A 115,343-nucleotide genomic window follows, 5' to 3' on the forward strand; every position below is an offset into this window, starting at 1 on the left:
CGGTCGCGGTGCACGCGCTGAAGACCTACGACCCGCCCGTCACGGCGCTCGAAGGCCTGATCTTCGACGGCGCGGGACGGCACGGCAAGTTCCTCGACCTGCGGGCCGGCGAGCTGCATCTGGTCGTCCACCTGGCCCGGGCCGGCTGGGTCAGGTGGAGCGAGTCGATGTCCACCGATGCACCGCGCCCGGGCAAGGGACCGCTCGCGCTGCGGCTGCGGCTCACCGACCCGCCCGAGGGCGGCCCCGGTGCCGGCTTCGACATCACCGAGGCGGGCACCCAGAAACACCTCGCCGTCTACGTGGTCCGCAACCCCCAGGACGTCCCCGGCATCGCCAGACTCGGCCCCGACCCACTGTCCCCCGACTTCACCCTGGAGTCCTTCACCGCCCTGCTCGCAGCCGAGCGCCGACAGATCAAGGGCGTGCTGCGGGACCAGAGCGTCCTGGCCGGCATCGGCAACGCCTACTCCGACGAGATCCTGCACGCCGCCCGGATGTCCCCGTTCAAGCTTGCCGCCAACCTCTCGGAGGAGGAGGTCACCGCGCTCCACCAGGTCATCGGCACCACGTTGACCGAGGCGGTGCAGCGCGCCGAAGGACTGCCGCTGCGCGACCTGAAGGCCGAGAAGAAGAGCGGGCTGCGCGTCCACGGCCGCACCGGCGAACCGTGCCCGGTCTGCGGCGACACCATCCGCGAGGTCTCCTTCGCGGACTCGTCGCTGCAGTACTGCCCGACCTGCCAGACCGGCGGCAAGCCGCTCGCCGACCGCCGCCTCTCCCGCCTGCTCAAGTAGCCACGGGCCGACCGGGGCCGGTCCCCCGGCGCCAGACGTCAGGCCTCAGGCGTTGTACAGCAGACATCGGCCATCAACCGCACCAGAAGAGCACAGGGTGGCAGGTCGAGGTCGCCGTCGGCTTGGCCGACGGCGAGGTCCCGCCGCCCGTGCTTCCCCCTGCGGTGCCGGTGCCACCGGTCGCGCTGCTCGGCCTGGCCGTGCTCCCGCCACCCGTGCTCGACCCGGTGCCCGACCTGGACGTGGCCGCGCCCGAAGCCGACGGCGAGGCCGACGCCGACCGCGACTTGGTCGGATGCGCCCGGTGCGTGGGAACGCTGTTCACCGGCGCGCTCGTCTCCGGCGTCGGCGCGGCACTGCTCTGCGCCGTCGAGCCGAACCCGTCCGCCGCGCTCCCGCTCCCTGTCGGCGCACCCACGGACGCGGGCGTGCTGACCGCCACCGCGATCCCTGCGGCGGCGAGTACCGCCGTGCTCAGCCCGCCCACGAGCAGCCCCCGTCCCCGACCGCGCGCCTTCCGCCGCCGGTTCGCGGCTCGGCGGGGGCCCGGCTGTTCGTAGGCGTACTCGACCGTCCGCGCGGGCACCTCCGGCGCCGACTGCGGCAGCTCCGCTGCCTGCGCCCCGCAACCGGGGCAGCACAGCGCGCCGTTGAGATGGCGTCGGCAGGTGTGGCAGTAGTTCATCGCGTCTTCCGGGCCTGTCGTACGGGTGAGCGCTCGATCGGTTGATCGGGTGTTTGGGTGATCGGCCGATCTGTTGACCGGCACCTGGCGAGCCTAGGAGTGCAGCTGCGTCGGGCGACAGGTGAACGAGGTGAGGCTTATGGGGAGAAGTGGTGGATCTTCGCGCCCGCGCTGTCGCCCGTGGCGGTGCGACCGATATGGGCGGCTTCGACCAGGGGCAACTTCGACGCCCCCCACTTTGCTGACACTCGATGTCAGTGAACCGTTCGTACTCTCTCCCCCATGACCACCACCTCACGGCTGCTCGTCGTCGCCGCGTTCACGACCGCGCTCGGCAACAATGTCCAACTCATCGCCGGCGCCCTGCTGATGATCCGCCAACAGCACACGATGACGGCGGTGGGGTGGCTCTTCATCGCGGTGGCCCTGCCCCAGGCGCTGCTGTCACCCTTCTTCGGCCGCCTCGCGGACCGCTTCGACCGACGTCGTCTGTGGATCGCCTGCGACACCGGCAGCGCGGCGCTGGCCCTCGCCCTGCCCGGCTGGCTCGCCCTCGGCGGTTCCACCGCGGCCGGCGTCTACGGCGCGAACTTCGCGCTCGCGCTGGTCGCCGCGCTCTTCTTCCCCGTCTCCGCGGCCCTGATCAAGGAGCGGATCGCCGAGCCCGGCCTGCGTCGCTTCAACGCGGGCTACGAGATGGCGACCCAGGCGGGGATGCTGCTCTCCGCGACGGTCGGCGGACTCGCCGTCCAGACGCTGGGCGCCGAGCCCCTGCTCGTCTTCAACGCGCTGACCTTCGTGGTCTCTGCCCTCTGCGTCACCGCGATCCGCGCCGGACGCGCCCATGCCCCCGCCCCCGCTCCCGCGGCGGCTCTTCCCGTGGGCGTGGCCGTGGCCGGGACCGTGGCCGGGACCGCGACTGTGCGCACACCGCTGCGCGTCATCGTCCTCTACGCCCAGGGCAGCGTCGTCGTCACCGTCTTCAACGCGCTGCTGCCGACCTTCGTCCTCGCCGAACTGCATCGCGGTGCGGGCACCTTCGGCGCGATCGACGCGCTGGGCAGCCTCGGGTTCCTCTTCGCGGCGGCGGCGTACCGGACAGTGGCCCGCCGGCATCCGGATCTGCGGATCGCGCTGGCCGGGTTCCTGGCCTGCAATGTGCTCATGGTCATGCAGGGACTGTTCGGCGTACTCGGCCTGGCACTGCTGGTCCCCCTGGGGGCCTTCGTCTTCGGCCAGGCCCGCATCGCGTCCCGCAACCTGCTGATGACCTCCGTGGACGCGGCGAACGTCGGCCGCGCCTTCGGCCTCGCGAACGGGGGCGGGCTGGCCGCCACCATCGTCGCCATGCTGGCGGTCTCGACCGTCACCGACCACAGCGACGCCCGCTTCGGCTTCGCCGCGACGGCCGCGATCGGCGCGGTCTCGACGCTCTCCGCCGCGGCGCTGCGCCGTCGGCAGCCGCGGGAGCTGCTGCCGACGGGGCCTCTCGCGGATTCTCCTGCGGTGCAGACGCTCAGTCAGCCGACGAGTGGGCACTGACGAACGCGTCGCCCAGCACCTCGTGCGCCGCCTTGAGGTGGTCCAGATCCACCTCGCCGTACTCGGCGGCGTGACCGTCCAGGGCCTGAAGGATCCGCTCGACGGGCTCGTGCGTTCCACCGAGGCGCTGCTCGGCGTAGGCGGCTATGCCGAGCTTGAGAAAGAGCTTGGCCGCGTGACGGTGCTCGGCGTATTCGCTCGCGGCGTCCCCGGCGGCCTCCACACCGTTCTCGACGATCTCGACTGCGCGCTCGATGAAGCTCATTGCTCCACTCCCTGGGGCGAAAACCTGCTGGTGAAAGTGCGCAAAGTACGCGGCGCAAACGATAGGACAGCGCGTGATCATCGCGCACCCGAGCGCAGATCACGGTTTGGTGCGCGGTCACACGCGCGGTCACCGACAGCCACGAATGAGTGATGGCGCGGCTACTTTCCGTCACGTAGTGTGCTTGGATACTGCCCGACCAGCTCAGTCGAGACGGGGGTGCGCGCCACCATGCCTGGAGCCGGATACAGCGTCAACATCGATGCACTGCAGTCAACGGTCCGCCAACTGCGCTGCCTCGCAGACAGCTTGGACACCCCGCGGGCGAGCGCCCGCTACGACACGGCGATCCCGACGGGGATACTCGGTCGCGGCTTCGCCGGCGCGGCGGCCCTGTCCGACAAGCACGACGAGATGCGGGACTGGCTGGAGTCGACGATCGGGGAGCTCCAGGGCTTCATCGAGCGCTACGGCAGCCAGACCAAGCAGGCCGCGGAGGCGTACACGGAGCAGGAACTGCGGACCCGCCAGGACCTGTTCTCCTCGGCCGGCGGCGCGTGAGCAGCGGCCACGGCCCGTTCGCCGGGACGCCGCTGGGCGCCCTGCGGGCGATGATCGCCGACGCCAACGCGGGCGGGCTCGACGCGGTGGCGTCGAGGTGGTCCGCGATCCACGACGCGCTCCGCCAGGCGCAGGACGACCTCCTCCACCACACCCTCGCCGCCACGGACCACTGGACCGGCTCCGCCGCCGACGCCTTCACCTCCCGCGCCGACGAACTCCACCGCTCCCTCGGCAACGGCGCGGCCTACGCCTTCAACGCCTCCTCCGGCGTCTCCTGTGCCGCGGACGCCCTCCGCACCGCCCAATCCACGATGCCCCCCGACCCCGACCCCCTCGAACAAGCCGCTACCTGCGCCGCAACGGGCACCTGCGGCGAACCGTCACCCCTGATGCTGCAGCGCCAACGGGAGGCGGCGGCGGTAATGGACCGCCTGGAGGAGCGATACCGCGCGGCGGGCGAGATGATCGGCCGTCCAGTGGAATATCGGGCGGACACAGACCGTGGGGTCTTCCCACCTCCCCCTCAGTCTCAGCAGCGACCAGCCTCTAAACTCAGCTCAGCGCCCGTCCACGCCAGCAGCAGGATTGGCAAGCAAACGACCCCGGGCGAAAATCACGGCGGGGCGAGCATGGCTAGCGCGAGTCGCATGGGAAATGAACCGAGGAGCGGCACCAATGAGCGCCCGCCATCGGGAACGAGCGGCATTGGGGCGGTCGCCGCACTCGAAGGAGAAAAGGATCTCGCCCAACCAATTTCATTCCGCGAGCCCTCCGGGGATCTGAAGTTTCCGCCGAGCGCGAATGCGTCGAATCAATTTGCTTCATTCGCGCCGCCGCCCGCAGTGCCCGCCAATCCCAACGCGGACTCACGGGCCACCAACCCTGAAGTTTATAATCCCTCATACGAGCGCACCAGCACCCCGAACAGAAAAGACACCCCGAAACTCCCGGGAAACCTAGAGATTACGGGACGCCGCTCCCTCGATACTCATCAGGCCGAGGTTCAATTGGAGACCCCCGAAAGCATGAGCAATGAAATAATCCCCTCCAACTGGTCAACGGCGCATGGCTCAGGAGCATCCGACACTCCAACTCCCGCAACCATTGGGGGAACCCCGGTTCCTGCTCCAGCAGCAACCATGGGTTCGCTACGGCGCCGACGTCGCCCTCGACCTAACTGGCTAGCGGAATCCGAAGAAACCTGGATTCCGACTTCCGCCTGCAACCCCGCCGTCATTGAATAGGAATCGATCAAACTGGGAACTCTCTTGAACATCAGGCGGCAAGCATTCAAGGTAGCCCTCCCCTGTTCAATCATCATCGCCATCGCAGGATCCGACCCCGTGATGGCAGACTCCGTACGGGATGCACAGTGGCCACTAAGAGTATTCAACGCCCAAAACAGGGTCTGGCCCCACTCAAACGGCCAGGGAGTTTTGGTGGCTGTCATCGATAGCGGCATCCGATCTTCTCATGTCGACCTATTCGGAAAGGTCGCCAACGGATTCGATTACATGACAAACGACTCAGAGCCCAAGGACCATGACAAATACGGTCACGGAACTGGCATGGCCAGTCTCATCTGCGGACACGGCCACGGCGACAAGCACAGCGATGGGATCCTTGGCCTATCGCCCGGTGTGCAAATCCTGCCCATTGCCATCGACATCGGCACTACTGCCGACAGCAAAGAAGCCCGCGCAATCAGATATGCTGTTGACCATGACGCAAAGGTGATCAACATGTCCTTTGCTGGCCCGGCATCAGTCGAAGGAGATGCGGATGCAATTTCCTATGCGCGTACTCACGACGTTGTATTGGTTGCCAGTGCCGGAAATAGAGGATCAGATCGCCTGGAATGGCCGGCCGCATACCCTGGAGTCGTATCCGTAGGCGCAGTCGACGCCGACGGGCAAGTGTGGCCCCAATCCAACTACGGACCGCAGCTCACTCTGACTGCCCCCGGCGTCAACATCGTGGCCGCGGGGGCGCACAGTGACACCGAGTATCGGCTTTCCGACGGGACGAGTGATGCTGCGGCGTATGTGTCCGCGGAGGCGGCGCTCGTGCGGGCGGCGTTTCCGAGGTTGACCGCTGGGCAGGTGGTGAATCGGATGATCAAGTCCGCCATGAACCCCACGGGGAAGGCTCATGACGATCACTACGGCTACGGGATCATCCGGCCGGACGCGGCGCTGACCTTCGACATTCCTGCCGGGCCCGCCGCAGGTCCGCTGCCGCAGGCAGCGGTCAGTGCCACGGCTGCTGGGGTGGCGCCCGAGGGGCGGCAGGTGGCTGGGGTGAGGCCGGTCGGGGGCGGAGGGGGCGGTGGGGTGGTCGTCGGAGGGGTGGCGGTCGCGGTGGTGGGGATAGTTGGCGCGGGCGTGTGGTGGTGGAGGAGGCGGGCGCGGGGCGCCCGGTGAGCGGTTGCGGATGGGCGCAGCGTGGCGTGGCATGGAACCCGGTAGTCCGCAGCGCGGGAGAGGAGCGGGGCCATGCAGGACCGTGCTCCGTCCCGCAAGGCGAGGCCGGTGCGGACGAGTCGGGTTCTGCTGCTTCTCCCCATCGCGCTGATGGTGCTCATCGCCCTGACCGACATCATCGCCCCCGCCGACATCCACCTCGGCCCGCTGCTCGTCGTGGCGCCGGCCATCACCGCCTCTTTCGGCAGCGCCCGCGCGACCGCCGCCATCGGCACGCTCGCCGTCGCCACCCTCGTGGCGATCGGCATCTCGCGCGGAGTGATCACCACCGAGAACCTCCAGGTGCAGATCGCCTCCCTGGTCGCCATCGGCGCGTTCGTCGTCGTCTTCGTCCACCTCCGCGAGCGCCGCATCGTCGAGCTCGAACGGGTGAAATCCGTCTCCGAGGCCGCCCAGCAGGTCCTGCTACGACCGCTCCCCACCCGCGCCGGCCCGCTGCGCATCGCCTCCGCCTACCACGCCGCCACCAGGGACGCCCGGATCGGCGGCGACCTCTACGCCGCCGCCCGAACGCACGCGAGCACCCGACTCGTGATCGGTGACGTCCGCGGCAAAGGCCTGGCGACCCTCGGTGACGCGGCGCTGCTGCTCGGCGCCTTTCATGCCGCCGCTCACCGCCAAGCCCCACTTCCCGAGCTCGCCGCCTCCCTCGACGACAGCGTCACCTGGGGCCTGGCCGAGCTCGCCACCACCAACGGAACCGCCGAGGCCGACGCGGGGGAACGGTTCGTGACCGCCGCCATCGTCGACATCCTCGACGAACTCCCCCTTCTCCGCCTCATCAACTGCGGGCACCCACATCCCCTGCTGCTGCACGCGGGACGGGCCACCGCCCTGGAGGTGCCCGAGCAGAGCCCCCCGCTCGGACTGGGCCTCGGAGCGGGCGACGAGCCCTTTCCGCTCGCCGAGTTCCCGTTCGAACCGGGGGACATGCTGCTGCTCTACACGGACGGATTGATCGAGGCCCGGAATCCGGACGGAGAGTTCTACCCGCTGATGGAGCGGATCGAGGTGCTCGCGACGCGTCCGACCCCGCCGGAGGAGGGGCCCGAGGGGCTGCTGAATCGACTGACCGAGGACCTGCGCCACTATGTCAGCGGCCCGCTCCAGGACGACGCCGCGATGATCGCGATCGTCCGGGCCCCGCTTCCCGCGCGGGGCCCGGACAAGGGCACGGCCGAGGACCGAACGGTCAGCTGACCGAGTCGGCTGCGGCGAGCTGAGCCGGGGTGGCTTCGGCCTCCACCGCCACCGGCCTCGTCGACGACGCGGCCGAGGCCGCGATGGGCGCTCCTGTCGTGGTGCGCAGCGGGACCTCCTTGACGAAGAGGATCGCCACGACCGCCGCCAGGGCGAACGGCGCGCCGTAGAGGAAGACGTCCGCCACGCCGTGGCCGAAGGCCGCCTCCACCACGCTGCGGACCGGCACGGGAAGCGCCGACAGCTTCGGCAGGCTTCCGCTGTTGCCGGCGGAGTGCACGCCGATCGCGGAGAGGCCGTCCGCGGTGTAGCGAATGACCTTGGTCGACATGATCGACCCGAGCGCGGAGACGCCGACCGCGCCGCCGAGGGTCCGCATGAAGGCGACGACGGCGCTCGCCGCGCCCAGTTCCTCCCGCCGGACCTGGTTCTGCACCGAGAGCACCAGGTTCTGCATCGTCATGCCCAGCCCGGAGCCGATCAGGAACATGTAGACCGCGAGCAGCCAGTAGTCCGTGTCCGAGCGGACCGTGCCCATCAGGAAGAGTCCGGCGGCCGTGAGCAGCGCGCCGAGAACGAGGATCGCCTTCCAGCGCCCCGTTCGGGTGATCACGCGCCCGGAGACGAGCGAGACGACGGCCAGGCCGAGAATCATGGGGAGCGTCATGACGCCCGCCATCGTCGGCGAGTTGTCGCGGGCCAGCTGGAAGTACTGGCTGAGGAAGGTGGTGGTCGAGTACATCGCCACACCGATGAACAGGCTCGCGACCACCGCGAGCGAGATGGTCCGCTGGCGGAACAGGTGCATCGGGATGATCGGCTCTGCGGCCCGCGCCTCGGCGACGAGGAAGAGAACGCCCAGCAACACGGCTCCGCCGACCATCGCGCCGGTCTGCCACGACATCCACGCGTACTTGTCACCCGCGAACGAGACCCACACCAGCACCAGCGACACGGCTGCCGTCACCAGCGTGGTGCCCAGCCAGTCCACTCGGACGCGACGCTTCGTGACGGGCAGGTTCAGGGTCTTCTGCAGCACGATCAGAGCGACGACGGCGAACGGAACCCCGACGTAGAAGCACCAGCGCCAGCCGAGCCAGGAGGTGTCGACGATCGCGCCGCCGATCAGCGGGCCACCGATCGTGCCGAGCGCGAAGACGCCGCCGAGGTAGCCGGAGTACCGGCCGCGCTCACGCGGGGAGATCATCGTCGCCATGATCGTCTGCGTCAGGGCGGTCATCCCGCCCGCGCCGATGCCCTGGATGACTCGGGCGGAGATGAGCATCCCCGCACTGTGGGAGAGGCCGGCGATGCAGGAACCGACGACGTAGATCACCAGGCCGAGCTGGACCAGCAGCTTCTTGCTGACGAGGTCGGCGAGCTTGCCCCAGATCGGGGTCGAGACGGTGAGCGCCAGCAGCGTGGCGGTGATGACCCAGGTGTAGGCGGTCTGGCTTGCGTGCAGATCGGAGATGATCGTGGGCAGGGCGTTCGACACGATCGTCGAGGACAGGATCGCGACGAAGAGTCCGAGCAGCAGGCCGGTCAGGGCCTCCATGATCTGCCGATGGCTCATCGGCTCGCCGTCGCCCACGATCGGGCGCTTGGCCGCGTGCCGGGCCTGCACAGGTTGCTGGGACATCAGCCACGTTCCTTCGTCATCATCAGGTCCCGATTAATTGCTTAACACAACTATACATAGTTGGTTGCTAAACGCAACTAGCAACCTTGGCTCGGCGAGTTGCTCGCTTGTTTGTTCGATTAGAGGAGTAGGCTCGTCCCATGGCCCTCACCACACCACTGCAGGCCTCCCTGTTCGACGAGGCCGAAGACGTACGACTGCGCCCCCTCCAGCACTTCGCCCCCGAGCGCATCGACCTGGGCGCCGGCGCGTGGATCGACCTGCTCCCCGGCTGGCTGACGGGTGCGGACACGCTGTTCGAACGGCTGGCGACGCAGGTGCCGTGGCATGCGGAGCGCCGCAAGATGTACGACCGGGTCGTGGACGTCCCCCGCCTGCTCGCGTTCTACGACGAGGAGGACCGCCTCCCGGACCCGCTGCTCAGGGACGCCCGGGAGATGCTGAGCGCCCACTACGGCGCCGAACTCGGCGAGTCCTTCGCGACCCTCGGACTCTGCTACTACCGCGACGGCCGCGACAGCGTCGCCTGGCACGGCGACACCATCGGACGCGGCAAGACCGAGGACACCATGGTGGCGATCCTGTCGGTCGGAGAACCCCGAGCCCTGCTCCTGCGGCCACGCCCCGAAGCGGGGGCCTCGGGTACGACGGTGCGCCAGCAACTGGGCCACGGCGACCTCATCGTGATGGGTGGCTCCTGCCAGCGCACCTGGGAGCACGCCATCCCGAAGACGGCCCGCGCCGTCGGCCCCCGCATCAGCATCCAGTTCCGCCCTCGGGGCGTCCGGTAACCGCACGTGGGCGTGCCGATGGGCCGCCGGGTGGGCGGCTCATCGGCACGTTGTGGGGTTGTGGCTACCGGTTGGGGTAGCGGGTGTTGGGGGGTGGGGGTGTGTCCGGGGGCGGCACCGCCCTGGGCCTGCCGTTGGTCATCTCCAACTCCCAGCCGGTGTGGTGGAGGTCGGTGTGGTGTTCCCCGCAGAGCAGGGCGAGGTTGTCGAGGCTGGTGTGGCCGCCGTCGGCCCAGTGGGTCAGGTGGTGGGCCTCGCACCAGGTGGGCGGCCTTGTGCAGCCGGACCAGACGCAGTGCCGGTCCCGGGCGATGACCGCGTCCCGCAGGTGCGCGGGCACGGTCCGGGTGGCGCGGCCGATGGAAACCGGCTTGCCCTGGCCCTTGGTGAGGATCACCCGGAGCCGGCAGTCGCAGGACTCCTTACGGGCCTGCCACCGCGGAAGATGGGACCCCCGCGTGCTGGTGGCGACACCCACCGGGTGCAGCAACCCCGACACATCATCGTCGGCCGGGGACCCTTCGGGGTCGTCGTCCCCGTCGAAGGTGGGGTGGGCGGGGCACTCCTCCCGCAGCGCGTCCAGATCCGCGATCACGGTGAAGTGGGGCCGCTGACCACCCGTGGTGGGCAGCTTGTCGCACCCGAGCGCGAGGTCGGCCACCGCCTCCAGGGCGTCGCCCATCCGCTCCGGATGCGTCCGGGTCTCCCCCTCCACCGGGGTGCCCATCGCCGCCTCCAGCGCCACACGCAGCTTCTCCCCCGCCACCGCCGACAGTTCGGCGGTCAGGACCCAGAACGGGTCATCCGACGTGCCGGTCTGCGACAGCCTCGCGGTGGAGCGGAACAGCGCCGGGGCGTCCTTCGCCTGCGGCTCCTGCTCCTCCACCAGATGGGCGCGGACCTGCCGGGCGGCCTGCTTCAACTGACCGAGGTGCAGGGTCTTGGCCTGCCCGACCAGGAGTTCTTCGGCCTGCTCCCGGGCCTGGGGGTCTTCCACGTCGGTGATCTCGTGGGCGATGACCTCCGCCTGGCTGGCGGAGAGTTCCCCGTCGGTGAGGGCGGTGCGGACGGTGCGCAGGGTGTCCAGGCGACGGGCGCGCTCGACGAGCTGCTTCGCCGCCCGGTCACTCAACTGCCCGTGCGTCTGCAGGAACCCCTTCGCCGTCCGCGAACGGGTGGCGGCCACCGCACCCGTGCGGTCGAACACCGCCACCCGACGTGCGAGCTCCGCCCCCACCATCTCCTCGAACCGCACCAGCGCCAGAAGCTGCTCGGCCTGAAACGGGGCACCGGCCGCACACAGGGCGTCGTCGTCCTCCGCCGCGAGCGCGGCCAAGAACGTCATGCAGGAAGAGGGCAGGGTCCGCAGCGGCTCCGTGCTCGCAGCCCGGGCCTGGCGGGAGCTTGAGGGGGTCAGGGGATCCGCACGGAACACGTCCCCCAGCGAGGCAGAAAACACCTCACCCATGGACGCATCTCCGTCTTCACACCCGCCCCCGAACATCGAGGCGTCCATAGAACAATTATCAATCCCCGCCCACCCCGCCACCATGGCCCGTCGTGACTATCTTCCGAACACGAACGAGTTAGTCATTCTGTTCGATTTAACGCCGAGCCAGGACGCGCTCCGGCCCGTCGTCGGCTTGCAACTCCGCGAGGATGCCGCGGGCCGCGCGCAGGAGTTCGGCGACGTCGGCGCCGGCCAGGGAGTAGACCACCGTGTCACCCTCGCGAACGGAGTCCACCAGGCCGGAGCGGCGCAACACCGCGAGTTGCTGCGAGAGGTTGGAGCGTTCCACGTCGATCTGGGCCAGCAGGTCGCGGACCGGCATCGGACCGTCCTGAAGGAGTTCGAGGACTCGGATGCGGACCGGATGCCCGAGCATCCGGAAGAAGTCCGCCTTCGCCTGGCAGAGCGGGACCTGCACCCGGATCATCCCTCCGTCACTCGCCGGCCGACACCGGAGAGCCTGAGGTGGAGCCGGAGGATGAGGAGGTGGTGGTGGATTCAGTCCCAGATTCAGTCCCAGCCACAGCAGCGTCCGACGGCGCGTCCGCGCCGCCCTCGCGAGCCTGGCGCAGGGCCTCTTCCAGCTCGTCCAGCGCGCGGGAGAGCCCGACCGGATCCTGCGCGGCGACTGCCTCGGCCAGCGCGGCGCGAGCATCGGCGACCTGCTTGAGCAGCAGCTGTTCGTTCTGGTCCACCGCGACCTCCTCGGAGTCTCCCCCCGAAGCCCCCTCAGCTGCCACCATCGCAGGAATTGAATAGTTCTTCAATTCATGGACATATGCCCACTTCCTTGACACCCGCCTTCCCCGCGACGCACTATCGACCGAACATTCGGTAGGCAGGAGCCCCGCGCATGCCCGTTCCCGTTCCCCCGTCCAGCACCGCCCCGGTCGACGCCGCCGCCCCCGCCGGCCCGCCGAGCGAACTCCTCGACGCCGGGGAACGGATGAGCCCGGTCGAACTGCGCGAGCACCAGCTCACGGCCCTGCGATGGACGCTTCGGCACGCCTACGACAACGTCGAGCTGTACCGCCGCAAGTTCGACGCGGCCGGCGTCACGCCCGACGACTGCCGCAGCCTGGACGATCTGGCCCGCTACCCCTTCACGACCAAGGCCGACCTGCGCTCCTGCTACCCCTTCGGGATGTTCGCCGTCCCGATGGACCAGGTGCGCCGGATTCACGCGTCCAGCGGGACGACCGGACAGCCCACCGTCGTCGGGTACACCGAGGACGACCTGAACATGTGGGCGGACGTCGTGGCCCGCTCGATCCGCGCGGCGGGCGGGCGGCCCGGGCACAAGGTGCACATCTCCTACGGCTACGGCCTCTTCACCGGCGGGCTCGGGGCGCACTACGGCGCGGAGCGCGCGGGCTGCACGGTGATTCCGGCGTCCGGCGGGATGACGGCACGCCAGGTGCAGATCATCCAGGACTTCCGACCCGAGATCATCATGGTCACCCCCTCCTACATGCTGACGCTCCTCGACGAGTTCGAGCGCCAGGGCATCGACCCACGCAGCACCTCCCTCCGGGTCGGGATCTTCGGCGCAGAGCCGTGGACGGAGGCGATGCGGCAGGAGATCGAAGAGCGGCTCGACATCGACGCCGTGGACATCTACGGACTCTCGGAGGTGATCGGCCCCGGTGTGGCGCAGGAGTGCGTGGAGACCAAGGACGGGCTGCACATCTGGGAGGACTATTTCTACCCCGAGATCGTCGACCCGGTCACCGACGCGCTGCTCCCGCAGGGCGAGAACGGCGAGACCGGCGAACTGGTCTTCACCTCGCTGACCAAGCAGGCGCTGCCCATCATCCGGTACCGGACCCGCGACCTGACGCGGTTGCTGCCGGGGACGGCCCGGCCGTCCTTCCGCCGGATGGAGAAGATCACCGGCCGCTGCGACGACATGATCATCCTGCGGGGTGTCAACGTCTTCCCGACCCAGATCGAGGAGATCGTGCTCCGCACGCCCGCCGTGGCGCCGCACTTCCAGCTGCGACTGACCCGGAGCGGGCGGCTCGACCGGATGGCGGTCGAGGTGGAAGCCCGTCCGGACGCGAGCAGCGGCGAGCGCGAGGCGGCCGCCGCGGCGATCGCCCGTGGGGTGAAGGACGGCGTCGGGATCACCGTCGAGGTGGCCGTCGTGGATCCGGAGACGCTCGAGCGCTCGGTAGGCAAGATCCGTCGGGTGGTCGACCTCCGGGAGAAGTGAGAGCCGAAGGACTTCGGAGCCCAGGAGTCGGGCCCAAGAAGCAGGAACCAGGAACTCCGGGCTGGGAAGTCCGGGCCGGGAAGTCGTAGCCGGCAGGTCCAGGCCACGAGATGAGCGCACGGGAGGCCTGTCGCGGGGCCCGCAGGGGGTCGCGCGGCAGGAATCGCCCGTGCGCTCTTGTTACTGACGAGTCAACTCCATAGCATCGGCACTGTGACAGCATCCCTGTCAAACCCACGCCGTGGAGGCCCGATGCCCGACAACACCGCAGCCGCGTCCGGTCCGCTCGCCGGGGTGCGGGTGCTGGAACTGGCCGGGCTCGGACCGGGGCCGTTCGCGGCCATGTTGCTGGCCGACCTGGGCGCGGACGTCGTGCGGGTGGACCGGCCCGGGGGGTCGGTGCTGAGTGGGGACCCCGCCCTGGACGTCACCAACCGCAGCAAGCGCAGCGTGGTCCTCGACCTGAAGTCGCCCGAGGGGTCGTCCCGCGTCCTCGACCTCGCGGCGCGCGCCGACCTGCTGATCGAGGGCTTCCGGCCCGGCGTCGCCGAACGGCTCGGGGTCGGGCCCGCGCACTGCCTGGCGCGGAACCCGGCCCTCGTCTACGGCCGAATGACCGGCTGGGGGCAGGAAGGGCCGCTGGCCCAGGCGGCCGGACACGACGTCGCGTACATCGCGACGGCCGGGGTCCTCGGCCTGGTCGGCTCGGCAGACGCCGCGCCGGCCATCCCGGTCAACCTGGTGGGCGACTACGCGGGCGGCTCGCTCTACCTCGTGGTCGGGCTCCTCGCCGCCCTGCACCACGCGAGGGCCACGGGTCTCGGCCAAGTGGTCGACGCGGCGATCGTCGACGGCGCGGCGCACCTGACCTCCGTGCTCTGGGGGTTCATGGCCGGCGGGCGCTGGCAGGACCGGCGCGGCGTCAACATGATCGACGGCGGCGCCCCCTTCTACGCCGTCTACGGCACGGCCGACGGTCGTCACATGGCCGTCGGGGCCCTGGAACCGCAGTTCTACGCCGAGTTCGCCAAGCTGCTCGAACTCCCCGCCGACGCGCCGGGGCAGCGCGACTTCGGGCGCTGGGACGAACTGCGCGCGCTGATCAGCGAGCGGTTCGCGACCCGCACGCTCGCCCAGTGGCAGGCTGTGTTCGAGGGCACGGACGCCTGCGTCGCGCCGGTGCTGAACCTGCACGAGGCCGCCGCGCACCCGCACCTCGCCGCGCGCGGCAGCTATGAGAGCCACGACGGCGTGCTGCAGCCGAACCCGGCTCCCCGCTTCTCCGGCACGCCCACCGCGACGCCCCGGCCGCCCGCACGACCCGACGCTCACCGCGCCGCGGTCGCCACGGACTGGGACGTCCCCGAGCTACTGGAGGGCACGACCGGAACCGGCTCCTGACCCGAGCCCGGCCCGAGATGCTCGAAGCCGCGGCGACTCCCCCGCCGCCGCCCACGCCACTCCCGACAGGACCAGAGGACCACAGAACCTCAGGACCACAGGATTCCTCAGGACTCACAGCACCCCGCGTCAGACGGTTCCAGACGGGTGCAGACGGCTCCCCGCGAACTCCGACCACACTCCACACGATCCCCGAAGCTCCCTCCGCACGAGGGCAACAGACCCGCTCCCGCTCCGCACCACATCCCGCCAGAAAGCAGGCAGTCAGCGTGACCACCGAAGCATTCGTCTATGACGCGATCCGCACCCCGCGCGGCCGAGGCAAGGCCACCGGTTCGCTGCACGGCACCAAGCCGATCGACCTGGTCGTCGGCCTGATCCACGAGCTGCGGCGGCGCTTCCCCGACCTCGACCCGGCGGCGATCGACGACGTCGTGCTCGGCGTGGTCAGTCCGCTCGGCGATCAGGGCTCGGACATCGCCAAGGTCGCGGCCATCGCCGCCGGGCTGCCGGAGACGGTGGCCGGCGTGCAGGAGAACCGCTTCTGCGCGTCCGGTCTGGAGGCGGTGAACATCGCCGCCGCCAAGGTCCGTTCGGGCTGGGAGGACCTGATCCTGGCGGGCGGCGTGGAGTCGATGTCGCGAGTGCCCATGGGCAGCGACGGCGGCGCGTGGGCGATGGACCCGATGACCAGCTTCGAGACCGGCTTCGTGCCACAGGGCGTCGGCGCGGACCTGATCGCCACCATCGAGGGCTACTCGCGCACGGACGTGGACGCCTTCGCGGCGGAGTCGCAGGCGCGGGCCGCAGAGGCGCAGAAGGAGGGGCGCTTCGAGCGCTCCGTCGTGCCGGTCAGGGACCGCAACGGGATCGTGGTGCTGGACCGCGACGAGTTCATCCGCCCTGGCACCACCGTCGAGTCGCTGGCCGGCCTCAAGCCGTCCTTCGCGACGATCGGCGAACTCGGCGGCTTCGACGCGGTGGCGCTGCAGAAGTACCACTGGGTGGAGAAGATCGACCACGTCCACCACGCGGGCAACTCCTCCGGCATCGTGGACGGCGCGGCGCTGGTGGCGATCGGCAACGCGGAGATCGGCGCACGCTACGGATTGACCCCGCGGGCGCGGATCGTCTCCGCGGCGGTGTCCGGGGCGGACCCGACGATCATGCTGACCGGCCCCGCGCCGGCCACCCGCAAGGCGCTGGCCAAGGCGGGGCTGACCCCCGACGACATCGACCTGGTCGAGATCAACGAGGCGTTCGCGGGTGTGGCCCTGCGCTTCATGCGGGACCTCGGCTTCGACCACGCCAAGGTCAACGTCAACGGCGGTGCGATCGCGCTCGGCCACCCGCTGGGCGCGACCGGCGCGATGCTGCTCGGCACCGTGCTGGACGAGCTGGAGCGGCGTGACCTGCGTCGCGGGCTGATCACGCTGTGCGTCGGCGGCGGCATGGGCATCGCGACGATCATCGAGCGCCTCTGACCGCGCGTCCGACCGCGCCTCCGGCCGCGCGTCCGGGCTCGTGTCCGGGCTCGCGTCCGACCGTCCGGCCCCGGCGTTCCGCGCCCTCGACTCCCCCGCCGCTCCCGCATTCAGGAGACACACAGACATGACCAGCCAGACCCACGGCACCACCGACCCGAACAACCCCACGGGCACCATCCGCTGGGAGCAGGACGCCGACGGCGTCGTCACCCTGGTGCTCGACGACCCCTCCCAGGCCGTCAACACGATGACGCCCGCCTTCACCGCCTCCCTCGCCGACGCCGTCGCGCGGCTGACCACGCTCAGGGACGCCGGGGAACTGCGCGGCGTGATCGTCACCTCGGCCAAGAAGACCTTCTTCGCCGGCGGCGACCTGCGCCTGCTCAGCTCGATCCGGCCCGAGGACGCACAGGAGTTCTTCGAGGGCTCGATGGGCATCAAGCGGAACCTGCGCGCGCTTGAGACCCTCGGCGTCCCGGTGGTCGCCGCCGTCAACGGCGCGGCGCTCGGCGGCGGACTGGAGATCGCGCTGGCCTGCCACCACCGCGTGGCGCTCGACAACCCGGCGGCCAAGATCGGCCTGCCCGAGGTGACGCTCGGTCTGCTGCCGGGCGGTGGCGGCGTGGTGCGCACGGTGCGCCTGCTCGGGATCGCCGACGCGCTGCTGAAGGTGCTGCTGCAAGGCCGGCAGTACCGCCCGGCCCAGGCGCTCGAGGTCGGCCTGGTGCACGAACTCGCCGCCGACCGCGACGAGATGCTGGCGAAGGCTCGGGCGTTCATCGACGCGAACCCGAGTTCGCAACAGCCCTGGGACGTGAAGGGCTACAAGATCCCCGGCGGGACGCCGAGCAACCCGGCCTTCGCGGCCAACCTCCCGGCCTTCCCCGCCAACCTGGCGAAGACCCTGCAGGGAGCCCCCTACCCGGCCCCGCGCAACATCCTGGCGACGGCCGTCGAGTCGGCGCAGGTCGACATCGACACGGCGTTCGTGATCGAGGGCCGCTACTTCACCGAGCTGGCGACCGGCCAGACCGCCAAGAACATGATCCAGGCCTTCTTCTTCGACCTCCAGGCCGTCAACGCCGGCGCGAACCGGCCGGCCGACGTCCCGGCCCGTACGGTGGCCAAGGTCGCCGTGCTCGGCGCGGGCATGATGGGCGCGGGCATCGCCTACTCCTGTGCCAAGGCCGGGATCCAGGTGGTCCTCAAGGACGTGAGCCAGGAGGCTGCGGAGCACGGCAAGGCCTACTCGGCCGGCCTGCTGGACAAGGCGCTCTCGCGCGGCCGCACCACCGAGGCCAAGCGCGACGCGCTGCTCGCCCTGATCACGCCGACCGCCGACCCGGCGGACCTGGCGGGCTGCGACGCCGTCATCGAGGCGGTGTTCGAGAACACCGAGTTGAAGCACCAGGTCTTCGCGGAGATCCAGGACGTGCTGGCGCCGGACGCGCTGCTCTGCTCCAACACCTCCACCCTCCCGATCACCCAGCTCGCCGAGGGCGTGAAGCGACCCGAGGACTTCATCGGACTGCACTTCTTCTCGCCGGTCGACAAGATGCCGCTGGTCGAGATCATCAAGGGCGAGCGGACCGGTGACGAGGCGCTGGCCCGCGCCTTCGACCTGGTGCGGCAGATCAACAAGACGCCGATCGTGGTCAACGACTCGCGCGGCTTCTTCACCTCCCGCGTCATCGGACAGTTCATCAACGAGGGTGTCGCGATGGTCGGCGAGGGCGTCGACCCCTCCTCGGTCGAGCAGGCCGCCGCGCAGGCCGGTTACCCGGCGAAGGTGCTGTCGCTGATGGACGAGCTGACGCTGACCCTGCCGCGCAAGATCCGCGACGAGTCGCGCCGCGCCGTCGAGGCCGAGGGGCGCACCTGGACGCCGCACCCGGCCGACACGGTGCTGGACCGGATGCTCGACGAGTTCGGCCGGCCCGGACGCAGCGGCGGGGCGGGTTTCTACGAGTACGTGGACGGCAAGCGCGCCGGCCTCTGGCCGGGGCTGCGCGAGCACTTCACCTCGGCGAAGGGCGACGGCTCGGCCGCGGTCCCGTTCAAGGACATGCAGGAGCGGATGCTGTTCGCCGAGGCGCTGGACACCGTCCGCTGCCTGGAGGAGGGCGTACTGACCTCGGTGGCGGACGCGAACATCGGCAGCATCCTGGGCATCGGCTTCCCCGGGTGGACCGGCGGCGTGCTGCAGTACATCAACGGCTACGAGGGCGGCCCGGCCGGGTTCACGGCGCGGGCGCGGGAGTTGGCGGCGGCGTACGGGGAGCGGTTCGAGCCGCCGGCGCTGCTCGTCGCGAAGGCCGGGAGCGGCGAGACCCTCACCGACTGACCCGAGCCGACCGGCGCTCCGCACCCGGGGCGCCGAGGCGTACACGTGGCGCCGGTGCGTTCTCGTGGCGCCGACGCGCACACGGCGCGCCCTTCCGATCCGGGCCACCGGGTCAGGAGGGCGCGCCGCCGTGGAAGGTGACGCTGACGCTGTAGCAGGCGGAGCCGATCGCGGCCGCCGTCAGCAGCCAGCGGCCGAGGGCCGGGCGCGCGGCCAGCCACTGCGCCGCCGGGAGGAGCAGCGTGAAGGCGGGCACCAGGAAGCGTGCGATCGGCGGCACCGGCGAGGAGTTGACGAAGTCTATGGTCATCATGCCCGCGCCGAAGACGAGCAACGCGGCCGGTTGACGCCGCGGGGCGCGCCCGCACAGGCAGACGACGAGCAGGGCGAGGTACACGAGGCCGGTCACTGCGATCGGCAGTCGGCCGAAGGCATGATGCCGGGCTTCGTGGTCGGCGAACAGGTGCGTGAAGACGTCCCCGTACCAGCAGAGCGTGCTCCAGCCCCCGTCGATGCGGGTGCCCCAGGCCGTCTGGATACGGAAGTACCCCGCGAGTGACCCCTCCGCCAGGCTCACGTAGCCGATGTAGCCCAGCCAGCCCAGCGGGGCCAGCCCGGCCGCCAGGACCGGACGCCACCGCCAGGCCCGGGTCCGGCGCATCTCGAGAGCGGCGGCGACCATGACGGCGGCGATCAGCGCGGTGGCGCTGGGGCGGGCCAGACCGGCCAGGAGACAGAGCAGACCGGCCGTCAACCACCGTGCCCGCAGCAGCGCGTAGAGACACCAGGCGCACAGGGCGGTGAAGAGCGATTCCGAGTAGCCCATCGACTCCACCGCCGCGAGCGGCAGCGCACCCCACAGCACCACCGCGGCGAGCCCGACCCGGCGGCCCCGGAGCCGGTCCGCGACGGCGAAGATGCCGCAGGCGGCGGCCGCGGAGGCGAGCCAGGCGGTGAGGACGAGCGCGCCCGCCGTGCGCAGTCCGGTGGCCTCCGCGACGAGACGGGCGACTCCGGGGTAGAGCGGGAAGAAGGCCCGCGGCGAGAAGGGGACCCCGTGGGCCCCGATCAGGCCGTCGGAGGCGGCGTAACCGTGGTCGACGATGCGCGCGTACCAGCCCGCGTCCCACAGGGTGCCGAGCCGGGTCACCGGCGCGATGCCGTGAGCCCAGCCCCACCAGCACACGAGCAGCACCCCGAGGCCGCGCACCGCGACGTACACGGCGAGCGCGGGCAGCAGGCGGCGCAGCGCGGCGGCGGCACGGCGGTCCAGGGGACCGGAGGCGCGGGGACAGGAGGCGCGGGGACAGGAGGCGCGGGACAGGAGGCGCGGGACAGGAGGCGGGACAGGAGGCGCGGGGACAGGAGGCGCGGGCGGGACGGAAAAGGATCGGCGGGCAGCGGGCCCGCGGGCGCCGGGGTCCGGCGGCGGTCGGTGCCCGGTGCGGCGGAGTCCGGCTTCCGGACCGGGGCGGAGGTCATGTCAGCGCGCCGGGCGGAGTGCGGTGCGAGAACGGTGGCCGTGTCGCGGTCACGACTCGTCGGCATCAGCGGCATTCCTGTTCCGCGACGCCTCGTCGGTCGCGTTCGTGTCGGTGAGCTCCGGCGACTGGCCGCGCAGGCCCGCCGCGCAGTCGCGCAGGATGGACTCGGCCTGGCGCCTGACCCGGGACCAGCGCCCGCGGGCGAGCAGCGGACTGCCCGACGCCGCCAGGGCGCGCTCGTGGGCCTCGACGATCCTGGGTCGCTCGTCCTCGAACCGACCCGCGACCGACCGCACCCCCATCGACTGCCCGCCCCCCGAATCCACGGACGCCCCTCACGTCCTGCCCCCGTCCGATCCTAAGGGGCGGCCCGCTCGCGATACAGGGCGGACCGGCTTCCTCCGCTGGTCAGAACGGGAGGCGCCGCTTCGGGTTCACCACCGCACCGGCCGCACCGCAGCCCGGCCGTCCGGCCGTCCGGCTGCCCGACTGTCGCGCCGCCCGGATGTCTCAGGCGGCAGAGCCAGGCGTCGGTCTCAGGCGGCCGTCTCCGCCGACCGGACCGCCAACGCCGTCAGCATCGCGGCATGGGTGGCGTACTGCGTGACCATGAACGCGCGGTACGGGCCACGGGCGGCGTGCGGGCGGCGGCAGCGCAGGGCGACCCAGACCGCGCCCGCGGCGGAGAGGACGCGGGCGGCCCGCTCGCCGCGGACCACCGCGAGGGTGCGGCGGCCCGCGAGGGCGTCGCCGCGCCAGCCGAGGGCTCCGAGCGCCGCCCTGAACGGGCTCAGGGTGCCCGGCAGTTGGAACAGGAGGCCGGTCATGAACCGCATCACGAACACGATCTGCACCACGGGCCGTGCCTCGGCCGCGCACGTCCGCGCGGTCCGGACGGTGTGGGCGACCGCCCCCGACTTCCCCCTGGCGCGAACGCCGGCTATCTCACTCATGCCGCGCAGACTAGGACGACAAAAGGGACTGACAGCAGCAGGACACGCTGATCTCGGCACGTCGTTCTTCTTGGTCGATTCCGGAGGAATCATCTGCTTCCGTCGGTACCGCGAGACCGCTGCCCGACGCCGGGAAGAGCCAGGCGGCGAGCGCCGCACCGGCGGCGGTGCCCAGGAGTTGGGCGGCCAGCAGGCCCGGAAGGGACCCGGGCGCGAGGCCCGCCGGACCGCCGATCAGCGCACGGGCGAGCGTGACGGCCGGGTTGGCGAAGGCGCCGGAGGAGGTGAACCAGATGCCCGCGCCGACATAGGCCGGAACCAGCACGCCGAGCAGCCCCTCCCGGCCGCTGCGGACCAGCCCGCGCACGACCAGGACCAGTCCGGCCGTCGCCACCGCCTCGCCGAGCAGCAGCGCGGCGCCACCGTGGCGCGCGCCCGTGAGCGAGAGCAGCGGACGTCCGAACATCGCCTCGGCCAGCACCGTGCCGCCCAGCGCGCCCGCCGTCTGCGCGGCGAGATACGCGGCGACCGGACCGCCGCCACGCCGCGAGGGCCGCCAACCGGCCAGCGTGACCACGGGGTTGAGGTGGCCGCCGGAGACGGGCGCGAGGAGCGTGATCAGCACGGCCAGCGCCAGGGCGGTGGCCAGCGAGCCGGCCAGCAGGGCGATGCCGGGGGTGGCGCCCAGGCCCGCGGCCTTCTCCCCCGTGCCGACCGCCGTCGCCGCCAGCAGCGCGGTCCCCACCGCCTCCCCGCCGAGCCTGCGCGCCACCTGCCGACGCGCCGCGCCCGAGCCAGGACCCGCGACCGAACCCACGCCCGAACCCACATCCGCACCCTCATCCGGACCCGCGACGGCACCGGCCGACTCACCCGCGCCCGGATCTGCGCCCCGACCCGGACGCCCGCCCGCACCCGAGCCCGGGCCCGGGGCCGCGCCCGAGCCGACGCTCGATCCAGCCCCCACGCCTGCCGTCATGACCCACCCCACCTGGACGTTTCGCTCCCCATGAGAGGAAGGGAAGCCAGACTTCAACATTTTGTCAACCCACGGGCCGGGCCATCCCTCTTGTCGCGGAAGCTACCGTCCGGTAATTCTTACTGACATCAGGTCCAACAAGGTCCGTCGCGACACACAGGGAGCGCCGCCATGCCCGCCGAGGTCTCCTACCAGCACGACACCGCCCAGGGCCCACGAACCGTCACCGTGCGGTACGAGCGCCGGGGCAGCGGCACGCCCCTGCTCCTGCTGCACGGAATCGGGCACCACTGGCAGGCCTGGGAGCCGGTCCTGCCGGCGCTCGCCGAGGAGCACGAGGTCTTTGCCGTCGACCTGCCCGGCTTCGGCACCTCCGCGCCGTTGCCGCCCGGGACCCCGTACGACCTGGACACCGTCGTACCGTCACTCGGACTGCTCTGCGACGCGCTCGGGGTCGAGCGTCCGCACGTGGCGGGCAACTCGCTCGGCGGACTGCTGGCCCTGGAGATGGGCCGCCGCGGCCTGGCCCGCTCCGTCACCGCGCTCTCTCCCGCCGGTTTCTGGAACCGGCCCGAGCAGGTGTACGCCTTCGCGGTGCTGCTCTACATGCGCTTCGGCTCACGCACCCTGCCCGAGTCCGTGGTCCGCCGCCTCGCCGCCAATCCGAGCACCCGCGGCCTGCTGGTCGGCAGCATCTACGCCCGGCCGAAGCTCCGCTCCCCCGAGGACGCCGTCGCCGAGACGCGGGCGCTGCGCGACGCCCGGGGCTTCTCCGCCACCCTGCGGGCGGGCCTCGACGTCAACTTCACCGCCGAGGTGACCGACGTCCCCGTCACCGTCGGCTGGGGCAGCCGGGACCGGCTGCTGCTGCCGAAGCAGGCCGACCGCGCCGAGCGGCGCCTGCCCAAGGCCAAGGTCGTCCGGCTGCCCGGCTGCGGACATGTCCCCATGAACGACGACCCCGAGCTGGTGGCCCGGACGATCCTGGAGGCCAGCAGGGACGCCTAGGGCGCGGGGGCGAACAGCGCAGGGGCGAACAGGGCGGGGGCGAACAGGGCGGGGGCGAACAGGGCGGGCCCTGTCAGCAGCCGGGCCATCCGCTGGGCTCACCCGATCGTGTGAAAACCGTCGGCCGCACCCGCCGCTGGAAATCCGCAGGTCAGAAGGGTGCGGCCGGGGCCGCGCGGGTGAGGGCGGTTCCGGCGGCGCTGCTGACAGCGTGTCACCATTCGGGCGTGCCACCTGTGATGTCCCGTGACCCCGCCGCGCCGCTCGACGACGAGCCGGACGACACCGCAGTACCGGTCGTCGCCGTTCCCCGCCGCCCGCACGGCGAGCGCCTGCGCCGTGCCCTGCGCTGGCTGCTGGCCGGGCACAGCGCCCCGGAACTGCTGCGGCTGCCGCCCGCGCAGGTCAACCGGATGCTGACGGTACTGGCCTGTGCGTCCATGCTGATCGGCGCGCGGGACATCTGGAACCGCACCATCGTCAACCAGCAGGTCCACGCCTTCGCGGTGATCCTGTACTTCGGCGCGATCCTGGCGATCGCCGTGCTGGCGCTCAGCGTCCGCACCCGCCGCAGCATGACGCTGGTGGACGCGTCGATGCTGACCGTGGCGGCGCTGCAGTGCCTGAACCGCTTCTACGTAGTCACCGCCGCCAGGCCGCCGGTCCCCGGCGTGCAGTCGAGCCACGTCTACTACGGCACGGACGAGGGCTCGCTGATCCACATGGCGGCGCGGACGCTGCTGCACGGCGGGCACGTCTACGGCACGCAGTGGCCGCAGATCTTCCGGGTGTTCCACGTCGGGACCACCCCGCTGATGAACGGCGGCTCGGCGACCGGGCTCGACTACCCGCCGCTCGGTCCGGTGTTCACAGCCGTGCCGATGGGCCTGCACCTGAGCCATCCGCCCGCCGGGCTGGCCGCGACGGCGATGCTGCTGGTCGCCTCGGCGGTGATGTTCGTGCTGCTGCCGGTCGCCTGGCGACCGGTCGCGGTGATCGTCTGCTTCGGCTTCGGCTGGCTGCCCAACTACGCGCAGATGGGCTATCCGGGCTGCATGGAGCTGCCGTTCCTGCTGGTCGCGGTCGCCTACTGGCACCGGACCGGGCGCGGCGGGCGGCTCGGCCGGATCGGCGTCACCCAGGCGGTCTGCCTCGGGATCGCGGCCTGCCTGCACCAGCTGACCTGGTTCCTGGCGCCGTTCCTGCTGATCGGCCTGTTCATGATCCGGCGCGGCGAACTGCCCGCCCGTGACGCGGCCCGCGTCGTGGTGCGCTACGCGGCGATCAGCGCCGGCGTCTTCCTGGCGATCAACCTCCCCTTCGTGCTGCAGGGCCCGCGCGCCTGGCTGGAGGGGGTGCTGACGCCGCTGACACAGCAGGCGATCCCCGCAGGTCAGGGCCTGGTCGGCATCTCCTCGTTCTTCACCTCGGGCAGCGGCGACCTCCATCTCTACAGTGTCGCCGGGCAGTTGCTCGGGCTGGCGATGATGGTGCTGCTGGTGCTCTTCCCGCGCAGGCTCGGCCCCGCGGTGACGGTGATGCCGTGGCTGGTCTTCTACCTGTCGACCCGCTCCCAGCAGGACTACTTCGACCTGACCGTGCCGCTGTGGGTGATGGCCGCGGCGACGGTCTCCGCCGCCGACTTCGACCGGGCCTGGCATCCGCGCTTCGGCTGGCTGGCCTCGCGGTCGGTGCGGACGGCGCTGGTGCCGCTGCTGCTGGCGCCGACCGCGGTGGCCGTCTGCGCCGCGGTGCTCACCCCACCGCCGCTGCGGATGACCGTCACCGCGATGAGCGGTACGGCGGGAAGCGGGCGGCTCGCCCTGGTGGACCTGCTGCAGCGGGTCAGGGTCACCGTCAGCAACACCAGCGACGAGGCGGTGAGCCCGCACTTCGCGACCAGCACGGGGGCGACCATCTCCGACTACTGGAAGGTGCTCGCCGGGCCCGCCTCGCTGGCCCCGCACAGCAGCGCGGTCTACCTGCTCAAGGCGCCCTACGACGGGGTGGACACGCCGGGGGTGCGGGGCAGGATCCTGCTGCGCGCGGTGACCTCTGAGCCGATGAGCCTGTCCTCGCAGCTGATCGGCGTGGGCCCGGACCCCTCGTCGCTCCCGGCCGCGGTCCGCAAGGTGCTGTCCACCGGGCAGGGCTTCGGACGCGGGCACTCCAACGACAGCCTGATCCCCCACACCGGCGTGGAGGGACTGCAGGGACGCTAGGGCCGTTCCGACCGTGCCCGCCGGACGACGCCGAGCCTCACCCGGACCACACCGGACCTCACGGCCGGAACGGCAGCGCGGGCACGGCGAAGCAGTTGGCGTTCATGTCCGGGGTCTGGGTGACCCAGCCGCCCTTGCCGCCCTGGGCCGAGTCCTCCCAGCGGGCCACGTTCAGGCAGGCGTGCTGCGGACCGCTGGGCGGTGTCGCGCGCGGCACGAAGTCCGTGGGGATCAGCACGCCGTGGGCGTCGTAGAGCTCGGGGCGGTTCATGTAGGCGTCGACGCAGGAGCGGGTGACGTTCGCGCCGCAGGAGGCCGCGGCGTCGGTGAACCACTGCGCGCCGGCCCAGCCGAGCAGCTCCCACTCGGACAGCTGCCCCTGCCGGTCCGGGTAGTACTTCTGCACGGCGGCGCGGAAGGCGGCGACGGCGGGGTACTGGACGTCCTCGTAGTTGCGCGCGTCCGACGTGGTCCACAGCGCCGCACGGCAGCCGGGGACCTGCCGGTAGTCCTGGCGGACCTGCTCGGACCAGTTCTGCTCGTTGGTCACCTTCGCCGACACCGTCACGCCCGCCGAGGCCATGGCCTGGCACAGGCCGGTGTTGCCGCGCACGTCCATGGCGTCGAGCAGCAGCTGCGCGTGGTCCGCCTTCATCCCGGCGGCGACGGCCGCGAAGTCCGGCAGCGCGAAGTCGACGGTCTCGCTGAGCACGTCGTAGCCCTCGGCCTTGAGACCCTGGGTCAGCTCGGCGGCGTAGCGGGCCGAGTCGGCCTGGTTGTAGGAGACGACGACCGCGCGGCTGAGGCCGAGCCTCTCCTTGAAGTACCGGTAGACCTCCGTGGTCTGGTACATCACGCCGTTCCAGCCGACCGTCCTGCCATTGCGCGGCTCGTCGCTGCCGTAGATCTGGTAGAGGTGCGGGTACTGGTCGTAGGCGGTGCCGATGGTGATGCCGCCGATGTCGGGGACGCCCTGGGAGCTGACGTAGGAGGCCCCCGCGTACTGCAGCACGCTGCCGGAGACCAGGGCGACCACGTGGTCCTGGTCGACCAACTGGTGCACGCAGCTCTGGTTGCCGATGCCGGCTCCGCTGTCGTCGCAGGTGAAGACCTTCACCTGGCGTCCGCCCGCGCCGCCGACCGCGCCGATGCCGCCCGCGTCGTTCAGCGCGCGGAAGAAGGCCTGGGCGCCGTAGAGCGGTCCGGTGAAGGCGTCGCCGCCGATCGGGCTGCTGACGGAGGTCACGATGCCCACCGGGATCGGCGGCCCGGCCTGGCCGGCGGGACCGGCCGCGGCGGGGGCCGTCCCGAAGTCCTTGAGCGGCAGCCGGCTGCCGCAGGCGGTGAGTCCGGTGGCGGCGGCGAGCAGCACCAGCAGCGTGAGGACGACCCCGAGGGCCCTCCTCACGCCGCGGGCGCCCGCCACCTCCGCGGTGCGGAGCGTGCCCTGCGTGCGCTGCGTGTGCTGACGCGTCACCCGTTCATCCTGTCGTGCCTTCGTGACTGCGTCCCTTCGGGCTCAGGAGCAGCCGGGGATCTTGGTGGCGCCGGCCTTGAGCTGGAGCAGGCTGCAGAGGGTCGCGTCGCCGACCTTCCAGGTACCGCTCTCCAGGACGGACTTCCCCTTGCTGCCGGGGAGGGCGACCGTGCCGGTGAGGCAGACGTCGAAGGTGACGTCGGCCGTGGTCGCGCCGGTGAAGTTCACCGCGGTGACGCCGACCGTGGTCTGCGCCGCCTGCGGGTCCTTCCCGAACATCTGCATGACCGGCGCGAAGGCCGCGCCGTTCTGCAGCAGGCCGATCTTCGTGGCCGCCGGGGTCGCCGGGTCGAAGAACTGCGCGTAGTTCGTGGCGATCTTCGACGCGGCGCCGGCCGTGTCGGCGGGTCCGCTGCCGGAGACCGTCGGCGCGGCGGTGCTGCTGCAGGAGACGGCCGAGGCGGCGGGACTGCCGGCCGCGGGGGCCGTGGCCGCCTGGGTGGTCGGGGCCGCCGGACTCGGGCCGGCGGACGTCGTGGTGGCGCTGCTGCTGCAGGCCGCTGCGAGCAGCAGAACCGCCGCCGCCGTGCCCGCCCGGAACACGAGGGTGCGCGGACCGGCCGTGCCCTCCCGGTCTGTGTCCATGAACCTTCACCGCCCTGTCGTGAAATCAGCTCGGTCATCAAATCTGACTTAGCATCAGTTCTTGATGACCAAGCTAGCCCCCAGGGGATCGTCAGGAACCCTCTCCTGCGGGTATTGATGAGGGAACGTGACCATTCGGGCCGGGGACCGGGCCAGGGACCGCGAGAGAAGGACGCCATGAACGAGCCGCCACCGGGGGTACGCGGCCTGCGCCTGCCGCGGGGCAGATCGCTCAGCTGGGGAGCCGGCAGGACCGGATGGGTCTGCGGCGCAGCGGGCGCGCTGCTCTGCGTACTGGGCTGGTACGGGATCTCCGGTGAGCGCTACGCCGAACGGCAGCTCCCTTACCTCGCTTCGGCCAGTATCCCAGGGGCGGCGCTGATCGTCGCGGGCGCGGTGCTGATCGCCAGGCCCGACCCCGAGCAGGCGAGGGAGCAGGAGCGGGAGCGCTCCGGCCGGGACGAGGAGCTGCGCCGGCAGCTCGCGCTCCTGTACGACCTGCTGGTGGAGGAGGCGGGCCGGACCCCCCAGGGCGGCGGCCTGGCCACGGCGGCCGGCAGCGGCGTTCCGACGCGGCTGTCGTATCTGCCGAACGGGCGCACCTACCATCGGGCCGGCTGCCTGCTGGTCGAAGGTCGCGGCGACGCCCTGCCGGTGACCCCGGCCGGGGCGCGCGACCGGGGGCTGCGGCCGTGTCCGCTGTGCGCCCCCGACCAGCCGGGCGGTCCGACACCCTCCGCGCCGGGGCCTGAGTGACCCCGGCCACCCCGGTCGCGCAGCTGGCCTCGCTCCCGCTGGACCTCGCCCAGGCGGGCCTGACCGTCGGGGCCGCCGCCGCGCTGTCCGGCATCGGCCTGGTCGTCTGCTTCCGGGCCACCGGCGTGCTGAACCTCGCCCAGGGCGCGATCGCCATGATCACCGCCTACGCGCTGCGGCAGACCATCGTGGTGTGGCACTGGCCGCGTCCGCTCGCGGTCCTGGCCTGCCTGTTCGTACTCGCCCCCGGGATCGGCTGGGCGCTGGACGCCGCCGTCTTCCGGCACCTGCAGCGGCGTGGGGCGGGACCGGTCGAGACGCTGGTCGCGTGCCTGGGCGTCTTCGTGCTGCTGGTCGGCACGGCGTTCCTGCTCTGGGGGCCGACGCCGCTGGGCGACGCGCCCGACCTGCTGCCGTCCTCACCGTGGGCGGTGCTGGCCGTGGTCGCGGTGCTGGGGGCGGGGGTGGCCGCGGTCGGGCGCTGGACGCCGTTCGGGACACAGGTCCGGGCGGTGGTCGACAACCGGCGGCTGGCCGAGCTCGCCGGCGTGGACGCCGACCGGGTCTCCTCGGTCGGCTGGGCCTTCGGCGCGTTCACGGCGGGACTCACCGGCGCGGTGCTCGCGCCGGGACTGCGGCTGGACCCCTACGGGCTGCCGCTGCTGGTGATGGAGACGATCGCGGTCGCGGTCATCGCCGGCCTGCGCAGCCTCTCGGCCGCGGTGGCGGCGGCGCTCGCCATCGGGGTGCTGCAGAGCGAGCTGACCCAGTTCCACCCAGGCGGCTGGCCGCAGTCGCTGCTCCAGGCCGTGGGGGCGAACCTCTTCGTGCTGGCGCTGCTGGCCGCCGTGCTGCTGGTGCCGCTGCGCGCCGCGGGGTCGGAGCACCGCGGCTACCGGCCCGCGCTGACGGGCCCGCCGCCCCGGCCCGGCTCCTCCCGCGCCTTCGCCGCCCAGGTGGGCTGCGCGACGCTGCTCCTGCTGCCGTTCGCCTTCCGCCCCGACGACCTGCGGGCGGCGCTGCAGGTCCCCGCGCTGGCGCTGGTGCTGCTCTCGATCGTGGTGGTGACCGGCTACGGCGGCCAGGTCTCCCTCGGGCAGGCCGGGTACGCCGGGCTCGGCGCGCTCTTCACCGGGCTGCTGGCGGGCGGTCGGCTGCCCGGCCTGCCCGCCTTCCCCGCACCGGTCGCCCTGCTGGTCGCGGTCCTGGTGGCCGCGCCGCTCGGCCTGCTGGTGGGCTGGCCCGCGATCCGGCGACGCGGTCTCGCGCTGGCGCTGACGACCTTCGCGCTCGGCACCGCGATCAGCCGGCTGGTGTTCCAGCAGCCCGCCGCCACGGCCGGGGTGGTGCTGGACCGGGTCGGACTGCTCGGGCACGACCGCTTCTTCTACGGCCTGGAGCTGGCGCTGCTGGCGGCCGCGCTGCTGCTGGTCAGGGCGCTGCGCCGGGGCCGGCTCGGACGGGCGCTGGGCGCGATGCGCGATCACGAGGCCGGAGCGGCGGCGGCGGGCGTGAACGTGCCCAGGCTGAAGCTGCTGGCCTTCGTCGTCGGCGCGGCGCTGGCGGCGCTCGGCGGGGGGCTGCTGGGGCTCGGCGGGCAGGCCTTCGACCCGAACACCTTCGACCCGGTGCTCGGGCTGACCTGGTTCGCCGCCGTGGTCGTCTTCGGCGCGGACAGCGCGGTGGGCGCGGTGCTCGCGGCGGCGCTGCTGGTCGGGCTCGACGCGGGGACCGTGGTCGGGGTGTCGGCGGCGGCGATCGGCGCGCTGGCGCTGCTGCTGGGCCGGATGCCGCCGGGCGGGCTGGCCGGGCTGGCCCGGTTGCGGCCGCACCGGAACGGCCGGGCGGGGGGATTGCTCGCCGGGGCACCGGAGGAAGGGGCGCGGCTCAGCCCGCTGGGCCGGCAACTGGCCGCCCGGATCCGCCTGCCCGCACCGGCGGGCGAGGCCGCGGCCGAACGGTCGCCGGCCCCGACCCCGCTGCCCCGGCGCGAGGGCGTCCGGCTGACGGCGCGGAACCTGACCCGTCGCTTCGACGGCTGGGCGGTCGTGGACGGCGTCACCCTGGCCGTGCCGCCGGGCCGGATCACGGCGCTGACCGGTCCCAACGGCGCGGGCAAGAGCACCCTGTTCGACTGCCTCAGCGGCGCGGGCAGGCCCGACTCCGGGCAGGTGCTGCTGGGCGGGCGGGATCTCACCCGGCTGCCCGAGCACGCCCGCGCCCGCCTCGGCCTGGCGCGGACCTTCCAGCAGATCGCGGTCTTTCCCGGCCTCACCGTCGCGGACAACATCCGCGTCGGCGCGGAGCAGGCGGCCGGGCGCAGTGCCCGCCGGTCCGCCGAGGACGCGGAGCGGGTGCTGCGGCTGCTGGGTCTGGCCGCGCTGCGCGACCAGGCGGCGGCCGGGCTGCCGACCGGGACGCTGCGGCTGGTCGAGCTGGGCCGGGCGCTGGCGGCCGAACCGGTGGTGCTGCTGCTCGACGAGCCCGGCGCGGGCCTGGACCGGCGTGAGACGGCGCTGTTGGTGGAGCTGCTGCGGTCACTGGCGGAGGACGGCCCCGGACTGCTGCTGGTCGAGCACGACCGCGAACTCATCGACGAGCTGGCCTCCGGCGTCCACGTGATGAGCGCGGGCCGGACCGAGTTCCACACCCGCGGGCCGGTGCGGCATGGCACTTGAGATCGAACTGCGCGGGGCCAGGGTCCGCTACGGGCCGCTGGAGGCCCTGCACGGGGTGGACCTGGCGGTGCCCTCAGGGGCGACGACGGTGCTGCTGGGCCGCAACGGCTCGGGGCGCACCAGCCTGCTGCACGCACTCGCGGGCGTCGTACCGCTCACCGAGGGCAGCGTGCGCTGGTACGGCGGAAAGGATCGGCCGCGGGAGATCGGCGCGCTGGACGCCTACCGCCGCTCCCGGCTCGGGATCGCCCTGCTTCCCGCCGAGCGGGCGGTCTTCCCCTCGCTCAGCGTCGCCGAGAACCTGACACTGCTCAGCGGCTCGGGGGTGCCCGCGGCACTGGAGCTCTTCCCCGAACTGTCCCGGCTGCTGCCGCGCACCGCCGGCACGCTCTCCGGCGGGGAGCAGCGCATGGTGGCCCTGTCCCGCGCGCTCACCGGCCCGGCGCGGCTGCTGCTCCTGGACGAACTGGGCCTGGGCCTCGCCGAGGAGGTCGTGGCCCGCGTCCACGTGGCGCTGTCGGCCCTGGTGGCCGCGGGCCGGACGGTGGTGCTGGCGGAGCAGTCGCTGCCGCCCGCACCGGCCGCGGTCGACCTGGTCTACGAGCTGAGACGCGGAGCGGTGGTGTCCGCGTACGAGCCCGCCTGAGTCGGCCCGGGGCTCCCTGGTCGGCAGGGTTCAGCGCAGCCGCAGCACCGTCCCCGCGTTCAGGTTGTCCGGGTTCGGCCCGATGAGCGCGCGGTTGCGGTCGTAGAGGGCCGGCCAGCCGCCCTGCAGCTGAAAGCGGTGGGCGATGGAGGCGAGGCTGTCGCCGGACGCGACCGTGTAGGTCGCGGGCACCGTCACGACCGGCGGCGTGCCGGTGGGCGGCTGCGCGACGGGAGGCTTGGGGGTGGGCGGCTTGGGGGCGGGCGGCTTGGCGACCGGGGGCTTGCCGCCGGTCGGACGCCCGCTCAGGCCGAGGTCCCGCGAGCAGCTCGGCCAGGCGTCCCAGCCCTGCCAGGCGAGGATCTTCTCCGCTATGACGATCTGCTGTGCCTTGGAAGCCAGGTCCGGACGGGACGCGTAGCGCCGCCCGCCGGTCTCCTTCCAGGTCTCCAGGGAGATCTGGACGCCGCCGTAGTACCCGTTGCCGGTGTTGACGTGCCACCGGCCGCTGCTCTCGCACATCGCGAGCCGGTCCCACACCGAGGTCCCGACCCGGTCCGACGCCGCGTCAGCGACCGGCGGCAGCAGGCCGAGCAGCGCGGCCGAGCCGCCGAGCGCGGAACCGATCAGACACTTTCTGCCTATGCCCATGGCGGCTGACGCTACGTCGGCTCGGGCTGCGGTCAGACTTTATGATGATCCGCCACGCCGTCCGCTCACCCGAACGTCGCAACCGTGGTGGGACTCGGGGAACGCGACAGCGCGGCCCCCGCCGGAGCTGGGGCCGCGCTGGTGTCGTCACGCAGTCACGCGTGCCCGGCCGAACCGATCAGGAGATCGATCCTCAGCCGAGGTTCAGGACCTGACCCGGCAGGATCAGGTTCGGGTCGCCGCCGATGGTGCCCTTGTTGGCGGAGTACAGCGACTTCCAGTCGACGCCGTGGGCGGCCGCGATCTCGCTCAAGGTGTCACCGGACTTGACGGTGTAGCTGCCGGAGGCGTTGCTGCTGGTCGGCGCGGGGGTGCTCTGCTGCACCGGGGCGCTGGGCGCCGGGGTGGCGTCCTGCGAGGCGGAGCTGCCGCCCTGCGAGGACGCGCTGCTGTCCGAGGAGGCGCCCGAGGTGCTCGAGGTGTTCGAGGAGTCGGCAGCGCCCGAGTTGGAGGAGGCGCTGGAGGAGCTGCCGCCGGAGGTGTCGACGGAGGCGGCGGCGCCACCGGCGCTCAGGCCGGCCTGGACGGAGCAGACGGGCCAGGCGCCCGGGCCCTGGGAGGCCAGGACCTGCTCGGCGACGGCGATCTGCTGGCCCTTGGTGGCCTGGTCGGCGCTCGCCGCGTACTGGGTGCCGCCGTAGGCGGCCCAGGTGCTGTTGGTGAACTGCAGGCCACCGTAGAAGCCGTTGCCGGTGTTGATCGACCAGTCGCCGCCCGACTCGCACTGCGCGACCGCGTCCCAGGTGGAGACCGAGGCCGCGTTGGCGCTGGTCGCGGTGAGCAGACCGGCGACCGGGGCCGCGAGGAGGGTGGCGGAGACGACGGCGGTACGAACGCGGAACTTCATGAAAAGCCTTTCGACAGCCCCGGGCGGGTCGGCGGACCTGGCGCGCAGCGCCTCTACGGCTCCGCGCCTCGCTGGTCCGCGCCCTCGCTCCGCCACTCGCCGCCGACCTGTCCGTGCGGCGGCGGGCACGTCGCCGCGCTGCGCCTCGGGGCGCTGCACGGGTCGTGCGGAGTCGGGCGAACCCGGGTGGTGCTCGTTGCACCGACGTCAACGACCGTAGGAACTCCGGGGCACGAGACTCAAACCCCTGAGCGAAGTCCCAGCTCACGAAGCCGTTACCGGCAGTAAGGATCAAGGAATCCGGAGAGAGATGTCCGAATTGGGACCTTTGTCGAAGCGACGGCGCCGCGATTTCGTGACCCCGGTCACAGAACAGGCGGTCCGCCGTCTCGTGAGCTGCCCCACACGGTAGACAGAGGGTCACCATCAGACGCCCGCGCGTGACCGAATCCGAACTCTTTCCCGCGTCCTCGCGGCGCCAACCGTGACCCCGACCACATCCGGTGCGTTTGTCATCACGGCCGGGCAGACGCGCTCCGGCCCCCGCGATTCGAGGAGTCATTCGTGCAGCGCATGATCGACGTCAGCGACGAGGTCCGTGCCGAGATCGGTGACGACGAGGCCGACCGCCTGCTCCAGGGGGCGACCGCCCCCGACCGCTACGACTGCACCTCCTGCCGCGCGCCAGGCGACGTGACGCAGGACCCGACGGCGACGGTGCTGTTCGTCGGCGAGGAGACGGCGGTCCTGGCCTTCGCCCACTCCCGTTGCATCCCGTCCCAGGTGGTCGAGGTGGCCGAGGAGCAGTTGCAGGGCGCCGTCCGCAGCATCAGCGCCGCGATGGCGGCGCCGGCCGAGCCCGTCCCCATGCCGGCCCCCGCCCCCGTCCCGATGCCGACGGGCGGCGGCCAGACCGCGCCCGCCGTCCTCGGGGTGACCTGCGGCCTGGTGCTGTGCCAGCAGGGCCCCTTCCCCGGAACGCCGCGCGCGGCGCTGGTCGTCGAGCCGACGGGCCCGGTCGGGCGGCCCGGCACGACGGTGGGCGAGGACGCGTTCGTGGAGCTGCTGCAGGAGCACGGCTTCCAGCTCATCGCCGACGTGGACCGCCCGCCGGCGCAGCTGCGCGGCTGGTCGGTCCTGATGGCCATGGGGCAGCTCCACGCCGTCCTCCAGCCCGCGCAGGGCGGCGGCACGAACGCCTGGTGGCAGGCGCACGCGCCGTTGCAGGTCACCGACGCGTGGCGGTCGGCTGCTTCGCAGCAGGCCGAGGTCATCATGTACGCGGCCCCGGCCGGCAGCATCGGGCGCCAGCCGCGGGAGGACCTCCTCCGCCACGCCCTCGACGGCGCCGCCCGCCGCGGCCTCCTCCTCGGCGCGGTCCTCCCCCTCGCCGGCACCTGAGACGCCCCGGGACGCCGGGCGTCTGCCGACGGAGACAGTCGCACCACCCGGGGGCGCGAGGAACAGCGCGAGCAACCACTGACGGGCGGACGGCCCTGCGCGATCGGGGCCCCGCCCCGCCGGGCGGCTTGTCGCGCACGCAAGTTCGTCAAGCAGCGCGCCTCGCGCCCCGAAGGGGTTGCAACTGACGGTGGGAGCGCACAGTGACGGGTGAGCGCCCTTCGTCACCGCAAGTGGGCCGCATCCTGAACAAGGCTGTGTCGTTGGCCATTACGTGCACACCTTTGACACCTTCCCCCCGCCCCGCCGCGCCGCCGCCTGGCCCCCGCCCCCGACGCCGTCCTCCGCGTACGCGGAGACCGTCGCGGTGCCCCTGCCGACGGCCATCCCGGCCATGCGGCCCGCGTTCGAGCGCGACGCGGGCCGGGACACGCCGATCTACGACGCGCTGTATGGCGAGTTCCGCCGCCTCTTCCGGACCCTGCCGGGGGACCGCACCGGCGAGGAGGGCTTCAAGCTCCCCTACTTCTCGGACTTCGCCGCGCCGCAGGTCCCCCACCTCGCGCCGCCCGGGGCCGGGCGGCACCGCAGCTTCCTCTCGCTGCCGCCCGGCGAGGCGTGACCGCGTCGGCTACTTCTTGCGGCCGCGCTTCTCGCGGACCCGCACGGAGATCGAGATCGGCGTGCCGACGAAGCCGAACTCCTCGCGCAGCCGGCGCTCGACGAAGCGCCGGTAGCCCGCCTCGATGAAGCCCGAGGCGAACAGCACGAAGCGCGGCGGCTTGGTGCCCGCCTGCGTGCCGAACAGGATGCGCGGCTGCTTGCCACCGCGCACCGGGTGCGGGTGGGCCGCGACCAGCTCGCCGAGGAACGCGTTCAGACGCGCGGTCGGAATGCGGGTCTCCCAGCCCTCCAGCGCCGTCTCGATCGCCGGGACCAGCTTCTCCATGTGGCGGCCGGTACGCGCGGAGACGTTGACCCTGGGCGCCCACTGGACCTGGACCAGGTCCTGCTCGATCTCGCGCTCCAGGTAGTAGCGGCGCTCCTCGTCGAGCAGGTCCCACTTGTTGTAGGCGATGACGACGGCGCGGCCCGCCTCCACGGCCATGGAGATGATCCGGGTGTCCTGCTCGGCGAGCGTCTCGCTGCAGTCGATCAGGATGACCGCGACCTCCGCCTTCTCCAGGGCGGCGCCGGTCCGCAGGGAGGCGTAGAAGTCAGCGCCCGCGGTCTGGTGCACGCGGCGGCGGATGCCGGCGGTGTCGATGAACTTCCAGGTCTTGCCGCCGAGCGTGATCATCTCGTCGACCGGGTCACGGGTGGTGCCGGCCAGCTCGTTCACGACCACGCGGTCCTCGCCGGCGACCTGGTTCAGCAGGCTGGACTTGCCGACGTTCGGGCGGCCGATCAGCGCGACGCGGCGCGGGCCGCCGACGATCTGGTCGGCGGCGAAGGTCTGCTCGGGCGCCTCGGGCAGCTTCTCCAGGACCGCGTCGAGCAGGTCGCCGGAGCCGCGGCCGTGCAGGGCGGAGACGGGGAAGGGCTCGCCCAGGCCGAGGTTCCACAGCGCGGCGGCGTCGGCCTCGCCGGAGATGCCGTCGACCTTGTTGGCGCAGAGCACGACCGGCTTGCCGGAGCGGCGGATCAGCTTGACCAGCGCCTCGTCGGTGTCGGTCGCGCCGACGTTGGCGTCCACGACGAAGAGCACGGCGTCGGAGTTCTCGATGCCCATCTCGGCCTGCGCGGCGACCAGGCCCTCCAGGCCCAGCGCGTCGATCTCCCAGCCGCCGGTGTCGACCAGCTTGAAGCGGCGCCCGTTCCAGGTGGCCTCGTACTGGACCCGGTCCCGGGTGACGCCGGGGCGGTCCTCGACGACCGCCTCGCGGCGGCCGATGATGCGGTTGACCAGCGTGGACTTGCCGACGTTCGGACGGCCCACCACGGCGAGCACCGGCAGCGGCACGTGACGGCCCACGGCGTCGAGGTCGACCTCGTCGAGGTCGAAGCCCTCCTCGGCGGCGAGCTCCATGAACTCGGCGTACTCGGCGTCGTCCAGCTCGCCGTGACCGGCGTGTCCGGCGTTCTCAATGCTCATCTGGCGGTGCCAACTCTCGTCTTCAGCTGCGGCAGGTGGTTCGGGGCGGGCGCGGGGCCCGGCGGGCGGAGTCAGCCCAGGCGGGCGGCGGCGCGGTCGTGCACCAGCCCGATGATGTACGCGACGACCATGTCCGGGGTCATCTCGCTGGTGTCGACCTCGACGGCGTCCTCGGCCTTGCGCAGCGGGGCGGTGGCCCGGCTGGAGTCGGCGGCGTCGCGGCGGTTGATGTCGGCCAGGATGGCCGCTATCTCGGTCTCGTCGGTGACCCCGAGCTGCGCGGCGCGACGGGCCGCGCGGGTCTCGGCGGAGGCGGTGAGGAAGACCTTCAGGTCGGCGCGGGGAAAGACCACGGTGCCCATGTCGCGCCCCTCGGCGACGATGCCGCGGGGCGCGGCGAGCGCGGACTCCCGCTGCAGTTCGACGAGCCGGGCCCGCACCTCCGGCACGGCGCTGACCGCGCTGACGGCGGCGGTCACCGGCTGCTCCCTGATGGGCGTCGAGACGTCCACGCCGTCCACGGTGATGGTCGGCCGACCGGCGTCCGTCCCGGACACGATCGCCGGCTTCCCTGACGCGACCGCGACCGCGTCGGCGTCGTCGACCTCGACGCCGTTGCTCAGCAGCCAGTAGGTCATGGCGCGGTACATGGCCCCGGTGTCGAGAAAGCTGAGACCCAGCTGCGACGCGATCTCCCGCGACACGGTCGACTTTCCGGTGCCTGCGGGTCCGTCGAGCACGACGACGACCGGGGCAGAGGAGTTGTCCACAGTGATTCCTTCGGGGCGCGGAGGGCAGGGGTGTCTACCCCAAGGTTACCGTCCGCGCACGGCACTCCGTTGCGCCCGAGAACGGCGAGGAACCATGCAGTGCCCAGGGGCGCGAGGAACTGCGCGAGCAACCACCGGCCTGCGGATGGCCCTGCGCGGTGAGGACCATCCGCACGCGCGTGGCTTGTCGCGCAGTTCCTCGCGCCCCTGGGTTGTGCAAGTGCCCCGCCCTCGCGAAGCGTGCCGGTGTTACCGGAGGCTCCAGCCGCGGTCGCGGAGGGCGGCGGTGAGGGTGGCGGCCACGCCGGGGGCGACGGCGAGGGTGACGAAGCCGGCCTGCTGGCCGGTGGAGTGCTCGATGGTGACGTCCTCGATGTTGACCCCCGCGCGGCCCGCGTCGGCGAAGAGGCGGGCCAGTTCGCCCGGCTGGTCGCCGATGAGGACGGACACGTCCTCGTAGCGGGTGGGCGGAGCCCCGTGCTTGCCGGGGATGCGGGCCCGGCCCGCGTTGCCGCGGCGGAGGACGTCGGCGACGGCCTCCGCACCCGCGCCGCGCTTCGCCTCGTCCTCGGTCTGGAGCGAGCGCAGGCCGGCGACCGCGCCGCCGAGGTCGTCCGCCAGCTCCTCCAGGATGTCGGCGACCACGCCCGCGTTGGCGCTGAGGATCTCCACCCACATCGCCGGGTTCGACCCGGCGATCCTGGTGGTGTCCCTGATGCCGGGCCCGGCCAGGCGGACCGCGTTCTCGGAGGCGTGCTCCAGCCGGGCCGCCACCAGCGAGGCCAGCACCTGCGGGGTGTGCGAGACGAGCGCGACCGCGCGGTCGTGCGACGCCGCGTCCATGACCACAGGGACCGCCCCACACAGGGCGACCAGCTCCAGCGCCGCGTTGAGGGTGTCGGTGTCGGTGTCCGGCATCGGCGTGAGCACCCAGGTGCGGCCCTCGAAGAGGTCCGCGCGGGCGGCCAGCGGGCCGCTGCGCTCGGCGCCGGACATGGGGTGGCCGCCGATGTAGACGCGGGTGTCGCACCCCAGTGCCACGACGTCCTGGCGCGGGCCCTCCTTGACGCTGGCGACGTCCGTGTAGTGACGGGCCAGGCCCTCCGCCTGGGCCGCCGCGAGGACCCGTCCGACCAGGGCCGGCGGCACCGCGACGACCGCCAGGTCGACGACGCCCTCCGGCGGGTCGACCGTGCCCGCGCCCAGCGACGCCGCGGTGCGGGCGGAGTCGGGGTCGGCGTCGCGCAGGTGGACCGCTATGCCGCGCTTGGTGAGCGCGAGCGCGGCGGAGGTGCCGATCAGTCCGGTGCCGATCACGACGGCGGTGCGCATGGCGGGGTACGTCCTCATCTGGGATGCGTCGACAACTGCACAACATCATCGCCGACCCCAGGTGCAGGCGGGCGTCGCGGCGGCCGATCGGCTCGGGGCGCAGTCCGATCCGATCGGCGGGGCCGCTGCCCCGTCACCGTAACCGCGGGTGCCCGCCTGCTGACACAGCCGTCCGCAGGGCAAGACGCGCGCGGCACGCCACCGCGTCGGCTCAGAGGGCCAGCACGCGCAGCTCCCTGCTGGTGAGGTTGAGCCGCTCGCCGCCGTCGGCGGTGCAGACGGCGATGTCCTCGATCCGGGCGCCGAACTCGCCGGGGAGGTAGATGCCGGGCTCGATGGAGAAGGCCATGCCGGGCTCCAGCGGCCGGGCGGAGCCGGAGACGATGTAGGGCTCCTCGTGGGTCTCCAGGCCGATGCCGTGGCCGGTGCGGTGGATGAAGTAGTCCCCGTAGCCGGCCGCGGTGATCAGGTCCCGGCCGACCGCGTCCAGCGCCTCCGCGGTCACGCCCGGCGCCACCGCGTCGCACTGCTCCTTCTGTGCGGCGAGCAGCACCTCGTACAGGGCGTCGTAGCGCGCGGGCGGGCGGCCGACGCAGTAGTTGCGGGTGGAGTCGGAGCAGTACCCCGAAGGCATCGTGCCGCCGATGTCGACGACGACGGGCTCGCCCTCGCGGATCACCCGGTCGGAGACCTCCGCGTGCGGGCTGGCACCGTTGGGCCCGGAGGCGACGATGACGAAGTCGACGGTGGCGTGGCCGGCCGCGGTGATCGCGTCGGCGATGTCGCGGCCGACCTCGCGCTCGGTCCGGCCGGGGCGCAGCCACTCCTCCATCGCGGAGTGGACCCGGTCGATCGCCTCGGCGGCCTCCAGCAGTGCGGCGACCTCGGCGGGGCTCTTGCGCATCCGCAGCTCGCCGAGGACCTGACCGGCCAGCGCCTGCTCGGCCCCGGGCAGGGCGGCGCGGAAGGCGAGGACCTTCTCCGCGAACATGTGGTTGTCCAGGCCGACCCGGCCCAGTCCGCGCGGCAGCCGGGCGGCGACCAGCGCGTAGGGGTCCTCGGTCTCGCGCCAGGGGACGATCTCGACGTCCAGCGCGCCGACCGGCGAGGCCTCGGCGGCGGGCTGCTCCAGCAGCGGGACGACGAGGAAGGGGTCGCCCTCGGCGGGGGCGACCAGGCAGGTGAGCCGTTCCAGGGGCAGCGCCTCGTAGCCGGTGAGGTAGCGCAGGTCCGCGCCGGGCGAGATCAGCAGGGCGTCCAGCCCCGCGGACTTCGCGGCAGCCTGGGCGAGGGCGATCCGGTCGGCGGGGTGAAGGGCGGGGTCAACAGCCGCGTCGTGTGCCATGGCACAAGTCCATCACGCCCCGCGCGTCACCGCAGCCCTCTACTCGCACGGGCCCGGTTGAGGTACAAACAGGACATGCTCTTCCACCTCACTCCGCTCGACGCGTGGCTGGAACATCCGGACCGCCCCTACGCCACCGCCTCCCTGGCACTGGAGGGGTTCATCCACTGTTCCGGCGACGAGGAGCAGACCCTCGCCGTCGCGAACGCACGATTCACCCGCACCCGGGGGCCGCTGATGGTGCTGCTGATCGACGAGGACGCGCTGGACGCGCCGGTGCGCTGGGACGAGGTCGGCGAGGGTGCGACCTTCCCGCACATCTACGGGCCGGTGAACCGCGCCGCGGTGGTCGGCATGCTGGAGGTCGAGCGGGACGCGAGCGGCCGCTGGGCCTCGCTCGCGGTCTGGAGCTGACCGGACCCAGCGCCACGCCCGAGTGATTGTCCGTCAATTCACCTGCAGGTAACAAGGAGTCCCTGCGGGCCCTCTTTCGCGTTCGATGCCCTCGTGCCACTGTGGTGCGTCACGTTCTACGCGCGTCATACACAGTATGTCGGACCAACGAGGGAGCAGGATGCGCAAGAGCAAGGTGCTGGCCCTGGCGGTAACCGCCGGGCTCGGAATAGGAGCCGCCGTGGCGGCTCCGGCCATGGCGGCGCAGAGCGCGCCGACCCGGGCCAAGACGGAGTCGAGCTGTCGTCTGGACGACACCAACCCCGGCCTCAAGCACGTGATCTACCTGCAGTTCGACAACGTGCACTTCACCAGGGACAACCCGAACGTGCCGTCGGACCTGGAGCAGATGCCGCATCTGCTCTCCTTCCTGACCAGCAACGGCGTGGTGGACACCAACCACCACACCCCGCTGATCGCCCACACCGGCAACGACATCCTGACCTCGCTGACCGGCGTCTACGGCGACCGCCACGGCCAGTCCGTCGCCAACTCCTACCGGTACTTCAACCCGGACGGCAGCTCCAACTCGGCCAGCAGCTTCGCCTACTGGACCGACGGCGTGGCCGACACCTCGGTGCCGACCCCGAGCGACCCGGCCTACACGATGGTGACCAAGGACGGGAAGAACGCCCCGGCCCCCTGGGTCTCCTACACCCGCGCGGGCTGCGACTTCGGCGCGGTCTCCGCGGCGAACACCATCCTGGAGAACACCACCGTCGACATCGACAAGGTCTTCGGCGCGAACTCAGCGGAGGCCGCCGAGGCCAAGGCCGACCAGGCCAGGGCCCAGGCCGACTACGTGGGCATCGGCGTCCACTGCGCGCTGAACTCGAAGCTGTGCGCCTCGGCCGGTGCGGGTGCCAGCGCGGACCTGCTGCCCGACGAGCCCGGCGGCTACACCGGCTACCAGGCGCTGTTCGGCGCCAAGGCGGTCGACCCGGCGATCGCCGGCTCCGCGGCGGTGAACTCCACCAGCGGCACGCCGATCACCGACCCGAAGGGCAACCCGGGCTTCCCCGGCTTCGACGGCATGAGCGCGGCCAACTCGCTCGGCTACGTGGCGCAGATGCAGGAGGCCGGCGTCCCGGTCACCTACGCCTACATCTCCGACGCGCACGACCGGCACGTGGCCCCCTTCGGCGCGTTCGGTCCCGGCGAGGCCGGCTACGTGGCCCAGCTGAAGACCTACGACGACGCGTTCGCGGCCTTCTTCAGCCGGCTCGCCAAGGACGGCATCACCACGAGGAACACCGACTTCGTGGTGACCTCGGACGAGAACGACCACTTCGTCGGCGGCACGCCCTCCCCGGCGAACTGCGACGGCGTGACGGTCCCGTGCAGCTACGCGCAGATCGGCGAGGTCAACGCCAACGCGACCGGCCTGCTGGCCACCCAGCAGGGCGTCACCACCCCGTTCAAGGTCCACGCGGACTCCGCGCCGAACTTCTACCTCGACGGCAACCCGGCGCAGACCGCGCCGAGCACCCGGTCGTTGGAGCAGGCCTGGGCGAAGGTCACCGCGGTCAACCCGATCAGCGGGAAGACCGACACGATCAACAACTACCTGGCCGACCGCACGGAGATGAAGCTGCTCCACATGGTCACCGGGGACGCGGCCAGGACGCCGACGTTCACCTCGTTCGCGGACCCCGACTACTACGTCTACGCGGGCGCGGCGAACTGCAACTCCGCCTGCGTGGCGCTCGGCCCCGCCTTCGCCTGGAACCACGGCGACTTCTCCACCGACATCAACACCACCTGGCTCGGCATCGCTGGCGTCGGCGTGAAGCACCTGGGCGTGACGGACAGGGTCTGGTCGGACCACACCGACATCCGGCCGACCATGCTCGCGCTGACCGGCCTGCGGGACGACTACCGCAGCGACGGCGTGGTCCTCACGCCGTTCCTGAGGAACTCCTCCCTGCGCCGGCCGCTGGAGCGGGACGCCCACCAGTACGCCCAGGTCGCCGCCGCCTACAAGCAGCTGAACGCGGGCGTGGGCAGCTTCGCCGCGGCCACGCTGACGCTGTCGAACAAGGGCGTCTCCTCGGCCTCGGCCGGTGACCTGACCTACCTGGCCGACGAGGGCACGCTGACCGCCCTGGGCGCCGAGCGCGACGCGCTCGCCGCGCAGATGGCGGCCGCGCTGGACGACGTGGCCTTCGGCCACGGCCGCCTCGACGACCGGAAGGCCGACCTGCTGGTGAAGCAGGCCGGCCTTCTCGTCAGGCAGGCTCAGCGGGCCGCCGCCGCGGCCTGACGCCTGGGGCCGGCTCCCCGCCGGCCTCGCACGCGCCCGTCCGGCCCGCATGAAGCACCGTCACATGTGGACCGCGACGGGCGCGTTCGCGTCCTGCTGCATGCGTCCACGGCGGTAGAGGACGGCGCTGAGGACCAGGCCCGCCACGAAGAAGCCGGCCGACCACCAGTAGGCGGTGGCGTAGCTGTGCAACTGCGCCTGGGCCAGGTTCGCGGGCGAGGGCGTCTTGCCGACCAGGTAGCTCGTGCCCGCGCTGGTGGCCAGGGTGTTCAGCAGCGCGGTGCCGATCGAGCCGCCGATCTGCTGCATGGTGTTGACCGCGGCCGAGGCGACACCGGCGTCGCGCTCGTCGATCCGGTCGGTGGCCACGCTCATCGCGACCGGCATGACCAGGCCGAGGCCGAAGCCCATCACCAGCAGCGGCGGCAGCACCGCGGTGGCGTAGGAGCTGTGCAGGCCGAGGCCGGTGAGCAGCACCATGCCGATCGCGGCGAGTGCCATGCCGATCGGCACCAGCGGCTTGGGGCCCACGCGGGGCAGCAGCGTCAGGGTGGCGAGCTGGGCGGCGACCATCAGCGCGCCGATCATCGGCAGGAAGCCGAGACCGGTCTGCACCGGGCTGTAGTGCAGCGTCTCCTGGAGGTAGTAGGTCAGGAAGAGGAAGACGCCGAACATGCCCGCGCCGGTGATGCCGATGGAGAGGAAGGACGCGCCGCGGTTGCGGTCGAGCAGCACCCGCAGCGGCAGCAGCGGGTGCGCGGTGCGGGTCTGCCACCAGGTGAACGCGGCGAGCAGCAGTCCGCCGGCGAGCAGGAAGCCCCAGGTCTGCGGGGAGCCCCAGGTGTGCGACTCGGCGTTGGAGAAGCCGTAGACCAGGCCGAAGAGGCCCGCGGAGACCAGTAGCGTGCCGGGGATGTCCAGCTTGGGCCGGTCGGCCGGGGCGCCCTTGCGCAGGAAGGCGACGCCGCCCGCCAGGGCCACGGCGGCGAAGATCAGGTTGACGAAGAGGGTCCAGCGCCAGTCGAGGTGCTCCGTCAGCAGCCCGCCGAGCAGCAGGCCGAGACCGCCTCCCGCGCCGGCGATGGCGCCGAAGATGCCGAAGGCCTTGGCGCGCTCCTTGGCGTCGGTGAAGGTGGTGTTGAGCAGGGAGAGCGCGGCGGGGGCGAGCAGCGCGCCGAAGAGGCCCTGCAGCGCCCGGCCGGTGACCAGGATCGAGAAGTCGCCCGCCGCGCCGGCGAGCGCGGAGGCGGCGGCGAAACCGCCCACCCCGACCAGGAAGACGATCTTGCGTCCGATCAGGTCGGCGAGCCGCCCGCCGAGCAGCAGCAGGCTGCCGAAGGCGAGGGCGTAGGCGGTGACGATCCACTGCCGGTCGGCGTTGGAGAAGCCGAGGTCCAGCTGGGCCGAGGGCAGGGCGATGTTCACGATGGTGCCGTCGAGCACCACCATCAGCTGCGCGATGCCGACGACGGCCAGCACCCACCAGCGGCGTCGGTCGGCGGCGCCTTCGGCGCTCGTCTTTCGCACGCCTTCGCGCGCGAGGGCTGTCTGCGACATGGGGTCTCCGGCTGGACTGGGCACGGGCTGATGACTGAAGGTCCGAATCCCGAACGAAACGGTTTCGTACTCTTCGTTGCCAACAATACGCCCATCGAAACGAACTCGTTTCGATGGGCGTCTGTGACTCGCGTCTCAGCTGTTCAACAGGGCGGGCAGGATCACCGCGTCGATGTAGCGCTTCATGTAGTCGGGGTCGACGAAGCGGTCCTCGATGATCTTCCTGGCCGGCAGCGCGCCCACCAGCATGTGGCCGATGAACTCCCCCGCCGTCGCGCCCGCGGGCACCTCGCCGCGGTCGACCGCGCGGGCCAGCATCTCCCGCAGGACCACCAGCACCGGTTCCACCAGCATCTCCCGCAGCGCGGTGCCGAGGTCCGGGTTGAGCTGGACCGCGTGCATCACCGCGCTCATGAAGACGGTGTCCTCCTCCATGTCCGTCCCCGCGTCGGCCATGGCGTGGAGGTCGCCGCGCAGGCTCCCGGTGTCGATGCCGTCCAGCAGCAGCGGCTTGTTGTGCCGCATGGCCGAGGCCACCAGCTGCGGCTTGCCCTTCCACTGCCGGTACAGCGTCGCCTTGGAGGTGTGCGCGCGGGCCGCCACCGCGTCCATGGTCAGCGAGTCGTAGCCGACCTCCCTGACCAGGTCGATGACGTGCGCGTACAGCTCTCCCTCGCGCTCGGCCGAGAGCCGGCCCCGCCCCCCGGCGGCCGTCGTCGTCACGACCGTCAGAGCCCCACGGCCTTCATCAGCTGGCCCACCTCGGGGTTGGTCAGCCGGCGCAGCCACCCGGACTTCTGGTCGCCCAGCGCGATCGGGCCGAACTGGGTGCGGACCAGCTTCTCCACCGGGAAGCCGGCCTCGGCCAGCATCCGGCGGACGATGTGCTTGCGGCCCTCGTGGAGGGTGACCTCGACCAGGTAGTTCTTGCCGACGTTCTGCACGACCTTGAAGCCGTCCGCGCGCGCCCAGCCGTCCTCGAGCTCGATGCCCTTGGCGAGCTGCTTGCCCAGGTCGCGCGGGATCGGGCCCTGGATCGCGGCCAGGTAGGTCTTCTTCACGCCGTACTTGGGGTGGGTCAGCCGGTGGGCCAGCTCGCCGTGGTTGGTGAGCAGGATGATGCCCTCGGTCTCGGTGTCCAGCCGGCCCACGTGGAAGAGCCGCGTCTCGCGGTTGTTCACGTAGTCGCCCAGGCACTGGCGGCCGTCCGGGTCCTCCATCGTCGCGACGACGCCGGCCGGCTTGTTCAGCGCGAAGAACAGGTACGACTGGGTGGCCACGGTGAGGCCGTCGACCTCGATCTTGTCCGTCGCGGCGTCCACGCGCTTGCCCTGCTCGCGCACGACCTCGCCGTTGACCATGACGCGGCCCTGCTCGATCAGCTCCTCGCAGGCGCGGCGGCTGCCCATGCCCGCGCGGGCCAGCACCTTCTGCAGGCGCTCGCCCTCGAGGTCGCTGCCGGTGGACGGCTTGGCGGGCTTGTCGTGGCGGGCGCGGACCGCGTCCTCGACCCGGGCCTGCAGCTCGCGCGGACGCGAGGGCGCGGTGCCCTTGGGGCGGATCTGGCCGACGCCGCCGCTGCGGCCGGCGCCGGTACCGGTCCGGCGCTCGGGACGCGGCCTGGCGTTCTCGCCGCCGCCCCACTCCGGACGGTCGTAGCGGCGCTCCTCGGGGCGGGGCGTGCCCTTGCCGCCGCCGGCGCCCTGGCCGCGGCGCTGGCCCCCGCCCTGCTGGCCCCGGCCCTTGGAGCCGGAGCCGCCGCCGCTGCTGTTCCTGTTGTTACCGCTACGCATCAAAAGTCCGCTGTTCTGCTCGTCCGTCTGAGCCGCCCGACCTGGCTGGTCCGGCCGTCTTCTGTCCATCTGCCGTCTGTCAGTCCACCGCCGCGACCGCCTCGGCGATCGCCTCGGTAATCGCGCTGCCCTCCTGCGAGTCCGCCTCCACGTCGTCGGCCTCGGGGAGGAAGGGGGCCAGCTCCGGCAGCTCGTCCAGGCCGCGCAGCCCCATCCGTTCCAGGAAGTAGTGCGTGGTCCGGTACAGGAACGCCCCCGTCTCCGGCTCTGTACCCGACTCCTCGACCAGACCTCTCTGTACCAGGGTACGCATGACGCCGTCACAGTTCACACCACGCACGGCGGAGACCCGGGAACGGGACACCGGCTGCCGGTACGCGATGACCGCCAGCGTCTCCAGCGCGGCCTGCGTCAACCGCGACTGCTGCCCGTCCAGCACGAACCGGTCCACGACCGGCGCGCACACCGCCCGCGTGTAGAACCGCCACCCCCCGGCCACGAACCGCAGCTCGAACCCCCGCTCCTGGGCGTCGTACTCGGCGGCGAGCCCGTCGAGCGCCTCGGCGACGAGCTTCTTCGGCCGCTCCAGCACCTCGGCCAGCCGCGCGACGGTGACCGGCTCGTCGACGACCATCAGCACGGCCTCCAACGCGGCCCGCAAGGGCACCTCGGGCCGCGCCTCGGGCTCCGGCCCGGCGGCAGGCGCGGGCGCGGGCTCGGCCGGAGGCCGTAGGCCGGGCTCCGAAGGCGGCACCTCGCCGGGCACCCGTGCCGAAGGCCCGCGGGCAGCCGTGGGCTGCGCCGGCAGTGCCGACTCCCGCGAGGGTGACGGCAGAGCCGCGGCGGCGGGGGACACGGGCTCGGCGCCGTGCTCCGGGCCGGTTCCGCCGTCGCCGTCCTCTTCCGGAGCCCGGTCGGGCCGGGCCGCGAAGGCGTCGGGCTCGTCCGCGCGCGTCAGCGGGTAGCCGGGGACGGCCGCGTCGGCGGGGTCGGGGAGTTCGTCGCGGAAGACGGTCTCCAGGTGTTCACCGGGGCGGGCCTGCCCCGGGAGGCCGAGGCGGCGGCGGGGGCCGGTGTCGTTGCGGTCGTCGGTCATGTCAGCGCTCCTTGCCCTTGCCCGTTCTGGCCGTCTCGTCCTCCGGTGGGGGCGGGGGCGCGTCGAACTCGTCGCCGAGGTCCGCGGCCACCTCCACCTCGCCGTCGGCGACCCAGCGGACCAGGAGCTCCCCCAGCGCCTCCGGCTGGTCGAAGGCGAGCAGCTTCTCCCGATACAGCTCCAGCAGCGCGAGGAAGCGCGCCACCACCGTCAGCACGTCCGGCGCGTCCGCCGCCAGCTCGGCGAAACGGGCCTCGCCCTGCTCCCGCAGCAGCGCGACGATCAGCTCCGCCTGCTCGCGGACGGAGACCTTCGGCGTGTGGATGTGGTCCACGTAGACGACCGGCTTGGGCTTCGGCTCCATCGCCTTGGCCGCGAGCCTGGCGAAGGCGTCGAGACCGATGCTGATGACCACCTCCGGCAGCAGCTCCGCGAACTGCGGCTCCAGGCCGACCGTGCGCGGCCGCCGCAGCTGCTCGGCCTCCCAGCGCTCCGCGAACAGCGCCGCGACCTTCTTGTACGCGCGGTACTGCAGCAGCCGGGCGAAGAGCAGGTCGCGGGCCTCCAGCAGGGCGAGGTCCTCCTCGTCCTCCAGCTCCGCGACCGGCAGCAGCCTGGCCGCCTTCAGGTCCAGCAGCGTCGCCGCCACCACCAGGAACTCGCTCGCCTGGTCCAGGTCCCAGTCCGGGCCCATGGCCCGGATGTGCGCGATGAACTCGTCCGTCACCTTCGACAGCGAGACCTCGGTGACGTCGAGCTTGTGCTTCGCGATCAGGCTCAGCAGCAGGTCGAACGGGCCCTCGAAGTTGTCCAGGCGCACCAGGAAACCGCCGGACGGCTCCTCCACGGGCGGGGCTTCCGGAGCGGGCCGCGGTGCGGCCTCGGGAGCCGGCTGGGGTTCGGGCAGGGTGTGCATCGGGGCCTATCGTGCCCTGTCACCCCACGGCGGGGCGAGCGCCGCGCCTGCGCCGGGCCGCGGGCCTCAGCGCCCGCGCAGCCGCCGGACCAGGATGCTGGCCTCGCCGCGCTGCTCCAGGTCGGCCAGGACGACGGCCACCGCCTCCCGCACTATCCGGCCGCGGTCCACTGCGAGCCCGTACTCGCCGCGCAGCACCAGCCGGGCGTGTTCGAGGTCGAACAGCTCCTCGGCGGAGACGTAGACGGTGATCTTCTCCTCGTGCCGCTCGCGTCCCGTCGGCCGGGAGCGCGGGGCCCGCGGCTTGCGGCGGGCGGCCGGGGGCTGGGCGACCGCGTCGGACGCGGCCTGGGCGGCCTTGGTCGCGGCTCCGGCCTCACCCCGCGAGGGGCCGGGCACCGAGGGCGCGGAGGCCGGTGCGGCGACCGCGCCGTGCTCCCCCGCCGGATCGGCGGGGCGGCCCTCCTCCGACGCGGAGGCGGGCGCCTGGGGCCTCGGCTGCTCCCCCGACGGGCCGGCGGAGGATCCGTTGGACGCGGCGGGAGCGGTTGGTGCCGCCGGGCCCGCCGGCTGGTCCGGCGCGCGCGGCACGGGCGTGAGTGCGGTCCCCCCGGTGGTCCGGAACAGTTCGTCCGCCCCCGGGAGACTCACTCGACGGGGCACCGGGCGAGCACCTCCCTGGCGAGCTGGCGGTAGGCGGCGGCGCCGACCGAGTTGGACGCGTAGGTGGTGATGGGCTCGCCCGCGACCGTGGTCTCGGGGAAGCGGACCGTGCGGCCGATGACGGTGTGGAAGACGTGCTCGCCGAAGGCCTCCACGACCCGCGCCAGCACCTCGCGGCTGTGCACCGTGCGCGAGTCGTACATGGTGGCCAGGATGCCGTCCAGGCGCAGGTCGGGGTTGAGCCGCTCGCAGACCTTCTCGATGGTCTCGGTGAGCAGCGCGACGCCGCGCAGCGCGAAGAACTCGCATTCCAGCGGCACGATGACGCTGTGAGCGGCCGTCAGCGCATTGACCGTCAGCAGGCCCAGGGAGGGCTGGCAGTCGATGATGATGTAGTCGTAGTCGTTCAGCAGCGGCTTCAGCGCCCGCGCCAGCGCCGACTCCCGCGCCACCTCGCTGACCAGCTGCACCTCGGCGGCCGACAGGTCGATGTTGCTCGGCAGCAGGTCCATGCCGGGCACGGCCGTCTTCAGCAGCACCTCATCGGCCGTCAGGCCCCGCTCCATGAGCAGGTTGTAGACGGTGAGGTCCAGCTCCATCGGGTTGACGCCGAGTCCGACCGAGAGCGCGCCCTGCGGGTCGAAGTCGACCAGCAGCACGCGGCGGCCGTACTCCGCCAGCGCCGCGCCCAGGTTGATGGTCGAGGTGGTCTTGCCGACCCCGCCCTTCTGGTTGCACATCGCGACGATGCGCGCCGGTCCGTGCTCGGTGAGCGGCGAGGGGATCGGGAAGTACGGAAGCGGCCGACCCGTGGGGCCCACCCGCTCGCGGCGCTGGCGCGCGGCGTCGGGGGCCAGGGTGGCGGCGTACTCCGGGTCCGGCTCGTACTCGGCGTCGGGGTCGTAGAACTGACCGCCCGCCATCTCGCTCTGCACCAGGCCGGGCTCGATGGGGGCGTCCAGCGCGCTCGCGTAGCGCAGCGCGTCGTGATCGGAAATCGGGTACTCCAGGCTCGGGTAGCCGGGCTGCTGCTGACGTGCGTCAAAAGTGCGCGGGCCGCCACTCCCGGGAGCAATTGTCGACTCATTCACAAGTCGTCTTACCTCCTTGGCGACCGCCGTTGTGACCGGGCTTCGGGGCTCTGCCCCCTCCAGTGGGCGGCATTCACCGCACCGCAGCCTAGCAACGACACAGTAGCGTCAACCAGCACACCAGTGATGCACTAACCAACATGTCGATATGACAATTGCTGTCCGCAGCTCTCAGGCACTGTACGAAACCGCCGTTCGGCCTGCGGGGACACCCCTGTTCACTCCTCTGCCGAGGGTGACGTGGAACGGCGTGGCGTTGACGCAACGCCAGAAGGGCGCCGCACGGATCGTGCGGCGCCCTTCTGGGCGGTTCCGGCTGTGAGCGCGGCTGTGACCGCGTCACCGCCTGCCGGCGTGTCAGGCCAGGACGTCGGCCAGCTCGACGTGCGGCAGGCCGAAGGCGTCGGCGACCGCGCCGTAGGTGATCTGGCCCTCGTGCACGTTGAGACCCTTGGCCAGCGCGGCGTCGCGGCGGCAGGCCTCCTGCCAGCCGCGGTTGGCCAGCTCGAGGATGTAGGGCAGGGTCGCGTTGGTCAGCGCGTAGGTGGAGGTGTTCGGCACCGCACCCGGCATGTTGGCCACGCAGTAGAAGACCGAGTTGTGGACCTGGAAGGTCGGCTCGGCGTGGGTGGTCGGGTGCGAGTCCTCGAAGCAGCCGCCCTGGTCGATCGCGATGTCGACGAGCACGGAGCCCGGCTTCATGCGGGAGACCAGCTCGTTGGTGACCAGCTTCGGGGCCTTGGCGCCCGGGATGAGGACCGCGCCGATGACCAGGTCGGCCTCGAGGACGGCCTTCTCCAGCTCGAAGGAGTTGGAGGCGATGGCCTTGATCTTGTTGCCGAAGATCTTGTCGGCCTCGCGCAGCTTGTTGATGTCGCGGTCGAGCAGGGTCACGTCGTAGCCCATGCCGATGGCGATGGTGGCCGCGTGCCAGCCGGAGACGCCACCGCCGATGACGACGGCCTTGGCCGGGTGGGTGCCGGGCACGCCGCCGGGGAGGACGCCACGACCGCCGGTCGGACGCATCAGGTGGTAGGAGCCGACCTGCGGGGCCAGCCGGCCCGCGACCTCGGACATCGGGGCGAGCAGCGGCAGGGCGCCGTTGGCGAGCTGGACGGTCTCGTACGCGATCGCGGTGGTGCCGGAGGCCAGCAGCGCGTCGGTGCCGGCGCGGTCGGCCGCGAGGTGGAGGTAGGTGAAGAGCAGCTGGCCCTTGCGGAGGCGGTGGTACTCCTCGGCGATGGGCTCCTTGACCTTCAGCAGGAGGTCGGCCGTGGCCCAGACCTCGTCAGCGGTCTCGAGGATCGTCGCACCGGCGGCGGTGTACTCCTCGTTCGGGATGGAGGAGCCGACACCGGCGTTGTTCTCGACGAACACCTCGTGCCCGTTGCGGACCAGCTCGTGCACGCCAGAAGGCGTGATGGCCACGCGGTACTCGTGGTTCTTGACCTCGCGGGGGATGCCGACCTTCACGACGAACACGTCCCTTGCACATGGGGTTTCCTCCCGTCGGCGGGAACGCCGACAGGAGCCACGCGCAGCGGCTCTGCTTGCGCGGCACTTCCGAGTGTAATGAAGCCGAGCGGATGCAACAGCCTTCCAAAGTGTTCAAAAGCTTCGGATTGGTTGGCAGTTTCGTAGGCTTGCGCGGGCTACCGGGCGTCGAATCGGTCGAAATTTAACAACCTGGACATTCAATCGAAACCAGGCCAATACGCCTGCCCGACCAGAGGCGGGCGACCCCGCCGGAGCCGGCTCCGCGGCGTGCCGGAGCCCGCCGTTCGGCCGCGAACGACGAGCGCCTGCACGGCATGGTCGAGGTCACTCCGAAGGCCGGGGTGCGCTGCGCGGGGACGGCGGCTGGGAGGGGGCCGGGGCGCCGAGAAGAGCGGCCTGGTCGCGCTGCAGGCGGGCGCCCGCCGGGTCGCCGGCGCGTTCGAGGGCCTCGGCCATGCGGAGCAGCACCAGGGCCTCCAGCCGCGGGCCGACCCGGCGCGCGGCGTCCAGGGCCTCGCGCTGGGTCCGCAGGGCCGCCTCGGTTCCTCCGGAGAGCTCCTGGACCCGCGCCGCGCCCAGGATCGCCCCGACCGAGCCCGCCTCGTCGGAGAGCTTGCGGTACAGCGCCACCGCCGCGCGGTACTCACGGAGCGCGTCCTGGTAACGCCCCTGGGCGCTGTGCGTCGCAGCCAGCCGGCCCAGCAGGCGGGCCTCGTCGGCGCGCTCGCCGCGGTTGCGGCGCAGGGTGAGCGCGCGACCGTAGAAGTCGACGGCGCGGACCAGGTCGCCCGAGGCCCGGTACGCGCCGGCGGTGGCCTCCAGGATGCGGCCGACGGCCACATGGTCCTGCGCGGCGCGCGCCGGGCCGAGCGCGCCCCGGTAGCGCTCCATCGCGCGGGCGTGTTCGCCCGCGGCAGCGTGCAGATCACCCAGGTTGACCAGGGCGGCGGCCTGTCGGCGCGGCTGCCCGGCGCGGCGCGCGAGCTCCTCGACGGCCGTGTGCAGCCCGTACAGCTCGGTGGCGACCGAACGCCCCCGGCCCTCGCCCCAGACCGGCAGCGCCCGGACGAGCACCGTGGCCAGCCGGGTCAGCAGTCCGTCCAGGCCGCCCCTGGCGACGCCCGCGTCCACGGCGGGCAGCAGCGTCGGCAGGGCGAGGTCGAGCCAGGCCCAGGCCTCGGCCGCGCTGCGGAAGCGCAGCGGCACCGGCGGCACCTCGGCGTCGGCCGGGGCCTGCTCGGGGGCGAGCCTGGTCAGGCAGGTACCGAGGAGCCGCACCTGGCGCTCCAGCCAGCGGGCCTCGGCCAGCTCGACCAGAGCGGGCTTGTCCTCCGAGTCGCGCAGGCGGGTGAGCACCGGCCGCAGGCTCTCCGGCAGGCGGTAGCGGCCCTCCCCTTCGTCCCGCAGCAGCTGCTGCCCGGCCAGGGAGCCCAGCAGCGCGGACGCGGCCTCGATCGGGCTGCCGACCAGCGCGGCGGCTCCGCGCGCGTCCAATACTCCGCCGGGCACGACCGTGGACAGCCGCAGCAGCAGCTGGGCATTGGCGCCGAGCCCGCCGTAGACCAGGGCGAAGGCGCGGCGCAGCGGGTCGTCGCTGCGCTGGGCCCCGCGCGGCGGTGGCGGCGGGGCGGGCACCGCGGGCGTCGCCGGCACGGCGGGCGGGTAGGCGGGCATCGGCGGCACCGCCTGGCCGGGCAGGCCGAGCACCGGCGCGGCGGCGCCCGAGCCGGCGCGGACCGGCCCGCCCCAGGGCCAGCCCGAGCCAGCGCGAGGGGGACCGGGTTCGGCGGCGGCGTCGGCGAGGGCGTCGGCGGGCGTCTCGCGCAGGGCCCGCAGGGCGTCGGAGACGGAGGCGCGGGGGCGGGCGGCGAGCCAGCCGCCGAGCAGGCGCAGCGCGCCCGCGTGGCAGGCGACGAGCTCGGACAGCGCCTGGGCCGCCACCGGGTCGCAGACCACCCGGGTGTCGCCGGCGAGGGCGGCCAGCAGTTCGCGGGCGGCGGGGTAGTCCAGGCCGCCCAGCACGCAGGGGCGGACGCCGGGGATCGCGGTGAGCGGTCCGGCCGCGACGGCCACCACCAGGGAGCCGGGCGCGCTCGGCAGGAGCGCCTGGACCTGCGGCGCGTCGGTCACGTCGTCGAGGAGGAGCAGCTGCGGCCCGGAGCCGGCGCCGTGCTCGCGCAGCGCGACGAGCGCCGCGGCCTCCGCCTCGTCGGGGACGGGCGCGGCGGGCCGGGGCAGGCCGAGCGCGTCGAGCAGACGGCGGGCGGGGTGGGGCGCGGCGAGGGAGAGGCGGGTCGCGGTGGCGAAGCCGTCCAGCTGTTCGGCCAGCCGCAGCGCCAGGGCGGTGCGGCCCGATCCCGGCCTGCCCGCGACCAGCAGCACGCGCGGCGCGGTCGCCGCGGCGCCGGAGGCCGGCGTCTCGCGTTCCCACTCCTCGCGCAGCAGCGCCAGCTCGGCCCGGCGGCCGACGAAGGGCGTGGGCGCGCCGGGCACACCCGTGGACGAGGCCAAGGCCGACTGTGCTGACACGCGCGCCGCTCCCGTCCGTCAGACCGAACCGTCAGACAGAGACCGTCAGAAGCCGACCGGAGTGCCGACTTCTGACGCAGCGTAATTCACCCGGCGCACGGCCAGGCACACGTTCGGACCGGTGACCGCGTCCTCAGCCCAAGCTCACTCGAACGGACGCGCGGGCCAGGGCGCGTCCGCGGGCCGCAGCGCGTCGAGGCCCGGGCCGCACAGGGCCGCCTTGAGCGCGGTGGCGGAGGCGACCAGCGCGCCGTTGTGGAGCTCCCCGGCGAGGATCATCGCGATCACCTCGTCCAGCGGGAAGCGCTCGACCTGGAGGTCGAGCTCCTCGCCGGTCGCCTCGTAGCGGTCGCCCTCGGCCGCGGCGAGATCCCTGGCCAGGAAGACCCGGATCGCCTCGTCGGAGCCGCCAGGGGTGGGGAAGATGTCGACCAGCACCCGCCAGTCGCCCGCCTTGTGGTGGGCCTCCTCGAAGAACTCGCGCTGCGCGGCGTGCAGCGGGTTCTCGCCCGGGATGTCGAGCAGGCCGGCCGGCAGCTCCCACAGCCGGTGCCGGACCGGGTGCCGGTACTGACGCACCAGCAGCACCCGGTCCTGCTCGTCCAGGGCCAGCACCCCGACCGCGCCGGGGTGCTTCATGTAGTCGCGCGTCGCGGCGCGCTCGTCCGGCATGACGACCTCGTCGGAGACGATGTCCCAGACCTTTCCCTCGAAGGAGGTGCGCTCGGCCACCACCTCCCACGTGTCGGGGGTGTCCTGCAAGATCTGACGCTGCTCCACGATCGTCGTCCTCCCCGGGCGAGCTTCGCTACTGGTCGACTACCGGACCCTACTCGCCGTCCTGCACCTTGATCGCCGCGGCGACCAGGCCCGCGAAGAGCGGGTGCGGGCGGGTCGGACGGGACTTCAGCTCCGGGTGGGCCTGGGTGGCCACCAGGTAGGGGTGCGTGTCGCGCGGGTACTCGACGTACTCGACCAGGTCGCCCTTGGGCGAGAGACCGGAGAACTGCAGCCCGGTCTTCTCCAGCTCGGCGCGGTAGGAGTTGTTGACCTCGTAGCGGTGGCGGTGGCGCTCCTCGACGTACTGCTCGCCGCCGTAGACCTCGCGGACGATGGAGCCCTCGGCGAGCTTGGCCGGGTAGAGGCCCAGGCGCATGGTGCCGCCCAGGTCGCCCTTGCCGTCGACGATCTCCAGCTGCTCGGCCATGGTCGAGATGACCGGGTGGCGGGCGGCCGCGTCGAACTCGGTGGAGTTGGCCTCGGCCAGTCCGGCCAGGTTGCGCGCGGCCTCGATGACGACGCACTGCAGGCCCAGGCAGAGACCGAGCAGCGGGGTGCCGTGCTCGCGGGCGTAGGTGATCGCGCCGACCTTGCCGTCCACACCGCGCTCGCCGAAGCCGCCGGGGATGCAGATCGCGTCGACGTCGCCGAGCTGCGCAGCCGCGCCCTCGGGGGTCTCGCAGTCCACCGAGGTGACCCACTTGATCTCGACCTTGGCGTGGTTGGCGAAGCCGCCGTGACGCAGCGCCTCGGTCACCGACAGGTAGGCGTCGGGCAGGTCGATGTACTTGCCGACCAGCGCGATCCTCACGGTGCGCTTGGGCTCGTGGACGCGGCGCAGCAGGTCGTCCCACTGGGTCCAGTCCACGTCGCGCCAGGGCAGGCCGAGACGGCGGACGACGTAGGCGTCCAGGCCCTCGGAGTGCAGCACCTTCGGGATGTCGTAGATCGACTTGGCGTCGATGGCCGCGACCACGGCCTCCTCGTCCACGTCGCACATCAGCGAGATCTTGCGCTTGATGGCCTGCGGGACCTCGCGGTCGGCGCGCAGCACGATCGCGTCGGGCTGGATGCCGATGTTGCGCAGCGCGGCGACGGAGTGCTGGGTCGGCTTGGTCTTCAGCTCGCCGGAGGGGCCGATGTAGGGCAGCAGCGAGACGTGCACGAAGAAGACGTTGTCCCGGCCGACCTCGTGGCGCACCTGGCGCACGGCCTCCAGGAACGGCAGCGACTCGATGTCGCCGACGGTACCGCCGACCTCGGTGATGACGACGTCGACGTCCTCGGTCGCCATGCGGCGGATCCGGGACTTGATCTCGTTGGTGATGTGCGGGATCACCTGGACGGTGTCGCCCAGGTACTCGCCGCGGCGCTCCTTGGCGATGACCGTCGAGTAGACCTGACCGGTCGTGACGTTGGCGCTGCCGTGCAGGTTCGTGTCGAGGAAGCGCTCGTAGTGGCCGATGTCGAGGTCGGTCTCCGCGCCGTCGTCGGTGACGAAGACCTCGCCGTGCTGGAACGGGTTCATCGTGCCGGGGTCGACGTTCAGGTACGGGTCCAGCTTCTGCATGGTGACCCGCAGACCGCGCGCCTTCAGCAGGGCCCCCAGGCTGGAGGCGGTCAGCCCCTTGCCGAGCGAGGAGGCGACGCCCCCGGTGACGAAGAGATGCTTGGTCGTCGTGCCGGCCTTACCGGAATGGGGCTGTGCCAAGAGGGGGCTCCCGTGGTCGCGTCATCACCCGCACCGACCCGTCAGCGGGGGTGCCAGAGGTGGTGGATCGAGAAGGGCTCCGAGCGGGGCTCGGTACCAATCCACGGAGTACCAGGGTATCAGCCGTGCCGCCCACCTGCGCTCCGGTGCCCCCTGCCCGGCGCGCCGCTTTCCTGCCCCGCTCCCGGTCAACGCATGATCCGAAGTATTCTGCACGAACACCTTCCGGTTCCGCGGCCCCACGGACCACCGCCGCCCCAGCGGCCAACTGCCTTACCGGGCAGGGTTCGACGGCGTGTCGCCCGTGGTTCGAGCAGTCCCCGAGCCGCACCGCACGGCCGTCCCGCATCGTGTTCCCAGCCCGCTCCGCCGCCTCGCACAGCACCTTCGTCAGACCGCCCGCACAGACCGCCCGCACAGTCCTTCACCGTGAACTGGAGAACCACGTGGCCGCCCGCATCGAGGACTACGCGCTCATCGGTGACATGCAGACCGCCGCCCTGGTGAGCCGGAACGGCGCGGTGGACTGGCTCTGCCTGCCCCGGTTCGACTCCCCCGCCGTCTTCGCCGGGCTGCTGGGGACGGACGAGCACGGCTTCTGGCGGATCGGCCCGGCGGAGCCGCTGCCGGAGGCCGAGGCCGCCACGGCGACGGCGGGCGGGCCGGGGTCGGCGGGCCCCGCTCCGGTCGGCATCGACGACACCGGCGAGTTCCGGGTGCTGCCGCCCACCGCCGCCGCGCCCGCGCCTCCGGCCGCGCGCCGCCGCTACCGGGGCGACTCGCTGATCCTCGAACAGGAGTGGGACACCGGCGGGACCGTCCGGGTGATCGACTTCATGCCGCCCCGTGGACTGCCGGAGCGCGGCGCGGTGCCGCAGATGATCAGGATCGTCGAGGGGGTCAGCGGCCGGGTCCGGATGCGGTCCGCGCTGCGGATGCGTTTCTCCTACGGGCGCGTCGTGCCCTGGGTGCACCGGGTCGAGGTCGACGGACAGACCCGTACGGTCGCGGTGGCCGGCCCCGACTCGGTCTGGCTGGACGGAGTGGCCGAGACCTACGGCCGCAACCTCACCACCTACGCGGACTTCACCGTGGAGGCCGGCGAGCGGATCGCCTTCGCGCTGACCTGGCAGCCCTCCCACCTGGGCGCCCCCGACCTGCCCGACCCCGAGGACGCGCTGGCCACCACGGAGGAGTTCTGGAGCTACTGGGTCGCCCAGTGCACCTACCAGGGCCCCTACCGCGAGCCCGTGGTCCGCTCGCTGATCACACTGAAGGCGCTCACCTACGCCCCCACCGGCGGCATCGTCGCCGCGCCGACCACCTCGCTGCCCGAGGACATCGGCGGGGTGCGCAACTGGGACTACCGGTTCACCTGGCTGCGCGACGCGACGATCACCCTCTCCTCGCTGCTGCGCACCGGCTACCGCGACGAGGCCCGCGCCTGGCGCGAGTGGCTGCTCCGCGCGGTCGCCGGCGACCCGGAGAACCTGCAGATCATGTACGGGATCGCGGGCGAACGGGAGCTCTCGGAGACCACGCTCGACTGGCTGCCCGGCTACGAGGGCTCCACCCCGGTCAGGATCGGCAACGGCGCGGCCGACCAGCTCCAGCTGGACGTCTACGGCGAGGTCGTGGAGGCGCTGCACCTGGCCCACATGACCGGTCTGGCCCGCAACGACCACGCCCACATGCTGCAGCTGCGGCTGATCTCCTGGCTCGAGGAGCACTGGAACGACCCGGACGAGGGCATCTGGGAGGTGCGCGGCCCGCGTCGCCACTTCGTCCACTCGAAGGTCATGGCCTGGGTCGCGGTGGACCGCACCATCAGGATGATCGAGCAGACCCCGCACGAGGGCCCGCTGGAGCGCTGGCGCGAACTGCGCGACACCATCCACGAGGACGTCTGCGCCCACGGCTACGACAAGGAGCGCAACACCTTCACGCAGTCCTACGGCTCGCAGGAGCTGGACGCGTCGCTGCTGCTGATCCCGCAGGTGGGCTTCCTGCCGCCGGACGACAAGCGCGTGATCGGCACGATCGAGGCGATCCAGCGTGAGCTGCTGACGCCCGACGGCTTCGTGCTGCGCTATCCGACCAGCGGCGGCGACGAGGGCGTGGACGGCCTGCCGGGCGACGAGGGCGCCTTCCTGGCCTGCTCGTTCTGGCTGGCGGACGACCTCGCGATGATCGGCAGGGTCGGCGAGGCCCGGGAGCTGTTCGACAAGCTGCTCGGCATCCGCAACGACGTGGGCCTGCTGGCGGAGGAGTGGGATCCGCGGCTCCAGCGCCAGGTCGGCAACTTCCCGCAGGCCTTCAGCCACGTCCCGCTGATCGACACGGCCCTGCGGCTGACCGCCGTGGCCGGCCTGCCGGGGCTGTAGGGTCCGGCGGACGGATCACTCGCAGCGACGACGGACCGCACCGAGCAGCCGGCGGGTGAGCAGCACGTGCCCGCCCGTCCCGATCACCAACGCCCGGTAGACCCCGCCGGCCAGGCCGGGGAACTCCGCGCGGGTCTCGGCGCGCAGGCGCACCCGGCCCGGTCCTGCCTCGTCGAGCCGGAAGACCAGGGAGTACACGGAGAAGCGGTGCCGCCCCTCGAGCACCAGCTCGCGGCCCGGCAGCGCCCCCACCACCCGGAACCCGGGGAAGGTCGAGCCCTCGGCGAGGGGCCGGGGACCGGAGGCGACGCGGTCGGCCGCTCCGACCAGGCCCGCGAAGCGCGCCGACCGGGCTCCCGAGAACGAGCGGTCCAGCGTCTCGCCGAGGCTGCGCCAGACCGCGTCGGCCTCGGCCACGACGACCGTCGCGTGCTCGTCGACCAACGGCAACGAATCGCCCTGCATGCCTGCCTCCATGGCCGCACCGTGCCCGGGGACCGGACCCGTCGCTCACCCACGGTAGGCCCCTGGCGCGTCCGGATTTCCCGGGGCTCCGCGTTCCGCATCCGACCCGATTTTGTACACTGGCGGCACAAAACATTCGCGCCTGACCGGGAGACCGCCGTGCCGCTGCCCATGGACCTGACCGCCCGCGCCCTGCTGCTGGACATGGACGGCACGCTGGTCGACTCCGGCGCCGTCGTGATGCGCGTCTGGGGTCGCTGGGCCGCCGCCCACGGGCTTTCGCCGGAGCGGGTCGAGGAGGTCGTCCACGGGCGGCAGGGTCACGAGAGCATGGCGATACTGCTGCCCGGGCGGCCGACGGCGGAGAACGTCGCCGACAACGCCAGGATGCTCGCCGAGGAGACCGCCGACCTGGACGGCATCGTGCCGATCCCCGGCGCGCCCGCGTTCCTCGCCGCGCTGGCCGGCGTCCCGCACGCGCTGGTCACCTCCGCCGACGTGGCCCTCTCCACCGGGCGGATGGGCGCGGCGGGGCTCGCGCTGCCGGAGGTGCGGATCACCGCCGAGGACGTCAGCGCGAGCAAGCCCGACCCCGAGGGCTTCCTCAAGGGCGCGGCCGAGCTCGGCTTCGCCCCGGAGGACTGCGTGGTCTTCGAGGACTCCGCCGCGGGCGTCGCCGCGGGCCTGGCCGCGGGCATGCGCGTGGTCGGCGTCGGCGCGGCCACGGCCGCCTACGGGGCGACGGTCACCGTGGACACCCTGGAGCAGGTCGCAGTGCTGCCCCGGCCCGACGGCTCGGTGACCCTGCGGATCGGCTGACCACCCGCCGGTGCGTCAGCGCTGGCTGCGGTCGGCCGGGGCCTCCTGGACGACCCAGCCGTTGCCGTCGGGGTCGTTGAAGCTGACGAAGGAGTTCCACGGCCCGCCGGGGCCGGGCTGCTGGCCGTTCTCGCCGAAGTGGAAGATCTCGCTGACGTCCACGCCGCCCGCCGCCAGCTGGGAGTGCGCGGCCCGGATGTCGCTCACGCAGAGCTGGAGGCCCTGGTAGGTGCCGGGCGCGACCGGGGTGAGGCCCTCGCCGATCGTGATCGAGCAGCCGGATCCCGGCGGCGTCAGCTGCACCACCCGTACCTTCTCGCTCATCCTGCGGTCGACGTCGACGGCGAAGCCCAGTTGTTCGCTGTAGAAGGCCTTGGCCCGGTCGACGTCGGAGACGGGCAGCACGACGACCTCAAGAGTCCAGTCCATGACACCACCGTAGGGGGATCAGCGCTGCGATGTCAGTTCGTCGTAGACGCTGAGCACCTGGGCCACCGTGTCGGCCTCCGTCGGCCAGGTCTCGGCCTGGGCCGGGCCCGCCTCGGCCAGTTCCGCGCGGCGGGCCGGATCGGCCAGCAGCGAGGAGACCGCCGCGGCCAGGGCCGTCGCGTCCCCCGGCGGGACCAGTACCGCCGCGTCGCCGACCAGCTCGGGCAGACCGCCGACCGCGGTCGCCACGACCGGCACACCGGCCCTCAGCGCCTCCTGGGCGACCATCGGGCGGGCCTCCCAGCGGGAGGAGATGACGACCACGTCGGCCGCGGCCAGCAGGTCGGCCACGTCCTCGCGGTAGCCCAGCAGCCTCGCCGGCAGCCGCTCCGACTTGATCCGCGCCTTCAGCGCCGGTTCCTCCGCCCCCGCGCCGGCGATCACCAGCAGCGGCTCCTCGCCGCCGCGCCAGCCCGAGGCGGCGTCGAGCAGCAGCTGGAAGTTCTTCTGCGGGGTCAGTCGGCCGATGGCCAGCACCACCGGGCGCTCGGACGCCTGGGCCTTCGCCTCCTTGGACCCCTTCACGGCCAGCAACTGACGCCGGGTCGCCTCCCGGTCGGCCGCTGCGGGGGCGAGCGGCGGGGCGACGACCGGGCCCAGCCTGGCGTCGGTCGCGCCCAGGTCGCGGGCCCGGGCGACCAGGTCGGAGGAGGCCCCGAGCATCAGGTCCGCGGCGCGGGCGACCCGGCGTTCCATCATCCGCAGCAGCCGGCGCTCCACCCCGGTGGCCAGGTTGGCCGAGTGCGAGGTGACCACGAGCGGGATCTCCACCCTGGCGGTCCGCAGCGCGAGGTCGGAGAGGAGCGCCGCCCGCAGGCCGTGCGCGTGGACGAGCGACGCGCGGGCGAAGGCGCGGCGCAGCTCGCCCACGGCCGCGGTGTCGGTGCGCGGGCCGGGCGTCGGGGTGATCTCCACGGGATGGAAGCGGGCCCCCGCGCCGGAGAAGCCGAACAGTTCGTCGGTCTCGGCCGGTCCGCACACGGTGACCTCGACCCCGTGCGCGCTCAGGCCCTCCGCCAGCGAACGCACATGGGCGCCGATGCCTCCGGTCGTGCCGGCCAGCACCAGCACCGCCTTGAGCTCGCCGCTCGACCCGGCGGGGTTCGACCCGGCAGGGTTCGGCACAGCAGGGGTGGTGTGCTCCACGTTCCGCGTCGTCTCTCTTCGCTGGGGTGTCGGGTGTCAGATGTCGGGTGCTCGGCCGCTCGGCTGCTCGGCGCAGGCCGGCCGGTCGGTCGGCCGGTCAGGACCGTCGTGGTCCGGACCGGCCGGGCGGAGGGCCGGGTTCCGGTCGTCCGGAGGCACCACCTTGGCACTTCGTCAGGGACTTTGACAGAGGACCTGCGTCAGCCGCCAGGACGCCCCGTGCCGTTGCGCGCCGCGGCCAGCAGCTCCTCGGCGTGCGCCCGGCCCAGCTCGGAGTCCTCCAGACCGGCGAGCATCCGGGACAGCTCGCGCACCCGCTCGGCGTCCGTCAGCGTCTTCACGCCGCTGCGGGTGACCGTGCCGTCGACCGTCTTCTCGACCACCAGGTGGCGGTCGGCGAAGGCGGCCACCTGCGGCAGGTGGGTCACCACGACGACCTGCGAGGTGCGGGCCAGCCTGGCCAGCCGACGGCCCACCTCGACCGCGGCCTTGCCGCCGACGCCGGCGTCGACCTCGTCGAAGAGGTAGGTCGGCACCGGGTCCGCGCCCGCGAAGACGACCTCGACCGCGAGCATGACCCGCGAGAGCTCACCGCCGGAAGCCCCCTTGGCGATCGGACGCGGCGGCGCGCCCGGGTGCGGAGCGAGCAGCACCTCGACCTCGTCCACGCCGAAGGGGCCGAAATCCGCCGTCCGGGTGATTCCGAAACTCACCCGTGCGTGCGGCATGGCGAGCTCGGTCAGCTCGGCGGTCACCGCCTCGGCGAAGGTGTGCGCGGCGCTGTGCCGGGCGGCGCTCAGCTGCTCGGCGAGCGCGGACACCGTCTCCGTCAGCGACTCCCGCTCCTCCTCCAGGGCACCGATCCGCTCGTCGTCGCCGTCCAGCTCCGAGAGCCTGCGTCCCGCCTCCTCGTTCCAGGCCAGGACCGAGGCGATGCCCTCCTGCGCGTCGCCGTACTTGCGCACCAGGTGCGCCAGCACCGCACGCCGCTCCTCGACCGCCGCCAGCCGGACCGGGTCGGCGTCCAGGTCCTCGGCGTAGCCGGCCAGCTCCTGCCCGATGTCCGCCAGCAGGTAGGACACCTCGCCCACCCGCTCCGCCAGCGAGCCGAGCCGCTCGTCGTGCGTGCGGACCGCGTCCAGCGCCCGCTTCGCCTGGGCGACCAGCAGCCCCGCGTCCACGATGTCCGGGTCGCTCGGATCGCCCGCCAGCGCGCCGTGGGCGAGCGTGGCGGCCGAGGAGAGCGCGTCGGCGTGGCCGAGCCGCTCCGACTCGGCGGCGAGCTCCTCGTCCTCGTTCTCGCGCGGCTCGGCCGCGGCGATCTCGTCCAGGCCGAAACGCAGCAGGTCCGCCTCCTGGGCCCGCTCACGCGCCCTGGTGGTCAGCTCCTCCAGCGTCGCCGCGACCTCGCGCAGCCGCCGGTAGGCGGTCTGGTAGTCGGTCAGCGGCTCGGCGACGGCGGAGCCCGCGTAGCGGTCCAGCGCGCCGCGCTGGCGGGCCGGCTGCAGCAGCCGCTGCTGGTCGGTCTGCCCGTGCACGGCGATCAGGTCCTCGCCCAGCGTCTGCAGCAGGCTCACCGGCACCGTGCGACCGCCCACATGGGCGCGTGAGCGCCCCTCGGCCGACACCGTGCGGCTCAGCAGCAGGGCGCCCTCGTCGAGCTCCGCACCCGCCTCCAGCGCACGCTCCGCCGCCGGGGAGCCGTCCGGCAGCTCCACCCGCCCCTCGACGACGGCCCGCTCGGCCCCGTTGCGCACCAGCCCCGCGTCGGCGCGGCCGCCCAGCAGCAGGCCGAGGCTGGTCACCACCATGGTCTTGCCCGCCCCGGTCTCACCGGTGACGACGTTGAACCCTGGCGCGAGCTCGACGACCGCGTCGTCAATCACGCCCAGGGCTCGTATCCGCATCTCCTCCAGCACGCCCCTGACGATACGAGGTCCGGGGCCCTTCCCGCGACGAGCCACCCTCACCCGGGCGGTTCGGGCACCCGTACGAGCACGCACGGACGGGTGCCGTCGGGGTCCCTCACCGGGGCGGTCTCAGTCCTCGTCGGCGGTGCCGCGCCAGCCGGTGACCGGGAGTTGGAACTTGTGGACCAGCCGCTTCGAGAACGGCGCGCGGTGCAGCCGCGCCAGCAGAACCGGATTGTGCCCCTTGCGAACCTCGACCCTGGCCCCCGGCGGCAGCTCGAACGTGCGGCGGCCGTCACACCACAGCACGCCGTGCGGCGTGCGCTGCTGGACCTGCACCTCCAGCACCGAGTCCGGCGAGGTCACCAGCGGGCGGGCGAACAGCGCGTGCGCGCTGATCGGAACCATCAGCAGCGCCTCCACCTCCGGCCAGACCACCGGCCCGCCGGCCGAGAAGGCGTAGGCCGTCGACCCGGTCGGCGTCGCGCAGACCACGCCGTCGCAGCCGAAGCTGGACACCGGCCGCCCGTCGACGCCGGTCACCACCTCGATCATCCGTTCGCGGGAGGCCTTCTCGACGCTGGCCTCGTTCAGCGCCCAGTCGGTGTGGATGACGCGGCCGTCCTCGCGCACGACGACGTCGAGCGTCATCCGCTCCTCGACCTCGTAGTCCCTGGCCGCCACCCGCTCGACGACCTTCTGCAGGTCGTCCCGCTCGGCCTCGGCCAGGAACCCGACCCGGCCCAGGTTCACCCCGAGCATCGGCACGCCGAACTCACGGGCGAGCTCCGCCCCGCGCAGCAGCGTCCCGTCGCCGCCCAGCACCAGGATCAGCTCGCAGCCCTCACCCGCGGCGGGCCCGGTCGGCACGGCCTCGACGCCTTCAGGGAAGCCCATGTCCGGTGCCTCGGCGGCGAGCACGCGGAGCTTGATGCCCTCCTTGAGCAGCCCCTCGATCAGGCACTCGACGCTCTGCAGCGCGGCTTCACGGCCGGTGTGCGCAAGCAGGAAGACGATGCGCTCGGCCGGGCCTGACCCGGCCGCGCCGGGCGCGGCGGAGGGCCAGGCCGACGCCGTGGGCGCGGACGACGACGGGGCGAGCGAAGACGGGGCGGACAGGTCAGGCATGGGCTCCTCCAGCGCGGGCCCGGACGTCCTCGGCCGGACCGCGCCTCCCCCTCGTGGACGATCGTGACGGCGACAGCTGTCAGGGACGCACTTCGACCCTACCCGCAGGCACGGCTTCTCCCCGGGTCTGATTCCGGACCTTCGCCTTCGGGCGGACTACTGGGGTCCCTCCGCCACGGCGCGCGCGGCCTCGGCCGGGTCCAGTGGCGGCGCGTCGCGCCGGAACCAGAGGAAGTACTCGACGTTGCCGGACGGACCGGGCAGCGGACTCGCCGTCACCGCCCGCACGCCCAGACCGAGCTCGGCGCCCTGGGCGGCCACCTTCTCGATCATCTCCTGGCGCAGCTGCGGGCTGCGCACCACGCCGCCGCTGCCCAGCCGGTCCTTGCCGACCTCGAACTGCGGCTTGACCATCAGAACCAGGTCGCCGTCCTCGCGGGTCACGGCGGCCAGCGCCGGGAGCACCAGGCCGAGCGGGATGAAGGAGAGGTCGCTGACGACCAGGTCCACCGCCTCGTCCCCGATCTGCTCCAGGGTGAGCTCGCGGACGTTGGTCCGGTCCATGACCACGACGCGGTCGTCGCTCTGCAGCGACCACGCCAGCTGGCCGTAGCCGACGTCGACGGCCAGCACCCGGCGCACGCCCGCCCGCAGCAGCACGTCGGTGAACCCGCCGGTGGACGCGCCCGCGTCCAGGCAGAGCCGCCCCTGAACGGCGAGGCCCTGCGGGGTGAACGCGGCCAGCGCCCCGGCGAGCTTGTGCCCGCCGCGGGAGACGTAGTCGGGGTCGTTGTCGTCCTTCGCGACGACGACGGCGGCGGCCGTCTCGACCTGGGTGGCCGGCTTCGTCGCCACCGTCCCGCCCACGGTCACCCGCCCCGCCGCGATCAGCTCGCTGGCGTGCTCGCGCGAGCGTGCCAGCTTGCGACGGACCAACTCGGCGTCCAGACGGCGTCGTGCGACTGCCACGTACGGTTCAGCTCCTGCCCAGTGCGTTCAACGGCGTGGGCGCCTGCCCCGACCGTTCCTCCAACCCCGCGAGCGTATCCCGCAGCAGCTCGTGCACCTCCCCGTACACCCCCGACCGCGCCTCCCCGGGCACCTCCCCGATCGCCGCCAGCCGCGCGAGCGCCCGGTCGACGGCGGCGTGCCCGGTCTCGACGACCGGCGGCAACGGCGCGGCGGCGGGCGCTGCGGGCACCGGCGCAGGCGCGGAGTGCGTCGTCGCGGGCGCGGTGTGCGTAGGCGCGGCTGCGGGTGCAGGCCGGCCGTGCGGCGCGGCGGGCACCGGCCCAGGCGCAGGCGTGGAGGGCGTCGGCGCAGCCACGGGTGCCGTCCCACTGTGCAGCGGCGCGGCGGGCACCGGCGCAGCGACAGGTGCATTCCCGCCGTGCAGCGCGGAGGGCGTCGGCGCGGCGAAGGGTGCCGTAACGCCGTGCAGCGGCGCCGCCACGGGGGCGGGCGGCACCGATGCGGCAAAGGGTGCTGTCTCGCCGTGCGGCGCGGCCGGTGCCGGTGCGGCGACGAATGCGGCCCCGCCGTGGAGCGGCGCGGGCGCGCCGTGCGCAGGCGCGGGTCCTGGGAGGGGCGGCCGCGGCGCGTCGGTCTGGCGCTGCTGGTCGGCGGACGGTGCGGCTTCACCCTCCGGCTGACCCGTAGTCCCCGGCCCAGGCGTCGGCGCGGGCCCGACCGCAGGCGAGGGGGCGGCGTCCTCGGCCGCAGGCCGCGGGGCGGACGGCATCGCCGTGGGCGCGGCATCGTCGACGCCGGATGCGGCGGCGACAGCCGCGTGCGCCGGCGCGGCCAGGGGACGGCGCCCGGCGCCGCGGAACATCTGGGCAGGCGTCGGCCGCGACGGATCGGCGGCGTCGGCGTTGCCCTCGCCGGCACGCGGCTCGGACGCGCCCGGCCAGGTCGGATCAGTCATCGGATGACGTGGGCCGGGCCGTGGACTTCTTCGCCGGGGCCTTCTTGGCGGGCGTCTTCTTCGCGGCGGCCTTGGTCGCGGTCGCCTTGGCCACGGTGGCCTTGCTCGTGGCCGGCTTCTTCGCGGGGCCGTCTTCGCCGCGGTCGCGTCGGCCACCGTCCCGGTAACCGGAGGCTTCGTCGCCGGTGTCTTCTTGGGCGCCGGGGTGGTCTTCTTCGCTGCGGGGGTCTTCTTCGCCGGGGCAGCGGTCTTCGCGGTCTTCGCCGTCTTCTTGGCGGGAGCCGTCTTCTTCGCGGGGGCCGTCTTCTTCGCGGGGGCCGTCTTCTTCGCGGGGGCCGTCTTCTTCGCGGGAGCCTGCTCCTCGGCCGCAGGCGCGGCCTCCGGCCGCGAGGGCTCCGCCGTCCGCTCGCGCATCGCGGGAACCGCTGCCGCGCGCCGCGCCGCCGCCGCGGCCGCGTCGGGGTCCTCGTCGACAACGACGCGCACCGGGCGCGGGCGTTCCTCCGTACGGGGGAACGCCTCCTCCGCGCGGGTGGGGGCGGGTTCGGTGGTCTGCTCCCCGCCGCCGCCCTGGAGCTGGCGCAGCTGCCGCTCAAGGAACTCGAGGACCACGCCCGCCTGCACGACGCCGTCGCCCAGTCGGCGCCACGCCTTCTCGCCCTCGGCGCGGGCCCGCTCGACCACCTCGTCCGCGAGCTCGCGGACCTGCGGCGGCAGCTTCCCGCGTACCTCCTCCGCCACGCCGGTCGCGACACCCGTGGCGATCTTCACGTAGTCGCGAACCATCTCGCGCATCCCGCCCTCGTCCACACGTCCCTCCACTGCTCGCCTTGCTCCGACGCTACCGCCTCCACCGCCGCCGCGGTGGCCCGGCGCTGCGGTACGGTCGGTCGGAGGTTCCCCCACCGCCGCCGGCCCAGTCCGGACACGCCCAGCAAGGAGCACCGCCCCGGATGGCCACCGCGCTCGAGTGCCGCGAAGCACTGACCACCTTCAGCGAGAACCTCGGCAAGGCCTCCGGCAACGCCCACGCCGCCGCCCAGCTGGACCGCTCGCTGAGCTGCTGGATCACCGACCTGGACGTCACCTTCACCGGACGGCTCCGCGACGGCCGGATCCAGGAGCTGGTCGAGGCCCCGGGCCGGCCCGCCGCCAAGGCGCAGATCAGGCTCGCGCTCGCGGGCGACGACCTGGTCGCGATGGTCGACGGCTCGCTCCACTTCGCCAAGGCCTGGGGCTCCGGCCGGGTGAAGGTGGAGGCGAGCATCCTCGACCTGCTCAAGCTGCGCAGCCTGCTCTGACGCTGTTCCCCCGGGCGGGCTACAGGCCCAGCTCGGCCAGTGCCTTGCGCCACTCCGGCACCGGACGGCCCGCGTCGGCCGCCGCCCAGGTCGCCGCGCACAGGGCGCGCAGCCCCGCACAGGGGTCGGTGCCGCGTTCGTCGCCGAAGGCGAGCCGCCCGTCCTCGCGCGGGGCGACGGTCCAACCGCCGCAGCGGAACGCGTCCGTGCCGACCCGCTCCAGCGCGGGCGGGACCTCCAGCAGTCCGCGCAGGTCCGCGGCCAGGTAGGTGGGGCGGTACTTGGCCTCCGCCTCGGGCAGGTCGGCCGGGCGGGTCACGCCGGTGAAGACCAGCAGGCTGTCCACGCCGCCGTTGAACGCGCCCTCGATGTCGGTGTCGAGCCGGTCGCCGACGACCAGCGGGCGCTTCGCCCCGGTGCGGATCACCGTCTCCCTGTGCATCGGCGGCAGCGGCTTGCCCGCGACCTCGGGCTCGACGCCGGTCGCCGTGCGGACCGCCGCGACCAGCGTCCCGTTGCCCGGCGCGGTCCCCCGCGCGGTCGGGATGGTCAGGTCCGTGTTCGAGGCCACCCAGGGCAGGCCCTGCTGCACCGCGTAGGAGGCCTCGGCGAGCTGCTGCCAGCCGATCGCCGGGTCGTAGCCCTGCACCACCGCGGCCGGACCCTCGTCCAGCGAGCGCACCGGCACCAGGCCGCGCTCACGCACCGCCTCGACCAGCCCCTCCCCGCCGATCACCAGGACGGACGCACCGGCGGGCAGCTTCTCCGCGACCAGCCTGGCCGCCGCCTGCGCCGAGGTGATCACGTCCGTCGGCTCCGCCGCGATCCCGAGCTCCGTCAGGTGCGCCGCGACCGCCTGCGGCGTGCGCGAGGCGTTGTTGGTGACGTAGGCGAGGTGCATGCCCGCGGCGCGCGCGGCATCGAGGGAGGGAACGGCGTGCGGGATCGCCGCCGGGCCCGCGTAGACGACGCCGTCCAGGTCCAGCAGCGCCGTGTCGTAGGCGAGGTGCAGCGGCTGCTGCTCGGCGGGCGTCCCGGCTTCGGCGGACATCTCAGCGGACATCGGGTGACTCTCCCTGCTGGTCTGGCGGCTGCCGCTCCGGCTGCGCTCCTGGCACGGCGTCGTGGCCGTCCACGTGGTCCGGACCGGGCCGTGCTCCCCCGACCGTACCGAAGCCCCCGGCCCGCGCCTTCAGCGTGGCCCGCGTCTGGCGCAGCGCCGCCCGGTAGTGCTTCGCCGTCGGACGCATCGCCACCGCCAGGGCCAGATGCTCGGCCGAGGCCTCGAAGTCGCCCAGCCGGGCGGCGGCCAGCCCCCAGCCGAACTGCGCGTAGTCGTCCGAGGGATCCGCCAGCGCCACGGTTCTGAAGTTCTCCAGCGCCGCCGCGTACGCCCGCGCCTCGAACTGCGCCCGCGCCAGCGCCTCCCTGATCGCCCGCGACTCGGGCTCCGCCTCCACCGCGTGGCTGAGCAACTGCACCGCCGCGCCGGCGTTCCCCTGCGCCAGCAGGGCGCTGCCGCGCCGGAACCAGTCGTACACCTCTCCGTCGGGTCGCCCGTGCTCCCTCATCGGCCCCAGACCTCCCGTGCTCCGACCAACTGGCGATCAACAACCACGCACATCCGATTAACATGCCCAGAGTGAGAGCTGTCAGTGCACACGATGCGAGCGAAACCCGTTACGGCGACGCGGGACGCGTGGCCGCGTGCGGACTCTCGCTCTCGCCCTTCCGCGGACTGCGGTACAACCCCGAACAGGTCGACTCGCTCGCGGCGGTCACCTCTCCCCCGTACGACGTCGTCGACCCGGACGGCCGCGTGCGGCTGGAGGACAGCGATCCGCACAACGTCGTCCGGCTGATCCTGCCCCGCCCCGAGCCCACCGCCGAGGACGGCTACCGGCACGCGGCCCGCCTGCTCGGGGACTGGCAGCGCGAAGGCGTCCTCGCCGCGGACCCGGTGCCCGCGCTGTACGTCTACGAGCAGCAGACCGCCCCCGAGGACGGCGGCCTGCTGCAGCGGGGACTGATCGGCGCACTCGCGGTCAGCGACGCGCGCGCCGGCATGGTGCTGCCGCACGAGGACGTCATGCCCCGGCCCGTCGCCGACCGCGTCGGCCTGATGCGCACCACCAAGGCCAACCTCGAACCGCTGCTGCTCACCTACCGGGGCGACGGGCGCGCCGCCGGAGTCGTCGAGCAGGCCGCGGCGGGCGAACCGCTGATCGAGACCTCGACGAGCGACGGCACCCGCCACCGCCTGTGGGCCGTCACCGACCCGGCGCAACTGGCGGCGGTCTCCGCCGATCTGGCCACCTGCCGCGCCCTGATCGCCGACGGACACCACCGCTGGGCGATGTACCTGCGCCTCCAGCGCGAACACCGCCACCTCGCCCAGAGCCCCTGGGACCGGGGCATGGTCCTGCTCGTGGACACGGCCCAGTACCCGCTGCGGGTACGGGCGATCCACCGGGTGCTGCATCGGCTGCCCGTCACCGAGGCCCTGGCCCGGCTGGAGGCCACCGACGGCGACGCGTGGACGGTGACCGATCTGGGCGAGACGCAGGCCGCCGCGCTCGACGCGCTGGCTGCGGCGAAGGCGGCCGGCGAGGGCGCGTTCCTGCTGGCGGGCGACGGCCGGTACCGGCTGGTCACCGGCCCGGACGACAAGACCCTCGACGCGGCCGTGCCCCTGAGCCTGCCGGACGAGTACCGGCGGCTGGACGCGACCGTGCTCCACTCCGTGCTCTTCGACCACGTCTGGCGGGTCCCCGACGACCCCGAGCACATCGGCTACCTGCACGACACCGACGCCGCCGTGCGGGAGGCGGCCCGCCTCGGCGGCACGGCGGTGCTGCTGCACCCGGTCGAGGAGGGCGTCGTCCGCCGCCTCGCGGAGCAGGGCGTGACGATGCCTCGGAAGTCCACGTCCTTCGGCCCCAAGCCGGCGACCGGCCTGGTGCTGCGCAACCTGCGGCTGGGCTGAGGCGCTGAGGCCGAGAACAGGGCATACGGAAAGGGCCCGCCCCGATCGAGCTTCGACTCGATCGGGGCGGGCCCTTTCCGTGTTCTGACGGGATCCGTGAACGTGGTCGGGTCAGCGCTGCTGGGCGCCGCCGGAGTGGCCGTAGCCCTCCTCCTCGTCCTCTTCCTCGTCGTCCTCGTAGTAGTCCTCGCCGGAACCCTCGGCGAACATGCCCTCGCCCTCGCCCTCGGCCTCGACCTCGTCGGCGTCGAGGGCGTTGCCGACCTCGTCGTCGTCCTCGTCGTCCTCGTCGAGCGCGTCGTCCTCGTCGAGGTCGTCGTCGCCGTCCTCGTGGGCGTCCTCGGCGTAGTCCCCGTCGGCGTCGCGGAGGTCGCCGGAGATGTCGCCGCCGTCCTCGTCGTCGTCCGAGATGTCGGCGTCCTCGTCGAGCGCGTCGACGAACTCGACACCGTCCAGCTTGGCGAGACGCTCGGCGGCGTCCGTCATGCCGCTCTGGTCGACCTCGACGGCCTTCGCGAACCACTCGCGAGCCTCGGTCTCACGACCCACCGCGAGCAGCGCGTCGGCGTAGGCGTAGCGCAGACGCGCGGTCCACGGCTGGACCGAGTGCGAGGCGAGCTCCGGCGACTCGAGGGTCACGACAGCGGCCTCGAACTGCTCCATGTCGCTGCGCGCACCGGCGGCGACCAGGCGCATCTCGACCTGGCCGGCCTTGTCCAGCTGCTTGACCTCCGGCGCGCCCGCCATCTCCAGCGCACGCTCGGGGCGGCCGAGGCCGCGCTCGCAGTCCGCCATCACCGGCCACAGGTCGGCCGACCCGGTCATCCGACGAGCCGCGCGGAACTCCGTCAGCGCCTCGGAGTAGCGCTCGGTCACGTACGACGCGAAGCCGGCCGCCTCGCGGACAGCGGCGACACGGGAGGCGAGACGCAGCGCGACACGGGAGTAGGCGTACGCCTGCTCGGGCTCGGAGTCGAGCAGGCGCGCGACCATCACGAGGTTCTTCGCGACGTCGTCGGCCAGCGTCTTCGGGAGGCTCATCAGCTCCTGGCGGACATCGGCGTCGATCTCCTGGCCGGTGATGTCCTCGTCGATCGGCAGCCGACGCGTCGGCTCACTGCGCCGGTCGTCGCCGCCACCGCCGTATCCACCACGCCGCTCGTAGCGGTCCCCGCCACGGTCGCGGTCGCCGTAGGAAGGCCGGTCGTCACGGCGGGGGCCGCGGTCGCGGTCGCCGTAGGAAGGCCGGTCGTCACGGCGGGGGCCGCGGTCGCGGTCGCCGTAGGACGGCCGGTCGTCGCGGCGGGGGCCGCGGTCACGGTCGCCGTAGGAAGGGCGGTCCTCGCGGCGCGGGCCGCGGTCACGGTCACCGTACGAGGGACGGTCGTCACGGCGCGGGCCACGGTCACGGTCACCGTACGAGGGACGGTCGTCGCGACGCGGGCCACGGTCACGGTCACCGTACGAGGGACGGTCGTCACGGCGCGGGCCACGGTCACGGTCACCGTAGGACGGACGCTCGTCGCGGCGGAAGCCACCACCACCGGACGGCCGGTCATCGCGACGCGGGCCACGGTCACGGTCACCGTACGAGGGACGGTCGTCACGGCGCGGGCCACGGTCACCGAAGGACGGCCGGTCGTCACGGCGGGGGCCGCGGTCACGGTCGCCGTAGGAGGGACGGTCGTCACGGCGCGGGCCACGGTCGCCGAAGGACGGCCGGTCGTCACGGCGCGGGCCACGGTCACGGTCGCCGTAGGACGGACGCTCGTCGCGGCGGAAGCCACCACCACCGGACGGTCGGTCATCGCGACGCGGGCCACGGTCACGGTCACCGTACGAGGGACGGTCATCGCGGCGGGGGCCACGGTCACGGTCACCGTAGGACGGACGCTCGTCGCGGCGGAAGCCACCACCACCGGACGGCCGGTCATCGCGACGCGGGCCACGGTCACGGTCACCGTACGAGGGACGGTCATCCCGACGCGGGCCACGGTCACCGAAGGACGGCCGGTCGTCACGGCGGGGGCCGCGGTCACGGTCACCGTACGAAGGACGGTCATCGCGACGGGGGCCGCCGCCCGAGGGACGGTCGTCACGGTCCCTGCCGTAGGAGGGACGGTCGTCGCGGCGGGGGCCGCGGTCACGGTCACCGTAGGAAGGACGGTCGTCCCGACGGAAGCCACCACCCCGGGAGTCGCGCGAGTCACGGGCGTCCCGACGGCCCGCGCCGCCAGCGCCCTGAGGGCCGTCGCCCGACCGACGCTCCGGTCGTCCGTTGGGGGGGTATGCCATTGGGGTGACTCCTGTCTGGACTGCTCTGCTTCACGGCGCCGGCTGAAGCAGCCAACGCACTGTCACTCATTCTCCCGCACTCGACAAGCCGCCGCTCACGGGATGGGCATGCAAAAAGAGCCGAGGCCCCCGCACATCGCTGGGGCCTCGGCTCTGAAAGATTGTTCGGCGGCGTCCTACTCTCCCACAGGGTCCCCCCTGCAGTACCATCGGCGCTGTGAGGCTTAGCTTCCGGGTTCGGGATGTAACCGGGCGTTTCCCTCACGCTATGACCACCGAAACACTATGAAACTGTCAACCCGCACCCATTCACCCGAAGGTGTTGGGGGGTCGCTGTCTCAGAACAGCACAGTGGACGCGTAGCAACTATGGACAAGCCCTCGGCCTATTAGTACCGGTCAGCTCCACCCCTCACAGGGCTTCCACATCCGGCCTATCAACCCAGTCGTCTACTGGGAGCCTTACCCCATCAAGTGGGTGGGAGTACTCATCTCGAAGCAGGCTTCCCGCTTAGATGCTTTCAGCGGTTATCCCTCCCGAACGTAGCCAACCAGCCATGCCCTTGGCAGGACAACTGGCACACCAGAGGTTCGTCCGTCCCGGTCCTCTCGTACTAGGGACAGCCCTTCTCAATACTCCTGCGCGCGCAGCGGATAGGGACCGAACTGTCTCACGACGTTCTAAACCCAGCTCGCGTACCGCTTTAATGGGCGAACAGCCCAACCCTTGGGACCTACTCCAGCCCCAGGATGCGACGAGCCGACATCGAGGTGCCAAACCATCCCGTCGATATGGACTCTTGGGGAAGATCAGCCTGTTATCCCCGGGGTACCTTTTATCCGTTGAGCGACGGCGCTTCCACAAGCCACCGCCGGATCACTAGTCCCTGCTTTCGCACCTGCTCGACCCGTCGGTCTCACAGTCAAGCTCCCTTGTGCACTTACACTCAACACCTGATTGCCAACCAGGCTGAGGGAACCTTTGGGCGCCTCCGTTACATTTTAGGAGGCAACCGCCCCAGTTAAACTACCCACCAGACACTGTCCCTGATCCGGATCACGGACCCAGGTTAGACATCCAGCACGACCAGAGTGGTATTTCAACGTCGACTCCACAACAACTGGCGTTGCTGCTTCAAAGTCTCCCACCTATCCTACACAAGCCGAACCGAACACCAATATCAAGCTATAGTAAAGGTCCCGGGGTCTTTCCGTCCTGCTGCGCGAAACGAGCATCTTTACTCGTAATGCAATTTCACCGGGCCTATGGTTGAGACAGTCGAGAAGTCGTTACGCCATTCGTGCAGGTCGGAACTTACCCGACAAGGAATTTCGCTACCTTAGGATGGTTATAGTTACCACCGCCGTTTACTGGCGCTTAAGTTCTCAGCTTCGCCCCACCGAAATGGAGCTAACCGGTCCCCTTAACGTTCCAGCACCGGGCAGGCGTCAGTCCGTATACATCGCCTTACGGCTTCGCACGGACCTGTGTTTTTAGTAAACAGTCGCTTCTCGCTGGTCTCTGCGGCCACCCCCAGCTCTGGCAGCAAGTGCCGTCACCAGGCGTGGCCCCCCTTCTCCCGAAGTTACGGGGGCATTTTGCCGAGTTCCTTAACCATAGTTCACCCGAACGCCTCGGTATTCTCTACCTGACCACCTGAGTCGGTTTGGGGTACGGGCCGCCATGAAACTCGCTAGAGGCTTTTCTCGACAGCATAGGATCATCCACTTCACCACAATCGGCTCGGCATCAGGTCTCAGCCTATTGTGTGGCGGATTTGCCTACCACACGGCCTACACCCTTACCCCGGGACAACCACCGCCCGGGCTGGACTACCTTCCTGCGTCACCCCATCGCTCAGCTACTACCCTGTTGGGCCGGCGGCTCCACCACTCCCCTTTGTCCGAAGACTCCGGGGCGGCTTCACGGCCTTAGCATTCAGAGGTTCGCCGTTGGCGCTTCAAAGCGGGTACGGGAATATCAACCCGTTGTCCATCGACTACGCCTGTCGGCCTCGCCTTAGGTCCCGACTTACCCTGGGCAGATCAGCTTGACCCAGGAACCCTTGGTCAATCGGCGCAAGAGTTTCCCACTCTTGTATCGCTACTCATGCCTGCATTCTCACTCGTGAACCGTCCACCACTGGATTCCTCCGCGGCTTCACCCGGCACACGACGCTCCCCTACCCATCCATGCACCCGTTGGGGCTATAGCATGAATGACACGGCTTCGGCGGTGTACTTGAGCCCCGCTACATTGTCGGCGCGGAATCACTTGACCAGTGAGCTATTACGCACTCTTTAAAGGGTGGCTGCTTCTAAGCCAACCTCCTGGTTGTCTCTGCGACTCCACATCCTTTCCCACTTAGCACACGCTTAGGGGCCTTAGCCGGTGTTCTGGGCTGTTTCCCTCTCGACCATGGAGCTTATCCCCCACAGTCTCACTGCCGCGCTCTCACTTACCGGCATTCGGAGTTTGGCTAAGGTCAGTAACCCGGTGGGGCCCATCGCCTATCCAGTGCTCTACCTCCGGCAAGAAACACGCGACGCTGCACCTAAATGCATTTCGGGGAGAACCAGCTATCACGGAGTTTGATTGGCCTTTCACCCCTAACCACAGGTCATCCCCCAGGTTTTCAACCCTGGTGGGTTCGGTCCTCCACACGGTCTTACCCGCGCTTCAACCTGCCCATGGCTAGATCACTCCGCTTCGGGTCTTGGGCGCGCGACTCATTCGCCCTATTCGGACTCGCTTTCGCTACGGCTACCCCACACGGGTTAACCTCGCCACACACCGCAAACTCGCAGGCTCATTCTTCAAAAGGCACGCAGTCACACCGAAGTGCTCCCACGGCTTGTAGGCACACGGTTTCAGGTACTATTTCACTCCGCTCCCGCGGTACTTTTCACCATTCCCTCACGGTACTATCCGCTATCGGTCACCAGGGAATATTTAGGCTTAGCGGGTGGTCCCGCCAGATTCACACGGGATTTCTCGGGCCCCGTGCTACTTGGGAGTTGCATAAGCGAGCCGAGAACGTTTCGTCTACGGGGGTCTTACCCTCTACGCCGGACCTTTCGCATGTCCTTCGACTACACTCTCGGTTTCTGACTCGCCCAGCCGCCGGCAGACGACTGAAACACAATCCCACGACCCCATGACGGCAACCCCTGCCGGGTCTCACACCACCATGGTTTAGCCTCATCCGGTTTCGCTCGCCACTACTCCCGGAATCACGGTTGTTTTCTCTTCCTGCGGGTACTGAGATGTTTCACTTCCCCGCGTTCCCTCCACACTGCCTATGTGTTCAGCAGCGGGTGACAGCCCATGACGACTGCCGGGTTTCCCCATTCGGACACCCCCGGATCAAAGCTCGGTTGACAGCTCCCCGGGGCCTATCGCGGCCTCCCACGTCCTTCATCGGTTCCTGGTGCCAAGGCATCCACCGTGCGCCCTTAAAAACTTGGCCACAGATGCTCGCGTCCACTGTGCAGTTCTCAAACAGCGACCAGAAGGTTCAGACTGTCACCAGCCCGTTCCCTCAGGACCCAACAACGTGCCCGACCCGCGAGAATCAGAAGAAGGAGCGTTCCACGCCGAAGCAGTACTAGCCCTTGCCTTCATCTCGCGTGCCGAATAGTCAACGTTCCACCCATGAGCAACCGTGCGAGACATGCGCTCGCAAGCGGCTATGTGCTCCTTAGAAAGGAGGTGATCCAGCCGCACCTTCCGGTACGGCTACCTTGTTACGACTTCGTCCCAATCGCTGGTCCCACCTTCGACAGCTCCCTCCCACAAGGGGTTAGGCCACCGGCTTCGGGTGTTACCGACTTTCGTGACGTGACGGGCGGTGTGTACAAGGCCCGGGAACGTATTCACCGCAGCAATGCTGATCTGCGATTACTAGCAACTCCGACTTCATGGGGTCGAGTTGCAGACCCCAATCCGAACTGAGACCGGCTTTTTGAGATTCGCTCCGCCTCACGGCATCGCAGCTCTTTGTACCGGCCATTGTAGCACGTGTGCAGCCCAAGACATAAGGGGCATGATGATTTGACGTCATCCCCACCTTCCTCCGAGTTGACCCCGGCAGTCTCCTGTGAGTCCCCGGCATAACCCGCTGGCAACACAGAACGAGGGTTGCGCTCGTTGCGGGACTTAACCCAACATCTCACGACACGAGCTGACGACAACCATGCACCACCTGTACACCGACCACAAGGGGGCGCCCATCTCTGGACGTTTCCGGTGTATGTCAAGCCTTGGTAAGGTTCTTCGCGTTGCGTCGAATTAAGCCACATGCTCCGCTGCTTGTGCGGGCCCCCGTCAATTCCTTTGAGTTTTAGCCTTGCGGCCGTACTCCCCAGGCGGGGCACTTAATGCGTTAGCTGCGGCGCGGACCACGTGGAATGTGACCCACACCTAGTGCCCAACGTTTACGGCGTGGACTACCAGGGTATCTAATCCTGTTCGCTCCCCACGCTTTCGCTCCTCAGCGTCAGTAATGGCCCAGAGATCCGCCTTCGCCACCGGTGTTCCTCCTGATATCTGCGCATTTCACCGCTACACCAGGAATTCCGATCTCCCCTACCACACTCTAGCCTGCCCGTATCGAATGCAGACCCGGGGTTAAGCCCCGGGCTTTCACATCCGACGCGACAAGCCGCCTACGAGCTCTTTACGCCCAATAATTCCGGACAACGCTCGCACCCTACGTATTACCGCGGCTGCTGGCACGTAGTTAGCCGGTGCTTCTTCTGCAGGTACCGTCACTTGCGCTTCTTCCCTGCTGAAAGAGGTTTACAACCCGAAGGCCTTCATCCCTCACGCGGCGTCGCTGCATCAGGCTTGCGCCCATTGTGCAATATTCCCCACTGCTGCCTCCCGTAGGAGTCTGGGCCGTGTCTCAGTCCCAGTGTGGCCGGTCGCCCTCTCAGGCCGGCTACCCGTCGTCGCCTTGGTAGGCCATCACCCCACCAACAAGCTGATAGGCCGCGGGCTCATCCTGCACCGCCGGAGCTTTCCACCCCGGAGCATGCGCTCCAGGGTCGTATCCGGTATTAGACCTCGTTTCCAAGGCTTGTCCCAGAGTGCAGGGCAGATTGCCCACGTGTTACTCACCCGTTCGCCACTGATCCACCCCGAAGGGCTTCACCGTTCGACTTGCATGTGTTAAGCACGCCGCCAGCGTTCGTCCTGAGCCAGGATCAAACTCTCCGTGAATGTATTCCCGTAATCGGGCATTCGCGTTGAGCGGCACGACATCCCACCGGAATAAGGGGGACTCGTGCACAGCGTCCTCGCTGATTTTAAAACATCTCAAAAGTAACTGGCGTTGACTTTTGGCACGCTGTTGAGTTCTCAAGGAACGGACGCTTCCTTTGGCCCCGTCTCACCGGGCCCTCCGGGCGCTTCCTTCGTTATCCAGCTTAGCAGACCCGCCACTCGGCTTTTTCCGCTTCCCCGCTGAAAAGTGGGGGCCGCTCGATTGCGACATCCGCTACGTTAGCGCATTTCCCGGTGGACCGCGAAATCCGCTTCCGCACGCTAATTCGCACGCCAAAAAGAGCTCGTTCCGGCACGGCAGACACCGATGCCACGAGATCGATCAAGAGAGTGAATCAGCTACGGTTGGTCACTTTGGACTGGTGCGGCGGAGCGACGCTCCGTACGACGTACCTGTCCGAATCAGGCGACTCGACCTACGTTAGCCCCTGTCCTCGCCAACGTCAAACATGAAAGGCGGAGATCCTTAAGAATCTCCGCCTTCCGGGTGAACTTGCAGGTCAGACGGGGCGTCAGCCCGTCAGCTCGACCGCCGCCAGGTTCCGCTTGCCCCTGCGGAGCACCAGCCAGCGGCCGTGCAGCAGGTCAGCCGGCGTGGCGAGCGCCGCCTCGTCCTCGACCTTGGTGTTGTTGACGTAGGCACCGCCCTCGCCCACCGTTCGGCGGGCGGCCGAACGGCTGGCCGAGAGGCCGGTGGCGACGAACAGGTCGACGATTTCCCCGAGTTCGGTCACCTTCGCGCTCGGCAGCTCCGCCACCGCCGCGGCGAGCGTGCGCTCGTCGAGCTCGGCGAGCTCGCCCTGGCCGAAGAGCGCCTTCGAGGCCGCGATCGCCCGGTCGAGCTGCTCCTGGCCGTGGACCATGACCGTCAGCTCCTCCGCGAGCGCCCGCTGAGCGGCGCGCTTGTAGGGGGCCTCCTCCGTCTCCCGCTCCAGCGCCTCGATCTCCTCGTGCGACTTGAAGCTGAAGATGCGCAGGAACTTGGAGACGTCACGGTCGTCCGCGTTCAGCCAGAACTGGTAGAAGGCGTACGGCGTGGTGAGCTCCGGGTCCAGCCAGACCGTGCCGGACTCGGTCTTGCCGAACTTCGTGCCGTCCGCCTTGGTGATGAGCGGCGTGGCGAGCGCGTGGGCGCTGGTGCCCTCCGCCTTGCGGATCAGGTCGGTGCCGGCGGTGAGGTTGCCCCACTGGTCGCTGCCGCCGGTCTGCAGGGTGCAGCCGTGGCGGCGGTACAGCTCCAGGAAGTCCATGCCCTGGAGGACCTGGTAGCTGAACTCGGTGTAGCTGATGCCGGCGTCCGAGTTGAGGCGTCGGGCGACGGCCTCCTTGGCGATCATGTTGTTGACCCGGAAGTACTTGCCCACGTCGCGCAGCAGGTTGATGGCCGACATCCCCGAGGTCCAGTCGAGGTTGTTGACCATGCGGGCGGCGTTCGGGCCCTCGAAGTCGAGGAAGCGCTCGATCTGGCCGCGGAGGCGGTTCACCCAGTCGGCGACGACCTCCGGGTCGTTCAGCACGCGCTCGGCGTTCGGCTTCGGGTCCCCGATGAGTCCGGTGGCGCCGCCGACCAGGCCGAGCGGCTTGTTGCCGGCCAGTTGGATGCGCTTCATGGTCAGGATCTGCACCAGGTTCCCGAGGTGCAGGCTGATCGCCGTCGGGTCGAAGCCGCAATAGAAGGTGACCGGGCCGTCCGCGAAGGCCTTGCGCAAGGCGTCCTCGTCGGTGGACAGGGCGAGCAGCCCACGCCACTTCAGCTCGTCGACGATGTCGATCACGGTCTCGTCTCTTCCTCTGGGTCGATTCGACTCACGGTCGTGCGGCTACAGCCTCCCCGAAAGCCCCGCGTCTTGGCCAATCCATTGACGCGGGGCCGGGAAAGGTCTCAGATGCCGGAACGGGCGGGAAAGGTCAGAGCCCGCTCGGCCAGGCGTAGCTGCTGGGGACCTGGACGCCCGCGTTCTCGCTCGGGGTGCCGTAGACCAGGGCGATCTCGTCGTGCGCGTGGAGGACGAGCTTCGACGGGTCGCCGCTCGTCTCCTTGCCGTTGACGTAGACCTTCAGCGCATGGCCGGAATCCGTCTTCAGCGGTCCGAGCTGGGCGGAGCTCAGCGGGACGCTCCACTCGGTGGTGAACTGGCCGAGGGTGAAGTCCTGGATCTTGGGCGACTCGATGTGCACGACACCGCTGTCGTCGTGGGTGTGCAGCGGGCTGATCGTCTGGGCGCCCTCGTTGATGCCGACCAGGGCGGGAACGGTGACCTTCTTGCCGTCGGCCCAGACGTCGAGGTGCACGTGGATGTGCATCGCGGTGCCCTCGGCGGTGAGCATCGAGAGACCCGCGGCCTTCACCGCGGCGTCGGTGTCCGCCGGAGCGGCCCAGTTCATGGCGCCGGAGGCGGCGGTGGCCTTGGTGCCGCTGCCCGACGTCGCGAGGACCACGCCGCCGACGACTCCGGCGGCCACCACGGCCGCGCCCACGCCCATGAAGATCTTGTTGCGGCGTTCCCTGGCGCGCTCGGCCGCCTGCTGCTCGGCGATACGGGCGCGGCGGTCGGCTGCCGCGGGCTTCTTGGACTGACCGGCCATGGTGCGTGCGCTCCAGGAATCGGGGACTGGTGGGGGTCGTTTGTCATCGACCATAAACGAGCTCGCTGTTCACATGCGAACTACTGTGACGGACGCCTCGCACCCGCTCCGACCTGGGCTGCACCAATGTCGTCACAAGCCCAACTTCCCTCTGGTGCAGGCCTCCGGGCTCCGGTAAACCGTACTCGGTTTTGGCCCGTGAGAAAGGCGAGCTCAAGTGACTCTTGGGAAAATGGCAACATTCTGCTGGATCTGGTTCGGGGTGATGAGCGCCGGATTCATGCCGCTGTGCCTGGTCGCGAGTCAGGCCCCAGGGCCCGCGGTGGTGCGGATCGCTCTGTATGTGCTGATCGTCGGCGTGCTGTGGTGGGGAGCCTTCGGCTACGGCATGTACCTGGTGCAGGCCGGAATGGCCGGCGGCGACCGGCGGCTGCTCAGGCGCGGACTGCGGGGCACCGCCGTGGTCCTGAAGGCGACCGCGACCAACACGACCGTGGGCGGGCAGCCGGACCTCGGCAACTTCGGCCGCCGGGTCTACCGCTACCAGCTGCGGGTGACCCCGCCGGAGGGCAAGCCGTACGAGACGTTCGCCAGCATCTGCGCCTCGGGGCTGCACGAGGGCCAGAGCGTCCAGGTCGCCATCGCCCCGCACAACCGGAAGCGGGTCACCATCGACCTGGGCCAGGGCGAGCGTGACAGCAGGGGTAAGAAGGTGCTGCCGCACGCGCCGAGCCCCTCGGCCACTTCCACCAGACCCAAGCGGAACCAGTCGCAGCGGAGGCCGGTGCATGACACCGTTCCGCAGCAGTACCGCCGCCACCCGGACGCGGGGGCGACGAACGAGCGACTGTCGCAGCTGCGGGAGCTGGGCGAGCTGCACCAGCGGGGCGTGCTCACGGACGAGGAGTTCGCGGCGGAGAAGGCCAGGATCCTGCGGAACGAGCCGTAGGACGGGCGGCGACGGTCAGGACGCGGGGCGGCGGCGGGGCACGTGGCGGCGGTAGGGGCTGACCGTCGTCTCGCCCTCGATCCAGAAGCGCAGCGGGGTGTCCGCGCCCTGGGCGACCCCGGTGCGCGGGCCCTCGCGGACCAGGCGGGACGCGGGCGGCGTGCCGGGCAGCAGCCGGAAGACCTCGCCGCCCACCGGCTCGCCGTTCTGCTCCCGGCCGACGCCGAGGGCCTGGGTGAGCCGCGCCGGTCCCTGGGCGAGCTCGGTGTCCCTGCGCGCGGCGGGGCGCCGGCGGCGGGCGAGGTCCAGGCCGTCGACGACCTCGCCCGCCCGGAGCAGGACCGCGCCGGCGGTGGTGCCGGGGCCGGCGACCAGGTTCATGCAGTAGTGCATGCCGTAGGTGAAGTAGACGTAGACGAAGCCAGGAGGGCCGAACATCACCGCGTTGCGCACGGTGCGGCCCCGGTAGGCGTGCGAGGCAGGGTCGTCCGCGCCCGTGTACGCCTCGACCTCCGTCAGCCGGACCGACACGGCCCCCTCGGGGCGGGTGCAGACGAGGACCCGCCCCAGCAGCGCGGTCGCGAGCTGCGGGGCCGATCGATCGAAGAACGCCGGTTCGAGTGGTTCCTGCGGCACGGCTGCTGGATCGGGCACAGCCCGAGACTAGGCTGATCGTCAGGTTCGCGCAGGCCGATTCGGGCCGCGTGGGCCGGAGTCCTCACGTTCCGCAGACCGTGCACCCCAAGGAGGCTGACGACATGTCGGAGCCCAAGCGGCGCCCGCTCCCCCATGAGTTCCACCCGCCCGTCACCGAGTTCAGCGTCACCAGTGACGACTTCGCCGCCGACGGCGTGCTGCCCGACGCGCATGTGTACGCCCACGGGAACACCTCGCCGCACCTGCGCTGGTCCGGCTTCCCCACGGAGACCAAGAGCTTCGCGGTGACGTGCTTCGATCCCGACGCGCCGACGGGCAGCGGCTTCTGGCACTGGTCCGTCTTCGACATCCCGGGCGATGTCACCGAGCTGCCCACCGGAGCCGGTTCGGGCGACTTCAAGGGCCTGCCGGCCGGCGCCGTGCAGGTCCGCAACGACTACGGCACCCGTGACTTCGGCGGCGCCGCGCCGCCGCCCGGGGACGGGCCGCACCGCTACGTCTTCACCGTCTACGCGGTGGACCAGGAGAAGCTCGGCCCGGACGCGGACGTCTCCCCTGCCGTCGTCGGCTTCAACCTGCGGTTCCACGCCCTGGGTCGGGCGCAGGTGATCGCGGAGTACGAGAATCCGTGATCCGCGGATGAACCCCTATCCGTAATCCGCAGGCCACCGAAATTACGTTGTCCCGGCATCCGCCCCGCCCGCACAGTGGACCCACCGTCCGCCGTGGGCGGGCCGGGAGCCGGGAGGTGGCTGTGATGCGCAAGACTCTGGTGCTGAATGCGACGTACGAGCCTCTGGCGGCGGTGACGCTGCAGCGAGCCGTGGTGCTGGTACTGCAGGACAAGGCCGTCGTCGAGCACGCCCACCCGGAGCGCAGGATGCGCGGCAGCACGGTGGAGATACCGATGCCACGGGTGGTCAGACTGAAGCGGTACGTCAGGGTGCCGTTCCGACAACGGGCGGCCTGGTCCAGGCGGGGTGTGCTGGCCAGGGACAACTTCCGCTGCGCCTACTGCGGTCGGCGCGCGACGACCGTCGACCACGTGCTGCCGAAGTCCCGCGGTGGCGCCGACAGCTGGCTCAACACCGTCGCGGCCTGCGCGGCGGACAACCACCGCAAGGCCGACCGGACTCCGGAGCAGGCCGGGATGAAGCTGCTGCGCCGCCCTTTCGAGCCGACGCCCGACGCCGCGCTGGTGGCGGCGCTGGGCCTGGCGACCGCCCCGGAGGACGGGGACCCGCTGGACGCGGACCGGCTGGACGCAGGTCGGCCGGACGGCGTCCGGTCCGGCGTCGAGGTCAGCTGGCTGCTGCCTTCCATGCGGTGACGGAGGTGTTGTAGCTGCCGGTGAACTCCGGCAGCGCCACCACCATGCTCGCGCGGAAGAGCACCCGGCCGGAGCCGAGCAGCGAACCGGTCCCCTGGGGGAAGGTCCCGCCGACGGTCTCCTTGCCGGTGGTGAGGTCGAAGTGGCTGAGCCTGGCCGGCTGGCCCACCCGCTCGTCGGTCGCGACGATCATGGTGGTGCCGTCGATGCCGACCGGCGCGGCCACGCCCTTCTCCTGCGCGGTGGTCCGCCACAGCTCCTTGCCGTCGACGAGGTTGTAGGCCGCTATCACCGTGGGGCCGGACGCGGCGGCGGCCGACTGCGCGGACGGTTCGACGGCGGCGACGAGCGTGGTCGGGGTGAAGTACAGCTCGGGGTCCGGGTCGAAGCTGCCGTGGGTCGAGTCCAGCGTGCCGCCGGTCTGGGCGACCGGGATGGCGGCCTGCGGGTCGCCCTTGTCGGTGAAGGACACCAGCGTGTCCTTGGTCGGGTCGCTCATGTGCACGCTGACCACGGCCGGGCTGGCGGAGAGCACCGTGTAGGAGGCCGCGGCCTGGGGCAGGCCTCGCCACCAGCGCAGCTTGCCCGTTCCCGGGTCGAGCGAGATCGCCTGCTGCTTGACGGTGGTGTCGGCGCAGGTGCTCTGCAGCAGCAGCGCCGTGCCGTCGCCGTTGCCCGCCAGCGCGCAGTACTTGCCGGGCCCGGCGTAGCTCCAGGACTGCTTGCCGGTCATGTCGTAGCCGACCGCGGCCGAGTCGGTGACGGCGACGACCCTGGTGTCGTCGACCATGACCGAACTGGCGAAGCCGCCCGCCCCGGTGGTGGTGGGCAGTTTGGCGTTCCACTTGCTCGCGCCGGTGGCGGTGTCGACGGCGACGAGCGTGTTGCAGGCCTGGCCGGTGCCCGGCTTGGCCTGGAAGACCACCGCGCCGATGCCCGCGCTGTTGACGTCGGGGGAGACCGCGCAGGGCACCGCGCCGGCCGCGGGCGGGGCGACGCTCCACAGCTTGTGCCCGTCCGCCGCCGCGTAGGCGGTGACTCCCTCGCCGTCGCCGCGGACGACCGAGCCGGCGAGCAGCCAGGAGCCGATCAGGCCGTCGTTGCTCGTGCCCGCGGCCGCGCCGCCGGCTCCGGTCGAGGCGCCGGCGTCCGCGGGGGCTGCCCAGGCCTTGGTGTGGTTGACGCCGATGTCGGCCTGGCTCGCCTTGGCGCCGCCCCCGGGCTGGCTGCCGCCGCTGCCGTTGCCGGCGACGAAGTAGGCCGCTCCGGCCAGCACGACGAGCGCGCCGCCGCCGACGGCCAGGCGGGTGACGTAGCTCTTCCGGTTCACTCCGGGCCCGCGGCCCATCGCGGCGTCGGTCACGCGGGCGCGCAGCCCGGCTCCGCCCGTGCCCCGGTCTCCGCCCGCCGCCTCGCTCCGTCCGACCGCTGTGGCGCCTGCCGGGGTCGACTCCTGCTCGGGCGCGGAGGGCTGGGCCGGCACCGCGGCCACGGCGGTCGCGCCGCTCTCGTCGGACTCGCCGGGCTCCCCGGACCAGGGCGCCTGCTCGGCCGGCGCGGTCTGCTGCTCGTAGTAGGCGGCGGCGTACTGCTGCGGGTCGTAGTACTGCTGCTGCTGGTAGGCGGCCGGATCGTAGTACTGCTGGTCGTAGCCTTGCGACTGCTCGTAGCCCGGCTGCTGCTCGTAGCCCGACGTCTGCTCGGGGAAGGAGCCGTAGGTGGGGTCGGCGTACGGCTGCTGCTCGTAACCCGTGGCCTGGTACTGCGGCTGGTAGGACTGCTGCTCGTAGCCCTGCTGCTGGTAGGCGGCGGGGTCGTAGGCGGTCGCGGGGTCGTAACCGCCGCCCTGCTCGGGCTGGGCCCAGTACTGCTGCTGGGGCTGCTGCTCCGTGCCGTAGCCGGAGTAGTCGTACTGCTGCTGTCCGTAGGCGTCGTACGGCTGCTGCCAGTACTGCGGCTGCTCTTCCTGCCGGCTAGCTGTGTTCTCTTCTCGTTCCATGGCTGCCGTACCACTCCCGCCTGCCCGATGCGCGAGCCAGCATCTCATGCCTCCGCTGCGGCCGAGGCATCGATGAGGGAGGCGAGCTTCAGATCGAGCGCGGTGATTCCGCCGGACGAGTGCGTGGACAGCGTGAAGTGCAGGGTCCGCCAACGGATGTCGATGTCCGGGTGGTGGTCCAGCGCCTCGGCCTGTTCCGCCACCGCCACGACGACGCGGATCGCCGCCGGAAAGTCCTTGGCCTGCACGGTTCGGGCGATCGAGTCGCCCTCCCGCCGCCACTCGGGGAGGGTCCGCAGGCCGGCCGTGAGCTGTTCGTCGCTGAGAAGGTCTCGGTTGCTCATACTCAGCACGCTAACGGCTCGGCCTGCCGCCCGCCGCCGACTACTCCGGATCGATCTCGGGCCGTTCGGTGCGCTTGTCGAGCTTCGGCGTGCCGTTCGCCGCCGGGACCGTCGCACCGTCCTTGGGGTTCATCCCGGTGAAGGCGCCGCCGACGCCCTTGAGCGCGTCGCCGACCTCGCTGGGGATGATCCACAGCTTGTTGGCGTCGCCCTGGGCGATCTGCGGGAGCGTCTCGAGGTACTTGTAGGCGAGCAGCTTCTGGTCCGCGTCGCCGGAGTGGATCGCCTCGAAGACGGTGCGGATGGCCGCCGCCTCACCGTCGGCGCGCAGCACCGCCGCCTGGGCCTCACCTTCGGCCTCCAGCACCGCGGCGGCCTTCTGGCCCTCCGCCTTGAGGATCGCGGACTGCCGCTCACCCTCGGCCTGGAGGATCGCCGCGCGCTTGTCACGGTCGGCGCGCATCTGCTTCTCCATCGAGTCCTGGATGGAGGTCGGCGGCTCGATGGCCTTCAGTTCGACGCGGTTGACCCGGATGCCCCACTTGCCGGTCGCCTCGTCCAGCACGCCGCGCAGGCCGGCGTTGATGGTCTCGCGGGAGGTGAGGGTCGACTCCAGGTCCATCGAGCCGATGATGTTGCGCAGCGTGGTGATGGTGAGCTGCTCGATCGCCTGGAGGTAGCTCTGCACCTCGTAGGTGGCCGCGCGCGGGTCGGTGACCTGGAAGTAGATGACGGTGTCGATGTGGACCACCAGGTTGTCCTGGGTGATCACCGGCTGCGGCGGGAAGGGCTGCACCTGCTCGCGCAGGTCGAGCCGGTTGCGCACGGTGTCGATGAACGGCACCACGATGTTGAGACCGGCGTTGAGGGTGCGCGTGTAGCGGCCGAAGCGCTCGACGATCGCCGCCTGGGCCTGCGGGATCACCTGGATCGTCCGCAGCAGGACGAAGAACACGAACACCGCCACCACGACCAGGACGATGATCACGGTTTCCACAGGGACTCCCTCGACAGACCCTCGACATGACGCTCTGTGAACTTCACTACCCCGGAAGGGTTCAGAGAACCACGGCCGTCGCGCCGTCGATCTCCGCGACGCTGACGCGCTCCCCCGGTTCGAAGACCTGACCGACCGCGAGCGAGCGGGCCGACCAGACCTCCCCCTTCAGTTTGATCCGGCCGTCGTGCTCGTCGACCCGCTCCAGGACCACGGCTTCCGCTCCCCTGAGCGCGTCGATGCCGTGCCGAACCCCCGGCCCGGCGCGCAGTTGGCGCCTGGCGATGGGGCGGACGAACAGCAGGAGCGCGACCGTCGTGGCGAGGAACACGACGAACTGCAGCACGACTCCGCCGCCCAGTCCGGCGGCCAGCGCTGCCGCGCCGGCCCCGATCCCGAACATGACGAACTCGATCAGCGCGGTGTGCATCACGGGGATGCACAGCAGCACCGCCGCGGCCAGCCACCATGCCCAACTCTCCACATCGGACATGGTAGTTCTGCGGCTGCCTCCTCGTCAGGAAACGGAGACAAAGATCATTACAACCCGGTCAACGGGGACCGGGGACACGGAAAGCGCCACAAAAGGCCGCGCCCGGCAGGTCAGCGCAGTTCGAGACCGCGGGCCGCCCAACGGCCGTCCTGGTGGTCGAGGGTGAGCGGCAGACCGAAGCAGAGCGAGAGGTTGCGGGCGGTCAGCGTCTCCAGCATCGGACCGGCGGCGAGCACCTTGCCCTGACGGATCATCAGCACGTGGGTGAAGCCGGGCGCGATCTCCTCGACGTGGTGCGTCACCATGATCATCGCGGGCGCGATCGGGTCCTGTGCGAGGGCTCCGAGGCGGCGGACCAGGTCCTCACGGCCGCCCAGGTCGAGACCGGCCGCCGGCTCGTCGAGCAGCAGCAGCTCCGGGTCGGTCATCAGCGCGCGGGCGATCAGGGTGCGCTTGCGCTCGCCCTCGGAAAGAGTGCCGAACTTGCGGTCGGTGTACTCGGCCATGCCGAGCAGGTCCAGCAGCAGCCGGGCGCGGGCCTCGTCGGTCTGGTCGTAGGTCTCCCGCCAGTGGGCGGTCATGCCGTAGGCGGCGGTGAGCACCGTCTCCAGCACGGTCTGCCGCTTCGGCAGCTTGTCGGCCATGGCGGCGCCGGCCAGACCGATGCGCGGGCGCAGCTCGAAGACGTCGACGCTGCCGAGCTTGTCGCCCAGGATCGCGGCGGTGCCGGTGCTGGGGAAGAGGTAGCTCGCGGCGACCTGGAGCAGCGTGGTCTTGCCGGCCCCGTTCGGACCGAGAACGACCCAGCGCTCGCCCTCGGCGACGGCCCAGGACACCTGCTCCACCAGCGGGCGGCCGTCCCGGATCACGGAAACGTCCACCAGCTCCAGCACGTCGCTCATTGCGTACGCCTTCCCCAATGAATTGAAGGGTTCTTCCCGCTCAGGGCGGCGGGTGGCCCTGGGCCGGTCCAAACCTACGCCACGCAGGCTGCCGTGTGCTCCGTAGGCTTGGCCCATGCCGCAGACGGAAGCGCACGAAGCGTACGAAGAGCCCCGGTCCGCCCGACTTGTCGCCTGGGGAAACGCGTGGTTCGCGGGGCTCGCCTCCCCCGACGACGCCGCGACGGCGGTGCGCGGCGACGACGACGCCCACGTCGTCAGGGGCCTTCCCGGCGCGGACGGCGTCGGCCTGACGCTGGCACTCGGACGGCTGCGGACACTGGGCGCGACGGGCCTGCGGCTGGCGCTGCCCGCGCCCGGCCATCCGCTGGGCCTGACCGGCCCGGCGGAGTTCAACGCGCGGGCGCTGGAGACCGGCGAGGCGGTCCTGGCGGTGGGCGCGCCGTGGGGCCTGGTCCCCGAGGCGCTGTGGCACGGCGCGGACCACGAGGACGACGGCGTCCTCGCGGTGAGCTGGCACGCGCTGCCGGTCAACGTCGGCTACCCGGCGGACGTCCCCGCCCTGCGGGACGCGGAGCGGGAGCTGGTGGAGGCCATGCGGGACGCGACGGAGTCGCTGGTCCGCCTGGACATCGCGGGCGCGGGCCCCGCGGTCCAGCGCGCGCTGGGGCGCCTGCGCGCCCGGCAGGAGTCCGACGTCGAGGAACTCCTGGCGCCGGGGTATCCGCCGCGGGCCGTCCGGGTCCTGCAGAGCGCGCGGCGGGTCGCCGCGCTGACCGCGGTGGCGGCGCTGAGCGAGGGCGCGGCGGTCACCGCGGGCGAGATGGCCGCGCGGGCAGCTGCGCTGCGCCCCCTGGAACGCGCCGCCCGCCGCGCCCGCGTGGCGGCGTACAACGCCGCGGTGGACGAACCGGTCACCGAAGGCAGATGAGGAACCAGGCAGGTGCTCAGGGGCGCGGGGAACTGCGCGAGAAACCACCCAGTGCGGACGGCCCTGCTCGTTCGGGGACTCGCCGCCTGGGGTGGCTTGTCGCGCAGTTCCCCGCGCCCCTGCGTGGTTGCAACTGACCCACCGCTGAGAACCTCGCGCTCGCGCGGCAGAGCCGCGCAGTTCCCCGCGCCCCTGGGACGTTGCAACTCGCTCGCCGTCGCGGAGCGTGCCTAGCGGGTCATCCCGTTGCGGACGGCCCAGAGCGCAGCTTGTGTGCGGTCCTGGAGGTCCAGCTTCATGAGGATGTTCGAGACGTGGGTCTTGACCGTCTTCTCCGAGAGGGTCAGCGCCCGAGCGATCTCGCGGTTGGAGCGGCCGTCCGCGATCAGGCCCAGGACCTCCTGCTCGCGTTCGGTCAGCGAGCCGCCGCGCCCCTGAGGGGTGCGGCCCGCGGACTCCTCGGCGAGCAGCGCCTCCGCCAGTTCAGGCTGGAGCAGGACGTGGCCCGCGTGCACCGAGCGGATCGCGCCGGCCAGGGCCTCGGGGTCGACGTCCTTGTAGACGTAGCCCGCCGCGCCGGCGCGCAGCGCGGGGACGACCGTGCGGTGCTCGGTGAAGCTCGTCACCACCAGGACCTTCGCCGTGCTGCCGCGCTCCTTCAGCAGGCGCAGCGCCTCGATCCCGTCGGTGCCGGGCATCTTGACGTCCATCAGGACCACGTCCGGCCGCAGTTCCTCGGCGGCGGCGACGCCCTCCGCGCCGTCGGAGGCCTCGCCGACGACCTCGATGTCCGGCTGGATCTCCAGGAAGGTGCGCAGCCCGCGCCGGACGACCTGGTGGTCGTCGACGAGCAGGACCTTGATCGTCGCATCACCCACCGGGGACCTCCAGTTCCACCACGGTCCCCTTGCCGGGGGACGATTCGATGCGCAGCGATCCGCCGACGCCCGCGGCACGGTCCCGCATGGAGACCAGTCCCAGATGCCGGCCCGCCCGGCGGGTCCGGTCAGGGTCGAAGCCCTTGCCGTCGTCGGCCACCCGCAGCCGCGCGCCGCGCCCCGCGCCTGACGTGCCGGACGCGGCGCGGAGTTCGACCGCGACGCTCGACGCGCCCGCGTGCCGCAGCGCGTTGTGCAGCGCCTCCTGCGCGACGCGCAGCACCGCCTCCTCCTGGGCGGCCGGCAGCGCGGGGACGCGGTCGTGGGCGAAGGTGACGCCCGCGGCATGGGCCCGGTCCAGCACCTCGACCTGGGAGGCCAGGGTCGGCAGCAGGCCGTCCTCGTCCAGTGCGGCCGGGCGCAGTTCGACGACGACGCCGCGCAGTTCGTCGGCCGCCTCCGCCGCGAGCCGGGAGATCTCGGCGAGCTCGGCCCGTGCCCGCGCCGGGTCCCGCAGGACCAGCGCGGAGGCGGCCTGCGCGGTCAGCCGCAGCGAGAAGAGCTTCTGCGAGACCGCGTCGTGCAGCTCGTGCGCGATCCTGGCCCGCTCGCCGACCAGGGTCAGCTCGCGACTGCGCTCGTACAGGCGCGCGTTGACCAGGGCCAGCGCGGCGTGCGCGGCGAGGATCCGCAGCAGTTCCTCGTCGTGCGCGGAGAAGCGCTCGCGCCCGTCGGGGTTGGCCAGGAAGAGCGCGCCGAGGATCTCCTCGCCGTCCTGGATCGGGACGCCGAGGAAGGCGTGCATGTCCGGGTGCGCGCCGGGCCAGCCGCCGAACCGGGGGTCCTGGCGCACGTCGTCCAGGCGGGTCGGGTCGGGCTCGCGGAGCATCGCGGCCAGGATGCCGTGCTGGCGCGGCAGCGGGCCGATCGCACGCCACTGGGCCTCGGTGACCCCGTCGACGACGAACTGGGCGAAGCCGCCGTGGTCGTCGGGCACCCCGAGCGCGGCGTACTCCGCGCCGACGAGGGTGCGCGCCGAGGTGACGATGCGCTGCAGCACCTCGCGCACCTCCAGGTGCCGGCTCATCGCCAGCACGGCGGCACTGATCGCCTCGATGCCGCCGAGGCAGGGATCACCGGGCCCGGAGCCGGGCCCGCAGGTGTCTGTCGACATGCCGTCACCGTACCGCCGCGTGATCGTCGGGGCATCGGGCGCCCGGCGGGTGGTCGCAGGTCCGTGGACCTAGGACCAAGGGACCCGGGGTGCGCGGCCCCGCGCCCGAGGCGGGCCGGACCCGCCCAGGCCTAGCTTCGGCGGTAAGGGAACCACCTGCGGACCGCGGGAGCGGATCGCGGCAAGGCAACAGGAGGAAACGCCATGGCAGTCGCCATTGTGACCGGGGCGTCGCGCGGACTGGGCCGGGCGCTGGCGCTCGCGCTGGCCGAGCGGGGCTGGGAGGTCGTCGCGGGCGCGCGAAGCCAGGACGCGCTCGCCGGGCTGGCGGCCGGGCAGCCTCGGATCCATCCGGTCGTCGGGGACGTGACCGACACCTGGCACCGCACCGCCCTGCTCACCCGCGCCTGGGACCTGGGCGGTCTCGACCTGGTCGTCAACAACGCCGGGGTGCTGGGCGGCGAGGGGCTGGCCGCGGTGGCGGAGCTGTCACTGGAGGAGCTGCGGCGGGCCTTCGACGTCAACGTCGTCGCGCCCCTGGGGTTGGCCCAGGAGGCGCTGCCGATGCTGCGGGTGACCGGCGGCGCCCTGGTCAACATCAGCTCGGACGCGGGAGTGGAGGCCTACCCCGGCTGGGGCGGCTACGGCTCCACGAAGGCCGCGCTGGACCTGTGGTCGGCGGTGCTGGCGCAGGAGGAGGAGTCGGTCCGGGTGTGGTGGGTCGATCCGGGCGAGATGCACACCGCGATGTACGCGGCGGCGGACGCGGCCGCCGCGGCCGAGGCGCCGCTGCCGGAGCGGGAGGCGGTGCCGGGCCTGCTGTCGCTGCTGGACGAACGGCCGCCGAGCGGCCGCTACCTCGCCGCGGCGCTGGCCGCGCCGGACGACCCGGCAGCGGTCCGGTCGGCAGCAGCGACGGAGCAGGAGGTCACCCGGTGATCGGGACGCGGGTGCAGGACCGGGCGGGCGCGGCAGCGGGCGCGAGCGGCGAGCCGGATGCGGACGGCGCGGAGGAAGCGGGGCTGGTGGACCGGCTGGGCGACTGGGAGCTGCCGGCCGAGCTGGAGGCGGGCGCGCCGCCCGAGGAGCGTGGCGGCAGCGGTAGGGACGACGTGCGGCTGCTGGTCGCCCGGCGGGAGGGGCTGGCCGTCACCCACCACGCGTTCCGCGAGCTGCCGCAGCTGCTGGAGCCCGGTGACGTGCTGGTGGTGAACACCTCGGCGACGCTTCCCGCCGCCGTGGACGGCCGGGTCACCGAGACCGGCGAACCGGTCGTGGTGCACTTCTCGACCCGGCGCAGCGAGAGCGAGTGGGTCGTGGAGCTCCGCTCCCCCGACGGCCGCGGCAGCACCCGGCAGCGGGTGCACGACGGCGCGCTGGTGACGGTCAGGCTCACCGGCGGTGCCCGGCTGCACCTGCTGGCTCCGCTGGTCCGCGGCTCCGATGCGCTGACGGAGAGCCAGGCGGACGCGGCCCCCGCGCGGTTGTGGCGGGCCTGCTTCGGTGCGGCGGAGCCGCTCGCCTACCTGGCCCGCTACGGGCGGCCGATCCGCTACGGCTACACGGACGCCGACCGTGCGCTCGCGGCGTACCAGACCGTCTTCGCCGCGCCGCCGACCACCGCGGGCTCGGCCGAGATGCCCAGCGCCGCGCGCCCGTTCACGGCGGAGCTGGTGACCCGCCTCGTGAGCGGCGGCGTCCAGATCGCCCCGCTGACCCTGCACACCGGCGTCGCGTCGGTGGAGGCCCACGAACCCCCCTATGCCGAGTGGTTCGAGGTGCCCGAGGCGACGGCCCGGCTGGTCGACTCGGCGCGGGCGGCGGGCTCGCGCGTGGTGGCCGTGGGCACGACGGCGGTGCGGGCGCTGGAGTCGTCGGCCGACCCCGACGGCCGGGTCCGCGCGGGCGCGGGCTGGACGGAGCTGGTGATCACACCGGAGCGCGGCGTCCACGTCGTGGACGGCCTGCTCACCGGCTTCCACGAGCCGCGCGCGTCCCACCTCCTGATGCTGGAGGCGGTCGCCGGCCGCCGCCTGCTCGACCGCAGCTACGCCGCGGCGCTGCGGGAACGCTACCTCTGGCACGAGTTCGGCGACCTGCACCTGATCCTCAGGCGCTGACGCGCGCTCTGGGGCGCTGGGACGTTGCACTGCCCAGGGGCGCGGGGCTCCGCCGATATGCGCCTCCGGCGCGTGGGCGCGACAAGCCACCCTGTGCGGATGGCGCTGCGCGTTGAGGGCCATCCGCACGCCAATGGCTTGCCGCGCAGTTACCCGCGCCCCGGCGTGCTGCAACTGCCTGCGGGAGCGAAACTCAGCGGCCGTCGAAGAGGTCGATGCGGATGCGGTCGGGGGTGCGGGCCTCGGCCCGGGCGCGGGCGCGCGCGGACTCCTGCGGGGACATCGCGACGACGATGCCGCTGACCGTCAGGAAGACGATGATCCCGACCGCCACCGGCAGGATGAACTGCGAGGCCGGGACGCCGGCCCCGACCGCGCGGCCGTCGAGCCGGACGGACACCGCCTGCATGGCGGTGTAGTGCATGGCCACCACCGCGACGCCGGCCACCAGCGCCGCGCCCAGGGCGGCCGGAAGGCCCCGCACGTTGAGGGTCATCCACAGCGCCGCCGTCGCCGCGAAGACGGCGATGCCGACGGAGGCGGCGACCAGCAGCGGGCTGTAGGAGACGGCTCCCTGGACCTGCAGCGCGGCCATGCCGATGTAGTGCATCACGGCGACCCCGCATCCCGTCAGGATTCCTCCGACAAGCAGTGATCCCGTGCCCTTGGGTCGATATCCGACATAGAAGACACCGACGCCGACGACGAAGATCGCGAGGAGAAGACTGAATACCGTGATCGGTATGTTGTAGACGACCGTCGAGTCGGTCACCGTGAATCCGAGCATCGCAATGAAATGCATCGTCCAGATTCCGCTACCGATCGCCGCCGCGGCGAGCAGCAGCCAGCCGCGCCGCTCCCCCGGCGGCAGCGCCAGCGCCCGCACCGTGCAGCGCAGCCCCAGCGCCGCGCCGACGCAGGCGATCGCGTAGGCCACGAGGGGATTCACCACGCCGTAGGTGAAACCGTTGACATGCGCCATGGTGCTGGGATTCATGTATTCATCCCGGAATCAAAAAGGAGCGGGGGTCGGCCGAGACGATACCTCCCGGACGACCCCCGCTCCAGTGGAACTGGAAAAGCAGGCTGACACTTCTTCAGGTGTGCACGGTCAATTGGCGCGACCGTCGGCCGCCGGCCTCAGCGGCTGCGCATGACCTCCGGCTCGTGGCGGCGCAGCAGCCGCGCGATGAGGATGCTGCAGACCACGCCGAGCAGCACCAGCACACCGGCGTCGATGCCCCACTGCGCGACGGTGTGCGTCCACAGCGGGTCGTTGGCCGGCTTGCCGTCCGAGCCGAGACCCTGGATGCCCAGCAGGTTGATCGAGGCCGCCTGGGCCGCCACCGCCCAGCGGGACGGGACCAGCCAGGCGAGCTGCTCCAGACCGGGCTGACCGTGGACCGGGATCAGCGAACCGCAGAAGACGACCTGGATGATCGCGATCAGCACCAGCAGCGGCATGGTCTTCTCGGCCGTCTTGACCAGCGCGGAGACGACCAGACCGAGCGTCATCGAGGTGATGCCGAGCAGCATCACGACCAGGACCAGCTCAGGCAGCGCCGAGCCGGAGACCAGCAGGCCGCCGCTCGGCAGCTTGCGCGGCAGCAGGCCGATCATCGCGACCATCACCGACTGCAGCGCGGTGATCGCGCCCAGCACGATGATCTTCGAGGCCACGTAGGCGGAGCGGGAGAGGCCGACGGCGCGTTCGCGCTCGTAGATCACCCGTTCCTTGATCAGCTCTCGGACCGCGTTGGCCGCGCCGGTGAGGGAGGCGCTGACCGCGAGGAGCAGCAGGACGGTGGCCGCGTCGTGGTTCCCCGCCTGTGGTGGATCGGAGGGACCGAGGCCGAACTTGGCCGGGATCGCCGCGCTCATCGCCCCCATGATGAGCGGGAGCGCGAAGAGCAGCACGACGTAGCCGCGGTCGGCCGCGATGACCGAGACGTAGCGGCGTACCAGCGTGGACAGCTGCGAGCCCCAGCTCTGCTGCTTGGGCGGCTGCGTCTGGTGCTGCTGTATCTGCGCGGACTGGGCCTGTACCGCGTCGACGTCGGCCGCGTACATCTGGAAGTGGACCGAGCCGCGGAACCGGCCGCCCCAGTCGTGCTCGGCGTGGTTCTCGAAGGCCTGGAAGACGTCGGCCCAGGTCTCGCACTGGAAGAAGTGCAGGGCCTCCTTCGGCGGACCGAAGTACGCCACCGAGCCGCCCGGGGCCATCACCAGCAGCCGGTCGCAGAGCGCGAGTTCGGCCACCGAGTGGGTGACGACCAGGACCGTGCGGCCCTCGTCGGCGAGGTCGCGCAGCATCTTCATGACGTCGCGGTCCATGCCCGGGTCCAGGCCGGAGGTGGGCTCGTCCAGGAAGATCAGCGACGGCTTGGTCAGCAGCTCCAGCGCGACGGAGACGCGCTTGCGCTGTCCGCCGGAGAGGGCGGTGATCCGGTTGTCGGCGCGCTTCTCCAGGTGCAGCTCGACGAGCACCTCGTCGACCCGGCGCTCACGCTCGGCCGCCTCGGTGTCGCCGGGGAAGCGGAGCTCGGCCGCGTACTTGAGCGCGGTGCGGACCGTGAGCTGCGAGTGCAGGATGTCGTCCTGCGGGACCAGGCCGATGCGCTGGCGCAGCTCGGCGAACTGCTTGTAGAGGTTGCGGCCGTCGTAGAGGACGTCGCCGCGGTCGGCCGGGCGGTAACCGGTCAGGGCGCGCAGCAGGGTGGACTTGCCGGAGCCGGAGGGGCCGATCACCCCGATGAGCGACTTCTCGGGAACCGCGAAGCTGACGTCGTTGAGCAGGATCTTCTTCTGGCCCTTGTGCTCGACCTCGACGGTGAGGTGGCGGGCGGAGAAGGAGACCTCACCGGTGTCGACGAACTCCTCGAGCCGGTCGCCGACCAGCCGGAAGGTGGAGTGGCCGACGCCGACGATGTCCTGTGCGGTCAGCACCTGACGGGAGATCGGCTGGCCGTTGAGGTACGTGCCGTTGTGGCTCTCGAGGTCGACGATCTCGTAGCGGCCGTCCTGCATCTGCCGCAGCTCGGCGTGGTGACGCGAGACGGAGAGGTCGGTGACGACCAGGTCGTTGTCCAGCCCACGGCCGATGCGGATGGTCTTCAGACCGGCCGTCAGGTTGCGCACCATGGTGGGGTTGCGGGAGCCGTAGACCGGCTCGGGGGCGGCCTGCCCGCCGGGAGCCGGGTAGCCGCCGCCCGCGCTGTAGCCGCCCTGCTGACCGCCGCCCTGGTAGGCGGCCGCCTGGCCGCCCTGGTAGCCGCCCTGCTGCGCGGGGATCCCCGCGCCCGCGTCCTGGCCCGGCTGGAAGCGGGCCGTCTGCACGTCCGCCCAGCCCGCGCCGCCCTGGTCCGGCTGCGCCGCCGGGACCGCGCTGGGCACACCGGTGAAGCTCAGCCTGGGACCTGACTCCGCGTTACCCAGCGAGACCTGCGTGCCGTCGCCCAGGTAGACCTGGGTGGTGCGCTGGCCGCCCGCGTAGGTGCCGTTGGTGCTGCCCAGGTCCTGGAGCAGCCAGGCGTTGCCGGCGTAGGAGATGGTGGCGTGCTGCCACGAGACACGCGCGTCGTTGATCGCAAAATCCGACTGCGGGTTGCGTCCGATGCTGTAACTGCGGCCCGAATCCAGGGTCGCTCGCTGTCCATTGAGTTCAAGTACCAATTGCGGCACTGTTGCCTGCCCCACGATGTAGTCCCCCGAGTGCGCCCCGCGCTTGTCAGGGGGCAGTGTAGGGATGCCGAACGCCTGGGGGAATCATTCCAGCTCGGTCACCGTATGCAGAACCGGAACCTCCACCATGACGCCGGACCGTGACACTGTGGCAACCTGACGCCTGGGGGCGGACGTTGCGGTCGTTCGCATGTGTCGGTCTGGAAGGTGGGGCGATGACGGTGTACCAGAACGGGCTACCGGCGGACGGACGAACGGGCGGCGGCGCGGATGCCGCGTCGATGCTGCGGGGCGTCATCTTCTCGGTCACGGCCGTGGCTTCGGCCTTCGGGGCGATGGGCGTGGTGGGCGCTCTCGGGGTGCATCTGCTCGGCCTGGACAAGTACGCGAGCCTCGGCCCGCTGACGGCCGCGCTGGTCGCGATGGCGGTCGGCGGAAAGGTCAGCCCGACAGGTGACGTGTCGGTCTTCGGAATTGACGCGGCGGCGGCCCAGGGGTCGATCGGGATCATGCCGCTGGGCCTGACGGTCGTCGGGGCGGTCGTGCTGGGCTGGCTGTTCACCGTGCAGCTGCGGCGGGTCGCCGTGCTGACGGTCGCGGACCTGATGGCGCGCGCCGCGGGAGCGGTGGTGGCGTTCCTGGTGCTGCTGGCCGTGATCGGCTGGGCCGGGAGCGGCTCGGTCGCGGTCAACGTGAGCTCACTGACGGGAGGCGGCTCCTCGGGCTCCGGTTCCGGCGGCTCGGGCGACGACCCGCTGGGCGGCCTTGGCAACCTGATCGGCGGGGCGCTCGGGGACAACACCAAGCCCACCGTCGGCTTCACGACCGACCTCGCGCCCACGCTGGGGATGGGGCTGCTCTGGGTCGTGCTCGTCCTCGCCTTCGCCTACCTGGCGGCGCGCCGCGCCCCGCTCCCCGCCGCCTGGCGCGGGCTCGCGCGGACCGTGCGCCCGGTCGCCTCGGCGATCACCACCGTCTACGTCGGCGCGGTCACGGTGGGCGCGCTGGCGGGCGCGGTGGTCGGCCTGACCGGCAACGGCGGCGCGAAGACCATCGGCGGTGCCCTGCTGGGCGCGCCCAACGGCGTGTTCCTGGCCGTCCCGCTCGGCATGGGCGTCAGCATGGACGGCAAGGCGTCGGGGCCCCTGGCGCACTTCCTGCCCGCCCCGATCGACACCTTCCTGGCGGGAGGCCAGGGCAAGACGATCACCGTTTCCTCGCTGGCCTCGCTGGACGGCCGGGTCTGGCTGCTGCCGGTCGCGGTGGTGCTGATGCTGATCGCGGTCGGCGTCCTGGCGGCGGTCCGGACCCCGCGACCGGCCGCCGGTACCGAGTCCGCCGCGCAGGAGTTGGGCGGCGCGGGCGTCCGGCTGGGCGTGGCCCTGCTGGTGGTGACGCCGATGCTGCTCGCGCTCGCGGACGTGAAGGTCGACGCGAACCTGTCCGTGTTCGGCTTCGACGCGGTCGGCGCGGGGCTGAGCGTGACCGGCAACGTGCTGCTGGCGCTGGTGCTCGGACTGGTCGAGGGTGTGGTCTTCGGAGCGGTGGGCGCGGCGCTGGTGCGGGCCTTCGCGGGCGCGAAGCGCGTCTCCCTGGCGAAGGCCGACGGCACCGGCGTGCAAGCGCCGGCCGTGCCGCCCGGCGCACCGTCCGGCGCGCCTTCCGGCATGCCGCCGTCCGGGCCGGCCGTCGCGCCCCCGGCCGGGTCGCAGGCGGGCGGGGTCTACGGCGGCCTGCCCGCCACCCCGCCGCAGCGCTCCGGCCCGCCGCCCGCGCACAACCCCTACGCCGCGCCGCCCGTCCCGCCACCCGCCGCTCCCCCGGCGCCGCAGCCGGTCGCGCCGCCCGCCCCCGACCCGTACGGAGGGCTCCCGCAGTCGCCCCAAGCGCCGCAGCCCCCGTATCCCGGCGGTCCGCGCCCGCAGGACCCACCCGGCGGCAACCCGTACCGGTAACGGTGCGAAGGGCGCGCGCGACGGGGCAACCGAGCCGACCGAACTACCCTGGAGCGCGTGCCTCGTCGACTGCTGAGCGTCCGGACCGCCGGGACCGCCCGGATCAACACCGAGCTGGCCGCGCTCCGCGCCCGGCTGGGGATCGCCGAGGGCTGGTCGCCGACGGTCCTCGCCGAGGTCGAGACGGTCTCCGCCGCGCCGGTGCTGCCCGCCCACGACGCGACCGACCTGCCGCTGTTCACGATCGATCCGCCCGAGTCGCGCGACCTCGACCAGGCCATGCACCTGGAGCGGCTGCCGGGCGGCGGCTTCCGGGTCCACTACGCGATCGCGGACGTCACCGCGTTCGTGCGGCCGGGCGGGGCGATCGACACCGAGGCGCGGCGGCGCGTGCAGACGCTCTACTTCCCCGACCGTCGGATCCCGCTGCACCCGCCGCAGCTCTCCGAGGGCGCGGCCAGCCTGCTCCCCGGCCAGGACGCGCCGGCGCTGCTCTGGCAGTTCGACCTGGACGCGGAGGGCGAGCTGCGCGAGACCCGGCTGCGCCGCGCCCTGGTCCGCAGCCGCACGAAGCTGAACTACGCCGAGGTGCAGAAGGCCGTCGACACCGGCACGGCCGAGCCCGCCCTGGCCCTGCTCGGCGTCATCGGGCCGCTCAGGGAGGAGCGCGAGCGAGCCCGGGGCGGCATCAGCCTGCCAATCCCCGAGCAGGAGGTCGAGGAGATCCCCGGCGACGGCTACACCCTCGGCTACCGCGCCCCGCTGCCCGCCGACGGCTGGAACGCGCAGATCTCGCTGCTGACGGGCATGGCCGCGGCCCGGCTGATGCTGGACGGCGGCGTCGGCGTGCTGCGCACCCTGCCGGGCGCACCGCCGACGGCCTTCGAGAGGCTGCACCGCGTCGCGCTGGCGCTGCGCGTGGACTGGCCGATGGACCTCCCCTACCCGCAGCTGATCCGCTCCCTCGACCCGAGCCGCCCGGCGCACGCGGCCTTCCTCAACGAGTGCACGGGCCTGCTGCGCGGCGCCGGCTACACCGCCTTCGACGGTCCCCTCCCGGCCGACCCCGGCCACGCGGCCGTCGCCGCCCCGTACACCCACTGCACGGCGCCGCTGCGGCGGCTGGTCGACCGCTTCTCCGGCGAGGTCTGCGTGGCCCTGGCGAACGGCGTGGAGGTGCCGGACTGGGCCCGGTCCGCGCTGCCGTCACTGAGCCCGCTGATGGAGTCCGGCGACCGCCGCGCCCACGAGGTGGAGCGCGCCTGCGTCGACCTGGTCGAGGCGGCCCTGCTGACCGGCCGCGAGGGCGAGCTCTTCGACGGCATCGTCATCGACGTGGACGAACGCCGCCCCGGCCGCGGCACCGTCCAACTCCGCGACCCCGCGGTCCGCGCCCCCCTGACCAACGGCGGCGGCCCGCTCCCGCTGGGCGAGACCGTCCGGGTGCGGCTGACCTCGGTGGACCTGTCCCAGCCCGCGGTCCGCTTCGCCACGGCGTGAGCCGCGACAGGACGGCGTCGGGTTGCCGCTACCATGGTCACCACGGCGGACGAGCCGGCCGGGCGGTCGCGTCGGGTCCCTAGCGGGGCCCGCCGAGGAACGTCCGGGCTCCACAGGGCAGGGTGGTGGCTAACGGCCACCCGGGGTGACCCGCGGGACAGTGCCACAGAAAACAGACCGCCCGACGCTTCGGCGTCGGGTAAGGGTGAAACGGTGGTGTAAGAGACCACCAGCGTCCAGGGTGACCTGGACGGCTCGGTAAACCCCACCTGGAGCAAGGTCAAGATGGGCGTCCTCGGACGCCCTGCGCTGACGCCTGAGGGCTGCCCGCCCGAGTCAGCGGGTAGACCGCTTGAGGCGGCCGGCAACGGTCGCCCTAGATGGATGACCGCCTCCGCGCGGGCCGCAAGGCCCCCGCGAGACAGAACCCGGCGTACAGGCCGACTCGTCCGCCCTTTGGGCCGTTGAACTGCGCGTTTGCAGCGCGCACAGTCGCCCCGCGAGTGTGCGCCGAAGGTGCACGGGTGCGGACCCTTGAATCGCCCCCAGGGCGCGTCAAGCCGTCGCCCGGGAGGTCCACCGGCTTGCCATGAGGGGCGCAGGGCGTTCTCAGGCGTGTCCGGAGGGTCGACGATGGCGTTCAAGACCGGAGCCGACTTCGGATTGGCCGGCCGGGACGAGTGGACCTATACGCCGGCTGTCGGCGTGGGACCGCTCCGGTTCGGTATGACCGTCCACGAAGTGGTCGGGGCGGCTGACGTTCTTGGCCAGGCGAGGGTGAGCGACAGCGTCCGGCACCACGCGATCTTCTCGTCGACTTGGAAGGTCGAAGTCCACCGACGCGGGGCGGCTCCCTCTCCACCTGCCGTCACGGCCTATGTGAGCCAAGCCGTGGGGCTGTTCTGCATCGCTGCCAACGCCGCGTACGGTCCCCAGGTCGCTCACGACGGACTCCTGCTGGTCGGGAGAGATCTGTCGGAACTGGAGAGCGAGGCCATCGCACACGCCGAGGCAGTGGACGCTCGCCTTCGCTACACGCCCGAGGGCTACGCGGGACCGGACGATCCCGGGGTCGTCGTACGTGGGCAACTGGTCGGGCAGGTCCTACGATCGCGACCGCTGTTCATGGTGATCCGGGACGGTGCGAACACCGAATGGGACTCAGTGCCCTCCGAGGAGTACCACCAGGACGGTCCGTTCACGACCTGACGTGGTGTCTGCCGGTGGGCACTCCGTGATGATGACCGCCGAAGGCGACAAGTGGCTCCAGGCTCCTGGCCGGCTTGATCACGGAGGCTCGGGCGGCTTCAATCGGCGCGTGACCGAGAGCTATGTCGACCTCGGGGCCGTGACGGCTCCCTCAGGAGTCCTCGTGCTGGGCATGGCGGCCTGGATCGATTTCTGGCCCGAGACCGGCCGGCAACTGTCCGAGCGCGCGTTCGCTGCCGTGGCCTCGGGTGGTGCCCATCTCTACGAGCCTGTCGACGGACGGCCCCGCCCGTGGAGCGGCGAGGCGATCGTCGTGCAGGCCGCAGCGCACCGACCGCTTCCGGTACGAGCGCTGACCTCACCCTCGCCGTTCGACGGGGGACCGACGATCTCGGTCCTCGAGGTCGACCTGGGTCTGCCGTGGCCCGAGGATCGCGGCGCCGGACCGCTGGCGCTTGGCGACCTGCCAGTGGACCGGTGCGGGATGGTGCTCGGTGACGCGCAGGCTCTGGACGGCTTCTCAGGTCTGGACGGAGAGTCCCTCGACGGCCTGGCCGACGTCACCTACTGGGGCAAGTACGAGGGCGATGTTCACGCCGAGTTCGGCGGTGAACGCGTCCCTCAGCACCACAGTGGATACGGTCCGCGCGGGTGGCTGGACCTGCCACTCACCGAGGCGGAGGCGCTCGCGGAGAGGCTCCAAGGGTGGATTCGCGACGGCCCGGGGAAAGGGCTCATGGTCGCGGTCGACGCGCACACCGACTACCACCGGTTGAACCGGGCGGGCTGGAACCACGCCCTGCTGGCCGGTGTCGCGGAGGTCGGCGGCTGTCCGGTGCTCGGTATCGGCTGGGACCCCGGCGACCACTCCATCCGCCACCACGGTGAGCGTGCCTATGGACAGGTCTACCCAGCCACCCTCGAATCCCTCGCCGACACGACCGTTCTTCGATGGACCGTCCCGCCCTACTCGCCCGGGCCGGAGGACAGTCCGGCGAGTTGACCCCGCCTCACCCGCACCATCGAAGGAGTACGTCCGATGTCCTGGCCCGGAAGGCAGTCTCCCTGCACAGATGGTGTGCACGAGGTGACCGTCGGAGGACTCATCGTGCGCTCACCGGTCGACGATCTCGACTTTCTGGGATCGATGGCCGGGGCCTATGACGACGGCGCCCAGCGCTGGCTTGCCTGGAACCAAGAGGGCCCTGTTGCGGAGACCCGTGACTGGTTCTTCAACGTCGACGACGCCAACCGTGAGCACATGCACCAGCACCTCGACAACAGCGCCGAGCGCCACTACCTCGATGGTCTCGAGTACCGGCACCTGATCGTCGTCGATCGCGAACACGGTCGCTACGCCGGAGCGGTGCAGCTGTTCGAGGATCAGGTCAACGCATGGCTCGCACCACACTTCCGCAGCAGGAATCTGGGCGCCGACCTCTTCGCCGCCGCAGCGAAGATGGCCCACCAGCACCTGGGACTCAAGGAGCTGTACGCCGTCGTAGCGGAACAGAACCTGCCCGCCCTCTCGGCCCTCCGCCTCGCCGGCTTCCAGGATGCCCCCGCCACGACGGAGACCGAGCAGCCGGAGCCAGGGACCCTCGCGCTGCGGCACCGGACGCGGTTCGCACGAACCTGCGTGACCGGCCACAGCACCTTCCGACTGCTTCCGGATGACCTCGAGCTTTCGTAGACGCCCCGCTCGGCGGGTACGTCGGGGTCGCAGGCAGGGACCGGCGTCAGTGTGGTTCGCGGGTCGACCAGGCGCGCGGGTAGGGCACCCGCAAGGACTCGGCCGGGACGGGGGTGTGGTCGGCCGCGGCGCGGAGTCGGCCGTCGCGGTGGAGGACGGCGCCGCTGTCCAGCATGGTGTGCACCAGGTCGGCAGCCAGCACTTCGGGGGTGAGGTTCAGCAGCTGGGCCGCGTCGGTCAGCCAGGGCTGGGCGTGGAGGTAGGGCTCGACCTCGGCGGACGGGAGGCCGTCACGGATCATCAGGGCGAAGGCGAAGATGCGGCGGGCCCCGTACCAGACGGCTCCGGCCGGGTCGTCGACCAGGCGCTGGGCGCGGCGCAGGGCGGCGGAGAAGGCCGTGGCCGGGTCGGTGAGGATCGGCCCGTGGGAGGGGAGGATGAGGCGCGGGCGGAGGGCGGCGATCTTGTGGAGTGAGGTCAGCGCGACAGCGGCGGCGTCAGGGCCGTCCAGGGCGAGGTTGACCCAGCCGACGTCGTAGGCGGACAGGGCGTCGCCCGCCACCAGCAGCCGCTCTTCCGGGTGCCACAGCGCCAGGTGGCCGGGGGTGTGACCGGGCGTCCGCACGACCTGCCAGTCGGCGTCCCCGAGCCGCAGGACCTGGCCGTCGGCCAGCGGCACGTCCACCGTGTAGGGGGCGACGGGCTGGTCCAGGTACTCGGCCGCGCAGCAGCCCGCGTTCCGTTCCCTGACCGCCTCGGCCTCCGGGGTGCCGGCCGCGACGGCGGCGCCGTGGGTCTGGAGGAGGGAGTTGCCGCCGACGTGGTCGGAGTGCCAGTGGGTGTTCACGACCAGGTCGATCGCGCCGGCGTGGCCGTGGGCCCAGGCGGCGGTCTCCTCGGCGTGACCGACGAATCCGGTGTCGACCAGAGCTGCTCGCCGCCCGTGGAGCAGGAGCGTGTTGGCGTCGGGGAAGGGGCGCTGCCACCAGGTAGCCCAGGACGGCAGCCCGAGGTCCCCGCTCACCGCCCGGGCCGGTTCGGCAGCAGGAGGTACACGCGACCCGGCGCGGTCCGCGTGATGCGGGCGCCCGGACGGGTCATCAGTCCGTGGCGGTCGAAGCCGACTCGGTCGCGGGTCCGCACCTCGGAGCTCGCCTGCCGGGGCCTGGTCTGCTCGTCCACGTGCTCTCCTTCGGTGTCGCCGTCGCCTGCGCGAGTCTGTCAGCCGACCGAGCGATGATCCACCAGGAGAGGGCTCCGCGGACGAGCGTCACGGCACCGGCGGGTCAACCGGCCGGGAAGGTGACCTGGAGGAGTGCCAGCACGCGGGCCTGGTAGTCGGTGGTGGCGGTGTTCAGGTTCGTCGGGGCGAAGGCCTCCGTGGTGGTGATCGTCGCGGTCTGGCAGCCGGAGTGGGCGGCGATCAGGCTCGCCGCGGGCGCGGTGGAGGCGGCGGTGTAGAAGTCCAGTCGAAGCGTGCCGCCGCGGTCGTTCGGGCAGTTGCGCACGCCCGGTGCGAGGAGGGGGAGCGCGTCGGTCATGGCGGCGACCTGGCGGATCGTCCCGGCGTCGGTGACGGTCCGGAGGACGACGCTCTCCGGGGCCGCCGCCGTGGTCGCGCGCACGACGAGCCGGACGACGCCTGCGGGGATCCTGTCGTGCGCGGAGCGGACCCCGACGTGGACCTCCATCGCGTCCACCCGGAGCAGGGTCGCCCGGTGGAAGGCCACGGCCGTCATCATCAGCGTGCGTTCCTGATAGCCCGCCTGGTCGGGGAGGGTGAAGGACCGCGTCAGAGCGACCACACCGCCGACGCCGGTCCCGTCGGCGGAGCCGCCCGGCGTCGACCCGGCCGGGCCGTGCGCGGCGAACCACGTCTGCGCCTGCTCCGGCGTCCCGGTGACGCTCCACCAGGAGGTGGCGATCTGCAACTGGTCGGCCGTCGGACTCATCGCCGGTCGGTCGACCGGCCGCGGCGCGCCTGACGGCTCTCCGGACAGGCGCACGGCGCCGGGCGGCGGCAGGAAATCCGCCAACAGCTGCGCAGCCGCGTTCCCCGCGACCACGGGGGCGGTCCGCCCGACGTCGGTCGGGCGGACCGACAGGGACGGCGGGGGCGACGAAGGCGACGAGGCGCAGCCGGCGAGCAGGCCGCCGACGCAGAACACGGGTACGAGAGCGCGCATCCAGGTCCTCATGCCGATCCGACGCGCCGCCAGGAGAACCGGTTCCTCACGACTCCTCGCGCGCCCGCTTGCGTGCGCGCCACCAGGCGCGCAGCACCAGGCCGACGATCACCAGCACCACGGCGGCCAGCAGGAAGAACTGGTAGCGGAGCGCCTGCCGGTAGAGCGGGCCGATATTCGTGCCGGCGCTGTACCCGAGTGCCGTCCACGCGCCGACCCAGGCCGCAGCGCCGAGCGCGTTCCACGGCGTGAACCTGCGGTGCGGCATCTCGTTCGAACCCGCCAGCAGGCCGTTGGTCTGGCGCAGCACGTCGATGAAGCGCGCGATCACGACGACCCTGGAGCCTCGCCGCCGGTAGAAGTCCTCGGCCTTGGCGTACCGCTCGGGGGTGAGCCGCACGTAGCGTCCGAAGCGGTTGATCAACCGCGTCCCCTCGCGGCGGCCGAGCAGGTACGCGATCTCGGCCCCGGCGATCGCCGCGAGCCATCCGACGACGGCCACCGCCAGGACGTTCATGCGACCGGTGCCCGCGTAGACCGCCGCGACGATCAGCAGCGTCTGTCCCGGGACCGGGATCAGCATGTTGTCGAGCGCTACCAGCAGCGCGAGCGAGGCATAGCCGTAGTGGTCCAGCAGCGGCTGCAGAGCGGCCAGGGGGCCGGGAAGTCCGCCGGTGTCAGCCACGCCGCTCACCTGCCCGCGCCGCCGCCGGGTGCGGGCCGCGCCGCTGCGCTGCCGGCATGTCGGCCTCCAGTCGTCGGTCGGACGGGCGGACGAGCGGCGTCCCGTCCGGTTCCGTCACGCGCTCCTACCCGCTCGGTCGGCGTCCCCACATCCCAGGGTGCGCGCCAGACGGCGGAACCGGCGAGCCGGAACCGACCGGCGCCCGGACGCCTCAGGGCCCATCGGGTCCGACACACCGCATGCGATCGAATAAGCTTTCGCGGTGCCGCACTCGCGTGCGTGTCACCAGTGGTCGTTCGGAACACGCGAGACGGGTGGGGGATGGGCAAGCGCGACACCGGCATGGGCCGTGGACTGTGGGCCACCAGGGGGAGCCTGGATCGGCTGATGAAGGGGCGGGCCAACGGCTTCGGGCTGATCCGCCTCGTGCTGGCCGTGTCCGTGGTGATATCCCACGCGAACCCGCTCGGCTTCCACCGGGACGACGTGGGGACGAGGTTCTCCGGCTCCCAGACGAACCTGGGCACCGTGGCGGTGATCGGGTTCTTCGTGATCTCGGGCTACGTCATCACCGGAAGCGCCAAGCGCCTGTCCGTCGGCCGCTACGCGTGGCACCGGGCCCTGCGGATCCTGCCGGGCATGTGGACCTGCGTCCTGTTCACCGCCTTCGCCCTGGCCCCCGTGCTCTACCACCACGAGCACCACACCCTGACGGGCTTCCACCTCCACGATCCGCTCGACTACGTCGCCGCGATGTGGAACGTCTCGAACGACGGCGGCGACATCGCGAGGGTCCTCGCCACCGGGATGCACCACCACACGAACTTCAACGTGAACTTCAACGGCGCGCTGTGGTCGCTCCGCTACGAGGTGCTCTGCTACATCGTGATCGGCGTCCTGGCCGCCGGCGGCACCCTGCTCCGCGCCCGGCGCACCGTGCCGCTGGTCGCCGGCTGCCTGTGGATCTTGATGATCATGAATCTGTGGGACGCCCCCAGTCTGCGCGCGGCCCCGAACGAGCCCTACACCTGGCTGCAGCTGCCGCTGCTCGGCGGCATGGACACCCACTTCGTCATCTACCTCGGCTTCACCTTCCTGCTCGGCTCCACCATGGAGCTGTACCGCGAGCGCATACCGGTCAACGACCTGCTCGCCCTCGCCTGCGCCGCGCTGCTCCTCGGCTCCCTGCGCTACGGCGCCTTCTACGTGGTCGGCTGCCCGGCCTTCGCCTACCTGCTGATCTGGGCCGGCGTCCGGACCCCGCGACAGCTGCACTGGGTCGGCCGCAGGAACGACCACTCCTACGGCCTCTACATCTACGGCTTCCTCGTCGAGCAGACGCTCTCCCTGCTGGGCTTCGCCCACCGCGGACGGATCGTCTACACACTGCTCGCCGTCGCCGTCACCTGGGTGCTCGCCTGGCTCTCCTGGCACCTGGTCGAGAAGCAGGCCATGCGCCTGAAGGGCTGGACGCCGGGTCGTCCGACGGACCGACCGGTGCCCCCGCAGCCGGAGCCGACCCGCAGCCTGGAGACCTCGTCCGTGGCCTGACGCCCGTGCCGAGCGGGGCGGCTGCGCCGTCGGGGCGCGGCACGCCCGCCGCGGGGCGGCCCGTGACCGAGCGGTCCGGGCGTGGGGATATAGTCCACACTCCTTGCAGGACGAGCTCCGCGACGGACGCACGCCCCCGGCGGGAGCCGGGGGTGCCCGAAGCCGTGCGGCGGTCCCACTGGAGTTCCGCGCCCGCAAGCGTGCTCTCGCGCTCGAAGGGAAACACATGCGGATCACGGTGATAGGCACCGGCTACCTCGGCGCCACCCACGCCGCCTGCATGGCGGCGATCGGACACGACGTGCTGGGCGTGGACATCGACCCGGACCGGATCACCGCCCTGACCGCCGGTCAGCTGCCCTTCTACGAGCCCGGCCTGGGTGACCTGCTCACCGAGCAGACGCAGACGGGGCGGCTGCGGTTCACCGACTCCTACGAGGAGGCCGCCGCCTTCGGCGAGGTCCACTTCGTCTGCGTGGGAACCCCGCAGCGCGGCGACAGCGGCGCCGCGGACGTCAGCCACCTCGACGCCGCGATCGACTCCCTGGCCCCGCACCTGCACCGGCCCTGCCTGGTGGTCGGAAAGTCCACCGTGCCCGTCGGCACCGCCGCCCGGCTCGCCGAACGCCTCGCCACGGCCGCGCCCGTCGGCGCCGGTGCCACGCTCGCCTGGAACCCCGAGTTCCTGCGCGAGGGCTTCGCCGTGGCGGACACCCTGCACCCGGACCGGCTGGTCCTCGGCGTCAGCGCGCAGGCCCCACAGGCCGAGGCGGCGCTGCGCGAGGTCTACGCGCCGCTCGACCCGCAGCCGCCCTTCGTGGTCACCGACCTGGCCACCGCCGAGCTCGTCAAGGTCTCCGCCAACGCCTTCCTCGCCACCAAGATCTCCTTCATCAACGCCATGGCCGAGGTGTGCGAAGCCACCGGCGCGGACGTGGTCCAGCTCGGCAGGGCGCTCTCCTACGACACCCGGATCGGCGGTCGCTTCCTCGGTCCTGGCGTCGGTTTCGGCGGCGGCTGCCTGCCCAAGGACATCCGCGCCTTCCAGGCCCGCGCCGAGGAACTCGGGGTGGGTCACGCCCTGCGGTTCCTCCACGAAGTGGACGCGATCAACCTGCGCCGTCGCGAGCGCGTCGTGGAGCTCACCACCGAGCTGTGCGGAGGCGGACTGGCGGGCCGCCGGATCGCCGTCTGGGGGGCGGCGTTCAAGCCCGACTCCGACGACGTCAGGGACGCGCCCGCGCTGACCGTGGCGGCGCGGCTGCACGCACTCGGCGCCGAGGTGAGCCTCTACGATCCGAAGGCCATGGACAACGCGCGGAAGCTGCAGCCGCAGCTCGGCTACGCCACCGACGCCCTGGCCGCCGCCGACGGCGCGCACGCCGTGGTGCTGCTGACGGAGTGGCCGGAGTTCCGCGATCTCGACCCCGCCGCGGTGGCCGCGGTCGTGGCCCGGCCGGTCGTCGTCGACGGGCGCAACGCCCTCGACCGGGAGCGGTGGGAGCGCGGCGGCTGGACCTACCGGGCGCTCGGACGGCCCTGACCCGAACGGAGCCCCCGGGCCGAGGGGCCGACGGGCCGACGCGCCGACGCGCCGACGCGCCGACGCGCCGGGCAGCCTCAGCCGATCGTGGTGGGCAGACCGAAGCGGCCGAAGAGGTCCGGGTCCAGGAACGAGGTGATCCCCGCGATGAGATCCTCACGGAGGTCCAGGACGGCGATGGACCAGGCGCCGTGCGGGAGTGCGGGGTCGGCCGCGAGGTAGAAGGCGACGGCGGGCTGGCCGTTCGCGGTGGTCAGCTTGTGGCGCCAGCTGGGGCAGCGGGTGATGGGGACCTGGATCGCGAAGTCGGAGACCGCGGCGATGCCCCGGTACCAGTGCGGCAGCGGCGGCATCGACCAGGTGACGTCCTCCGTGAGCAGGGCGATCAGGGCCGCGGCGTCGCCGCGCTCCAGCGCGCCCGCGAAGTCGGCCGCCAGGCGGCGGGCGGCCGGGTCGCCGAGGGTGCGCAGGGTCTGCTGCTGGCTCCTGGCCGGGAGCCGGGAGGCGAGGACGCGACGGGCGCGGGCCAGGGCGGAGTTCACCGAGGTGGTGGAGGTGGCCATCATGGCGGCGATTTCGGCCGCCGAGAATCCGAGGACGTCGAAGAGCAGCAGCGCCGCCCGCTGGTTGCCCGGCAGATGCTGACAGGCGGCGACGAAGGCGAGCTCGACGGCCTCCCGCTGCTCGTAGCGCGCCGCCGGACCGGCCGGATCGGCGTGCGGCAGCGCGGCGTCCGGGTAGGGGCCGAGCCAGGCGACGTCGGTGCGCGGGGCCTGGTCGAGCACGGCGTGCTCGCTCGACGGGCCCAGGTCCACCGGCATCGCCCGGCGGCCGCGGGCCTCGACCAGGTCGAGGCAGACCCGGGTGGCCACGGTGTACAGCCAGGTGCGCAGGCTGCTGCGGCCCTCGAACCCGGCCAGGCCCCGCCAGGCGCGCACCAGCGCCTCCTGCACGGCGTCCTCGGCGTCGTGCACGGAACCGAGCATCCGGTAGCAGTGGGCCCGCAGCTCTCCGCGCAGCGGGCTCACCAGGCGGGTGAAGGCGGCGTCGTCCCCGTGCTGGGCGCGGGCGAGGTCGGCGTCCGGGACGCCCGGATCATCACGCCGGGTACTCGCCGAAGAAATCTCACCCATGAGCGACGATTCTGCCGCACTCCGACGGTCTCACCCAGGAACACGTCACCGCGCCGAGGAGGCCCGCTCATGAGCTCGACCGACCGTCCGCATGCACCCGCCTGGTTCGACATCTCCACCCCCGACGCCCCGCGGGCCCGACGCTTCTACCAGGACCTGTTCGGGTGGCAGGTCGACGTCATCGGCGGGGACTACGCTCTCGTCGGCGGGGTCGACGGCCGGCCGCAGGGCGGGATCGGTCAGGCGGGCACGGACAGTCCTTACACGGGGTTCGTCGCCTACTTCCCTGTCGACGACGTCGACACCGCGCTCGCCCGCGCCGAGCGGCTGGGCGGCAGCCGCGTGCTGCCCCCGACCGACACACCCGTCAGCCGGATCGCGGTGTTCACCGATCCCGACGGCAACCACGTCGGCCTGGTCGGCCGCTGACCCGTCGGCCCCGCAGAGGAACACAGGAGCGCACCCCGAATGACGTCACCGAATCCGACCCGCGGCACCTGGTCGCTGATCCACGCCGAGCGGGCCGCCCTGGCGGCCGACCTCGCGGAGCTCACCGCGGAGCAGTGGGACACCCCGTCCCTCTGCGAAGGGCTCACCGTCCGCGAGGTCCTCGCGCACCTGAGCGCCGGAGCCGCCCTCAATCCCGTGCGGTGGCTGGCCGGGGTGGTCCGCTGCCGCTTCGACTTCGATCGGCAGGTCGCCATGCGGCTGGCGGAGCGCATGGGCGACACCCCGGCCGAGACGCTGGAGGACTTCCGCCGGGTGCTCACCAGCACCACCAGGCCGGGGGTCCCGGTCACGGCGATGCTCGGGGAGACGATCGTGCACGGCGAGGACATCCGCCGACCGCTCGGGATCCGGCGCGACCACCCCGTCGCGGCCCTGAGCGCACTGGCCGCCTACTACCAGGGCTCCGACCTGCCGGTGCTCTCCAGGAGCCGCGTCCACGGACTGCGGCTGACGGCGAGCGACGGCCCCTTCGCCGCGGGCGACGGGCCCGAGGTGTCCGGCACCACCCTCGCGCTGGTCATGGCGATGGCCGGCCGGGCCGACCACCACCACGAGCTCGACGGCGACGGCGTCGCCGTCCTGCACGAGCGCCACGGGCTGGGCCCGGCTCAGCTGCGGGCTCTGGCCCGGTCCAGATAGGGCTGCAGCGGCGTCAACTCGTCCCTGCCGGGCTGGATCACGCCGCAGCTTCCCTCCGGCACCTCGTTCCAGGCGCCTTCGAGGGAGCTGAGCGGTTCGGAGACCACGATGCGGCTCTCCGGCGACAGGTCGGCCAGCCTGACGTCGTCCGGGTACATCCGCTTCAGGGTCTCGGGGGCGGTGCTGAAGAAGAGGGTGCGCGACCGGCCTTCGGTGGAGTAGCGGAAGACCCACATCCGCTCGCCGTCGGTCGTCGCCACCGTCATCTGCATCGCGTCGGCCACACCGTGCCGCTGGGCCGTCTCCTCCACCGCGCAGATCATCCGGGCGACCGCCATGGGCGGGTCGTCCTCCAGGCCGAAGCCGAGGGCCAGGTGGAACATCAGCTCCGAGTCGGTGGAGCCCTCGACGTCCTCCAGCCGAGCCGGCTCCAGCGCCAGCAGCAGGTCGCGCTTGAGTCGGGCGTAGCCGTTGATCAGGCCGTTGTGCATCCACAGCCACCGCCCGTGCCGGAACGGGTGGCAGTTGGTCTGCTGCACCGGCGTCCCGGTCGAGGCGCGGATGTGGGCGAAGAACAGCGGCGAACTGACGTTGTGCGCCAGGTCCTTCAGGTTCGTGTCGCTCCAGGCCGGAATCGTCGAGCGGTACAGCGCGGGCGCGCCGTCGGCGGAGACGGGCGGGTCGGGGTACCAGCCCACGCCCACGCCGTCGCCGTTGAGGGTCTCCACGCCCAGGCGCGCCTGCCGGCTCTGGTCGATCAGCGAGTCCTCCGGCCGGTAGACCAGCTCCTCGAGCAGGATCGGCGACCCGTAGTAGGCCAGCCATCGGCACATCCGCGCACGCTCCGTCCCCGGGAATCAGGTGGTCAGGCTCGGGTGGCCAGGCTCAGGTGGCGAGGATCCGCTGCTTCTGCGCGGCGAACTCCTCCTCGGTGAGCACGCCCTGGTCCCGCAGCTGCGCCAGGCCCTGCAGCTGGGAGATCTTGTCGTCCATGGTCGGCGGCCCGGCCGGCGCGGGTGCGGCCGGGGCGGGCGGCGGCGGGGCGGAGGCGGGGCCGCGTAGGCCTGCTCGGGAGCGGGGGCCTCCTGCGCCGCCCAGCGGCCCGCCTGGCGGCGGGAGACGCGGTTGGACACGGCGGTGGCCGTGCCCGCGACGACGGCGGTGCGCGCGACCCCGCGCAGCAGTCCTGGCATGTCGGGTTCCTCTCTCAGTGGTTCCGGTCGGCTCTCCGTGGCTCCGGTCGGCAGGCGGTTCTCCCCGCGCTGCACCCGCGCCGCACGTCAGCCCAGCGCCTCGAGCGCCTCCAGCGAGCGCATCAGGTCGTCCATCGGCACCCGGCCGCTGGCGACCACCTGGGCGCCGCCCCGGCGCAGGGCCGCGGCGAACGGGCCCGCCCAGGTGTTCTCGTAGATGAGGATCCCGGCCGAGTTCCCGGGCTCCAGCACGGAGGCCGCGTCGCCGAGGTCGCCCTCGTCCAGCAGTCCGGAGGAGACGCCCTCGAAGACGGCGAGGTCCAAGGTGCCGTCCCCGTCGAAGTCGGCGAGCTCCATCGCCGTGACCGTCCCGTCGGTGTCCTTGCGCACGAAGGCGAAGTCCAGGATGCGGATGATGCCCCGGTCCACGAGATCGATCAGCAGCGGCAGTCCCTCCCCCGTCATCCGGTTGCCAGGGAACTCGACCACCAGGTAGTCGATGGGTCCGCTCTCCATCAGAGCGTCTTCAGGCATGCCACGCTCCCTTCACACGGCAGCTGTCACCCGGCGTGGCGAGGCCGGGCGCACCTCCGACGCTACGGGCCCCGGCCCGTAGGCGAATCACCTGAGCCGGGTGATTGGGCCGTCCGTGTCGGAACTGCCCGTCGGGCCGTTCACGCCGCGCGCCGGTCGCGGGCCCGGCGGCGCAGTTGCCAGACGGCGCCCACGGCGATCGAGGATCCCGCCAGCACGAGTCCCAGCACCGGCCACTCCTGGTCGGCCAGGCGGGCGCCGGTCAGCAGGACCAGCGCGACCAGGGCCACGACCAGCAGCAGCGAGGCGACGGCGCGCACGACGGCCGCCAGCAGGCCAGGGTCGGCCCCGGCCCCGCCCTCCGCCTCGTTCGGCAGGGCCGTTTCGGCGCCGAAGTAGAAGACGCTCGCCCGCTCGGCGATCGCCCGTCCCGAGCGCCGGTAGGAGACGGCCATGTACGGCAGCCACACCAGGGGGGCCACCATCCCGACCACGATCACGAGGCCGAGCAGCAGCCACTGGCCGGCGTGCCGCAGCCGGGAGACCGACGAGCGGGTCGCCTCCGTCTGGCGCAGGCCCAGGATGCTCGCCATCCGCATCGTCACCCGCCACAGCCCGGCGGGCCGCCCGCCCCGGTGCCCCGCCGACGCCGCGTCGGCCGCATCAGCGACCGCCGCCCGGGCCAGCGCGGCGGCGGCGGATCCGGTGTCGGGGTAGGCGCCCTGGAGCACCAGCAGTTCGGCCGCCCGCTCCGAGGCCCGCGGATCCCGCCCGGCCAGGCAGGCGACCTCCAGCAGCAGCTGGGCCTGGGCCAGCAGCGCCCGACAGAACGCCACCGGGATCCAGGCCAGGAACGGCCCGCCGACGAAGGCGCCCTCGGTCACGGAGGTGCGCACCCCGTGGGCGATCACCTGTTCGCGCAGCAGCTCGGGATCGGCGTCCGGGAGGCGACTGCGCAGTCGCTCCACGCTCGCCCCGGCCCGCGGACCCATCTGCTGCACGGCGAAGACCGCCAGCTCCTCCGGCATGCGGCTCGGTTCGCGCCGGATCCGGGCCAGCAGCGAGCGCGCCCGGTCTTCGGCCGGGTCCTCGGACGGCGCAGGCCGCGTCCCTGCCATCGCCCGCCTCCTTGGTCCGTTGTTCCGACCGCCCGCCCGTCACCGCCGGACCCTGGGCATCGTCGCCGCGGTGCCCAGCAGCATGCCGGTGGC

100 protein-coding genes, 3 rRNA genes, 1 other RNA gene and 2 pseudogenes (2 of these 106 cut by a window edge) are annotated in these 115,343 nt (G+C 72.0%); 41 read left to right on the top strand and 65 right to left on the bottom strand.

The genetic code is table 11. The features are described 5' to 3' along the window. Positions 1-797: the 3' portion of an Fpg/Nei family DNA glycosylase gene (locus BS83_RS18820; protein WP_037604908.1), read on the top strand. It extends 82 nt beyond the left edge of the window; the window shows 797 of its 879 coding nt (coding positions 83-879); its start codon lies beyond the left edge, outside the window; its stop codon occupies positions 795-797. A gap of 149 nt (positions 798-946) precedes the next feature. Beyond that, on the top strand, positions 947-1,357 hold the full coding sequence (locus BS83_RS18825; protein ID WP_157597229.1) for a hypothetical protein: 411 nt from the start codon (positions 947-949) through the stop codon (positions 1,355-1,357). A 17-nt stretch (positions 1,358-1,374) separates the two neighbouring features. On the opposite strand, the pseudogene BS83_RS49140 reads toward BS83_RS18825, so the two are convergent. Then, positions 1,375-1,482, bottom strand: a pseudogene (locus BS83_RS49140) (SCO2400 family protein); the annotation flags it as partial. Positions 1,483-1,764: 282 nt separating this feature from the next. Here BS83_RS49140 and BS83_RS18830 point away from each other — a divergent pair. Next, entirely contained in the window at positions 1,765-3,024 is a 1,260-nt protein-coding gene (locus BS83_RS18830; protein ID WP_051943312.1) for an MFS transporter, read from the top strand. Here BS83_RS18830 and BS83_RS18835 read toward each other — a convergent pair. Continuing rightward, positions 2,999-3,289, bottom strand: a complete 291-nt coding sequence (locus BS83_RS18835) for a hypothetical protein (protein WP_037604910.1) — start codon at positions 3,287-3,289, stop codon at positions 2,999-3,001. The two genes, BS83_RS18830 and BS83_RS18835, sit on opposite strands and share 26 nt — an antisense overlap. Positions 3,290-3,520: 231 nt before the next feature. Between BS83_RS18835 and BS83_RS18840 the strand changes: the two genes are divergently transcribed. The 4 genes from BS83_RS18840 (at position 3,521) to BS83_RS18850 (ending at position 7,536) form a co-directional block, all read left to right on the top strand. After that, positions 3,521-3,850: a hypothetical protein gene (locus tag BS83_RS18840; protein WP_157597230.1), complete on the top strand. Its 330-nt coding sequence runs from the start codon at positions 3,521-3,523 to the stop codon at positions 3,848-3,850. Continuing rightward, positions 3,847-5,097: a WXG100 family type VII secretion target gene (locus BS83_RS45515; RefSeq protein ID WP_157597231.1), complete on the top strand. Its 1,251-nt coding sequence runs from the start codon at positions 3,847-3,849 to the stop codon at positions 5,095-5,097. The genes BS83_RS18840 and BS83_RS45515 overlap by 4 nt, the downstream gene beginning before the upstream one ends. A gap of 102 nt (positions 5,098-5,199) precedes the next feature. Next, entirely contained in the window at positions 5,200-6,276 is a 1,077-nt protein-coding gene (locus tag BS83_RS42860; RefSeq protein WP_269664893.1) for a S8 family serine peptidase, read from the top strand. 72 nt (positions 6,277-6,348) lie between these two features. After that, entirely contained in the window at positions 6,349-7,536 is a 1,188-nt protein-coding gene (locus BS83_RS18850) for a PP2C family protein-serine/threonine phosphatase (RefSeq protein ID WP_051943316.1), read from the top strand. Here BS83_RS18850 and BS83_RS18855 read toward each other — a convergent pair. Then, the gene (locus BS83_RS18855) at positions 7,529-9,178 is read right to left on the bottom strand and encodes an MDR family MFS transporter (RefSeq protein WP_408641016.1); all 1,650 of its coding nucleotides are present in this window, start codon (positions 9,176-9,178) and stop codon (positions 7,529-7,531) included. The genes BS83_RS18850 and BS83_RS18855 overlap by 8 nt on opposite strands. 140 nt (positions 9,179-9,318) lie before the next feature. Here BS83_RS18855 and BS83_RS18860 point away from each other — a divergent pair, with 140 nt between their 5' ends. Next, positions 9,319-9,969 (top strand): alpha-ketoglutarate-dependent dioxygenase AlkB, encoded by a 651-nt coding sequence (locus tag BS83_RS18860; RefSeq protein ID WP_037604912.1) that lies wholly within the window; start codon positions 9,319-9,321, stop codon positions 9,967-9,969. 64 nt (positions 9,970-10,033) lie between these two features. On the opposite strand, the gene BS83_RS41930 is transcribed toward BS83_RS18860, so the two are convergent. The 3 genes from BS83_RS41930 to BS83_RS18875 form a co-directional block, all read right to left on the bottom strand. After that, positions 10,034-11,314, bottom strand: a complete 1,281-nt coding sequence (locus tag BS83_RS41930; RefSeq protein WP_198035259.1) for an HNH endonuclease signature motif containing protein — start codon at positions 11,312-11,314, stop codon at positions 10,034-10,036. Between the two features lie 259 nt (positions 11,315-11,573). Beyond that, positions 11,574-11,897 (bottom strand): ArsR/SmtB family transcription factor, encoded by a 324-nt coding sequence (locus BS83_RS18870; RefSeq protein WP_037609367.1) that lies wholly within the window; start codon positions 11,895-11,897, stop codon positions 11,574-11,576. A 16-nt stretch (positions 11,898-11,913) separates the two neighbouring features. Continuing rightward, the gene (locus BS83_RS18875; protein ID WP_157597232.1) at positions 11,914-12,174 is read right to left on the bottom strand and encodes a hypothetical protein; all 261 of its coding nucleotides are present in this window, start codon (positions 12,172-12,174) and stop codon (positions 11,914-11,916) included. 158 nt (positions 12,175-12,332) lie between these two features. On the opposite strand from BS83_RS18875, the gene paaK reads away from it, so the two are divergent. From paaK to BS83_RS18895, 4 genes are all read left to right on the top strand, one after another. Further along, entirely contained in the window at positions 12,333-13,694 is a 1,362-nt protein-coding gene (gene paaK / locus BS83_RS18880) for a phenylacetate--CoA ligase PaaK (protein WP_037604914.1), read from the top strand. A 252-nt stretch (positions 13,695-13,946) separates the two neighbouring features. Continuing rightward, positions 13,947-15,095 carry a CaiB/BaiF CoA transferase family protein gene (locus BS83_RS18885; RefSeq protein WP_198035260.1) on the top strand — a complete coding sequence of 383 codons (1,149 nt, stop codon included), beginning with the start codon at positions 13,947-13,949 and terminating at the stop codon, positions 15,093-15,095. 269 nt (positions 15,096-15,364) lie between these two features. Then, positions 15,365-16,579, top strand: coding sequence for an acetyl-CoA C-acetyltransferase (locus tag BS83_RS18890; RefSeq protein ID WP_037604915.1), 1,215 nt, complete (start codon positions 15,365-15,367; stop codon positions 16,577-16,579). 127 nt (positions 16,580-16,706) lie between these two features. Further along, complete coding sequence (locus tag BS83_RS18895) at positions 16,707-18,926, top strand: 3-hydroxyacyl-CoA dehydrogenase NAD-binding domain-containing protein (RefSeq protein WP_051943320.1); 2,220 nt, start codon at positions 16,707-16,709, stop codon at positions 18,924-18,926. Between the two features lie 112 nt (positions 18,927-19,038). Here BS83_RS18895 and BS83_RS18900 read toward each other — a convergent pair whose 3' ends face one another. From BS83_RS18900 to BS83_RS18915, 4 genes are all read right to left on the bottom strand, one after another. Next, positions 19,039-20,148, bottom strand: a complete 1,110-nt coding sequence (locus BS83_RS18900; protein ID WP_051943322.1) for a hypothetical protein — start codon at positions 20,146-20,148, stop codon at positions 19,039-19,041. A gap of 309 nt (positions 20,149-20,457) precedes the next feature. Next, positions 20,458-20,736 (bottom strand): hypothetical protein, encoded by a 279-nt coding sequence (locus BS83_RS18905; RefSeq protein WP_157597233.1) that lies wholly within the window; start codon positions 20,734-20,736, stop codon positions 20,458-20,460. Positions 20,737-20,946: 210 nt separating this feature from the next. Next, positions 20,947-21,363, bottom strand: coding sequence for a UbiA prenyltransferase family protein (locus BS83_RS18910; RefSeq protein ID WP_157597234.1), 417 nt, complete (start codon positions 21,361-21,363; stop codon positions 20,947-20,949). 10 nt (positions 21,364-21,373) lie between these two features. Then, positions 21,374-22,180 carry an aquaporin gene (locus BS83_RS18915; protein ID WP_232248416.1) on the bottom strand — a complete coding sequence of 269 codons (807 nt, stop codon included), beginning with the start codon at positions 22,178-22,180 and terminating at the stop codon, positions 21,374-21,376. 333 nt (positions 22,181-22,513) lie between these two features. Between BS83_RS18915 and BS83_RS18920 the strand changes: the two genes are divergently transcribed. Both BS83_RS18920 and BS83_RS18925 read left to right on the top strand, forming a co-directional pair. Continuing rightward, complete coding sequence (locus tag BS83_RS18920; protein WP_037604918.1) at positions 22,514-23,350, top strand: alpha/beta fold hydrolase; 837 nt, start codon at positions 22,514-22,516, stop codon at positions 23,348-23,350. A 227-nt stretch (positions 23,351-23,577) separates the two neighbouring features. Continuing rightward, positions 23,578-25,572, top strand: a complete 1,995-nt coding sequence (locus BS83_RS18925; protein WP_157597235.1) for a hypothetical protein — start codon at positions 23,578-23,580, stop codon at positions 25,570-25,572. Positions 25,573-25,630: 58 nt separating this feature from the next. Here BS83_RS18925 and BS83_RS18930 read toward each other — a convergent pair whose 3' ends face one another. Next, entirely contained in the window at positions 25,631-26,980 is a 1,350-nt protein-coding gene (locus BS83_RS18930; protein ID WP_037609376.1) for an ABC transporter substrate-binding protein, read from the bottom strand. A 111-nt stretch (positions 26,981-27,091) separates the two neighbouring features. Next, positions 27,092-27,694: a hypothetical protein gene (locus BS83_RS18935; RefSeq protein ID WP_051943326.1), complete on the bottom strand. Its 603-nt coding sequence runs from the start codon at positions 27,692-27,694 to the stop codon at positions 27,092-27,094. 177 nt (positions 27,695-27,871) lie between these two features. Between BS83_RS18935 and BS83_RS18940 the strand changes: the two genes are divergently transcribed. From BS83_RS18940 to BS83_RS18950, 3 genes are read left to right on the top strand one after another with little or no spacing between them, the layout of a single operon-like run. Continuing rightward, the gene (locus BS83_RS18940; protein WP_051943328.1) at positions 27,872-28,450 is read left to right on the top strand and encodes a hypothetical protein; all 579 of its coding nucleotides are present in this window, start codon (positions 27,872-27,874) and stop codon (positions 28,448-28,450) included. A 23-nt stretch (positions 28,451-28,473) separates the two neighbouring features. Then, complete coding sequence (locus tag BS83_RS18945) at positions 28,474-31,128, top strand: ABC transporter permease subunit (RefSeq protein ID WP_051945447.1); 2,655 nt, start codon at positions 28,474-28,476, stop codon at positions 31,126-31,128. After that, a complete protein-coding gene (locus BS83_RS18950) occupies positions 31,118-31,774 on the top strand; it encodes an ATP-binding cassette domain-containing protein (RefSeq protein WP_037604919.1) in 657 nt (218 codons plus the stop codon). The genes BS83_RS18945 and BS83_RS18950 overlap by 11 nt, the downstream gene beginning before the upstream one ends. A 30-nt stretch (positions 31,775-31,804) precedes the next feature. Here the strand turns inward: BS83_RS18950 and BS83_RS18955 are convergent, their stop codons facing one another. Together BS83_RS18955 and BS83_RS18960 are read right to left on the bottom strand one after the other, a co-directional pair. After that, a complete protein-coding gene (locus tag BS83_RS18955) occupies positions 31,805-32,425 on the bottom strand; it encodes a LysM peptidoglycan-binding domain-containing protein (protein WP_051943331.1) in 621 nt (206 codons plus the stop codon). Between the two features lie 193 nt (positions 32,426-32,618). Next, on the bottom strand, positions 32,619-33,332 hold the full coding sequence (locus BS83_RS18960; RefSeq protein WP_037604920.1) for a LysM peptidoglycan-binding domain-containing protein: 714 nt from the start codon (positions 33,330-33,332) through the stop codon (positions 32,619-32,621). Positions 33,333-33,896: 564 nt separating this feature from the next. Between BS83_RS18960 and BS83_RS18965 the strand changes: the two genes are divergently transcribed. Together BS83_RS18965 and BS83_RS18970 are read left to right on the top strand one after the other, a co-directional pair. Beyond that, the gene (locus BS83_RS18965) at positions 33,897-34,733 is read left to right on the top strand and encodes a hypothetical protein (protein ID WP_157597236.1); all 837 of its coding nucleotides are present in this window, start codon (positions 33,897-33,899) and stop codon (positions 34,731-34,733) included. A 274-nt stretch (positions 34,734-35,007) separates the two neighbouring features. Beyond that, positions 35,008-35,355, top strand: coding sequence for a hypothetical protein (locus BS83_RS18970; protein WP_232248419.1), 348 nt, complete (start codon positions 35,008-35,010; stop codon positions 35,353-35,355). A 9-nt stretch (positions 35,356-35,364) separates the two neighbouring features. Here the strand turns inward: BS83_RS18970 and der are convergent, their stop codons facing one another. The 4 genes from der to BS83_RS18990 form a co-directional block, all read right to left on the bottom strand. Next, complete coding sequence (der, locus tag BS83_RS18975; protein ID WP_037604921.1) at positions 35,365-36,828, bottom strand: ribosome biogenesis GTPase Der; 1,464 nt, start codon at positions 36,826-36,828, stop codon at positions 35,365-35,367. A 71-nt stretch (positions 36,829-36,899) separates the two neighbouring features. Beyond that, positions 36,900-37,598, bottom strand: coding sequence for a (d)CMP kinase (gene cmk / locus BS83_RS18980; protein ID WP_037604922.1), 699 nt, complete (start codon positions 37,596-37,598; stop codon positions 36,900-36,902). A gap of 249 nt (positions 37,599-37,847) precedes the next feature. Beyond that, on the bottom strand, positions 37,848-38,930 hold the full coding sequence (locus BS83_RS18985; RefSeq protein ID WP_037604924.1) for a prephenate dehydrogenase: 1,083 nt from the start codon (positions 38,928-38,930) through the stop codon (positions 37,848-37,850). A gap of 211 nt (positions 38,931-39,141) precedes the next feature. Further along, complete coding sequence (locus BS83_RS18990; protein ID WP_037604925.1) at positions 39,142-40,275, bottom strand: M24 family metallopeptidase; 1,134 nt, start codon at positions 40,273-40,275, stop codon at positions 39,142-39,144. Between the two features lie 75 nt (positions 40,276-40,350). Here BS83_RS18990 and BS83_RS18995 point away from each other — a divergent pair, with 75 nt between their 5' ends. Next, entirely contained in the window at positions 40,351-40,689 is a 339-nt protein-coding gene (locus BS83_RS18995) for a DUF952 domain-containing protein (protein ID WP_037604926.1), read from the top strand. A gap of 160 nt (positions 40,690-40,849) precedes the next feature. Further along, a complete protein-coding gene (locus BS83_RS19000) occupies positions 40,850-42,991 on the top strand; it encodes an alkaline phosphatase family protein (RefSeq protein WP_051943336.1) in 2,142 nt (713 codons plus the stop codon). Between the two features lie 60 nt (positions 42,992-43,051). Here the strand turns inward: BS83_RS19000 and BS83_RS19005 are convergent, their stop codons facing one another. From BS83_RS19005 to BS83_RS19055, 11 genes are all read right to left on the bottom strand, one after another. Beyond that, entirely contained in the window at positions 43,052-44,548 is a 1,497-nt protein-coding gene (locus tag BS83_RS19005; RefSeq protein ID WP_037604927.1) for an MFS transporter, read from the bottom strand. 135 nt (positions 44,549-44,683) lie between these two features. After that, the gene (locus BS83_RS19010) at positions 44,684-45,271 is read right to left on the bottom strand and encodes a TetR/AcrR family transcriptional regulator (RefSeq protein WP_037604928.1); all 588 of its coding nucleotides are present in this window, start codon (positions 45,269-45,271) and stop codon (positions 44,684-44,686) included. 5 nt (positions 45,272-45,276) lie between these two features. After that, entirely contained in the window at positions 45,277-46,341 is a 1,065-nt protein-coding gene (locus tag BS83_RS19015; RefSeq protein WP_037604929.1) for a pseudouridine synthase, read from the bottom strand. A 79-nt stretch (positions 46,342-46,420) separates the two neighbouring features. Beyond that, on the bottom strand, positions 46,421-47,095 hold the full coding sequence (gene scpB / locus BS83_RS19020) for an SMC-Scp complex subunit ScpB (protein WP_051945449.1): 675 nt from the start codon (positions 47,093-47,095) through the stop codon (positions 46,421-46,423). A gap of 343 nt (positions 47,096-47,438) precedes the next feature. Continuing rightward, complete coding sequence (locus BS83_RS19025; RefSeq protein ID WP_051943338.1) at positions 47,439-48,353, bottom strand: segregation and condensation protein A; 915 nt, start codon at positions 48,351-48,353, stop codon at positions 47,439-47,441. A 66-nt stretch (positions 48,354-48,419) separates the two neighbouring features. Continuing rightward, positions 48,420-49,016, bottom strand: coding sequence for a hypothetical protein (locus tag BS83_RS19030; protein WP_084713679.1), 597 nt, complete (start codon positions 49,014-49,016; stop codon positions 48,420-48,422). Continuing rightward, entirely contained in the window at positions 49,001-49,939 is a 939-nt protein-coding gene (locus BS83_RS19035; protein WP_037609391.1) for a ParA family protein, read from the bottom strand. The genes BS83_RS19030 and BS83_RS19035 overlap by 16 nt, the downstream gene beginning before the upstream one ends. Positions 49,940-50,464: 525 nt before the next feature. Continuing rightward, entirely contained in the window at positions 50,465-51,580 is a 1,116-nt protein-coding gene (gene ald, locus BS83_RS19040; RefSeq protein WP_037609392.1) for an alanine dehydrogenase, read from the bottom strand. Between the two features lie 348 nt (positions 51,581-51,928). Then, positions 51,929-54,133, bottom strand: coding sequence for a tetratricopeptide repeat protein (locus BS83_RS48350; protein WP_157597237.1), 2,205 nt, complete (start codon positions 54,131-54,133; stop codon positions 51,929-51,931). Between the two features lie 144 nt (positions 54,134-54,277). Next, the gene (locus BS83_RS19050) at positions 54,278-54,913 is read right to left on the bottom strand and encodes an NUDIX domain-containing protein (RefSeq protein WP_232248420.1); all 636 of its coding nucleotides are present in this window, start codon (positions 54,911-54,913) and stop codon (positions 54,278-54,280) included. Between the two features lie 49 nt (positions 54,914-54,962). Beyond that, on the bottom strand, positions 54,963-56,624 hold the full coding sequence (locus tag BS83_RS19055) for a CTP synthase (RefSeq protein WP_037604931.1): 1,662 nt from the start codon (positions 56,622-56,624) through the stop codon (positions 54,963-54,965). Between the two features lie 446 nt (positions 56,625-57,070). Here BS83_RS19055 and BS83_RS19060 point away from each other — a divergent pair, with 446 nt between their 5' ends. After that, on the top strand, positions 57,071-59,008 hold the full coding sequence (locus BS83_RS19060; protein ID WP_037604932.1) for a glycoside hydrolase family 15 protein: 1,938 nt from the start codon (positions 57,071-57,073) through the stop codon (positions 59,006-59,008). A gap of 15 nt (positions 59,009-59,023) precedes the next feature. On the opposite strand, the gene BS83_RS19065 is transcribed toward BS83_RS19060, so the two are convergent. Beyond that, complete coding sequence (locus tag BS83_RS19065; protein ID WP_037604933.1) at positions 59,024-59,473, bottom strand: hypothetical protein; 450 nt, start codon at positions 59,471-59,473, stop codon at positions 59,024-59,026. 171 nt (positions 59,474-59,644) lie between these two features. Between BS83_RS19065 and BS83_RS19070 the strand changes: the two genes are divergently transcribed. Then, complete coding sequence (locus tag BS83_RS19070) at positions 59,645-60,292, top strand: HAD-IA family hydrolase (RefSeq protein ID WP_037609395.1); 648 nt, start codon at positions 59,645-59,647, stop codon at positions 60,290-60,292. Between the two features lie 15 nt (positions 60,293-60,307). On the opposite strand, the gene BS83_RS19075 is transcribed toward BS83_RS19070, so the two are convergent. The 6 genes from BS83_RS19075 to BS83_RS45520 all read right to left on the bottom strand — a co-directional run bounded on the left by BS83_RS19075 (position 60,308) and on the right by BS83_RS45520 (position 67,687). After that, a complete protein-coding gene (locus tag BS83_RS19075; protein WP_037604934.1) occupies positions 60,308-60,721 on the bottom strand; it encodes a VOC family protein in 414 nt (137 codons plus the stop codon). Between the two features lie 18 nt (positions 60,722-60,739). Next, on the bottom strand, positions 60,740-61,927 hold the full coding sequence (locus BS83_RS19080; RefSeq protein WP_232248421.1) for a glycosyltransferase family 4 protein: 1,188 nt from the start codon (positions 61,925-61,927) through the stop codon (positions 60,740-60,742). Positions 61,928-62,127: 200 nt separating this feature from the next. Next, positions 62,128-63,858, bottom strand: coding sequence for a DNA repair protein RecN (gene recN, locus BS83_RS19085; protein WP_037609396.1), 1,731 nt, complete (start codon positions 63,856-63,858; stop codon positions 62,128-62,130). A gap of 108 nt (positions 63,859-63,966) precedes the next feature. Beyond that, positions 63,967-64,965 carry an NAD kinase gene (locus BS83_RS19090; protein WP_084713681.1) on the bottom strand — a complete coding sequence of 333 codons (999 nt, stop codon included), beginning with the start codon at positions 64,963-64,965 and terminating at the stop codon, positions 63,967-63,969. 156 nt (positions 64,966-65,121) lie between these two features. Then, a complete protein-coding gene (locus BS83_RS19095; protein ID WP_037604936.1) occupies positions 65,122-65,934 on the bottom strand; it encodes a TlyA family RNA methyltransferase in 813 nt (270 codons plus the stop codon). Positions 65,935-65,941: 7 nt separating this feature from the next. Next, positions 65,942-67,687 (bottom strand): hypothetical protein, encoded by a 1,746-nt coding sequence (locus tag BS83_RS45520; protein WP_157597238.1) that lies wholly within the window; start codon positions 67,685-67,687, stop codon positions 65,942-65,944. Positions 67,688-67,845: 158 nt separating this feature from the next. On the opposite strand from BS83_RS45520, the gene BS83_RS19110 reads away from it, so the two are divergent. Continuing rightward, complete coding sequence (locus BS83_RS19110; protein WP_037604937.1) at positions 67,846-68,193, top strand: sterol-binding protein; 348 nt, start codon at positions 67,846-67,848, stop codon at positions 68,191-68,193. Between the two features lie 19 nt (positions 68,194-68,212). Here BS83_RS19110 and BS83_RS19115 read toward each other — a convergent pair whose 3' ends face one another. Then, entirely contained in the window at positions 68,213-69,244 is a 1,032-nt protein-coding gene (locus BS83_RS19115) for an HAD-IIA family hydrolase (RefSeq protein ID WP_037604938.1), read from the bottom strand. Between the two features lies 1 nt (position 69,245). Beyond that, the gene (locus tag BS83_RS19120; RefSeq protein WP_051943346.1) at positions 69,246-69,764 is read right to left on the bottom strand and encodes a tetratricopeptide repeat protein; all 519 of its coding nucleotides are present in this window, start codon (positions 69,762-69,764) and stop codon (positions 69,246-69,248) included. Positions 69,765-69,835: 71 nt separating this feature from the next. On the opposite strand from BS83_RS19120, the gene BS83_RS19125 reads away from it, so the two are divergent. Further along, positions 69,836-71,179, top strand: coding sequence for a DUF1015 family protein (locus BS83_RS19125; RefSeq protein ID WP_408641018.1), 1,344 nt, complete (start codon positions 69,836-69,838; stop codon positions 71,177-71,179). 111 nt (positions 71,180-71,290) lie between these two features. Here the strand turns inward: BS83_RS19125 and BS83_RS19135 are convergent, their stop codons facing one another. The 7 genes from BS83_RS19135 to BS83_RS19165 form a co-directional block, all read right to left on the bottom strand. Beyond that, entirely contained in the window at positions 71,291-72,220 is a 930-nt protein-coding gene (locus tag BS83_RS19135; protein ID WP_051943348.1) for a hypothetical protein, read from the bottom strand. Beyond that, a complete protein-coding gene (locus BS83_RS48355; RefSeq protein ID WP_157597239.1) occupies positions 72,220-73,278 on the bottom strand; it encodes a hypothetical protein in 1,059 nt (352 codons plus the stop codon). The genes BS83_RS19135 and BS83_RS48355 overlap by 1 nt, the downstream gene beginning before the upstream one ends. Before the next feature lie 359 nt (positions 73,279-73,637). Beyond that, positions 73,638-73,754, bottom strand: a 5S ribosomal RNA gene (gene rrf, locus BS83_RS19145). A gap of 88 nt (positions 73,755-73,842) precedes the next feature. Beyond that, positions 73,843-76,943 (bottom strand): 23S ribosomal RNA (locus tag BS83_RS19150). Positions 76,944-77,178: 235 nt separating this feature from the next. Further along, a 16S ribosomal RNA gene (locus BS83_RS19155) occupies positions 77,179-78,697 on the bottom strand. The 16S, 23S and 5S rRNA genes sit together here, the layout of an rRNA operon. Positions 78,698-79,272: 575 nt before the next feature. Beyond that, positions 79,273-80,535 (bottom strand): tyrosine--tRNA ligase, encoded by a 1,263-nt coding sequence (tyrS, locus tag BS83_RS19160; protein ID WP_037604940.1) that lies wholly within the window; start codon positions 80,533-80,535, stop codon positions 79,273-79,275. Between the two features lie 133 nt (positions 80,536-80,668). Then, positions 80,669-81,346: a hypothetical protein gene (locus BS83_RS19165; RefSeq protein WP_051943352.1), complete on the bottom strand. Its 678-nt coding sequence runs from the start codon at positions 81,344-81,346 to the stop codon at positions 80,669-80,671. Between the two features lie 232 nt (positions 81,347-81,578). On the opposite strand from BS83_RS19165, the gene BS83_RS19170 reads away from it, so the two are divergent. Then, entirely contained in the window at positions 81,579-82,295 is a 717-nt protein-coding gene (locus BS83_RS19170) for an SHOCT domain-containing protein (RefSeq protein ID WP_084713685.1), read from the top strand. Between the two features lie 15 nt (positions 82,296-82,310). On the opposite strand, the gene BS83_RS19175 is transcribed toward BS83_RS19170, so the two are convergent. Then, positions 82,311-82,949 (bottom strand): DNA-3-methyladenine glycosylase, encoded by a 639-nt coding sequence (locus tag BS83_RS19175; protein ID WP_037604942.1) that lies wholly within the window; start codon positions 82,947-82,949, stop codon positions 82,311-82,313. 104 nt (positions 82,950-83,053) lie between these two features. Here BS83_RS19175 and BS83_RS19180 point away from each other — a divergent pair, with 104 nt between their 5' ends. Both BS83_RS19180 and BS83_RS19185 read left to right on the top strand, forming a co-directional pair. Beyond that, complete coding sequence (locus BS83_RS19180) at positions 83,054-83,584, top strand: YbhB/YbcL family Raf kinase inhibitor-like protein (protein ID WP_037604943.1); 531 nt, start codon at positions 83,054-83,056, stop codon at positions 83,582-83,584. 125 nt (positions 83,585-83,709) lie between these two features. Continuing rightward, positions 83,710-84,282 carry an HNH endonuclease gene (locus BS83_RS19185; protein WP_084713687.1) on the top strand — a complete coding sequence of 191 codons (573 nt, stop codon included), beginning with the start codon at positions 83,710-83,712 and terminating at the stop codon, positions 84,280-84,282. On the opposite strand, the gene BS83_RS19190 is transcribed toward BS83_RS19185, so the two are convergent. From BS83_RS19190 to BS83_RS19210, 5 genes are all read right to left on the bottom strand, one after another. After that, the gene (locus BS83_RS19190; RefSeq protein WP_037604944.1) at positions 84,254-86,281 is read right to left on the bottom strand and encodes an outer membrane protein assembly factor BamB family protein; all 2,028 of its coding nucleotides are present in this window, start codon (positions 86,279-86,281) and stop codon (positions 84,254-84,256) included. The two genes, BS83_RS19185 and BS83_RS19190, sit on opposite strands and share 29 nt — an antisense overlap. A 44-nt stretch (positions 86,282-86,325) precedes the next feature. Next, positions 86,326-86,625 (bottom strand): 4a-hydroxytetrahydrobiopterin dehydratase, encoded by a 300-nt coding sequence (locus tag BS83_RS19195; RefSeq protein WP_037604945.1) that lies wholly within the window; start codon positions 86,623-86,625, stop codon positions 86,326-86,328. A gap of 40 nt (positions 86,626-86,665) precedes the next feature. Beyond that, the gene (locus tag BS83_RS19200; RefSeq protein WP_037604946.1) at positions 86,666-87,622 is read right to left on the bottom strand and encodes an SPFH domain-containing protein; all 957 of its coding nucleotides are present in this window, start codon (positions 87,620-87,622) and stop codon (positions 86,666-86,668) included. 61 nt (positions 87,623-87,683) lie between these two features. Next, positions 87,684-88,115 carry an NfeD family protein gene (locus tag BS83_RS19205; RefSeq protein ID WP_037604947.1) on the bottom strand — a complete coding sequence of 144 codons (432 nt, stop codon included), beginning with the start codon at positions 88,113-88,115 and terminating at the stop codon, positions 87,684-87,686. 110 nt (positions 88,116-88,225) lie between these two features. Beyond that, positions 88,226-89,017, bottom strand: coding sequence for an ABC transporter ATP-binding protein (locus BS83_RS19210; RefSeq protein ID WP_037604948.1), 792 nt, complete (start codon positions 89,015-89,017; stop codon positions 88,226-88,228). 115 nt (positions 89,018-89,132) lie between these two features. Between BS83_RS19210 and BS83_RS19215 the strand changes: the two genes are divergently transcribed. Continuing rightward, the gene (locus BS83_RS19215) at positions 89,133-89,948 is read left to right on the top strand and encodes a hypothetical protein (RefSeq protein WP_037604949.1); all 816 of its coding nucleotides are present in this window, start codon (positions 89,133-89,135) and stop codon (positions 89,946-89,948) included. Between the two features lie 230 nt (positions 89,949-90,178). On the opposite strand, the gene BS83_RS19220 is transcribed toward BS83_RS19215, so the two are convergent. Together BS83_RS19220 and BS83_RS19225 are read right to left on the bottom strand one after the other, a co-directional pair. Further along, complete coding sequence (locus BS83_RS19220) at positions 90,179-90,826, bottom strand: response regulator (protein ID WP_037604950.1); 648 nt, start codon at positions 90,824-90,826, stop codon at positions 90,179-90,181. Then, positions 90,819-92,000, bottom strand: coding sequence for a GAF domain-containing sensor histidine kinase (locus BS83_RS19225; RefSeq protein ID WP_037604951.1), 1,182 nt, complete (start codon positions 91,998-92,000; stop codon positions 90,819-90,821). The genes BS83_RS19220 and BS83_RS19225 overlap by 8 nt, the downstream gene beginning before the upstream one ends. A 204-nt stretch (positions 92,001-92,204) precedes the next feature. On the opposite strand from BS83_RS19225, the gene BS83_RS19230 reads away from it, so the two are divergent. Beyond that, positions 92,205-92,939, top strand: coding sequence for an SDR family oxidoreductase (locus BS83_RS19230; RefSeq protein WP_051943354.1), 735 nt, complete (start codon positions 92,205-92,207; stop codon positions 92,937-92,939). An 83-nt stretch (positions 92,940-93,022) separates the two neighbouring features. Continuing rightward, a complete protein-coding gene (locus BS83_RS19235) occupies positions 93,023-94,120 on the top strand; it encodes an S-adenosylmethionine:tRNA ribosyltransferase-isomerase (RefSeq protein ID WP_037609406.1) in 1,098 nt (365 codons plus the stop codon). A 193-nt stretch (positions 94,121-94,313) separates the two neighbouring features. Here BS83_RS19235 and BS83_RS19240 read toward each other — a convergent pair whose 3' ends face one another. Both BS83_RS19240 and BS83_RS19245 read right to left on the bottom strand, forming a co-directional pair. After that, positions 94,314-95,117 (bottom strand): MHYT domain-containing protein, encoded by an 804-nt coding sequence (locus BS83_RS19240; RefSeq protein ID WP_084713691.1) that lies wholly within the window; start codon positions 95,115-95,117, stop codon positions 94,314-94,316. A 143-nt stretch (positions 95,118-95,260) separates the two neighbouring features. Then, positions 95,261-97,801: an FHA domain-containing protein gene (locus BS83_RS19245; RefSeq protein ID WP_037604952.1), complete on the bottom strand. Its 2,541-nt coding sequence runs from the start codon at positions 97,799-97,801 to the stop codon at positions 95,261-95,263. Between the two features lie 215 nt (positions 97,802-98,016). Here BS83_RS19245 and BS83_RS19250 point away from each other — a divergent pair, with 215 nt between their 5' ends. The 6 genes from BS83_RS19250 (at position 98,017) to BS83_RS19275 (ending at position 104,158) form a co-directional block, all read left to right on the top strand. Continuing rightward, positions 98,017-99,756: a streptophobe family protein gene (locus BS83_RS19250; RefSeq protein ID WP_084713693.1), complete on the top strand. Its 1,740-nt coding sequence runs from the start codon at positions 98,017-98,019 to the stop codon at positions 99,754-99,756. A gap of 57 nt (positions 99,757-99,813) precedes the next feature. Continuing rightward, positions 99,814-101,256 (top strand): RNB domain-containing ribonuclease, encoded by a 1,443-nt coding sequence (locus BS83_RS19255; RefSeq protein ID WP_037604953.1) that lies wholly within the window; start codon positions 99,814-99,816, stop codon positions 101,254-101,256. 50 nt (positions 101,257-101,306) lie between these two features. Continuing rightward, an RNA gene (gene rnpB, locus BS83_RS42715) (RNase P RNA component class A) lies at positions 101,307-101,708 on the top strand. A gap of 181 nt (positions 101,709-101,889) precedes the next feature. Continuing rightward, complete coding sequence (locus tag BS83_RS19260) at positions 101,890-102,465, top strand: hypothetical protein (protein WP_037604954.1); 576 nt, start codon at positions 101,890-101,892, stop codon at positions 102,463-102,465. Positions 102,466-102,574: 109 nt separating this feature from the next. Continuing rightward, positions 102,575-103,468, top strand: coding sequence for a hypothetical protein (locus BS83_RS46535; protein ID WP_198035261.1), 894 nt, complete (start codon positions 102,575-102,577; stop codon positions 103,466-103,468). Positions 103,469-103,552: 84 nt separating this feature from the next. Next, entirely contained in the window at positions 103,553-104,158 is a 606-nt protein-coding gene (locus BS83_RS19275; protein WP_198035262.1) for a GNAT family N-acetyltransferase, read from the top strand. A 46-nt stretch (positions 104,159-104,204) separates the two neighbouring features. Here the strand turns inward: BS83_RS19275 and BS83_RS19280 are convergent, their stop codons facing one another. The 4 genes from BS83_RS19280 to BS83_RS19290 form a co-directional block, all read right to left on the bottom strand. Then, positions 104,205-105,182 (bottom strand): MBL fold metallo-hydrolase, encoded by a 978-nt coding sequence (locus BS83_RS19280; RefSeq protein ID WP_037604956.1) that lies wholly within the window; start codon positions 105,180-105,182, stop codon positions 104,205-104,207. After that, entirely contained in the window at positions 105,179-105,340 is a 162-nt protein-coding gene (locus tag BS83_RS45525) for a hypothetical protein (protein WP_157597240.1), read from the bottom strand. The genes BS83_RS19280 and BS83_RS45525 overlap by 4 nt, the downstream gene beginning before the upstream one ends. A 104-nt stretch (positions 105,341-105,444) precedes the next feature. Next, complete coding sequence (locus BS83_RS19285) at positions 105,445-106,344, bottom strand: hypothetical protein (RefSeq protein ID WP_157597241.1); 900 nt, start codon at positions 106,342-106,344, stop codon at positions 105,445-105,447. Positions 106,345-106,390: 46 nt separating this feature from the next. After that, positions 106,391-107,029 carry a DedA family protein gene (locus BS83_RS19290; protein ID WP_037604958.1) on the bottom strand — a complete coding sequence of 213 codons (639 nt, stop codon included), beginning with the start codon at positions 107,027-107,029 and terminating at the stop codon, positions 106,391-106,393. A gap of 321 nt (positions 107,030-107,350) precedes the next feature. Here BS83_RS19290 and BS83_RS19295 point away from each other — a divergent pair, with 321 nt between their 5' ends. Then, positions 107,351-108,580, top strand: a complete 1,230-nt coding sequence (locus tag BS83_RS19295; RefSeq protein ID WP_051943356.1) for an acyltransferase family protein — start codon at positions 107,351-107,353, stop codon at positions 108,578-108,580. Positions 108,581-108,806: 226 nt separating this feature from the next. Then, a complete protein-coding gene (locus BS83_RS19300) occupies positions 108,807-110,123 on the top strand; it encodes a UDP-glucose dehydrogenase family protein (RefSeq protein WP_037604959.1) in 1,317 nt (438 codons plus the stop codon). Between the two features lie 77 nt (positions 110,124-110,200). Here BS83_RS19300 and BS83_RS19305 read toward each other — a convergent pair whose 3' ends face one another. Next, a complete protein-coding gene (locus BS83_RS19305; protein ID WP_037604960.1) occupies positions 110,201-111,256 on the bottom strand; it encodes a sigma-70 family RNA polymerase sigma factor in 1,056 nt (351 codons plus the stop codon). A gap of 69 nt (positions 111,257-111,325) precedes the next feature. Between BS83_RS19305 and BS83_RS19310 the strand changes: the two genes are divergently transcribed. Both BS83_RS19310 and BS83_RS19315 read left to right on the top strand, forming a co-directional pair. After that, on the top strand, positions 111,326-111,685 hold the full coding sequence (locus BS83_RS19310; RefSeq protein ID WP_037604961.1) for a VOC family protein: 360 nt from the start codon (positions 111,326-111,328) through the stop codon (positions 111,683-111,685). A gap of 39 nt (positions 111,686-111,724) precedes the next feature. Then, positions 111,725-112,405, top strand: a complete 681-nt coding sequence (locus BS83_RS19315; RefSeq protein WP_037604962.1) for a maleylpyruvate isomerase family mycothiol-dependent enzyme — start codon at positions 111,725-111,727, stop codon at positions 112,403-112,405. Here the strand turns inward: BS83_RS19315 and BS83_RS19320 are convergent. The 5 genes and pseudogenes from BS83_RS19320 to BS83_RS19340 form a co-directional block, all read right to left on the bottom strand. Next, positions 112,375-113,238, bottom strand: coding sequence for a class II glutamine amidotransferase (locus BS83_RS19320; protein WP_037604963.1), 864 nt, complete (start codon positions 113,236-113,238; stop codon positions 112,375-112,377). The two genes, BS83_RS19315 and BS83_RS19320, sit on opposite strands and share 31 nt — an antisense overlap. Positions 113,239-113,290: 52 nt before the next feature. Beyond that, positions 113,291-113,598, bottom strand: a pseudogene (locus BS83_RS48930) (SHOCT domain-containing protein). 87 nt (positions 113,599-113,685) lie between these two features. Beyond that, positions 113,686-114,132 carry a DUF6325 family protein gene (locus BS83_RS19330; RefSeq protein ID WP_198035263.1) on the bottom strand — a complete coding sequence of 149 codons (447 nt, stop codon included), beginning with the start codon at positions 114,130-114,132 and terminating at the stop codon, positions 113,686-113,688. A gap of 140 nt (positions 114,133-114,272) precedes the next feature. Beyond that, positions 114,273-115,250, bottom strand: coding sequence for a hypothetical protein (locus BS83_RS19335; protein WP_051943358.1), 978 nt, complete (start codon positions 115,248-115,250; stop codon positions 114,273-114,275). A 39-nt stretch (positions 115,251-115,289) separates the two neighbouring features. Next, positions 115,290-115,343, bottom strand: partial view of a hypothetical protein gene (locus tag BS83_RS19340; RefSeq protein WP_037604965.1) — the final stretch only. Its footprint extends 138 nt past the window's final position; the window shows 54 of its 192 coding nt (coding positions 139-192); the start codon falls outside the window, past its right edge; it ends in the stop codon at positions 115,290-115,292.

It is taken from the genome of Streptacidiphilus rugosus AM-16 (assembly GCF_000744655.1).
Taxonomy (GTDB): Bacteria; Actinomycetota; Actinomycetes; order Streptomycetales; family Streptomycetaceae; genus Streptacidiphilus; species Streptacidiphilus rugosus.

What these genes read in the sequence shown, in the direction of transcription:
- BS83_RS18830 (WP_051943312.1), top strand. Translation starts at nt 1,765, where the DNA reads ATGACCACCACCTCACGGCTGCTCGTCGTCGCCGCGTTCACGACCGCG.
- BS83_RS18835 (WP_037604910.1), bottom strand. Translation starts at nt 3,289, where the DNA reads ATGAGCTTCATCGAGCGCGCAGTCGAGATCGTCGAGAACGGTGTGGAG.
- BS83_RS18840 (WP_157597230.1), top strand. Translation starts at nt 3,521, where the DNA reads ATGCCTGGAGCCGGATACAGCGTCAACATCGATGCACTGCAGTCAACG.
- BS83_RS42860 (WP_269664893.1), top strand. Translation starts at nt 5,200, where the DNA reads ATGGCAGACTCCGTACGGGATGCACAGTGGCCACTAAGAGTATTCAAC.
- BS83_RS18850 (WP_051943316.1), top strand. Translation starts at nt 6,349, where the DNA reads ATGCAGGACCGTGCTCCGTCCCGCAAGGCGAGGCCGGTGCGGACGAGT.
- BS83_RS18855 (WP_408641016.1), bottom strand. Translation starts at nt 9,178, where the DNA reads ATGTCCCAGCAACCTGTGCAGGCCCGGCACGCGGCCAAGCGCCCGATC.
- BS83_RS18860 (WP_037604912.1), top strand. Translation starts at nt 9,319, where the DNA reads ATGGCCCTCACCACACCACTGCAGGCCTCCCTGTTCGACGAGGCCGAA.
- BS83_RS41930 (WP_198035259.1), bottom strand. Translation starts at nt 11,314, where the DNA reads ATGACGTTCTTGGCCGCGCTCGCGGCGGAGGACGACGACGCCCTGTGT.
- paaK (WP_037604914.1), top strand. Translation starts at nt 12,333, where the DNA reads ATGCCCGTTCCCGTTCCCCCGTCCAGCACCGCCCCGGTCGACGCCGCC.
- BS83_RS18885 (WP_198035260.1), top strand. Translation starts at nt 13,947, where the DNA reads ATGCCCGACAACACCGCAGCCGCGTCCGGTCCGCTCGCCGGGGTGCGG.
- BS83_RS18895 (WP_051943320.1), top strand. Translation starts at nt 16,707, where the DNA reads ATGACCAGCCAGACCCACGGCACCACCGACCCGAACAACCCCACGGGC.
- BS83_RS18910 (WP_157597234.1), bottom strand. Translation starts at nt 21,363, where the DNA reads ATGAGTGAGATAGCCGGCGTTCGCGCCAGGGGGAAGTCGGGGGCGGTC.
- BS83_RS18920 (WP_037604918.1), top strand. Translation starts at nt 22,514, where the DNA reads ATGCCCGCCGAGGTCTCCTACCAGCACGACACCGCCCAGGGCCCACGA.
- BS83_RS18935 (WP_051943326.1), bottom strand. Translation starts at nt 27,694, where the DNA reads ATGGACACAGACCGGGAGGGCACGGCCGGTCCGCGCACCCTCGTGTTC.
- BS83_RS18940 (WP_051943328.1), top strand. Translation starts at nt 27,872, where the DNA reads ATGAACGAGCCGCCACCGGGGGTACGCGGCCTGCGCCTGCCGCGGGGC.
- BS83_RS18950 (WP_037604919.1), top strand. Translation starts at nt 31,118, where the DNA reads ATGGCACTTGAGATCGAACTGCGCGGGGCCAGGGTCCGCTACGGGCCG.
- BS83_RS18955 (WP_051943331.1), bottom strand. Translation starts at nt 32,425, where the DNA reads ATGGGCATAGGCAGAAAGTGTCTGATCGGTTCCGCGCTCGGCGGCTCG.
- BS83_RS18960 (WP_037604920.1), bottom strand. Translation starts at nt 33,332, where the DNA reads ATGAAGTTCCGCGTTCGTACCGCCGTCGTCTCCGCCACCCTCCTCGCG.
- der (WP_037604921.1), bottom strand. Translation starts at nt 36,828, where the DNA reads ATGAGCATTGAGAACGCCGGACACGCCGGTCACGGCGAGCTGGACGAC.
- BS83_RS18985 (WP_037604924.1), bottom strand. Translation starts at nt 38,930, where the DNA reads ATGCGCACCGCCGTCGTGATCGGCACCGGACTGATCGGCACCTCCGCC.
- BS83_RS18990 (WP_037604925.1), bottom strand. Translation starts at nt 40,275, where the DNA reads ATGGCACACGACGCGGCTGTTGACCCCGCCCTTCACCCCGCCGACCGG.
- BS83_RS18995 (WP_037604926.1), top strand. Translation starts at nt 40,351, where the DNA reads ATGCTCTTCCACCTCACTCCGCTCGACGCGTGGCTGGAACATCCGGAC.
- BS83_RS19000 (WP_051943336.1), top strand. Translation starts at nt 40,850, where the DNA reads ATGCGCAAGAGCAAGGTGCTGGCCCTGGCGGTAACCGCCGGGCTCGGA.
- BS83_RS19005 (WP_037604927.1), bottom strand. Translation starts at nt 44,548, where the DNA reads ATGTCGCAGACAGCCCTCGCGCGCGAAGGCGTGCGAAAGACGAGCGCC.
- BS83_RS19015 (WP_037604929.1), bottom strand. Translation starts at nt 46,341, where the DNA reads ATGCGTAGCGGTAACAACAGGAACAGCAGCGGCGGCGGCTCCGGCTCC.
- BS83_RS19025 (WP_051943338.1), bottom strand. Translation starts at nt 48,353, where the DNA reads ATGCACACCCTGCCCGAACCCCAGCCGGCTCCCGAGGCCGCACCGCGG.
- BS83_RS19035 (WP_037609391.1), bottom strand. Translation starts at nt 49,939, where the DNA reads ATGGCGGGCGGTCAGTTCTACGACCCCGACGCCGAGTACGAGCCGGAC.
- BS83_RS19065 (WP_037604933.1), bottom strand. Translation starts at nt 59,473, where the DNA reads ATGCAGGGCGATTCGTTGCCGTTGGTCGACGAGCACGCGACGGTCGTC.
- BS83_RS19070 (WP_037609395.1), top strand. Translation starts at nt 59,645, where the DNA reads ATGGACCTGACCGCCCGCGCCCTGCTGCTGGACATGGACGGCACGCTG.
- BS83_RS19075 (WP_037604934.1), bottom strand. Translation starts at nt 60,721, where the DNA reads ATGGACTGGACTCTTGAGGTCGTCGTGCTGCCCGTCTCCGACGTCGAC.
- BS83_RS19090 (WP_084713681.1), bottom strand. Translation starts at nt 64,965, where the DNA reads ATGCCTGACCTGTCCGCCCCGTCTTCGCTCGCCCCGTCGTCGTCCGCG.
- BS83_RS45520 (WP_157597238.1), bottom strand. Translation starts at nt 67,687, where the DNA reads ATGCGCGAGATGGTTCGCGACTACGTGAAGATCGCCACGGGTGTCGCG.
- BS83_RS19110 (WP_037604937.1), top strand. Translation starts at nt 67,846, where the DNA reads ATGGCCACCGCGCTCGAGTGCCGCGAAGCACTGACCACCTTCAGCGAG.
- BS83_RS19115 (WP_037604938.1), bottom strand. Translation starts at nt 69,244, where the DNA reads ATGTCCGCCGAAGCCGGGACGCCCGCCGAGCAGCAGCCGCTGCACCTC.
- BS83_RS19120 (WP_051943346.1), bottom strand. Translation starts at nt 69,764, where the DNA reads ATGAGGGAGCACGGGCGACCCGACGGAGAGGTGTACGACTGGTTCCGG.
- BS83_RS19135 (WP_051943348.1), bottom strand. Translation starts at nt 72,220, where the DNA reads ATGAGCCTCCCGAAGACGCTGGCCGACGACGTCGCGAAGAACCTCGTG.
- BS83_RS19165 (WP_051943352.1), bottom strand. Translation starts at nt 81,346, where the DNA reads ATGGCCGGTCAGTCCAAGAAGCCCGCGGCAGCCGACCGCCGCGCCCGT.
- BS83_RS19170 (WP_084713685.1), top strand. Translation starts at nt 81,579, where the DNA reads ATGGCAACATTCTGCTGGATCTGGTTCGGGGTGATGAGCGCCGGATTC.
- BS83_RS19180 (WP_037604943.1), top strand. Translation starts at nt 83,054, where the DNA reads ATGTCGGAGCCCAAGCGGCGCCCGCTCCCCCATGAGTTCCACCCGCCC.
- BS83_RS19185 (WP_084713687.1), top strand. Translation starts at nt 83,710, where the DNA reads ATGCGCAAGACTCTGGTGCTGAATGCGACGTACGAGCCTCTGGCGGCG.
- BS83_RS19190 (WP_037604944.1), bottom strand. Translation starts at nt 86,281, where the DNA reads ATGGAACGAGAAGAGAACACAGCTAGCCGGCAGGAAGAGCAGCCGCAG.
- BS83_RS19195 (WP_037604945.1), bottom strand. Translation starts at nt 86,625, where the DNA reads ATGAGCAACCGAGACCTTCTCAGCGACGAACAGCTCACGGCCGGCCTG.
- BS83_RS19205 (WP_037604947.1), bottom strand. Translation starts at nt 88,115, where the DNA reads ATGTCCGATGTGGAGAGTTGGGCATGGTGGCTGGCCGCGGCGGTGCTG.
- BS83_RS19210 (WP_037604948.1), bottom strand. Translation starts at nt 89,017, where the DNA reads ATGAGCGACGTGCTGGAGCTGGTGGACGTTTCCGTGATCCGGGACGGC.
- BS83_RS19215 (WP_037604949.1), top strand. Translation starts at nt 89,133, where the DNA reads ATGCCGCAGACGGAAGCGCACGAAGCGTACGAAGAGCCCCGGTCCGCC.
- BS83_RS19225 (WP_037604951.1), bottom strand. Translation starts at nt 92,000, where the DNA reads ATGTCGACAGACACCTGCGGGCCCGGCTCCGGGCCCGGTGATCCCTGC.
- BS83_RS19230 (WP_051943354.1), top strand. Translation starts at nt 92,205, where the DNA reads ATGGCAGTCGCCATTGTGACCGGGGCGTCGCGCGGACTGGGCCGGGCG.
- BS83_RS19240 (WP_084713691.1), bottom strand. Translation starts at nt 95,117, where the DNA reads ATGAATCCCAGCACCATGGCGCATGTCAACGGTTTCACCTACGGCGTG.
- BS83_RS19250 (WP_084713693.1), top strand. Translation starts at nt 98,017, where the DNA reads ATGACGGTGTACCAGAACGGGCTACCGGCGGACGGACGAACGGGCGGC.
- BS83_RS19260 (WP_037604954.1), top strand. Translation starts at nt 101,890, where the DNA reads ATGGCGTTCAAGACCGGAGCCGACTTCGGATTGGCCGGCCGGGACGAG.
- BS83_RS19285 (WP_157597241.1), bottom strand. Translation starts at nt 106,344, where the DNA reads ATGCGCGCTCTCGTACCCGTGTTCTGCGTCGGCGGCCTGCTCGCCGGC.
- BS83_RS19295 (WP_051943356.1), top strand. Translation starts at nt 107,351, where the DNA reads ATGGGCAAGCGCGACACCGGCATGGGCCGTGGACTGTGGGCCACCAGG.
- BS83_RS19300 (WP_037604959.1), top strand. Translation starts at nt 108,807, where the DNA reads ATGCGGATCACGGTGATAGGCACCGGCTACCTCGGCGCCACCCACGCC.
- BS83_RS19305 (WP_037604960.1), bottom strand. Translation starts at nt 111,256, where the DNA reads ATGGGTGAGATTTCTTCGGCGAGTACCCGGCGTGATGATCCGGGCGTC.
- BS83_RS19310 (WP_037604961.1), top strand. Translation starts at nt 111,326, where the DNA reads ATGAGCTCGACCGACCGTCCGCATGCACCCGCCTGGTTCGACATCTCC.
- BS83_RS19315 (WP_037604962.1), top strand. Translation starts at nt 111,725, where the DNA reads ATGACGTCACCGAATCCGACCCGCGGCACCTGGTCGCTGATCCACGCC.
- BS83_RS19320 (WP_037604963.1), bottom strand. Translation starts at nt 113,238, where the DNA reads ATGTGCCGATGGCTGGCCTACTACGGGTCGCCGATCCTGCTCGAGGAG.
- BS83_RS19330 (WP_198035263.1), bottom strand. Translation starts at nt 114,132, where the DNA reads ATGCCTGAAGACGCTCTGATGGAGAGCGGACCCATCGACTACCTGGTG.
- BS83_RS19335 (WP_051943358.1), bottom strand. Translation starts at nt 115,250, where the DNA reads ATGGCAGGGACGCGGCCTGCGCCGTCCGAGGACCCGGCCGAAGACCGG.